Source organism: Streptomyces sp. NBC_01433, assembly GCF_026340105.1.
In the GTDB taxonomy this organism is placed as follows: domain Bacteria; phylum Actinomycetota; class Actinomycetes; order Streptomycetales; family Streptomycetaceae; genus Streptomyces.
The window spans coordinates 57,672-173,014 of the sequence record NZ_JAPEPM010000003.1 but is presented as its reverse complement, the minus strand read 5'-3'; the positions used below and the strand labels follow the sequence as shown (position 1 = coordinate 173,014).

Sequence of the window (115,343 nt, the reverse complement as noted above, 5' to 3'; positions counted from 1 at the left end):
CGATGTCGGTGATCGCGCCGGTCCGGTCGGCCGCCCAGCGGACGCGGACCCGCATCCCGGTGCGTACGACCTCGGGGCCCGGGGCGTCGAGGACATGGAGCAGTGCGGTGTCGGCGCCGTCGAGCCGGACGAGGACCCAGGCGAAGGGGGTGTCCAGGGGCTGGTCGCGGCGGGGGTCGGGGTTCCAGGCCCAGGTGGTGACGGTGCCGGTGGCGGCGACCTCGACGAGGTCGCGGATCTCCTCGGCGGTGACGGGGTCGTACTCGACGGGTGGGACGAGGACTTTTCCGTCGCCGGTCCGTACGCCCAGCACGGTCCGCTCGCGCAGTCCGGTGAGGAAGGCGCTCTGCACGGGGCCGAGCGAGCGGGTGAAGGGGAATTCGACCACCAGCGGTGCGCTGAGGACTTCGGGCACGGTTGTCTCCTTGGCTCAGGCGCGCCGGTAGACGGGCGGGCGCTTCTCGGCGAAGGCGCGGGCGCCCTCCTTGGCGTCGGCGGTGTCGAAGACCGGCCAGCCGCGCGCGAGTTCGGCCGCGAGGCCGTCGGTCTCGGTCATCTCCGCGCTCTCGTAGACGGATGCCTTGACCGCTTCCACGGCGAGCGGTCCGCAGGCGTTGATCCGCTCGGCGATCTCCAGGGCCTTCTCCAGCGCGGTGCCCTCGGGCACCACCTGTCCGACGAGCCCGATGCGGGCGGCTTCCTCCGCGCTGTACGGGCGGCCGGTGAGGAGCATTTCCAGGGCGTGGGTACGGGCGATCTGGCGCGGCAGCCGCACGGTCGAGCCGCCGATGGGGAAGAGCCCCCGCCGGACCTCGAAGAGCCCGAAGGTGGCGCCCGCCCCGGCGACGCGGATGTCGGTGCCCTGGAGGATTTCGGTGCCACCGGCGACGCAGTGCCCCTCGACTGCGGCGATCACCGGTTTGCGGGGGCGGTGGTGGCGCAGCATCGCCTTCCAGTGCAGGTCGGGGTCGGCCTTCAGGCGGTCGCGGTACCGCTCACCCGCCATTCCCCCGCCCGCCAGGGCCTTGAGGTCCATGCCGGCGCAGAAGGATCCGCCCGCGCCGGTGAGCACGACGGAGCGGATCGAGTCGTCCTCGTCCGCCGCGAGCCAGCCGTCGTAAAGACCGACCAGCATCGGCAGCGAGAGCGCGTTCTTGGCCTCCGGCCTGTTCAAGGTGAGCACCAGCGTGGCGCCTTCGCGCCGCGTCCCGAGATGTTCCGTACCACCCATTGCCTGCCTCCGTCTCCAGATCCAGAACAGGTTGCAGTAGGAGGGGTCGCAGTTCAATAGTTTTCTGACAGTCAGTCAGATTTCTTCGGCGGCGCCTCTTCCCACTTGTGCCGGTCGGCGCTCTAATGACCGCCGAGTCACTCAGCACCCGGGGTCAGGAGGAACGGTGGAGTACAACCTTGCCGACCTGTTCGAGTCGGTCGTCGACGTGGTTCCGGACCGCGAGGCGCTCGTGTACGTCGACCATCCCGGCACGGGCGCCGAGCGCCGGCTCACCTACGCGGAACTGGACGCCGCCGCCAACCGGATCGCCCATCACCTGGCCGACGCGGGCATCCGCCCGGGTGAGCACCTGGGCCTGCACCTCTACAACGGCGTCGAGTACCTCCAGACGGTGCTGGCCTGCCTCAAGGCCCGCATCGTCCCGGTCAACGTCAACTACCGCTACGTGGAGGAGGAGCTGGTCTACCTCTACCGCGACGCCGATCTGGCGGCCCTGGTCTTCGACGCCGAGTTCGACGAGCGGGTCGCGACCGCCGCGCCGCGGGCCGGGAAGCTGCGCCATCTCGTGCGGGTGGGGGAATCCGCCGCGGGCTCCCCGGGGCCGGAAGCCGTCGCGTTCCCGGACGCCGAGGCGTCCGGGTCCCCCGGGCGGGGGTTCGCGCCGCGCTCGGGCGACGACCAGTTCATCATCTACACCGGCGGGACGACGGGCATGCCCAAGGGCGTGATGTGGCGCCAGGAGGACCTGTTCTTCTCCGGGCTCGGCGGCGGCGCGCCGACCGGTGAGCCGGTGAAGTCGCCGCAGGAGCTGGCGGAGCGGGTGGCCGCGGGCGGCGAGGGGATCACGTTCTTCCCCACTCCCCCGCTGATGCACGGCACCTCCACGCTCACCGCGTTCATCGGCTTCAACTTCGGCCAGCGGATCGTCGTCCACCGCAAGTTCGTCCCCGACGAGGTGCTCCGTACGATCGAGAAGGAGAAGGTCACCAGTGTGTCGCTGGTCGGCGACGCGATGCTGCGGCCGCTGATCGACTCGCTCAACGGGCCGCTCAGGGGCACGGACTGCTCGTCGATGTTCTCCGTCTCCAGCTCCGGGGCGATCATGTCGGACTCGGTACGCGCGGAGTTCCAGGCGCTGGTGCCGACGGTGATGCTGCTCAACAACTTCGGCTCCTCGGAGTCCGGCTTCAACGGCACGGCGACGGCCGACTCGGGCCCGGACAAGGGATTCCGCCTCCGGGTCAACTCCCGTACGGAGGTGGTCGATCCGGCGACGTACGAGCCGGTGGCTCCGGGTGAACCGGGACGGATCGCGCAGCGCGGGCACGTACCGCTCGGCTACTACAACGACCCGGGGAAGACCGCGGAGACGTTCTTCCACCGGGGCGAGGAGCGGTGGGTGCTGCTCGGCGACATGGCGACCGTCGACGAGGACGGCATCGTCACCGTCCTCGGGCGTGGCTCGCAGTGCATCAACACCGGGGGCGAGAAGGTCTATCCGGAGGAGGTCGAGCAGGCGCTCAAGGCCCATCCGGATGTGTACGACGTGCTGGTGGCCGGGGTGCCGGACGAGAAGTGGGGCAACCGCGTGGCGGCCGTGCTCCAGCTGCGCGAGGGGGCCGGGCCGCTGGATCTGGCGGCGGTGCAGGCGCACTGCCGCACACGGCTGGCCGGTTACAAGATCCCCCGCAGCGCCGTCTTCACCGACCGGATCCAGCGCTCACCGAGCGGCAAGGCGGACTACCGGTGGGCCCGCTCGGTCGTCGCGCCCCCCACCGGGCCGCGCACCTGAGCGGGCGGCGGAGGTGAATGGCCCGCGTACCCCCGTTCGGTCGAGGGGGTGCCGGGCCCCGCGGTAAGCCATTCAGGGACCCCGTGTATCCATCCGCTCACCCTGTGTGGCAGAGGGGGCTGATCCCCCATAGCTTCGGCTCATGAGGACAAGAAACATCACATGTCTGGCGGCCGTGGCCGTCATCACCACGACGGGGCTGGCCACGGCCCTCCCCTCCGCCGCGACCACGGCGCACGACCACCATGTGGTCCGTCCCGGCGAGTCGATCCAGAAGGCCGTGGACGCCGCGCAACCGGGCGACACCGTCGTCGTCCTGCCCGGCACCTACCGGGAGAGCGTGCTGATCACGACGCCGGACCTGACCCTGACCGGGTCCGGGGACCGGACCGTGATCATGCCGGGGACCACGGCCGGGGGAACACCGGGGACGACGGCCGGTGGAACACCGGGGACCGCGGCCGGGGCGACCGTCAACGCCTGCGCCAAGGGCGGCAACGGAATCTGCGTCCTCGGTACGTCGGCGAAGCCCGTCGGCGGAGTGAACATCCGCTCGCTGACCGTCTCGGGCTTCGGCAAGAGCGGCATCTGGGGCTCCTGGACCGACCGCCTCAGCGTCCACAAGGTGACCACCGAGAAGAACGGCACCTGGGGCATCGCCCAGGAGAGGTCCACCCGGGGCGCGTTCCGGAGCAACACCGCCCGCGACAACGGCGACGCCGGGATCTTCGTCGCGAACACGGTCGACGAGGAGGGCGGGGCCACCGACACGCTGGGCACGGACATCCGGGACAACCGGCTGACCGGCAACCGCATCGGCATCACCGCCCGACGGGTCAGGAACCTCGCGATCGACGACAACACCATGACCGGCAACTGCAGCGGCGTGTTCGTCGTGGGCGACGAGTCGAAGCCCAAGGCCGGCGCGATGACCGTGCAGGACAACCGCATCGTCGCGAACAACAAGTTCTGCCCCGAGACCCCCCGGCTGTCGGCCATTCAGGGAACCGGCATCGTCCTCACCGGCAGCGAGAGCACCGTCGTGCGCAACAACCTGGTCCAGGACAACGTGGGCTCCACACCGCTCTCCGGCGGCATCGTCCTGTTCAAGAGCTTCGTGGGCTCCCCGAACACCGACAACGCCATCAGCGACAACGTGGTGCGGGACAACCGGCCGGCCGACCTCGCCAACCGGGACACCGGGACGGGCAACACCTTCACCCGCAATGAGTGCGGGACTTCCGAACCCGCGGGGATGTGCTGAAGCGTGTCCCCCCGCACCAGGAGAATCGAGGCGGTATGACCACCGTGAGCCCCACCCCGGCGCCCACCCCCGCCCCGCCACCGGCCCCCACCCCCGGCCCGCCACCGGCCATGCGGCTCAGGGAGCTCGCCTTCGGGGCCGCCTGCGCCGCGGCCGTACGCGCGGCCGCCCGGCTGGGCGTCGCCGACGCGCTCGGCGAATCGCCCACCACCGCGGCGGAGCTCGCGAAGGCGGTGCACACCGAGACCCTGCCGCTGCAACGGCTGCTCCGCGCCCTGTGCTGCTACGGGGTCTTCAGCGAGACCGAGGACGGGGCGTTCGTCCACACGGACATGTCCCGGCTGCTGCGCGAGGACGATCCCCACAGCCTCCGGTACATCTCCCTGTGGTGCACGGAGCCCTGGACCTGGGAGGTCTGGCCGCGGCTCGACGACGCCGTACGGTCCGGCACGAGCGTCTTCCCCGAGGCGTTCGGCAAGGGGTTCTTCGACTACCTCCACCAGGACGCGGCCGAGTCGGCCCACGTGTTCAACCGGGCCATGACCACGTCCAGCAAGCAGTCCGCACTCGACGTCGCCGAACTCCTCGACCTGACGGGGGTGTCCGTGGTCGCCGACATCGGCGGCGGCCAGGGCCATGTGCTCGCGAGTCTGCTCGACAAGCACCCGGAGGTCCGAGGGACCCTGCTCGATCTGCCGGGCGTGGTGGCCAGGGCGGACGACCGGCTGCGCGACGGCGGCGATCTCGCCGGCCGGGCGGACATCGTCGCCGGGGACTGCCGCGAGAACATCCCCGTCGAGGCCGACCTCTACATCATCAAGAACATCCTCGAATGGGACGACGAGAGCACCCGCAGGACCCTGCGCAACGTGGTCGCGGCGGCCAGGCCGGGCGCCCGGGTCGTGATCATCGAGAACCTCGTCGACGACACCCCCTCCATGCGGTTCACCACGGCCATGGACCTGCTGCTCCTGCTCAATGTCGGCGGCGCCAAGCATTCCAGGGACAGCCTGGTCGGCCGGATGTCGGATGCCGGGCTGATCATCGGTGAGATCCGTCCGGTCAACGCGTATCTGCACGCGTTCGAATGCGTCGTCCCCGGGTGAGACCACCGCCCTCGGGCGCACGGAAACGCCCCGGGTCCGGTGCCTGCACCGGACCCGGGGCGTTTCCGTGCGCTCAGCCGGCGCCGTCGCGCTGCCACCGGTAGAACTCCTGGGCCATCGCGTCCTTCGGACCACGCCAGGTCTGCGGGTGGTAGGGGCTCACGAAGGCGGTCAGCCGGTCGCTGAGTTCCTTGAACTCGGGGTGCTGCGTCACCTTGGCGATCTCCGGGCCCGGCGGCCGGTCGGATTCGATCAGGTGCATGTAGACGTCGCCGAACTGGAACAGCGTGCGCCGGTTGACCCCGACGAGGTGCGGCAGTTCGGTGTTGTCGGAGGCGGAGAACAGTTCCGCGATGTCCGGCGCCGACTCCGGCGCCATGCGGGCGACGATCAGTGCGTGGTGCATCGAAGGGTGCCTTTCTGGGGCCCGGCCCCGTACTCCGCCGCGGCGGAGTACGGGGCCGTGGACGGGCTGGGTGTCAGCTTGCCGTGACCGAGGCGGCACGCCGCTCCCGGTCGCGCTGCTCGATCTTGTCCCGGATGAGTTCCATCTGGACGCGGGAGTTGCGGTTGATGTTGTCGGTCATCCACTCGTCGTCGACCGGCGCGTCGGGCCGCATCGCGAAGTCCTGCGTCCAGTGCATCTTCGTACCGCCGGGGACCTCGGAGTACTCCCACCGGATGTTCATGTGCTGGAACGGGCCCGGCTCGACGCGGCGGGCCACGACGGTACGTCCGGCCCGGTCGGTGGTCCGCTCCGAGACCCAGCTCCAGACCTTCCCGTTGTCGTCGGGGTGCATGGTCAGCCGGAAGGTCGTCTTCTCGCCCTCCCGCTCGATCACCTCGACCGCCGCGTACTCGCTGAACAGCCGCGGCCATTCCTCAAGGTTGTTCGTCACGTCCCAGACGAGGTCCAGGGGGGCTGCGATGGTGATGTCGTTCTCGGTGTGTCCGGACACTTCAGGCTCCTGTCACGAGGCTGCTGTTCACGAGGGCGAGGAACTCCCGGGGCGAGGCGCACCGGTCCGCGTCGGCCGGCAGCGGTACGCCGTACCGGTTCTCCAGAGCGGCGACGATGCCCAGGAGACCGAGCGAGTCGAGACCGAACTCGTCGAAGACGGCGTCCGGCCGGCTCTCCATCTCCTGGGGGTCGACGGTGAGTCCGGCGCCGTTCTTCATCAGCACGGCGAGTTCCCCGTAGGTCAGTTGAGTGGTCATCAGTGGCTTCTCCTTCTCATGCGAGGGGACCGTCGAGGTGTCGCAGCACCAGCGCCGCGTTCGACCCCATGAGCCCCCGGCTCAGCACGAGCGCCGTCCGCAGTTCCGCGGGGCGTGCGCTGCCGGTGACCACATCGAGGTCGTGGCACACATCGAAGACGTTGGGAGTGGGCGGGATCAGGCCGTGCTCCATGGCCAGCACCGCGGCGGCCGTGTCCAGCACGGGCGCACCGCAGTAGGCGCGCCCGATGCCGGTCTTGGGCGCCGTCACCGGTACGCGTCGTCCGTGCGCGCCCAGCGCGTCGGCGATGGCCAGCGCTTCGGCGCGGTCGGCCGCCGGTACGCCGAGCGCGTCCGCGAAGACGACGTCGATCTCCTCGGGTGCGCAGCCGGCCTCCGCCAGCGCGTCGCCGATCGCCCGCGCCAGGCCGTCCCGGGACCGCTCCCAGCGGGACGCTCCGGTGAACGTCGCGGCGTGACCGGCCAGTTCGGCCCGGACCCGGGCCCCGCGGGCGAGGGCCGCCGTCTCGTCCTCGACCACGAGCATGGCGCCGCCCTCGGCGGGCACGAACCCGCAGGCGTCCGCGGTGAACGGACGGTAGGCGCGCGCCGGGTCCTCGCAGGTGCTGAGGTCCTCGTAGCCGAGCTGGCAGACGACCGAGTACGGGGCCAGGGGTGCCTCGGCCGCACCGACGACGACGGCATCCGTGCCGCGGCGGATGGACCGGGCCGCGTGCATGAGCGCGTCCAGACCACCGGCCTCGTCGCTGGCGACGACCGCGCACGGCCCCTTGAAGCCGCCGCGGATCGAGATCTGCCCCGTGCTGGCGGCGTAGAACCAGGCGATCGACTGGTAGGGGCCGACGTAGCGGGAGCCCTGGCCCCACAGCCGTTGCAGCTCGCGCTGTCCGAACTCCCCTCCGCCGGAGCCGGCCGCGGTCACCACACCCACGCCGTACGGCGCGTCCTCGTAGTCGGCCCGGCCGAGCCGGGCATCGTCCAGGGCGAGGTCGGCCGCGACCATCGCGAAGTGCGTGAACCGGTCGGTCTGCACCAGGTACCGCTCTTCGACGAGGGCAACCGGATCGAAGTCCCGGACCTCGCCCGCGACCCGCAGCGGCAGGTTCTCGCATCCCTCGCGCGACACCCGGTCCAGGACGCTGACGCCCTCCTGAGTCGTCTTCCAGAAGGCTCCGGCGCCTGTTCCGTTGGGGGCCACGACGCCGATGCCGGTGACGACCGGCCGCCGTACCTCTGGGGCGTTCATGGGGTCCTCCCTCCAGGTCGGGTCAGGGCCACCGCGGACTGGAATCCGCCGAACCCGCTGCCGACCGAGAGAACGCTGCGAAGTTTCGTGGGCCGTGCGACGCGCGGCACGTAGTCGAGGTCGCACTCGGGGTCGGGCGTCTCGTAGTTCGCCGTCGGGGGCACCGTCTGATGGACCAGGGCCAGCACGCAGGCCGCTATCTCTATCGCCCCGATGGCGCCGAGCGAGTGGCCGACCATGGACTTGATCGAGCTCATCGGCACCTTGTAGGCGTGGGAGCCCAGGGCCCGTTTCACCGCGGCCGTCTCGTGCCGGTCGTTCTGCTTGGTGCCCGAGCCGTGCGCGTTGACGTAGTCGATCCGCGAGCCGTCGATACGGGCGTGGCCGAGGGCCGTATCGATGGCGCGGGCCATCTCCAGCCCCTCGGGGGTCAGCCCGGTCATGTGGTAGGCGTTGCCGAAGGTGGCGTATCCGGCGATCTCGCAGTACACGGTCGCGCCACGGGCGCGGGCGTGTTCCAGCTCCTCCAGGACGAGTACGGCTCCGCCCTCGCCCATCACGAAACCGTCCCGGCCCGCGTCGAACGGCCGGGAGGCGTGCTCCGGGTCGTCGTTGTTCGCCGAGGTCGCCTTGATGGCGTCGAAGCAGGCCACCGTGATGGGGGTGATCGGCGAGTCGGACGCCCCGGCGAGGCACACGTCGACGCGGCCCTCCTCGACGGCGTGGAAGGCGTATCCGATCGCGTCGAGGCCGGAGGTGCAGCCCGTCGAGACGGTCTGCACCGGGCCGTGCGCGCCGACCTGTTCGGCCACCGCGGAGGCGAGGGAACTCGGCGAGAAGGCCCGCTCCAGATGCCGGCCCGCCGGGTGGGGGTCGACGTCCCAGCGCGCGCCGGATTCGCTGACGGCGACGTAGTCGTGTTCGAGGCGGGTGGTGCCGCCGACCGCGGTGCCCATCGAGACGCCGATACGCCAGGGATCGCCCTTTTCGGGGTCCAGTCCGGCGTCGCCGAGCGCTTCCGCGGCGGCCACCAGCGCGAACTGGACGTACCGGTCCGAGCGGGCGATCTGCTCCTCGTCCAGTCCGTGCGCGACGGGATCGAAGTCGCACTCGGCGGCGATCCGGGAGCGGAAGCCCGTCGGGTCGAAGAGCGTGATGCCGCGCGTCGCGGTGCGGCCGGCCGCCAGGAGGTCCCAGAAGGCCGGCGCGCCGATCCCGCCGGGGGCCACCACGCCGACTCCGGTGACCGCCACGCGCCGGTTCATGAAGCCGCCCCGGTTCGTTCTGGCGGCGCTCCCCGCTCTTCGGACCTGCCGTCGACCGCGCCGGTGTCCTCGGTGTCCACGTGTCCGAGTTCGGGGCGCGGCGCGAGCGGGCCGAGGTGGAAGACCATCCGCGCCTCCACGTCGCCCACGTTGCGGAAGCGGTGACGCACATGCGGCGGGATCAGCAGTCCCTGGTCGGCCCGCATGGAGTGCGGTTCACCGTCGAGGTCCACCTCCAGCAGGCCGTGCACGACGTACACGAACTCCTCGGAGTACGGGTGGTAGTGCTCGCCGATGCGATCGCCCGGCTGGATCAGGGCCAGGCCCATGAAGCCGCTGGTGGCACCCACCGCCGTGGGGGTGAGCATGGCGCGCAGGTCGCCTCCGCGCCTGTGGTTGGGCTGCGTCTCGCTGAGGTCGACGATGCGAGGCCGGAACGTGGTCATGACTGCTCTCCTCCAGGCGCTTTGTGCGTGTTGTCCAGGCAACACCGGTGGAATTCACCGGAGTTGCCGTTGCGTTGCCGGTACGTCGGTCAGGACTCCGTGGCCCGTCGATCGGTGATCAGACGCATCTCGGACCGGGCGAGGAAGCGCGCGGCCTCCTCGTCGTTCGTCGGCACGGCGTTCGCGCCGCCGTCCAGGAGACGCCCCAGCACGGCCGCCTTGCGCAGACCCTCGATCCCGAGCGCCTGAGCGGGCCGCGCGTCGAGCGGGCCGCCCACTTCCAGGAGCCGGACGACGACGTCGTCGCGCTGGAAGATGGTGCTGCTGTCGATGGGGCTCGCCTGGTCGTCGGCGGCCTCCTCGTCCTGCCCGGCCAGGAGCCGGGCCAGCGCCATGCCACAGCCGTCCTTGGCCTGGTAGAACAGCGCGTGCCGCCGGACGTCCTCGGGCTTCTGCCGGCCCGCAGTCACGTGGTGCACGGTCGGCAGGGCCGCCCGGGTGAAGAACATCCGGGCGGAGTCGGGATCGCTGAGGTCGCGGTCCTGCTCCAGATACGGATTGATCGCTTCCTCGACGGCCCTGACCTCGGGCTGGCGGGACACATGGCGCAGCGCCGCCAGCAGGTCGCCCTCGACCTCCACGGCCCGTACGACACGATTGCCGTGCATGAAGAGCGAGGTACGGCGCAGTCGGGTGGTCTCGTCGACGCGTGCCCTCGGGGAGTCGTAGTCGGCCAGGATCTTGGCGACCGCGTCCTCGCTGCCGGGTTTCACGGTGAACGTGAGGGCGTGGCGTACGACTCCGTCGCCCAGGCGGGGCGCGGACTGGAGGCGGCCCTTGGCCGGCTCGGGAGCGGCCACGAAGGTCTTGCCGGTCTCGCGCAGGATGCTGAAGCGCAGGGACCGGGTGTCGCGTACACAGCCGTGCAGCGGCTGGACCGTTTCGACGTGCTCCTCGCTGTTCACCCAGGCGAGGAAGGGCGGTGCGCTCTCCCATTCGCTGGTGATGAGCCACTGCGAGGGGTTCTCGATGGACTGGCACAGCTGGTCGCTGATGTGTCCGGGGACGGATGCCACCTGGTTGCGCAGGTGCTCGTACGCCTCCAGGAACTGCTTCTGCGCTCCGTCGTGCAGATCCAGCAGCAGCACGACCCGGAGCCTTGAACCGTCGAAGGCGGACTGCGATATCCGTTCCGAGAGGGTGGTCATCTTTCGCTCTCCTTCGAGACGGTACGGCGGCCACGTCCGTGGCCCTGCGTCAACCGTCGATTTCCAGTGGGCTTTTCAGCGCGGGGACCCGCCCGACCGCTGGTGTGTGCCGTCCGCCCGCACATCGCGGGCATCGTTCTCCCACTGATCCTGGAACGCTGGTACGGCTGGTGCGAGATTTATGAACCGTTCAGGTGAGGCGACGTCCGAACCGCTCGGAACAAGGGCATGGACACTGCATCCGCACGGCGTCCGAGCTGGAGCAGCCAACTGATGAACGAGAACGTCGACCTCCGCGTACCAGTCCTCATCGTGGGCGGCTCCCTGGTGGGCCTGTCCGCCTCCCTCTTCCTGGGACGGCTCGGCGTGGAGCACCTGCTGGTCGAGAAACACGCGGCCACCTCGACCCATCCGCGCGGGCGCGGCAACAACGTGCGCACGATGGAGGTCTTCCGGGTCGCCGGTGCGGAGCCCCTGATCCGGGACGCCGCTTCGGTCCTCGCCGACAACCACGGCATCCTGCAGGCGTTTTCGCTGACCGGCGGTGAGCAGGAGTGGCTGTTCAAGGAGATCGACCCCGGTGGCGGGCTCGCCCGCTTCAGCCCGAGCGGCTGGTGCCTGTGCAGCCAGAACGACCTCGAACCGGTGCTGCTGGACCACGCCCGCGAACAGGGCGGTGACCTGCGGTTCTCCAGCGAGCTGATGTCACTCGCCCAGGACGGGTCAGGGGTCACCGCGGTGGTGAAGAACCGCGAGAGCGGTGAGCACACCACTGTGCGCGCGGACTACGTCATCGCGGCCGACGGGCCGCGCAGCCCGATCCGGGAGCAGTTGCGTATCGGCCAGTCGGGTGCCGGTGACCTCTTCCACAACGTGAGCGTCACCTTCAGGTCCCGGCAGCTCGCCGCGGTCGTGGGCGAGCGGCGCTTCATCGTCTGCTATCTGACCAACCCCGAGGCGGACGGTGCGCTGCTGCCGGTGGACAACGAGGAGAGCTGGGTCTTCCACGCCCCCTGGCACCCCGACCGGGGCGAGACGCTGGAGGACTTCACCGACGAGCGGTGCGCCGAGCACATCCGCCGGGCGATCGGCGCCCCCGGTCTCGATGTCGAGATCACCGGCAAGGCGCCGTGGCACGCCGCCGAGCGGGTCGCCGAGCGGTACGCGTCCGGCCGGGTCTTCCTCGCCGGGGACTCGGCCCACGAGATGTCCCCCACCGGGGCGTTCGGCTCCAACACCGGTATCCAGGACGCGCACAACCTCGCCTGGAAGCTCGCCGCGGTGCTCGACGGCTCGGCGGGCCCCGGACTGCTGGAGACCTACGGCACGGAGCGCCTGCCCGTGGCGAGGGCGACCGGCGCACGCGCCTCGGCCCGCTCGGGCGAGCACAGCCACCCCGGCTACGCGCCCGCACCGGAGGCGGGCGGACCGGACGCGGGCGGCGGCCCCGGCGGTCCCCGCGGTCTCGGCGGTGGAAGGAAGGGCGGGATGCTCCCGGTCGTACTGGGCTACCGCTACGTCCACGGTGCCGTGGTGGGCGCGGACCCCGCCGGTCCGGTGGTGCCCGAGGGCATGCGGCTGGCGGGGGAACCGGGTTCGCGCGCACCGCATCTGTGGGTGCGCCGGTCCGGCGAGCGGGTGTCCACCCTCGATCTCTACGAGCGGTCATTCGTGCTGCTGAGCGATGCCGGGGACATGGCCTGGCGCACCGCGGCCGCGCGGGTCGCCGACCGGCTGTCCGTCTCCCTGGACGCCCTCGGCATCGGGGCGGGAACGGGCTCCGACCTGCAGACCGAGGAAGGGACCGACTGGGCCGAGGCCCACGGCGTCACCGCCGGAGGTGCCGTCCTGATTCGTCCCGACGGCTTCGTGGCCTGGCGGTCGGCGGGCCCCGTGCCGGACCCGGAGGCGACCCTGCGCGAGGTCCTCAACTCCGTGCTGTACAGGGTCTGATCGCGCGCTCTCCGGCGTGCGCGGCGGATCAGGTGGCCGCGAGCAGCAGGACGGCGGCCTCCTTGGCGCGGAGTGCCGGTTCGGGCGAGCCCGAGACGGCCGCTGTCGTGATCGCGCCCTCGGCGAGGAGCGCGTACGCGTCCGCGCACACCGCGGGCCGGCCGGTGGCGACGACGAGCCCGGCCACATAGTCGCGAAACGCGCGTTTATGGGTCCGGGCGAGGGTGGTCACCACCGGGTCGACGGCCCCCAGCTCGCCGAAGGAGTTGACGAACGCGCACCCTCGGAAATCGGGCTCGGAGAACCACTGGTGGAGCCAGTCGAAGACGGCCAGGATCCGCGCTTCGGGGGTGGACCGGCTGTTCGCGTACGCGGCCAGCTCTGCTCGCCACCTGGCATCGCGGCGCTCCAGATACGCCTGGAGCAGCGCCGATTTCGAGGGGTAGAGCCGGTAGAGGCGCTTGAGCGGGATTCCGGAGGCGGCCCGGATCTCGTCCATGCCGACGGCCTGGACGCCCTTTTCGTAGAAAAGCCGTTCGGCGGCGTCGAGCAGCCCGTCCGCGGCGTCGCCCGGCCCGCCCTGTGCCTCGGCTGGTTCCACCATGACCTCCGGTTGCGTGAGAACGAGCGTTCTCCTACGCTACTGCACCTGAGGGGAGAACGTTCGTTCTCACCCTCTGGCGCGGCCGAGACACCAGGAGCCCCCATGAGCCCGAAGCCCCCGCTCCCCCCGTTCACCCGGGAGTCCGCGACCGAGAAGGTCCGGCTCGCCGAGGACGGCTGGAACACCCGCGATCCGCAGCGGGTCGCCCTCGCGTACACCGTGGATTCGCGCTGGCGGAACCGCGCGGAACGGGCCACCGGACGCGAGGAGATCGTCGCCTTCCTGACCCGCAAGTGGGCCGGGGAACTCGACTACCGGCTCATCAAGGAACTGTGGGCGTGGGACGGAAACCGCATCGCGGTGCGCTTCGCCTACGAATGGCACGACGACTCGGGCAACTGGTTCCGCTCCTTCGGCAACGAGAACTGGGAGTTCGACGACAACGGCCTGATGCGCGTGCGCCACGCCTGCATCAATGACATGCCCATCGCGGCGTCGGACCGCGCCTACCACTGGCCGCTCGGCCGACGGCCCGACGATCATCCCGGCCTCGGCGATCTCGGGTTCTGACGCCGCCGGAGCATCGGCCGGTCATCCACCGCGCGCCCCCTCTTGCCATGGTCGCGGCATCCTGAATTACTGCTCCCAGGAAGATCGACCGAATGATCGGTCGCCCGCCCGGGGAGAGGAGCATGCGCATGACGGCCCTGCTGGACGCAGCGGAACGACTCGGCCGCGACGAACTGGAGCGGCTGCAACTGGAGCGCCTGCGCGCCACGCTCCGCCATGCGTACGAGAACGTGCCCTTCTACCGTGCGGCCTTCGACGCGGCCGGTCTGCGGCCCGAGGACTGCCGTACGCTCGCCGACCTCGCCCGCTTCCCCTTCACCACCAAGGCCGACCTCCGGGACAACTACCCCTTCGGGATGTTCGCCGTGCCGGAGGAGCGGGTCCGGCGCATCCACGCGTCCAGCGGGACCACCGGTCTGCCCACCGTGGTCGGGTACACGGACCGGGACCTGGACATCTGGGCGGACGTGGTCGCCCGGTCGATCCGGGCCGCCGGGGGCCGTCCGGGGCACAAGGTTCATGTGGCGTACGGATACGGGCTGTTCACCGGCGGGCTCGGGGCGCACTACGGCGCGGAGCGGCTCGGCTGCACGGTCATCCCCGCGTCCGGCGGCATGACGGCCCGGCAGGTGCGGCTGATCCAGGACTTCCGGCCCGAGGTCATCATGATCACGCCGTCGTACATGCTCACGCTCCTGGACGAGTTCGAGCGCCAGGGCGTCGATCCGCGTACCACCGCTCTGAAGGTCGGGATCTTCGGGGCCGAGCCGTGGACCGAGGAGATGCGGCGCGAGATCGAGGAGCGGTTCGCGATCGACGCGGTCGACATCTACGGGCTCTCCGAGGTGATGGGCCCCGGGGTCGCGCAGGAGTGCGTGGAGACGAAGGACGGGCTGCACATCTGGGAGGACCACTTCTATCCGGAGGTCGTCGACCCGTTCACCGGCGAGGTCCTGCCGGAGGGGGAGGAGGGCGAACTGGTCTTCACCTCGCTCACCAAGGAGGCCATGCCGGTGATCCGCTACCGCACGCGGGATCTGACCCGGCTGCTGCCCGGCACGGCCCGGGTCTTCCGGCGGATGGAGAAGGTCACCGGGCGCAGCGACGACCTGGTGATCCTGCGCGGGGTGAACCTCTTCCCGACCCAGATCGAGGAGATCGTGCTGCGTACGCCGGGCGTGGCGCCCCATTTCCAGCTGCGGCTGACCCGGCAGGGGCGTCTCGACGCGCTGACGGTGCGGGCGGAGGCGCGGTCCGGTGCCACGACGGCGGAGCGGGCGGCCGCCGCGCAGTCCATCTCGGCGGCGGTGAAGGACGGCATCGGGGTCTCGGTCGGGGTCGAGATCGTGGACCCCGAGTCGCTGGAGCGCTCGGTCGGCAAGATCAAGCGGATCGTCGACCTCCGGGACGCCGGCTGAACCGGGCGCGGTCGGCGCCTCGGTGCGGTCAGTGCCCCGGGTGCGGTCAGCTTCTTACGGCGGTCAGCGTCGCGTAGACCACGACGTTGCTCCGGTAGCCGGTCTTCTTGGAGTAGCTGCCGCCGCAGGTGATCACTCGCAGCTCGGGGCGTTCGGAGTGGCTGTAGACCTTCTTGTCCGGGAAACCCTTCTTGTCGTACACCTCCACGGCGTCGACGGTGAACACGGCCGTCCGCCGGTCCGCCCGGACGATCTCGACGGTGGCGCCCTTGGCCAGCAACCCGAGCTTCTGGAAAACGCCGGGGCCAAGGCGCGTGTCCACATGCCCGGCGGTGATGGCCGTCCCCGTCGAGCCGGGAGACGTGCCCTCTCCGTACCACCCGGCGAGCAGCGGGTTGTCGTCGGGCGGTGGCCGCAGCGCACCCGCCGCGTCGAGGCCCAGCCTCGTCATGGGGGCGTCGACGCGGAGGGCGGGGATCCGCAACCGCACCGGATCCGACGGGGGCAATGGCCCGACGGCGGGGGACGCGACCGGCGCGGTGCGGGCGGGCACCGTACGGACAGGTACCGTGCGGACAGGCACCGTGCGGGCGGGCGGCGTACGCGGTACGGGGGCGAAGTAGGTCATGGCCATCGGTGGCCACACCGGCTGGACAGTGGGGCGTGCGGCCGGGCCGGTGTGTTCAGGAGCGGTGTGCGCCGGGACCGTTCCGGGGGCGACTCGCAACGGGCCGGTACTCCTCGGTGCCGCCGAGGGAGTCGCCGTGGGAGCTGCCGAGGGGGTGACCGACGGAGTGGTGAACGCCTGGGCGGCCGAGGGCTGCGGCGGCTCGTTGTCGCGGGTCCCGCTGATCACCAGCACGGTACCCGCGAGCAGGGCCCACACAAGATGCTTGGCCGAAGGGGTGAACGAGTGCGGGGATTCGCTGGTCCTGCGCCCGGTTTCCATCGCGTCTGAGCCTGCCTCTGCCTCGCTACGGGGATGTGGGGTCCCTGCCCGGCGGACCGGGCGTACGGACCGGGCCCCAGGACCGATGCGGTGCCCGGGGCCGTACGGCTGTGCGGCGTGGCGGGCCGTCAGGTCCGGGCACCGGCACCGCTCATCCGGCGGCGCATCCTGATCACCCCGCCGCCGACCGCTCCGACGAGCAGCACACCGCCCACGGCGAGCTGGGTGCCCTGGTCGGTGGGCGATCCGAAGCCGGCGGCGACCGAGCCGCTCGGTGCCCGGCCGGTGACCTCGTACGTATCCGTCAGCTTGATCCGGGGCGGGCACTTGACGGTGACGGTGTCGCTGCCCGGCTCGGCCCCGCGCGGGATCTCGAACTGGCCGACGAGCTCGCCCTTGCCGGCACCGGCGAAGAGGTGGAACTCCCCGCCGAGCTCCGAGGTGCCCTTGCCGTAGGTCTCCTTGCCGCAGGCCCGGGTGCTGACGGTGACCGTGGACCCCGGGGAGGCGTTCCCGGGACTGATGCTGACCGCCCGGTCACCGGCGGGACTGTCGGCGGCGACGGCCACCGGCACCGACACCGCGAGGGCACCGATGACCAGGCCGATTCCCGCACCGACGCGTGTGTTGCGCATGAGGATCCTCCAACGGGAGCAGGGTCCGGCCTGTCTGCGCGGCACCTCTGCTGTGCTCCGTTTCCGAGGCAACCGACACCTCGTCACCTCCGCAACATGACCCGTCGCCGCAGGTGTCACTCGGTCAGCCGCAGCGACGGCTCCCGCCTGGTCGTTTACGCAGGTCACCGGCGCGGGGACGACCTCGGTGGAGGAATCGCCCGGCGGACGGCGAACGGGCGTACGGCGCCGGATGCCCGGCCGTGCTCCGCCGGGCGTTCCACTACGGCCGATCGGTGGCGAACCGGTCCCGCAGTTCCCTCTTGAGGATCTTCCCGCTGGCGTTGCGAGGGAGTTCATCCACGAACAGGACCCGTTTCGGGGCCTTGAAGTGGGGGAGCTTCTCGCGGGCGTGGTCGATCAGTTCGGTGTCGGTCGCGGCCCCGCGCAGCACGACGACGGCGGTGACGGCCTCGATCCAGCGCTCGTCGGGCAGCCCGATCACGGCGGTCTCGGCGACCGCCGGATGGGTGTAGAGAGCGTCCTCGACCTGGCGCGAGGCGACGAGCACCCCGCCGGAGTTGATGACGTCCTTCACCCGGTCGACGACCGTGAAGAACCCTTCCGGGTCGCGCACGGCCAGGTCGCCGGAGTGGAACCAGCCGTCGCGAAAGGCCTCCGCGGTCTCCTCGGGCTTGTCCCAGTAGCCCCGGCACAGCTGCGGGGACCGGTAGACCACTTCGCCCGCCGTGCCGTCGGGGACCTCTTCACCGTCCTCGTCGACGACGCGCGCCTCGACGAAGAGGACGGGACGGCCGCAGGAGTCCATCCGGCCCTCGTGCTCACCCGGTCCGAGGACGAGGGCGAGTGGCCCGATCTCGCTCTGTCCGAAACAGTTGTGGAAGGCCAGCTCCGGCAGCCGCTCGCGGAGGCGTTCCAGGACCGGCACCGGCATGATCGACGCCCCGTAGTACGCCTTGCGCAGGGCGCCGAGGTCACGGGTGGCGAAGTCCGGGTGGTTGGACAGTCCGATCCAGACGGTCGGCGGGGCGAAGAGGCTGTCCGCCTGCCCTGCTTCCACCAGGTCGAAGATCCGGTCGGCGTCCGGGGTGTCGATGATGGTGTTCTCGGCGCCGACCGCGAGGTACGGCAGCAGGAACACATGCGTCTGGGCGGAGTGGTACAGCGGCAGGGAGTGCACGGGCCGGTCCTCGGCCGTCAGGCCGAGCGCGGTGATCGCGCTGACGTACTCATGGACGAGCGCCCCGTGCGTCATCATCGCGCCCTTGGGCAGGGCGGTGGTTCCGGAGGTGTAGAGCAGTTGCACCAGGTCATCGGCGCCGGGCGCGCGCTCGGGGACGAAGGGCCTGGCGGTGTCCAGCGCGTCGAGCAGACAGTCCGGCGCGTCGCGCAGCGTGCGGATCGGACGTCCGGCCGGGAGCCGCCCGGCCAGGTCCGGGTCGGTGAGGACGAGGGAGCTGCCGGACTGGCCGAGCAGGTAGGTCAGATCGTCGCCGGTGAGGTTCTGATTGACGGGCACATGGACGAGCCCGGCGCGGGCGCAGGCCAGGAAGGCGATCAGGTACACGTCGGAGTTATGGGCGTAGGAGGCGACCCGGTCGCCGGGGCGCAGGCCGTGCTCGTCCGTCAGTACGGCTGCCGCGGTACTGATCGCGGTGTCCAGGGACCGGTAGGTCCAGGTCCGACCGGCGTACCGGACGGCGGTCCGTCCGGGGGTCCGCCGTGCGCTGCGGGTCACGACACCGTCGACTGTGCTGCTTCGTACACCTGTCATGGCGTGATCCTGAGCGGCCACGTCCGGGGGGTCAAGAGGCTGGATAGCGATCAACCGGTTGACAGGCGTACGGGTCTGCTGGCTGAGTGGCGCGAGGCCGCCCGGACACTCGGGCAACCCTCTTTCCCGTCCTCACAGTTGGGAGAAGCCTTGTCCCTCCGTAACCGACTGAGAATGCTCGCGGTCGCCGGTCTCGCGCTGTTCAGCGTGTCGGCGTCGCTGCCGCCGGCCGCCGCCGGTACCCCGCACGAACGGCATCCGTCCGGCGGTGGTCTCTCCGCCGTCATCCGGTACACCGAGTACGGCATCCCGCACATCGTGGCGAAGGACTACGCGCATCTGGGCTTCGGCAACGGCTGGGCGCAGGCGGCCGATCAGGTGTGCACCCTGGCCGACGGATTTCTCACGGTGCGCGGCGAACGGTCCCAGTACTTCGGTGCGGACGGGGCGCCGGACGGTTCGCTGTCCTCGGCGGCCAAGAACCTGTCCAGCGATCTGTACTTCCGCGGGGTACGCGAGAGCCGCACCGTGGAGAAGCTGCTGGAGGTCCCCGCACCGGCGGGTCCGAGCCGTGACGTGAAGGAGTCGATGCGCGGTTTCGCGGCCGGGTACAACGCGTGGATCAAGCAGAACCGCATCACCGATCCGGCGTGCCGCGGCGCCTCCTGGGTACGGCCCGTCACCGCGCTGGACGTGGCGGTCCGGGCCTTCGCGTTCTCGGTACTCGGCGGGCAGGGCCGGGGCATCGACGGCATCACGGCCGCGCAGCCGCCGTCCGCCGCACCGGCGCAGCCGGGAGTGACGCCGGATGAGGCCGCGGCGGCGGCCGAGCGCCTGCTGTCCACACAGAACGCGGACATGGGGTCCAACGCCGTCGCCTTCAACGGGACCAGCACGGCGAACGGGCGCGGACTGCTCCTCGGCAACCCGCACTACCCGTGGCAGGGCGGACGCAGGTTCTGGCAGTCGCAGCAGACGATTCCGGGCGAACTGAACGTCTCCGGCGGCTCGCTGCTCGGCTCGACGACGATGTCGATCGGCCACAACGCGAACATCGCGTGGAGCCATACGGTCGCCACGGGGGTCACGCTCAATCTGCATCAGCTCACCCTGGATCCGGCCGACCCGACCGCGTATCTGGTGGACGGCGTACCGGAGCGGATGACGAAGCGCACGGTATCGGTGCCGGTGAAGGGCGCCGCCGCGGTGACGCGCACCCAGTGGTGGACCCGGTTCGGGCCGGTCGTCACCGCGCTCGGCGCCGGGCTGCCGCTGCCGTGGACGGCGAGCACCGCGTACGCGCTCAACGACCCGAACGCGGCGAATCTGCGGGCGTCCGACACCGCGCTCGGTTTCAGCAAGGCGCGCGACACCGCCGGTGTCCAGGACGCGCTGCGCCGGACACAGGGCCTGCCCTGGGTGAACACGATCGCCGCCGACTCCGCCGGGCACTCCTTCTTCTCCCAGTCACAGGTGCTGCCGAGGATCACGGACGAGCTGGCCCAGCGCTGCTCGACCCCGCTGGGCCGGGCCACCTACCCCGCGTCCGGGCTCGCGGTGCTGGACGGCTCGAAGAGCGACTGCGCGCCGGGGTCGGACCCGGACGCGTTGCAGCCGGGAATCTTCGGCCCGAGCCGGATGCCGACCCTGAAGGACACCCCGTACGTCGAGAACTCCAACGACAGCGCCTGGCTGACGAATGCCGCGCGGCCGCTCACGGGCTACGAGCGGGTCTTCGGCACCATCGGCACGAACCGCTCGATGCGTACGCGCGGGGCGATCGAGGACGTGTCGGCGATGGCGGAGCGGGGACGGCTCCGCGTCGCGGATCTTCAGCGCCAGCAGTTCGCCAACCGCGCGCCCGCCGGTGACCTGACGGCCGCCGACGTGGCGGCGGCCTGCTCTGCGCTGCCGGGCGGCACCGCGGTGGGTACCGACGGTTCACCGGTCGATGTGTCGGCGGCGTGCCCGGTGCTGCGGCGCTGGGACCGAAGCGTGGACACCGACAGCCGGGGCGCGCTGCTCTTCGACCGCTTCTGGCGCGGGGCGGCGAAGGTGCCCGCGGCCCAGTTGTGGAAGGTGCCGTACAGCCCCGCCGATCCGGTGCGGACCCCGAACACCCTCAACACCTCGGCTCCCGGGGTGACGGCGGCGCTCGCCGACGCCGTGGCGGAGCTGCGGTCGGCGGGCATCGCCCTGGACGCCCCGCTGGGCGATCACCAGTTCGTCGTACGCGGCGAAAAGCGCATCCCGATCGGCGGCGGTACGGAGTCGCTGGGCATCTGGAACAAGACGGAGCCCGTGTGGAACGCGGCGGGAGGCGGCTACACCGAGGTGTCGGCCGGCTCCAGCTACATCCAGGCGGTCGGCTGGGACGGCAGTGCGTGCCCGGTGGCCCGGACGCTGCTGACGTACTCCCAGTCCTCGAACCCGACGTCGCCGCACTTCAGCGACCAGACCCGGCTGTACTCGGGTGAGCGCTGGGTGACGTCACGGTTCTGCGAGAAGGACATCGCGCGCTCGCCGGAGCTGCGGGTGGTGCGGGTGCGCGAGCACCGCTGATCCGGAAAGGTCCTGGGGGCGGGGCCCGCCCCTCCCCCAGGACCTGATCGCCGGTTCACAGGGCGCGTGCGCGGCCCTCCCAGTACGGGTCGCGCAGGCGTCGTTTGTACAGCTTGCCGTTGGGGTCGCGGGGCATCGCGGCGATGAAGTCGACGCTCTTGGGCCGCTTGAACCCGGCGAGCCGCTGTTCGCAGTGGGCGAGGATCCCGGCGGCGAGCGCGTCCCCGGGCTCGAAGCCCTCGGCCGCTTCGACGACGGCCTTGACCTGCTCCCCCCAGTCGCTGTGCGGGATGCCGAAGACGGCCGCGTCGGCGACCGCGGGGTGGGCGAGAAGGGCCGCCTCGATCTCGGCGGGGTAGATGTTGACCCCGCCCGAGATGATCATGTCGATCTTGCGGTCGCGGAGGAAGAGATAGCCGTCCTCGTCGAGAACGCCCAGGTCACCGACGGTGAAGAAGTCGCCGATGCGGTTCTTCCGCGTCTTGGTCTCGTCCTTGTGGTACGTGAAGCCGCCGGTGCTCATCTTCATGTAGACGGTGCCCAGTTCACCGGGCGCCAGACGGTTCCCGTCGTCGTCGAAGACGGCCAGTTCACTGATGGGCCAGGCTTTGCCGACGGTTCCCGGCTTCTTCAGCCAGTCCTCCGCGGTGGCGAAAGCGCCGCCGCCCTCACTGGCCGCGTAGTACTCCTCGACGCACCGCCCCCACCAGTCGATCATGGCGCGCTTGACGTGGTCGGGGCAGGGGGCGGCGCCATGGATGGCGTGCCGCATCGACGTGACGTCGTAGCGCCGCTTCACCTCGTCGGGGAGGGCGAGGAGGCGGTGGAACTGGGTGGGGACCATGTGCGTGTGCGTGCAGCGGTGCGCGTCGATGACCCGGAGCATCTCCTGCGGTGCCCATCTGTCCATCAGGACCAGCGGGTGGCCGATGTGCAGGGCCGCGCCCGCGAACTGGAGCACGGCCGTGTGATAGAGCGGTGAGCAGACCAGATGCACGTTGTCGTCGAACGGTTTGATGCCGAAGATGCCCAGGAAGCCGCCGAGGTGGCTCTCCTCGGGGAGTTTTCCGGAGAGCGGCCGCCGGATGCCGCGAGGGCGGCCGGTGGTGCCCGAGGTGTAGTTCATGACCCAGCCCAGCGTGCGGTCGCCGGGCGGGGTGTCCGGCCGGCCGTCGAGCAATTCCGCGTACGGGCGGCAGCCCTCGACCGTGCCGACGGCGTAGCGATGGGTGGCGGGCAGATTCGCCTCGTCGGCGGCGGCGGTCGCGGCGTCCGCGAACCGTTCGTGCGCGATCAGGACCTTGGCCCCGGAGTCCGCGACGATCCAGGCGATCTCGGGGCCGACGAGGTGGTGGTTGACGGGGACCAGATAGAAACCGGCCTGGGAGGCGGCGAGATAGGCGGTGAAGAACTCCACGCCGTTGGGCAGGACGACGGCGAACGCGTCGCCCCGCCCGAGGCCCGCGGCACGCAGTCCGTGGACCATGCGGTTGGCGGCGGCGTGCAATCGGCCCGCGCTCCATTCCTCGCCGTCGGGTGCGACGAGGACGGTGCGGCCGGGGTCCGCGGTGGCCTGGGCCCAGAAGCCGTTGGGGGGTTGGTTCATGACGCGCTCCGTCCGGCGATGCGGTTGATCCGGTCCACTGCGCGCTCGAAGCCGCTGGTCAGGTCGTCGAAGACCGCCTGGACGCCGCGTTCGGCGTTCATCCGTCCGACGATCTGCCCGACCGGTGTGCCGAGCAGGGCCCCGATCTCGTACTTCTGGATCCGGGAGACCGCTTCGGCGACCAGGAGCCCCTGGAGCGGCATGGGCAGGGTGCCGGGTCCGGCGGCGTCGTCCCAGGCGTCGGTCCATTCGGTACGCAGCTGACGTGCGGGTTTCCCGGTGAGGGCGCGGGAGCGCACGGTGTCGCCGGAGCCCGCGTCGAGGAGTTTGCGGGTCAGGGCCGGGGAGTGGAGGTCGGCCTCTTCGGTGGTGAGCCAGAGGGAGCCGAGCCATACGCCCTGTGCGCCCAGGGCGAGTCCGGCGGCGATCTGCTCGCCGCTGCCGATGCCTCCGGCGGCGAGGACGGGCAGCGGGCCGACGGCGTCGACCACTTCGGGGACCAGCACCATGGAGGCGATCTCTCCGGTGTGGCCGCCCGCTTCGTATCCCTGGGCGACGACGATGTCGATGCCCGCTTCGGCGTGCCGCCGGGCGTGTTTGGCGCTGCCCGCGAGGGCGGCGACGAGCACACCGTGGTCGTGGGCGCGGCTGACCACGTCCGGAGGTGGGGAGCCGAGGGCGTTGGCGAGGAGCTTGATCGGGTAGTCGAAGGCCACGTCGAGCTGGTTGCGGGCGACCTCTTCCATCCAGCCGGTGATGCGCCAGCCGGACGCCTCGCCCTCCGCGAGGTCGGGGACGCCGTGTGCGGCGAGGGTGTCCGCGACGAATGTGCGGTGTCCGTCCGGGATCATCGCCTCGACATCCGCCTCGCTGACCCCTTCCACCTTCTTGGCCGGCATGACGACGTCCAGGCCGTACGGCTTGCCGTCGACGTGCTCCGTCATCCAGTCGAGGTCACGTGCCAGGTCGTCCGGGGCGGTGTACCGGACCGCTCCGAGCACCCCCAGACCGCCGGCTCTGGTGATGGCAGCGGCGACCGCGGGGAACGGCGTGAAGCCGAAGATGGCGTGCTCGATCCCCAGTTTTCTGCTCAGCTCCGTCTCCATGGGCGGCAGGATGCCGCAGCCGGACAACCGAAGGAAGAGATTTTCTGATGCTGTGTCAGATTCTTTGTGCCGCCGGGGCCGTACGGGGCGGCAGGGGTACCAGTAATCTCGGCGACGGCAAGAAGTTTCACTCTTCGACCGACTTTTCGAAAGTTACTTTCGCGCGGGCTGCCACGCGGGTGCCGCCCCGTGGATGCCCCCACACGCTGGAGGGGTTGCGGATGACCGGGGACGCGACAGGGAGCGGATTCAGCCGCCGGAGACTGGGCGGCGGGATACTGGCCCTGGGCGGAGCACTCGCCCTCGCACCGATCCCCCTCGCGGGAACGGCGGCCGGTGCGGAACCGGGCACAGGAACGGGCATGGGTACGGGTGTGGGTACGGATTTGGACGCGGGACCGGGGCCGGCTTCGGGGCGCCCCACGCTGCGACGCGGTTCCGCCGCCCGCGCCGGACTGCTCCGGGGACAGCTGGACCAGCTCGTCACCGACGCGGAGAAGTACCTCACCGACTCCCCCAAGCACCCCTGGTACGCGGGTGCGGTTCTGCTCGCCGGACGCGGCGGCACGGTGGCTCTGCACCGGCCGATCGGCAAGGCGGTGCGCTATGCCGCGTACGACGAGAAGACCGACACGGGTGTGGAGTTGCCGGCGGAGCAGCAGATCGCGATGGCCGAGGACACCGTCTTCGACCTCGCCTCGGTCTCCAAGCTCTTCACCTCGATCCTGGCCGTGCAGCAGATCGAGCGGGGAGCGCTGGAGCTGGAGGCTGCGGTCGCCTCGTATCTCCCGGACTTCGCGGGCGGCGGCAAGCAGGGCATCACGGTCCGCCAGCTGCTGACGCACACATCAGGCTTCCGGTCGTGGATCCCCCTCTACAAGGAGCCGACCCGGGAGGGAAAGCTGCGGCTGCTGTGGAACGAGGTGCCCGCGAGCGCACCGGGCAGCACCTATCTCTACTCCGACCTGAATCTGATCTCGCTGCAACTGATCCTGGAGAAGATCACCGGCCGCGCCCAGGACGAGCTGCTCCGCGACGAGATCACCGCTCCACTGGGGATGCACCGCACTCGCTACAACCCGCCGGCCTCCTGGAAGCCGAAGATCGCCGCCACCGAGGACGCCCGGCTGCCGTGGTCGGGCCTGGAGCGCGGGCTCGTCTGGGGCGAGGTGCACGACGAGAACGCGTACAGCCTGGAGGGGGTCGCGGGCCACGCCGGGGTGTTCTCCTGCGCCTGGGACCTGGCGATCCTCGCCCGTACGCTGCTCAACCGCGGGGTCTACGGCCGCTCCCGGATCCTGTCCGAGGAGTCGGTGGAGCTGATGTTCACCGACTTCAACACCGCGTTCCCGGGCGATGAGCACGGTCTCGGCTTCGAGCTCTACCAGCACTGGTACATGGGAGCGATGGCCACCCCCCGCACCGCGGGCCACACCGGCTTCACGGGCACCAGCCTGGTCCTGGACCCGTCGACCGACTCGTTCCTCATCGTGCTGGGCAATTCGGTGCATCCCGTACGCAATTGGCGTTCCGGAAGTGCGCCCCGGGTTGCCGCGGCCAACCGGATGGCACGGGCGGTCCCGGTGCGGCCCGCCCGGGGGCACACCGCCTGGTTCTCCGGCATGGCGAGCGCCGCCACCGCCACGCTCGCGCTGCCCGCGCTGCGCCTGGCGTCCGCGCGGGCCGAGGTGAGCTGTGCGCTGTGGTGGGACACCGAGCCCGGCTCCGATGCCCTCGCCCTGGAGCTGTCGGCGGACGCGGGGGCGAGCTGGCAGCCGGTGCCGTTCAGCACCGTCGCGACGGGCTCCGGCCCGGACCGGCAGCCCGAACACCGCCCGACGGGCTCGGTTTCCGGCTGGTCGGGTCGCCGCTGGCACCGGCTGGCGGCGGATCTGGCCGCCTGGCGCGGCAAGGAGGTGCGCCTGCGGTGGCGTTACACCACGGACCAGCTGTATGTGGGGCGCGGCGCGTACGTGGACGGCATCCGGGTCCGGGACGGCGGCCGCACGGTCTTCGACGAGTCGAGGCCTCGGGACGCCGGGCGGATCGAGGCATCCGGCTGGACGGCGTCGGCCGACTGAACCGGGTGAGCCGGGTGAGCCGGGTGAACCGCACGAGGCCGACCGGCCGGACGCGTGCTCACCGCACCCGCGCCCGCACGCTCACGCCACCGGTGCGGGCGCCGGTGGCGTTGCCGGTGACGGTGCGGGCGTCGGTGACGGCACCCGTACCGGCGCCGGTGCAGTCGACTTGCGTACCACCAGCCGGGGGCGGATGAGCAGCGAACGTCCCGCCGAGGGCGCCGAGTCGATCCGGGCCCTGAGCTGCTGGAACGTCTCCGCGGCCATCTCGGGGAGCGGCTGGCGGACCGTGGTGAGCGGCGGTTCGAACAGGTCCGCGAGCAGGATGTCGTCGAAGCCGACGACCGAGATGTCCTTTCCGGCACTGAGTCCGGCGTCCTTGGCACCGCGGCAGATCCCGATCGCGCACATGTCGTTGATCGCGACGAACGCGGTGGGCGGACGGGGTCCGCCCAGCAGCTCGCGAGCCGCGTTGCGGCCCAGCTCGGCGGCGTCCTTGTCCCCGAACTCGGCGGTCTCCGCACCGGGCCACACGATCGCGTCGGCCGGATCGAGACCGGCCGACTCCAGGGCGGCCCGGAAGCCGCGCAGCCGCTCGCGGCGGTTGACGCTGTTGACGGAGCCGGAGACGAAGGCGAGCCGCCGGTGACCGAGTTCGATCAGGTGACGGGTGGCGAGCTCGGCCCCCATGGCGTTGTCCACGCTGATACTGGCCAGCGACGCCGGGTCGCCCGCCTGGGCCGTGCGGTCGAAGGCGACCATCTTCAGACCCCGGCTGAGCAGCGGCGCGACATGTTCGAGCGAGGGCAGTGAGGAGCAGAGCACCACACCGCTCACCCCGTCGGCGAGCAGTTCCTCGCCGTACTTGAGCTCACGGGCCGGATCGCGCTCGCTGTTGCAGAGCAGGACGTGATAGCCCTCGGCGAGCGCGATGGCCTCCAGCTCGCGGGCGAGAGCCCCCCAGAAGGGGTTGGCGACGGACGGCACGATGAGGCCGATCACCTTGATCCGGCCCGTGCGCAGCATCCGTGCCGCCCGGTTGGGCCGGTAGTTCAACTGCTCGATGGCCTGCTCGACACGGGCCAGGGTCGCCGCCTGCATACGGTCCGTGCGCCCGTTGAGGACGTTGGAGACCGTGCTCGCGGACACCCCCGCAGCCGCCGCAACCTGATGGATCGTAACCCCGCTCATGCCACCTCCGGTTCGGAACGACCTGCCGATCATAGTGTATCGATTTACTTAACTCTCTCCATCGATACACCCGTTAACTTTCCTGAAAAATTGTTGTGCATCAGCTGTTGACGTCGCTCTCGCAGCGTTCCTAGTCTCAGTGCATCGATTTACCAGCACTTCCCAGCCATGGCTGGGACACCATCGCTGGATCGATCCACAGCTTCCACCTCAAAAGGGGTGTCCCATGGAACTCAACAGACGGTCGCTGCTCGCTGTCATCGGCGCGGGCACCGCCGCGGCCATCACCGGCTGCGGCACCGGCTCCACGTCGGCCGGCTCGGCCGACGGCCCCGCCGAGGGTGAGATCACACTGCTCACCCCGATCTACGAAGGCGCCAAAGGCAAGACGCTGCTGGAGGGGAAGATCCTCGGCGGGTTCCGGAAGAAGTATCCGGACGTCAAGGTGAACGTGGACTACACCACGTACGCCCAGCTGAACGAGAAGATCACCACCGGTCTCGCGGGCGGGCTGCTGCCCGACGTCCTGATGATGGGTGTTGGCTGGATACCGCCGTTCGCCGCCAAGAAGGCGATCGCCGAGCTGCCGGAGAAGCTGGCCACCGCGCACGACTACGAGAAGCGGGTGCTGGAGCCGTCCCGTTACGACGGCAAGCTCTACGCGCTTCCGGTGGTGCTGGACACCCGCATCGTGGTCTACCGCAAGGACCACTTCGCGGAGGCCGGGATCAAGAAGCCCCCGGCCAACTGGGCCGAGCTGCGTGCCGTGGCCAAGCAGCTGACGAGGGACGGCCGGATCGGATTCGACCCGTTCTCCATCGAACTGCGCCAGTGCTGGGAGACCTTCCTCTTCGCCAACGGCGGCCGGCTGTTCAGCGAGGACGGCAAGAAGGTGCTGTTCAACGACGCCCGCGGGGTCGAGGCCCTGCAGTTCTTCAAGGACCTGATCAAGGACGGTTCGGCGGTCTACGCCAAGAAGACGGAGCTCGGCGCACCGACGAACGTAGCGACCGGCAAGGCCTCGATGATGATGACGACGAGCGCGCTGTGGGTCCAGGTCACGGAGCAGAACCCGGAGCTGATCAAGGAGGACAAGCTGGGCGCGTTCGTCCTGGCCAACCGCAAACCGGCGATGCTCCAGGGCGGCACCCTCGTCACCCAGTCCGCGAGCTCCAAGCACCCGGCGGCGGCACGCGCGCTGGTGGAGTACCTCGCGACGCCCGAATCGATCCTCGGCGCGGCGTCGCAGCGCGGTTCGGTGCCCGGTCTGCGCGACCTCAACGACTCCAGCTATGTGAAGGAGAACCAGTTCGTCGACCTCTCCTTGCAGAACCTCCAGCACGCCGTCTCCGAGGGCGGCACCGCCGCCTGGATGGAGATCCGCGAAAAGATCAAGCCGACGCTGGAGCCGGCGATCGTGGGCGACCAGTCCGCGAAGGACGCCATCGCGGAACTCGGCCGGCTCGCCGAGGCCGCCATCGGCCGGATGTGAGGACCCGTCACTGTGGGAGCGACATCCGTATTGAAGGCACGGCCCGCGCGGCCGCCCGCCTCTCCTGAGAAATCGGCGCCGAAGCGCACCGGCCGGGTCCCCACGGGCCCGGGGCGCCGCCGCCGCCGGGCAGGCATGCTCATGGTGGCGCCCGCGCTGCTGCACGCCTCCCTGTGGATCGGCCTGCCGGTCGTGGCCTCGGTGGTCCTGGCCTTCACGAAGTACGACGTGCTGACGGCGCCGCAGTTCGTGGGCCTGGACAACTTCCGGGACATGATGGACGACGCGGTCTTCCGCAAGTCCATCGTCAACACCGTCATCTACACCTTCTTCACCGTGCCGTTCGGGATGGTGCTCGGTCTGCTGACGGCCCTGGCACTGCACACCGGCCTCAAGGCGCGCGGCATCTTCCGCACCGCGGTGTTCCTGCCGCAGGTCACGGCGACCGTCGCCATCGCGCTGGTCTGGCTGTGGATCTACAACCCGGGCAACGGCCTGCTCAACGCGTTGCTGTCGTTCGTCGGCATCGACGGTCCGGCCTGGCTGGCCTCGACGGGCTGGGCGATGCCCTCGGTGATCCTGGTCGGCATCTGGCAGGGCATCGGCATGAAGATGCTCATCTACTTGGCCGCGCTCCAGTCGATGCCGAAGGAGCTGTACGAAGCCGCCTCGGTGGACGGCGCCTCCAAGGTGCGGCAGTTCTTCGCCATCACACTGCCGCTGCTGAAGCCCGCGACGTTCTTCGTGCTCATCACCTCGATGATCACCGCGTTCCAGTCCTTCGACCAGATCTACATCCTCACCGACGGCGGCCCCGCCAACAGCACCACGATGATGACGTTCGAGATCTACAAGTCCGCCTTCCGGGAGTTCCGCGTCGGTTACGCCTCCGCGCAGTCGCTCGTGCTGTTCGTGCTGCTGATGGGCTTCACCCTGGTCAACCGGCGGATCATGGGAGGCACCCGTGGCCACAGCTGAGCTTCAGAAGCCGGCGCCCGCACCAAGGCTCCGGCAGAACCGCAAACCGGTCTCGGCCGGGAGGATCGCGCTCTATCTGACGCTGTCGGTGGTCTCCCTGCTGATGATGGTGCCGTTCATCTGGATGGTGCTCACCTCGCTCAAGACGCCGGTGGAGATCGCCTCCCAGGACGCCGGACTGCTGCCGCAACACTGGGAGTTCGGGAACTACGTCGACGCGCTGAAGGCGGCGCCGTTCGCCACGTACGCCCGCAACAGCTTCATCATCGCGATCAGTCACACCGTGCTCAACGTGCTGATCGCCTCGATGGCCGGGTACTCACTGGCGCGGATCAAGTTCCGCGGCAGCGACGTGATCTTCTACCTGTTCATCGCGGCGCTGATGATCCCGACGTACACCAAGGTGCTGCCGGAGTTCCTGATCGTCCGCTTCATGCCGCTGGCCGGCGGGAACGACATCCTCGGCCAGGGCGGCAGCGGCTGGCTGGACACCTGGTGGGCGCTCATCATCCCCGGTGCCGTCACCCCGTTCGCGGTCTTCCTCTTCCGCCAGTTCTATCTGGACCTCCCGGTGGAACTGGAGGAGGCGGCCCGGCTCGACGGGCTCGGCGAGTTCCGGATCTACGCCCGGATCATGACCCCGCAGGTCAAGCCCGCTCTCACCACGGTGGCGCTGCTGACCTTCGAGTCCTCGTGGAACAACTTCCTGTGGCCGCTGCTGGTGACCCGCACGGACAGCCTGCGGGTGATCCAGGTGGGGCTCTCCGTCTTCAAGACGGAGAACGGCCCCCAATGGCACTTCCTGATGGCCGGCACCACGCTGGCCACCCTCCCCATGGTCATTCTTTTCCTCATCGGCCAGCGCTACTTCGTGCAGGGCTTCGCAACCGCCGGTCTCAAGTGACCGGTTCCGGTCCTCAGGTGACCGGTTATCGAAAGGGCTTCACCCATGTCTGCTGATCTTCACGGCTCCCGCGCGCTGGTGACGGGGGCGGGCCACGGCATCGGCCGCGCCATCGCCGTCGCTCTCGCCGAGGCCGGCGCCGATGTCGCCGTCCACTACCACTCCTCCGCCGACGAGGCCGCGAAGACGGTCTCGGCGATCGAGGCGCTGGGCCGCAGGGCGAAGGCGTTTCCGGCCGATGTGACGGTGACCGCCGACGTGGACCGGCTGGTCGAGGAGGCCACCGGCTTCCTCGGCGGGCTGGATGTCCTCGTCTGCAACGCGGGCCACCTCATCGGCCGCGCGAAGATCGCCGAGATGAGCGACGACCACTTCGACCAGGTCCTCTCCGTCAACCTGACGTCGGCCTTCCGCACCGTGCGGGCCGCCCTGCCGCATCTGACGAAGTCGTCCGCCGGGCGCATCATCACCATGTCCTCGCTGGCCGCGCACAACGGCGGCGGCCCCGGCTCGGTGGCGTACGCCGCCGCCAAGGCCGGCATCCGCGGCTTCACCAAGGGTCTGGCCAAGGAGCTGGCCGGGACCGGGATCACGGTCAACGCGGTCGCCCCGGGCTTCATCAAGGGCACCGCCTTCCACGACACGTTCACCGCGCCCGAGGCACAGCAGGCGATGGAGGCGGGCATCCCGGTGGGCCGGGCCGGCACGCCGGAGGACGTCGCATCGGCGGTCGTCCACCTCGCGTCGCCCGCCTCCGGTTTCCTCACCGCCACCACGGTGGACATCGACGGTGGCGTGTGGCCGCGTTGAGGCGGATCGCGCGGGAGCGCGGTGGCTGGTGGCACGCGTACATCTGCCCGGCGCACGGTGTGGAGCTCGACCACGGCGATCTGCTCGCCGGGGTCTTCCCGGCGGGCGGCGCACGCTGTGCGCACGGCTGCCGGGTGGACGACGAGGCGGTGCGCGGCGCCTGGACGGTGCTGTCGCACCAGGCGTGGGCGCGGCACCTGCGGGTGCTCGCCCACCGGGGCGGGCAGGACGCCGAGGCGGTGGCTCGGCTGGTGGAGTACGCCGGGCTCTACGCGGAGCTGGCGACCGATCGGCACGGCGAGGCGCAGACCTGGATGCTGCGCGGCCGGCTCTTCCACCAGGCGCTGACGGACGCCATCTGGGCGGTGAACGTCGGGCACACGGTGAGCACGCTCGCCGAGCGGGGCACCGAGGGCCTGGCGGTCCTGCTGCCGCTGCTGGACGACCTGGAGCGGGCGGCGCTCGACGCCCGTGACGTCCTCACCGGTCAGGGGCAGCTGGCCTCCAACTACACCGCCTGGCTGAACGCCGCCGGCGTCTCCGCGAGCCGGGCGGCCTCGGCCGCCCGGGGCCGGGAGTGGGACGGCGCCGAACAATGGCTGGAGGGCGAGAACGGGCTGTACGCGCATCTGCGGGTCGCCGTCGCCGAGGACGGCTGGGAGTGGGAGGGCAGCACCTACTACCACGGGTTCGTGCTGCGGGCGGCGCTGCTGGCGCTGCGCTCCACCGACCCGTCGGCCATTCCCGCCGATGTGGTGGGCGTGCTGGCCGGGATGACGGACGTACTGGCCACGATCGCGACGCCGGGCGGCATCCTTCCCGCGCTGCACGACGGCCCGTATCTGCGTGACCCGCTCGCCCTGGAATGGCTCGAACTGGTGGCGCTCGCACAGCAGTTGGTTCCCTCCGCCGCGTTGGACGCGGTGGCGGGGCGGGCCCGGGAAGAGCTCGGCGCGGCGGACGACGGACTCGACACGCTGCTGGGCGGCTGGTTCGCCGGCCCGCCGCTTCCCGAGCGTCCGGCGCCCGCCCCGGTCACCGTGTATCCGGTGGCCGGCTACGGGGTGCTGCGCGCCGAGGGCATCCATGCCCTGGTGGACTTCGGTCCGCACGGCGGCTCGCACGGGCACCGCGACAAGCTGTCCCTGTATCTGTACGGGGACACCACCCCGTGGCAGCCGGATCCCGGCCAGGTGCCGTACGCCCATGCCGAGTTCCGTGATCTGTACGCGTCGACCGAGGCGCACCCGGCGTTCCGGGTGGACGACGCCGAACAGGCCGAGTGCGCGGGCACACTGCTCGGCTCGGACGCCACTTCGGTGACCGCCGAGGTCACCACGGCGTACGAGTCGGTGCGCGCGGTACGACGCGTCGCGGTCGGTGACTGCTATCTGGTCGACCTGCTGACGGTGACGGGCCAGGAGGCGCGTCGCATCTCGGCGCAACTGCGTCCCGGCACCTCGCTGGACGTCCAGGTGCAGGCGGCCGGTCCGGTGCGCACCACCTGGTACGGCGACGAGACCCTGCACGGCTGGCACACCCACACCGCCGGGCTCCCGGTCCGCCCGATGACGCGGCCGGGCCCCGGACCCGCGGACGACCCGCAGCGGACGCGCACCCGGGTCGACTTCACCGTCGAGGCGGAGCACGTGGTGTTCGCCTCGGTGTACCAGGCGGCGTCCTCGGGCCCCGCGGTGACCGATGTACGGCTGGACGGCGAGGAGCTGACGGTGGAACTGGCGGACGGCACCACGGCACGATTCCGGACGGAGGGCTGATCCTTGCTGCTCTCGGCGACCCCGCCGCCCGGCCCGCGCCCCGCGCAGGAGACCCGGGTACGGGAGGAGGCGGCCCGGCATCGCGGGCTGACCCCGCCCCGTACGCATCCGTCGGCCAGCATCACCTGGCTGGGCCCCGCGGCGTCCAACCCGGCGCTGGCGTACCGGATCGGCGGGGACCCCGCCGATCTGGCGGAGAGCCGGCGGTGGATCGAGGCGGCGGTGCGGCTGCCGCACTGGGGCAAGGCCCATATGCCCGACCACGATCTCGACGCGGGCTGGCTGCTGCACCACCTCTCGCTCGCCCACCGGTGGATCGGCGAGGACCTGCCGGACGGCGTACGGGCCCTGCTGCGGTACAAGCTGCTGCTCCAGGGGCGGCGGCTGTACGAGTTCGCGGTGGCGAGCGAGGGCCGCTGGTGGTCGTCGTCGTACTGGCAGAACCACAACTGGATCTGTTACGCGGGCCTGGCGACGGCCGGCTATGTGCTGGGCAAGGAGGAGTGGACCGAGCGCGCCAAGGACAATCTCGGCACGGTCCTGGATCTGATGCCCGAGGACGGTTCGCACGCCGAGGGCGTCGTGTACTGGCGCTACGGGGTGCCGTTCCTCGCGATCCATCTGGATCTCCTCAAGGAGGCCGAGGGCATCGACTGGTGGGACCGGGGCGGCTTCCTCACCAACACCTTCCGCTACCGGCTGCATCAGACGGCGCCCGGCTTCGCGTTCAACGTCGACCACGGCGACTGCCACGACCGGCGCAGCGGCCACAGCGCCGGGCTCTACTACCGCCTGGCCGCGCAGTACGGCATCCCCGAGGCGCAGTGGATGGGCGATTTGGCCTCGGGGGAACTGCTGTGGGCGGAGGCCGCCGAGAGCGGGGTGCGGCCGGGCATCCTGCCGGAGGCGTACCTGGAATACCTCTGGTACGACCCGTCCGTGACGGCGGTGCGGCCGACCGAGACCCGGGCGTTCTTCCCGGACCTGGGGCTGCTCGCGGCGCGGACCGGCTGGGAGGACGACGCCACGCTGGTGTCGTTCAAGGCGAGCCCCGGCGGTGGTCACACGGCGTGGGGGACCAGCGAGAAGCACCGGGCGGAGCTGGGCTGGGAGACCCTGAACCAGGGGCATCACCACCCGGACTCGGGCTCGTTCGTGCTGGTCTCGCAGGGGGCGTTCCTCGCCGTGGACGAGGGGTACAGCAACCGCAAGCGGGCCGCGCACCACAATCTGCTGCTGGTGGACGGGCAGGGGTACGCCGACGAGGACCGTTACCACGTCTACAAGGACATCCCGTACGAGCGCCAGGCCCGCCAGCGCGATGTGCTGGTGGACGCGGAGGGCGGGTGGGCGCACTCCACGGCCGAGATCGCCGCGATGTACGACCCCGCTCTGGGAGTGCGGCGCCTGGACCGGACCCTGGTGTTCACCCCGGCGGGCCGGCTCGTCCTGCTCGATCTCGCCGAGGCGGACGAGGACCGCGCGTGGACGTTCCTGCTCCAGACCGACCGGCCGACCGAGCCGCGGCCGGACGGCGCCCGGCTGATCCGGTCGGGGGCCGCCACCGCCCTCGTACGGCAGTTCGCTCCACTGGACGCCTCGGTGACCTGCGAGGTCACCGAAGTGGAGGCCAATCCGACGTCCAGCACACCGGAGCTGCGCCTCACCCGCACCCTGCACACGCTGCGGTCGGCGACCGCCCGGTCCTCGGACGGGCTCTTCCTCACCACGATCACGCCCGGCGGGACCTGCGCGGCCGAAGAGGTCGCGTGTGTGGAAGGGCACGGCGTCGCCTTCCGGCCGGGCGGTGCGGGTGAGGCGGGCGCGGAGGCCGCGGAGACGGTGTTCCTCTCCCCCGTCGCCCGCCGGATCCGCCACGCCACGCTCTCCGCCGACGCGGCGGCCGTCCTGCTCACCGCCGCCGGAGCGCCGTACGTCGTGGCGGCCACCCGGCTGGAACTGGCGGGACGGGTGCTCCTCGACGTCACCGAGCCGTACACAGGAAAGGTCGGCTGAATCATGCGGGCAACCCTCTCCGCACCGGAGCCCGAAACCCGGTCGTCAACCTGGCCGACGCTGCTGCGCCGGCTGGAGTTCGTGGCGTATCCGGCTGCCGCCGGGGCCGCGTTCGCCGTGCTGGCGTTGGGTTTGGTGACCTGGCTGCCGGCGCTCGCCGCGATGGGGTCCGCCCTACAGCGGTGGCGTGCGGAGGGGGACAGCCGGTGCTTCACCAACACCTTCACCTCGTTCGGGCGGTACTGGCGCGCGCTGTGGCGGCACGGACTGCTGTCCACCGTCGCCGCCGCGGTGCTGGCCGCCAACATCGTCTACTTCCTGGGCCGTTCCGAGCCCTGGACGTTCGTGGTGCTCGCCGCGCAGGTGGGCATCGCGGCCGCGCTCGTCATCCATCACGTGGCGCTCGCCGCCGAGGCCGGCCGGAGTCCGGGGGGTTCCCTCCGGTCCTGGTCGCTCGGCGCGCTGGCGCTCGGCTTCGGGTCACCCGCCCGGGGCACCGCACTGCTCGGCGCGGTGATCTCCGCCGTGCTGCTGTCCCTCGTCGTACCGCTGGGTCCGCTGCTTCTGGGTCCCAGCATTCCCGTACTGCTCGCTCTGTCCTTCGCTGATCCCAGGAGGCATACCCCATGAGCCGTGTCATGCGCACCACCCTCGCCGCCGCGCTCGCCGCAGGCGTCGCCCCGTTCGCCCTGCCGTCCCCGGCGGCCGCCGCCGAGACGGCGGGCGCGTACTACGTCTCCCCGTCCGGCAGCGACAGCAACGCCGGTACGTCTGCGGGCGCCCCGCTCGCCACGATCCAGAAGGCCGTGGACCTGGCGCCGACGGGCGCGGTGGTGAATCTCGCCGCCGGTACGTACAAGCAGGACGTGATCACCAAGCGTGCCGGGGTCACCATCACAGGGCCCTCGAACGCGGTGGTCAAGGGTGCGGGCGATGCCCGGATCATCCAGGTCCAGCACGACTCGACGACGTTGAGCGGCTTCACGGTGGACGGGCTGCACGGTTCGTCCACCGATGTGTCGGGCTATCGCCTCAAGCTCATATATGTCATGAGCACGACTCCCGGTAACGGTGTGGGCGCCCTCCACATCACCGGCATGACCCTCAAGAACGCCGCCGACGAGTGCCTGCGGCTGCGCTATCTCATCACCGGCGCCGAGGTGAACGACAACACCATCACCAACTGCGGTGTCGCCGACTTCAAGTTCGGCGGGGGCGGCAAGAACGGCGAGGGCATCTACCTCGGCACCGCCCCCGAGCAGCAGGGGGCGAACGGCGCCCCCGACGCGGCCGCCGACATCAGCAAGAACAACCGCATCCACCACAACACCATCGCCACCCAGGGCAACGAGTGCGTGGACGTGAAGGAGAACTCGACCAACAACTACGTCGAGTACAACGACTGCAGCGGCCAGAAGGACTCCAGCTCGGGCGGGCTCGACGCCCGCGGCAGCGGCAACATCTTCCGCTACAACACCATTCACGCCAACACCGGCGCGGGCATCCGGCTCGGCGGTGACACCGCCACGGACGGCACGAACACCAGCGTCTACGGGAACACCATCACCGGCAACGCGGGCGGCGGCATCAAGTTCATGCGCACCCCGCAGGCGGACGTCTGCACCAACACCATGAGCGGCAACACCGGCGGCGACTCGGTCGGCACCTACGGCAGCGCGTACAACCCGACCGGCGCGTGCCCCCAGTGACCGGCCGGGGGCCCGCCAGACGCGGAGTACTGACGGCCGCCGCCGGGGCCGCGGGAATGGCCGCGGTGACACTGACGGCGCCCACCGCGCAGGCCGCGGAACGGACGGGTGCGCGCCGCTCCCTCTGGACCACGTCCTGGGCGACCGCGCAGACCGCGCCGACCCCCGCGGACACCGTGGCGAGCGCCGGTCTCACCGACGGCGAGTTCACCGCGGTGCTGCGGCTGTCGGCGGGCGGGCAGGTGCGGCTGCGGTACGCCAACGCCTTCGGCGCCGTACCGGTCCTGGTGGGTCCGGTGACGGCGGGCGGGCGCCCGGTGACGTTCGCCGGCCGGAGCCAGGCGTGGCTGGCCGCGGGCGCCTCGCTCACCAGTGACACCGTCGAGGGACTGCGGGCGGCGGACGGGGGGCGGCTGACGGTGACGACCCGGCTGCCGGGCCCCACCGGGCCGCTGTCCTTCCACCGCAACACCCATGCGTCGCACACGGTCGACGGCGTCCGCACCACGTCCGTGTTCCTGCTGACCGGCGTCGAGACGACGGGGGCGCACGGCCCGGTCGTCGCCGTCCTCGGCGACTCCATCGCGGAGGGCGTCGGCACCCCCGACGACGCCGATCTGCGCTGGCCCGACCAGTTGGCCCGGCGGCTGCCCGGCTCGGCCGTCGCCAACCTCGGGATCAGCGGCAACCGGATGCTGCTGGACGACGCCCGTTTCGGGCCCGGCGGCCAGTCCCGCTTCGACCGCGATGTGCTCTCGCTGCCGGGACTGCGTTCCGTGATCGTGCACCTGGGGATCAACGACCTCCAGCAGCCGCCCGGCCAGAGCGACCCGGCGCTCGTCCTGGCCGGCTACCGGCAACTGGCGCTGCGCGCCCGGGGCGCCGGGCTGCGGGTCGTCGGTTCCACCATCACCCCGTTCGAGGGGTGGATCCGCTGGACACCGGAACTGGACACGGTCCGGCAGCGGATCAACCGTGCCGTACGCACGGGCCGGCTCTTCGACGGCGTGGCGGACTTCGACGCCGCGCTGCGCGACCCGGCCCGCCCCTCGCGCCTGCTGTCCGCCTACGACAGCGGTGACGGCCTGCATCCCACCCCCTCCGGCCATGCCGCGCTCGCCGCGGCCGTGGACCGCCGACACCTCCTGTGAGGGCCCGCATCATGAACCGAGGCACCACCCGAGGCACTTCCCCGATCCCCTCCGCCGACACCGCCCGGGGCACCACCCGGCGCACCGTTCTCGCGGGCGCGGCCGCTCTGGGCGCGGTCGCCGCGCTCCCCCTCGTCCTCGGCGGCAGCGCGCAGGCCGCCGCCGGGGACGCGGCGGCGCTCCGCGCCCGCTGGCACACGCTGCTGACCGGCGGCCCCGGTCTCGACCAGGGCGACGCGCGGATCGCCGCCGCCGTCGCCCGGATCGGCCGGGCCGCGACCACCGCCGCCAAAGGGCTGGACCCCACCCGTACCGACGGCCTGTTCCCCGATCTGACCAGCACCACGCTCTCCAACCACGTCACCACGTCGTTCAAGCGCCTCGCCACGGCCGCGACCGCGTGGGCGGTACCGGGCACCCCGCAGTACGGCGACGCGGCACTGCGCGACCTGCTGCTCGGCGGCATCGACTGGATGCTGACCAACCGTTACGGACCCGCGCACACCCGGTTCGACAACGACTGGGACTGGGAGATCGGCTCCGCGCTGGCGCTCAACGACGCGTCGGTGCTGCTGTTCGACGTGCTCGGCACCGAGCGGCTGACCCGGATCAACACCGCGGTGCGGCACTACACGCCGGACCCGAACCTCTGGCGGGCCGACCGGCAGATCGCGACCGGCGCCAACCGGGTGTGGATCTCCACCGTCGTCGCCGTCAACGCGGTGCTGCGCGACGACGGCGACGCGCTGGTCCGGGTCCGTGACGCTCTTTCGGACGTCGAGGGTTCGGGCGCCAACAGCGTCCTCGCCTTCAACGGCTCCGGGGACGCGGCGGGCACCGGTGAGGGCTTCTACCCGGACGGCTCGTTCCTCCAGCACTACAAGCACCCGTACAACGGCGGCTACGGCAAGGAGCTGCTCAACAACCTCTCCCGGCTGCTGAACCTGCTGGCCGGTACGGCGTGGAAGGTCACCGACCCCGACCTCGACAACGTCCGCACCTGGGTCGACGACGGTTTCGACCCGCTGATGGCCCGCGGCGACGTGATGGCCTCGGTCTGCGGACGCGAGATCGCCCGGCCCAGCAAGCAGGGCCACGTCTCGGCGCAGACGGTCATCGAGGCGGTGCTGCGGCTGATCCCCAGCTTCCCCGGTACGACCGCCGAACGGTTCACCGCACTGGTCAAGCAGTGGATCGCCGAGGACACCTACCGGGACTTCCTCGCCGTCACCGACCTGGCCTCCCTGGTCGCCGCCCGGAAGGTCATCGACTCCGCCACGCCCGCCCGCGGCCCGCTGGTGGCGCACAAGCAGCACCCCCGGATGGACAAGGCGGCGCACCACAGGCCCTCGTTCGCGCTCGGCATCTCCGCGTACTCGACCCGGATCTACAACTACGAGTCGATCCAGAACGAGAACCTGCGCGCCTGGCACCTCTCCGACGGCATGGTCCTGCTGTACACGGACGACCTCGGGCACTACAGCGAGGACTACTGGCCCACCGTCGACCCGGCCAGGCTGCCCGGCACCACGGTCATCGCGGGCCGGCCGGCGGACGCGGCGGGCCAGCGCACCACCAGCACCGCGGACTGGGCGGGCGGCACCGCGCTGCCGGGGACGACGCTCGGCGCGTACGGCATGGAACTGCGCGCGTTCGGCAGCACCCTGCACGGGCTGAAGAGCTGGTTCTGTCTGGACGATGTCATCGCGTGTGTGGGTTCGGGCATCACCGCGGACGCGGGCCGGGCCGAGACGGTCGTGGAGAACCGCAAACTGCGCGACCCGAAGGCGGCGCTGCTGGTCAACGGCACGGCGGCGCCCACCGACGCGGGCTGGTCGGCGCAGCTGGACCAGGTGAAGTGGCTGCATGTCGCCGGGACCGGCGGCTATGTCTTCCCCACGGCCACCACCCTGCGCGGGCTGCGCGAGGAACGCACCGCGACCTGGCGGGAGATCAACCTCAAGTACGGTACGGACACCCCGGTGACCCGCCCGTATCTGACGCTGTGGCAGGACCACGGCACCGCACCGAACGGTGCGGGCTACTTCTACCTCCAGGCCCCGGCCGCCTCCGCCGAGCGCACGAAGCTGCTGTCCACCGCCCCGCCGCTGAAGCTGGTCGCCGACTCCACCGCCGTGCACGCGGTACGCCGCTGCGCGGACGGCCTGCTCGCCGCCAACTTCTGGACCGCGGGCACGGCGCAGGAGCTCAAGGCCGACGGTCCGGCCTCGGTGCTCGTGCGTCCGGACGGAAAGACGGTGACCGTGTCGCTGTCCGACCCGACCCAGCTGCGGTCCTCCGTCGTCGTCGAGCTGACCGGGCGGGGCCTGACGCTCGCCTCGTCCGATGCCGGGGTCAGTGCCGCACCCACCGCCGACGGCATCAGGATCACCGCCGACACCGCCGCACACCACGGCGCGACCCTCAACCTCACTCTGAAGAGGAGCTAGACCCTTGCTGTTCGACATGCCCCTGGAGCGGCTGCGCGAATACCGGCCGGAGCCGCAGGAGCCGGCCGACTTCGACGCCTTCTGGGCGAAGACCCTGACCGAGACGGAACGGCACGTCCTCGACGCCGAGTTCGTGCCGTACGACGCCGGGTTCGCGACCGTCGACGTGTTCGACGTGACGTTCCGCGGCTGGGGCGGTCAGCCGGTGAAGGCCTGGCTGATGCTGCCCAAGGTCCGCTCGGGCCCGCTGCCCGCCGTGGTGCAGTACATCGGCTACAACGGCGGTCGCGGCATCCCGTACTCCTGGCTGACCTGGAGCGCGCTGGGCTACGCGCACCTGATCATGGACAACCGGGGTCAGGGCGGCGGCGGCAAGCAGACCGCGGACACCCCGGACATCGGGCCGGACGGGCACGGTTCCTCCTCCCCCGGCTTCCTCACCCGGGGCATCGAGGACCCGTACAAGCACTACTACCGTCGGCTCATCACCGACGCGGTCCGGGCCGTCGACGCGGCGAAGGCCCATGAGGCCGTGGACTCCACGCGGGTCGCGGTCCTCGGCGGCAGCCAGGGCGGCGGGCTCGCGCTCGCCGTCGCCGGGCTGCGCGACGACCTGACGGCGGCGGTCGCGGATGTGCCCTTCCTCTGCCACTACCGGCGCGCCTCCCAGATCACGGACGCCGGGCCGTACGCGGAGATCGCCCGCTGGCTTTCGGGGCACCGGTTCCGGGCCGAGGAGGCGATGGAGACCCTGTCGTACTTCGACGGCGTCAACTTCGCGGCGCGGGCGACCGCTCCGGCGTGGTTCTCGGTGGGGCTGATGGACAAGATCTGCCCGTCCTCGACGGTGTTCGCGGCCTATCACCGTTACGCGGGACCGGCCGAGATCGAGGTGTTCACGTACAACGGGCACGAGGGCGGCGCGGAGTACGACCTGCCGCGCAAGCTCGGCGCGCTGCGGGGCGTGTTCGGCCAGTAGGCCGTCCGGCGGGGGCGGGCGTCCGGTGCGGCGAAGGTGTTCGCCCCCCGGACGCCCGCCCCCCATCGCGTGCCGTGCCGTGGCGTGGCGTGGCAGCCTCTGCCGAGCGCTGTGGCGAGGCGTCGGCTCAGTGCGGTGGGTGGGCGCCCTGCCCGTGGCGCGCGGCGACCGACCGGTACAGCTCCGCGGCCTCGGCGTCCCGCCCCAGCCGTTCCAGGCAGTGCGCCTCGTCGTTGCGGCTGGCCAGGGCGTCGGGGTGGTCCGCGCCCAGGATCCGGTCGCGGGCCTCGGCGACCTGCCGGTAGACGGTGAGCGCGTCCGCCCAGCGGCCCAGCCAGCCCAGGCCGACGGCCACCTCCCGGCGGCTGACCAGGGTGTCGGGGTGGTCCGGACCGAGTATCCGTTCCCGGATCGCGCACACGTCGAGCGACTCGACGAGCGCCTCCTCCCAGCGGGCGGCCCGTCCCAGGTTGACGCCGAGTATGTGCCGGGCGCGCAGGGTCTCCGCGTCGGCGGGCCCGTTGATCCTCGTCCGGTCCTCGACCAGGGCGCGGTACAGCTCCAGCGCCTCCGTGCCGCGCCCCAGCCTGCCGAGGCTGATGCCGACCTCGTAGCGGGCGGCGAGGGTGTCGGGATGGTCGGCGCCGAGCGCGACGGCACGGGCCCGCGCGACCTCCTCGTAGGTCCGCAGCGCGTCCTCCCAGCGGCCCAGCTGACCGAGGGTGTACGCCACCTCGTACAGGGTGACGAGGGTGTCGGGATGCGCCGCGCCGAGCAGCCGGGCACGCGCGTCCGCCACCTCCCGGGCCATCCGGTACGCGTCCTCCGGACGTCCGAGCCTGCTGAGGCTGAACGCCAGATTGTGGCGGCAGCGCAGGGTGTCCGGGTGGTCGGGGCCCATCGAACGCTCCCTGGACACGAGGACGGCCGCGTACACCTGGTGGGCGTCGAGGTGCCGGCCGAGCTGGCCCAGGACGTACGCGGTCTCCTGACGGGCGGCCAGGGTCTCCGGATGGTCCGGGCCCAGGGTGCGCTCGCGGCCCGCGGCGACCCGGCCGAACTCCCGCAGCGCGTCGGTGGCGCGGCCCGTGCGGCTGAGGGTGAACCCGACCTCGTAGCGGCTGGCGAGCGTGTCGGGGTGATCGGGGCCGAGCACCTGTTCCCGTTCGGCGGCGACCGAGCGGTGGACCTCGCCCGCCTCGTGCCAGTGGCCGCGGCGGCCGAGGTCGATGCCCGCGCGGTGCCGTTCGGCGAGGGTGGCAAGCGATTCGGGCGAGGGAGTCGGAGTGGGGGCGGAGGTCTCGGGGCGGACGGCCGGGTGGCTCACCCGGTGGCCGACCGGGTGGCCGGCCGAGGACGTCGGCGGCACGACGCCGGTCGTCCACTGTCCGGTGAGTCCGGCCGTGTGGTCGGGCAGCCGCGGGCCGGGGCGGCCACCGCCCGCCTTGTGCCCCGTGGTCATGCTGCGGGTCCACGACGGCAGAGCCTGCTCCTGGGCCACGGCCGGGCGGCCCGGCAGCGGGGCGGGGGCGTGCGGGGCGGGACGGTCCCGCCCGGACAGGACCGCGTAGGGCTGTCCGCCGGTGCGCCCGAGGACGATGCGGCGGCGCAGGTCGCCCGCGTCGGTGGGCCGCTCGTCGGGGGCCTTGGCCAGCAGATCGAGGACGACGCGGTCGAGGAATCCGGGGAGTTCGGCGCGGTGGGTGCGCAGCGGCTGCGGCTGGGTGTCGCGGTGTCCGACCAGGATGGCCCAGGCGTCGTCCAGGTCGAACGGCGGTACGCCGGTGGCGATCTCGTACAGCACGCAGCCCAGCGAGTAGAGGTCGCTGCGGTGGTCGACCTGGCCGCCGCTGATCTGCTCGGGCGACATGTAGTGCGGGGTGCCCATCGCGATGCCGGTGCCGGTGAGGCGCGAGGTGAAGCCGATGTCGTGGCCGAGCCTCGCGATGCCGAAATCGCAGATCTTCACCGTGCCGTCGGCGAGGCGCATGATGTTGGCGGGCTTGAGGTCCCGGTGCACGATGCCCTGCTGATGGGTGTAGCCGAGGGCGTCGGCGACCTGCTCCGCGATGTCCACGACGTCCTCGACCGGCAGCGGGTGCTGCTCGTTCCCTTCCAGGAGCTGGCTCAGATTGCTCCCGTCCAGGAGTTCCATGACCAGGAAGAGGACACCCTCGTGCTCGCCGAAGTCATGGACGACGGTGACGCCCCGGTGCTGGAGTGCGGCGGCCACCCTGGCCTCGCGGCGGAAGCGTTCGCGCAGGATCCGGGTGAAGGACTGATCGTGCTGGGGCCCCAGCGGCTTGAGGCACTTGACGGCGACCTGGCGGCCGAGCGACTCGTCCCGGGCCCGCCACACCTCACCCATGCCCCCGCGCCCGATCACATCGAGCAGCCGGTACCGGCTCTGGATCAGTCTGGTGTCCGCCATCGCCTGCTTCTCGCCCCCGTCGCTCCGCCTACTGCTGCGCCCTCCCCGGCCCGTCCAGTATGGCGGCCTGGCTGCGGAGTTTGTACGGGGTGGGGCGGCTGTCCGGGCCGAGTCGTGCCATCGCCTTCGGAATATGTCCGGGCGGCAGTTGCCGGCGCAGCCCGGCGGGGATGGCCCGCAGCAGGGCGCCGGTGGCGCGCAGACGGCGGTCGACGGCCTGCGGGGGCGGCGCCGGTCTGCCGTACAGCTCATGGGCGTACGGAGGCAACGACTGGTGGGCGAGTGCCGCCACGCGCCGCCAGAGCAGCGCACGCGCCGGGACGAGGAGGGCGTGGACGGGCGGCCTGCGGAGAAAGCCGTCGACCGCGAACGCCTCCTCCCCTGCGACGAGTTCGGGGCTCACCCGGTCGAAGTAGGCGGCGAGGTGTGCGGCGGAGGCGGGGACGTGGTCCGGGTCGAGGCCGACGAGGCGCGCCCCTTCGCGATGCTCGTCCACATAGCGGTCGGCCTGGGCGTCGGTGAGCGGGTAGCCTGAGCGGCGTTCGACCTGGAGGTGGGAGTCGACCTCGGCGCAGTGCACCCAGAGCAGCAGTTCGGGTTCGCCGATGCCGTAGATCTCGCCGGTCGCCGGATCGATCGGGTCGCCGTGCAGCTGCCAGGTGACCGATCCGGGTCCGAAGAGCCCGGGGTCCGCGTCGTTCATCCGCTCGTACCTCCCGCTCACCGCCGTACGCGCGGCATTCCGAGGCCGATCCACGAGATGATCTCCCGCTGGATCTCATTGTTGCCCCCGCCGAAGGTGAAGATGACGGCGGACCGGTAACCGCGTTCGAGTTCGCCGTGCAGGACCGCGCCCGCCGAGCCCTCCTTGAGCGGCCCCGCCGAGCCGACGATCTCCATCAGCCAGGCGTAGGCGTCGCGGCGGGCCTCGGAGCCGTACACCTTGACGGCCGAGGCGTCCTGCGGGGTGAGGGTGGCGTCCTGGAGCGCGGAAACCATCTGCCAGTTGAGGAGTTTCATGGCGTCGAGCCGGGTGTGGGTGCGGGCGAGCAGGGCCCGGACCCAGCCGAGGTCGATGACGCGGCGGCCGTCGGTCAGTTTGGTGTCGGCGGCCCAGCGCTGCACGTTGTGCAGGGCGCGGACGGCCATGGTGCCGTGGGCGGCGAGGGTGACGCGTTCGTGGTTGAGCTGGTTGGTGATGAGGCGCCAGCCCTTGTTCTCCTCGCCGACGCGGCGGGAGACGGGGACCTTGATGTTCTCGTAGTAGCTGGCGGTGGTGTCGTGCGAGGCGAGCGTGTTGATCAGGGTGCAGGAGTACCCGGGGTCGTCCGTCGGCACCAGCAGCATGGTGATGCCCTTGTGCGGCGGGGCCCCGGGGTCGGTGCGCACGGCGAGCCAGACCCAGTCGGCGGTGTCACCGTTGGTGGTCCAGATCTTCTGCCCGTCGACGGTGTAGTGGCCGGTGGCCTCGTCGCCCTCGCGGACGGCCCTGGTCCTCAGGGCGGCGAGGTCGGTGCCCGCGTCGGGTTCGCTGTAACCGATCGCGAAGTCGAGCTCCCCGGCGAGCACCTTCGGCAGGAAGTACTCCTTCTGCTCGTCGGTGCCGAACTGCATGATCGTCGGTCCGACGGTGTTGAGGGCCATCAGCGGCAGCGGTACGCCGGCCTGGGCGGCCTCGTCGAAGAAGATGAACTGTTCCATCGGGGACAGCCCGCGTCCGCCGTACTCGCGGGGCCAGCCGACGCCGAGCCAGCCGTCGGCGCCGAGCCGGCGGATGGTCTCGCGGTAGAAGCGTTTCTGAGCGGCGGGTTCCGCGTAGCGCGCATAGGCGTTGTCGGGGACCAGACCGGCGAAGTACGCGCGCAGTTCGGCGCGCAACTGCTGCTGCTCAGGCGTGTATTCGAGGTGCACTGCCCCTCCAGAGTCTCGCGTTCGCGTCGTCCGTGCGCGGCGGCGCACAGAGTAGAACGTGTTGCAAGAATCCGGAAGGGCGACGACCGGAGGACCGGAAAGCCGTCGGCCGCCGTCAGCGCTTGACGGCGCGCAGGACGACGAACTTCGGGTCACCGGCCACGATGACGCAGTTGCCGAAGGTCCGGCGCAGCTGGGTGTGGTAGCCGAGATGCCGGTTGCCGACGACCCAGAGTTCGCCGCCCTGCCGCAGCGCGGTGCGCGCCGCGTGGAACATGTTCCGCGCGGTGGCGTCGGTGGTGGCCAGATGGGAGTGGAACGGCGGGTTGTTGAGCACCAGGTCCACGCTGCCGGGGGCGAGGTCCGCGAGGCCGTCGCCGACGACGAAGTCGGCCTTGGCGTCGGCGGGCATGTTGTCCCGGAAGGTCGCCTCGGCCGACGCGACCGCCTGGTAGGACTCGTCGGTGAAGGTGAGTGTCGCGTCGGGATTGGCGAGGGCGGCGGACAGCCCGAGGACACCGTTGCCGCAGCCCAGGTCGACGACATGGTCGGGGCCGGTGCGTGCGGGCAGGTGGTTGAGGAAGAAGCGGGTGCCGATGTCGAGGCGTTCGGCGCAGAAGATCCCGGCGTGGTTGGTCACGGTCCGGCCGGACACGGCGCCGACGTCGCCGGGCAGCTCGTAGCGGTACGGCCACGGGCTGGGCGCGGAGGTCCGGTCCGGGTCGGGGGTGCAGAAGATCAGCCGCGCCTTCTTCACCGCGAGGGAGGTGCGGGTCGGCCCGAGGATCCGCTCGAAGAGCTTGAGCGTGGAGGTGTGGATCTCCTTGACCATGCCGGTGCCGATCACCACGGTGCCCGCGTGGACGGAGGGCGCGAGGCGGTGCAGCTGGTCCTCCAGGAGGGCGAGGCTCTTGGGCACCCTCACCAGCAGCACGTCGATCCGGTCCGGCGGGGTGTCGCGGGCGGACAGCAGCCGTACGCGGTCGGCGTCGTCCCCGTTGCGGGCGAGGTTCGCCAGGGTGGCGCGCTGGGCGAGGTACGAGTCGGTGATCTGCACGGGCCGGTGGTCCGCGAGCACGGTGGTCAGAGCGCCCCAGCGGTCACCCACGACGACCACGGTGCCGGAGAGATCGACGGGCGCGGCGGCGTCGGGATCCTCCAGCTGCCGCAGCAGATACTCATCGGCGGCGTCCCACGCCCGGAACGGGTCGCGCGGGTGCTCGGGGAAGCGGGCGAGGTCATAAGCGCCCTGTGACGTCGTCAAACGGTTCATTGTGCACCCAGGCTAGCCGAGCGCCGGGAAACGTCCGGGGGTGCCCCACGCACCCCGGCCTTCCGAGCCGTCCCGGCACCTGCCCGCCCGGTCACCACGCACACCTCCACGTCGGCCCGCCGGGTCACCACGCAGACCCCCACGCCGGGCCGCCCCGTCACCGCGCACACCCTCGACATCTGCCCGTATCCCGCCGGGCGGCCCTCGCGCGCCGCGTGTCCGGCAGCCACCGGCGGGGCCGACCGCCTCCCGGCCGGTGGCTACCAGCCGCTCCCGGCGGGGTCCGGCAGGCTTCCGCCGGTGCCGCTACGGAAGCTGCTTGTCGATGGCCGACCGCCCTTCGGCGGCCAGCTTGCGCCGCGCCCACTCCAGCGTCCGCGGTGTCAGATCCCGCCCGGAGGCGAGCACCAGGTCCTCCGCGGTCGGCCGGTCGCTCCCGCCGGTGTGCAGGAGCCGGTCGGGAGTCACCTCCCGCCACTCGGGCCCGGCCGTGGTCACGGATACGGATACGGATACGGATTCGGGCTCTTCGCTCATGCCGCCTCCTCGTCCTTGCGGCAATTCTCGCGCCGCACGGCCGTGACCGCATCCGGGTCGGGAGTCGTCCGCCGGGCCGGTCCGGGGCCGGTTCCGGACCCGGCCCCGGACCGGCCCGGCTTCGCCGAGGCGCCTCGGCGGGGTCGCACGAGCCACCCTCACTTGACCTGCACATGATAGGTACGCAGCGTTCACACAGGGGGCACGGTGCGTGTGGAAGGCTCCCGGCTGACCACACACCACACACCACACGACCACCGCGACGCCGTCCCCAACCCAGTGCCGGCGTTCGTGGTGCCCGCGTTTCCGGAGAGGACACCCCACATGTCCCGTCGTCACCTGTTCTACGCGCGTCCACTACTGGCCACCGCGGCCGCCGTCGCCGTGCTCGCGGGCACCGCGGCCGCCGCACCGGCCCAGCCCCGGCCGGACAGGGCGGCCTCGGCGGCCCCGGCCACCGCCCTCGACGACACGTACTACCAGGACGCCCTCGGCAAGACCGGCACCGAGCTCAAGGGCGCCCTGCACACGATCATCAGCGACCAGACCAAGCTCTCCTACAGCCAGGTGTGGGACGCCCTCAAGAACACCGACGAGGACCCCGCCAACTCCTCCAACGTCATCCTCCTCTACACCGGGCGCTCGCAGTCCAAGAGCGAGAACGGCGGCAACGCGGACCAGTGGAACCGGGAGCACGTCTGGGCCAAGTCGCACGGCGACTTCGGCACGGCGACCGGCCCCGGCACCGACATCCACCACCTGCGTCCCGAGGATGTCTCGGTCAACTCCACCCGCGGCAACAAGGACTTCGACAACGGCGGCAGCCAGCTGGCCGAGGCCCCGGGCAACTACACCGACAGCGACTCCTTCGAACCGCGTGACGCGGTGAAGGGCGATGTCGCCCGGATGATCCTCTACATGGCGGTGCGCTACGAGGGCGACGACTCCTTCGCCGACCTCGAACCCAACGACCGGGTCGGCAACGGCTCCGCCCCGAACATCGGCAAGCTGTCCGTGCTGAAGCAGTGGAGCCAGGAAGACCCGCCGGACACCTTCGAAGAGCGGCGCAACGACGTCATATTCGACCGGTACCAGCACAACCGGAACCCGTTCATCGACCACCCCGAATGGGTCGAGGCCATCTGGTAGGCGGACCGCTCCGGCCACGTTCCCCGACGCGGACGGCACTCCGGCACGATGTGGCGCGCACCTGAACACGGGTGCCCTCCCACGCCACGTCGTGCCGCCGCGTCGGGGAGCGTTCCCGGCCGAGCCCTTCCGCCGCACCGGGCCGCCTCCGGTCAGCCGGCCCCCGGCAGTGCGTGAGCGCAGTACTCGACGGCCTGCTCGCGGGAGGCGTAGCGCGGCAGGTCCTGCCCGGTCCGCTCCCTGACGAGGTCGGGCGGGCCGAGCCGGTCGGCCGGGTCGACGACAGCCGCGCGCCGCCCGTCGCCCGCGAGGCGGGACAGCCCGGTGTGCAGCATCGCGAGGGCCACGGAGTCGATGGCGGTGACCTCGCGCAGGTCGAGCACGACGGAACCGGTCCGCTCCGGTCCGGACTCGTCCAGGGCGTACAGCACCCGTTCCGCGGCCGTGAAGTCGAGGGCGCCCTGCGCGGCGACCACTCCCACCCGTTCCCGCAGGGCCCGTTCGCGGTCGTCGGCGGGCGCGGAGGGCAGATCGTCGGCGGTGGTGGCGAGGGTGACGGTGGATCCGGGGAGCGCCGGGTTGTTCATCAGATGGAGTCCCAGCCGCCGCGACAGCGCGCCCAGCGCGGCGTGCCCGCGCACCGACGTGCCGGACGCGTCGAGCGGCGGGCTGTAGGTGGCCAGGCCGAACCGGGCCGGCCCCGCCGCGATCAGTCCGCCGGACACTCCGCTCTTGGCCGGCAGACCGACCCGCAGCAGCCAGTCGCCGGAGGCGTCGTACATGCCGCACGTGGCCATGACCGCGAGAACCTGCGCCGCGACCTCGGCCGAGACCACGGTCTCCCCCGTGTGCGGATTGATGCCGCCGTGGGCGAGGGTCGCGGCCATCGTGGCGAGATCGACGGCGGTGGCCCGGACGGCGCACTGCCGGAAGTACGTCTCCACCGCCGCCACGGGGTCGACGGGCAGGGTTCCGGCGCTGCGGATCAGATAGGCGAGCGCCCGGTTGCGGTCCCCGGTCGCGGCCTCGGAGGCGTACACCTCCTCGTCGACGTCGAGACGCCGTCCGGCGAAGCTGCCGAGGCAGTGCAGGATCCGGTCGAACGCGGGCTCGTCGGGGGTGTCGGGGATCAGCGCGGTGGTGACGATGGCACCGGCGTTGACCATGGCGTTGGCCGGCCGCCCGGTGACCGGTTCCAGGCTGATGGCGTTGAACGCCTCGCCGCTCGGTTCCGCGCTCACCCAGCGGCCCACCTCGTCGAGGCCGAGGACGGACAGGGCGAGCGCGTAGACGAACGGTTTGGAGACCGACTGAAGGGTGAAGGGGACCTCCGCCTCACCCACGCTGTAGCGATGCCCGTCCATGCTGACCAGGGCCAGCCCGAAGGCATCCGGGTCGGCGAGGGTCAGCTTCGGGATGTAGTCGGCCAGTTGGCCCACGCGTACGCCGATGAACTCGGCGCGCAGTTCCCGCAGGGCATCGGTCACGGCGTCGGCGGCGCTCACCGGGCCAGGCCCTCAGCCGCGCTCGGCCTGGGCGATCCGGGGGAAGGTCTTGATCCCTGCCGCCTTGCGGCTGTTGGCTTGTTCACTGACGGTCCGGTCCGGCGGGGCGCCCTCGAAGCCGAGGACGACGGAGTCGATCACCTTTCCGCCGGCGTCGACGAACTCCACCTTCACCGCGTAGAAAGCGGCCGCGCGGGTGGGGTTGGTGACCCGGACCAGAGCGCTGCGGAACTCCTCGGACTTCGCGACCGGCAACCCGTTCACGGACACGTCCGCGACCGCGTTGCCCCGGCCCTGGACGGCGTCCAGTTCCTTGACGGCCCGCTGCCTGACCCGTTCGGCCTCGGCGGAGACGGACGCGGCGAAGCTCTGCTGGGTGCGGGGGCTCTCCTCGGCGGACGGTGAACCCTCCGGTTCGGGAGTGAGCGTCCGTACGCTCCGGGACGTCCCCTCGCCGGAGGTGCCGGAGCTGCCGCAGGCCGCGGTCCCCGCGAGGATCACCGCGGCGAGCAGGGCGGGAACCAGGGCGCGGGCGGCGCGGTTGCCGCGCGGCAACCGCGGAGGGCTGTTCGGATTCACGGACGCTCCGTCCAATCGGGAAGGGTACCCCTGATGGTCAATTCGCCCATATTAGGATCAAAAGGTATGAATTGACTCGTTGGATCACCTGTTCCATACGGGAGCGGGGACAAGCCCTGGGAGGGAACGATGGATACGGATGCCCTGACCGCCGGTCTGTTGCGGGAACTGCGGGCGACCAGGCCCTATCCGGCCGTGTCCCTGACCATGCCGACCCACCGCCGGGCCCCGGACAACGCCCAGGACGCCGTACGGCTGCGCAACCTCGTGGCGGAGGCCGGCAACCGGCTGGAGGCCGACCCGCAGGTGACCCGCGAGGCCCGCGCCGCCGTCCTGGAACAGCTGGACCGGGCGGTCGCCGAGGTGGACCCGCGCCGGGCGCTGGACTCGCTGGTCATCCTCGCCACGGCCGACGAGTACCAGATCTGGCAGCTGCCCCGTACGGCACCCGAACGGGTGGTCCTGAGCGACACCTTCCTCACCCGCAACCTCGTCGCCGCGAAGGCGCAGGCCCGGCCGTTCTGGGTGCTCACCGTCGCCGCCGACCACGCGGCCCTGTGGAGCGGCACCGCGGACGCCGTCCGTCCGGAGGAGCGGGACGGCTTCCCGCTGACGGCGCCCAAGGAGGCGCCGAACCCGCAGCGCGAGGAGCGGATCGGCGACACCCCGAGCACCTTCAGCGACGAGGAGACGCGGCAGTTCCTGCGTACGGTCGACGAGAAGCTGCGCGCGGTGCTCGCCGCCGACCCGCGCCCGCTCCACCTCGTCGGTCTGGCGCCCGCGCTCGCCCTGCTCGACGAGGTCGGCGAGAGCGCCGGGTCGGCCATCGGCCGGGTCACCAAGGGCGCGCCGGCCGACATCTCCCCCGCCGAGCTGCTCCGGGAGCTGCGACCCGCGCTGGAGGCGGGTTCTGGCCGTACGGCGGACGAGATCGAGACCAGGCTCGACCACGCACGCGGCAGCCGCTCGTTCGCCGGTGGTCTCGATGAGGTGTGGGCCGCCGTACGGGAGGGCCGCGCCGGTCTCGTCGCGGTGGAGGAACACGTCCAGCGGACCGTCAAGGTGACGGACGAGCATCTGGAGCCGGTCGGCGTGGACACCGCGCAGACGGCGGACGGAGAGGTGCGCGAGGACATCGTGGACGAACTCGTCGAGGCGGCCCTGGACAGCGGCGCCGACGTCGTCTTCGTCGCCGATGACTCCCTCGCCGGACACGGACGGATCGCGGCGGCCCTGCGCTACTGACCCGGGAGCGACGCGGGCGGCCGGAGGGCGGCCGGAGAGTGCGGCTGCCCGGCCTGTGGCACCGCGAGGGCCGGACCGGCCCGCCCCATGCCCGGTGTCAGACGAGCCGACGGACGGGCCGGCCCGCGAGGAACGCCCGGATGTCCTCGACGGCCTGGCCGTAGTACGTCTCGTAGTTGCCGCGCGACACATAGCCGAGGTGCGGTGTGGCCAGCAGTCGTGGCGCGGTGCGCATCGGGTGTCCGGACGGGAGCGGCTCGACGTCGAACACGTCGACGCCCGCACCGGCGATGGTTCCGCCGTGCAGCGCGGCGAGCAGTGCGTCCTGGTCGACGATGGCGGCCCGGGAGGTGTTGATCAGATACGCGGTGGGGCGCATGAGGGCGAGCTCGGCCGCCCCGATCAGCCCCCGCGTACGCGCGCCGAGCGCCAGATGGAGGGAGACGAAGTCACTGGTCTCCAGCAGCTCTTCCTTGGAGGCGGCACGCCGGACCCCGACCTCCTCGGTGCGCTCCTTCGTGAGGTTCTGGCTCCACGCCACGACGTCCATGCCGAAGGCCCCGCCGACCGCGGCCACCCGGCCGCCGATCTTGCCCAGACCCAGCAGGCCGAGACGCCTGCCGTGCAGGTCGGCCCCGAGGGTGGACTGCCACGGGCCGCCGGTGCGCAGAGCGGTGGCCTCGGGAACGATCCCCCGGGCCAGGCCGAGCAGCAGCGCCCAGGTCAGCTCGACGGGTGCGGTGGCGGAGCTGGCGGTGCCGCAGACGGTGACGCCGTGCTGTTCGGCGGCGGCGAAGTCGATGACGGAGTTACGCATGCCGGAGGCGACGAGCAGCCTGAGCCGGGGCAGCCGGTCGAACAGCGTCGCCGGGAAACGGACACGCTCGCGCAGGGTGACCACGATCTCGAAGTCCGCCAGCGCGGCGGCCAGTTCGTCCTCCGTACCGAAGTGTGAGCGGAACGGGACGACCTCGACGTCCTCGGCCACCGGGGACCAGTCGACGACGGTGGTGGCGACGGACTGGAAGTCGTCGATCACGGCGCAGCGCAGCTTCACGGCACTCTCTCCCCCTCGTGGCATCGGACGCCCTCATGGTCGCCCATGGCGAAGGACGGCGGGCCCGCGGGTCGCGGGCGCGTCGGCCGCTCCACGTCCGGTCGGCGAACTCCACCTCGGAGGCGACCGGTTCTGGGGCCTGTGTGCGCGCCACGACGTCCACCGCACGCGCGGGTTCCCGTTACCGGTGGTCGGCGGTGGCCCGCCGGTCGCCCACGGCACGGTGGGCGTCGAGCAGGGCCAGGCGGGTGGCATCGGGGCTTTCGGGTTCGGCGGTGCCGACCAGGAGGTACTGGCCGGGCGCGTCCTGTACCTCGAAGGTCTGATAGGTGAGCCTCAGCCGCCCCGCCCGCGGATGGTGGAAGGTCTTGGTCCGGCTGCCCAGACGGCCGACGTCCTGGTGGCTCCACAGCACCGCGAACTCCTCGCTCTCGGCGAGCAGGCCATCGATCAGGGCGAGCATGCGGGAGCCGCGCCGCTCGTGGCCGTGGGCCAGCCGCAGCGCGGCGACGGTGTCCCGGGCCACGGTGTGCCAGTCGGCGAACAGTTCCCGGGCCGCGGGGTCACAGAACAGGGAACGGGCCATGGCGCGTGGGTCCGCCAGCGGGGAGAGCAAGGCATCGGCCAGGGCATTCGAGGCAAGGACATCCAGGCGCCGGTTGACCACGTAGGCCACAGCCGCCGGAAAGGCGTCCATCAGCCGCAGCAGTTGAGGCGCGACCCGCTCCTCATCAGGGGAGGGGGATGGAGATCTCGGCACGAGTCCGGCCAGGCGGTAGGCGTGCCAGCAGGCGTCGGAATCCAGGTGCAGGGCCCGCGCGAGGGCGTCGACGACCTGGCCCGAGGGGTGCCGTTCGCGGCCCTGTTCCAGCCGGGCGTAGTAGTCGGCGCTGACTCCTGCCAGGACAGCGACCTCTTCGCGCCGCAGTCCGCTGACCCGGCGGCCCCGCGAGCGGGGAAGGCCCACGTCGGCCGGGCTGAGGCGGGAGCGACGCGCCAGCAGGAATTCCCCCAGTTCATTGCCGCTCATGTCCGGATCGTACGCGTCCGGGGAGCGGCGCACCCAGGAAGCCCCGTCCTGCCGCTCGCGCACGATCGGACACATCCTGGGAGGACCGGCCGACGCACCCACGCGGCCGTCGACACGTCGAAGGGCAGAACATGAACCATCCGTCGACCCCGGTCGCCCCGAAGGTGGTCCTGATCACCGGGGCCAGCAGCGGTATCGGCGAGGCCACCGCCAGACGGCTCGCCGCCGCAGGCCACCAGGTGGTTCTCGGGGCGCGGCGCACCGACCGCCTCGCCGACCTCGCCCGGGACATCGAGGCCCGGGAGGGCAGCGCCTTTCCGTACGAACTCGATGTGACCGATCCAGCCGCCATGGAGTCCTTCGTCGCGGCCGCCCACGACCGCTACGGGCGTATCGACGTCCTGGTCAACAACGCCGGCGTGATGCCGTTGTCGCGTCTGGACGCGCTGAGGGTCGACGAGTGGAACCGCATGATCGACGTGAACCTGCACGGGGTCCTGCACGGCATCGCCGCCGTCCTGCCGATCATGCGGGCCCAGCACCGCGGGCACATCGTGAACATCTCCTCCGTGTCCGGGCTGAGGGTCGACCCGACCGCAGCCGTCTACAGCGCCACCAAGCACGCGGTCCGCGCCCTGTCGGAGGGCCTGCGCCAGGAGAGCCGGGAGCTGCGGGTCACCGCGATCAGCCCCGGCCTGACCCGGAGCGAGCTGACCGGGTCCATCGGCGACGGCGGAGTCAGGGACGCGGTGGAGGGACAGATGGGCATCGCGATCCCCGCCGCCGCGATCGGCGAGGCGGTCCTCTACGCCATCAGCCAGCCCGACGATGTGGATGTCAGCGAACTCGTCGTCCGGCCCACGGCCCAAGGATGAGAAGCGCGACGGAACATGGCGGAAGGACGTTACGGTTACGGCCGGACGGGTCCGTACCAGACCGTGGTGGCGTTGCAGAACTCGCGGATGCCGTGCCCGGAGAGCTCCCGCCCGTAGCCGGAGCGCTTGACCCCGCCGAAGGGCAGCGCGGGGTGTGAGGCGGTCATTCCGTTGAAGAAGACACCGCCCGTCTCCAGGTCGCGTACGCAGCGGTCCATCTCCGCCGGGTCCCTCGTCCATACGTTGGAACTGAGCCCGAAGGGGGTGTCGTTGGCCAGGCTCACCGCTTCGTCCAGGTCGGCGACGCGGTAGAGCGTGGCCACGGGGCCGAAGGTCTCCTCGCGGTGGACGCGCATCGACGGGGTGATCCCGGCGAGCACGGTGGGGCGGTAGAACCAGCCCCGGTCCAGGCCGCCGCCGCCCAGGTTCTCCGGCCTGCCGCCGCCGCACAGCACGCTCGCGCCACGGTCCACGGCGTCATCGACCAGCTCCTCCAGGTCGGTGCGGCCCTGCTCGCTGGCGAGCGGGCCGATATCGGTGGACTCCTCCATCGGGTCCCCGACGGTGAGTGCGGCCATGCCCGCGGTGAAGCGCTCGGCGAACGCGTCGTACACGTCGGTGTGGACGATGAAGCGCTTGGCGGCGATGCAGGACTGTCCGTTGTTCTGGACCCGCGCCGTCACCGCGGTCGCGGCGGCCTGCTCGATGTCCGCCGACGGCAGGACGAGGTACGGGTCGCTGCCGCCCAGTTCCAGTACGGTCTTCTTCACCTCGTCGCCCGCGATCGCCGCGACCGAGCGGCCGGCCGGTTCGCTGCCGGTGAGGGTGGCGGCGGCGACCCTGTTGTCGCGCAGGATCGCCTCCACCGCGCCGGAGCCGACCAGCAGCGTCCGGAAGCAGCCTGCGGGGAAGCCGGCCCGGTGGAACAGGTCCTCCAGATACAGGGCGGTCCCCGGCACGTTCGAGGCGTGCTTCAGCAGTCCGACGTTGCCCGCCATCAGCGCGGGGGCGGCGAAGCGCACCACCTGCCACAGCGGGAAGTTCCACGGCATCACGGCGAGGACGACGCCGAGGGGGCGGTAGCGGACCAGGGCACGGGCGGCGCCGGAGTCGTGCGCGTCGGCGTCCGTGGGGTGCTCGTCGGACAGCAGCCGTTCGGCGTTGGCCGCGTACCAGCGCATCGCCCTGGCGCACTTGGCGGCCTCCGCGCGGGCCGCCTTGACGGGCTTGCCCATCTCGGTGGTCATGGTGCGGGCGATGTCGTCCCGGTCCTCGTCCAGCAGGTCGGCGGCCCGGTTCAGCCGGTCCGCCCGCTCGGCGAAGGTGGTGGTCCGGTAGTGGCGGAAGGTGGTGTCGGCGTCAGCGAGCCTGCGCTCGATCTCCTCCTCGCCCAGCGCTTCGTACGTCTTGAGCAGCTCGCCGTTCGCGGGGTTGACCGTCGCGATGGGCATGGCAGTGGCCTCCTTGCATCGGTACTCCGACCGTGCCGCGCCCCGCCCTGCCGCGCAACGCGGCTCCTCGTCCCGCACACGTACCCGGCCGGCGCGGATCATGCGTGCTCGGGGGCACACGATCCACGCCGGCCGGAGGGCGTGCGCGGCGTTCACACCAGAACGGCGAGCGGCTGCGGCCGGGTCTCGGGTACGCCGTGCGGCGGGGTGAGCGGCAGCAGTTCCATGGTGCGCGGCGCCTCGGCGTAGCGGGTGAACCAGACCACTTTCCCGTCGGTGGTCCGGCAGGTTCCCCAGCTGTCGCTGAGGGCCATGACCCGGCTCAGTCCGCCGCCGGTGCCGAGCAGTCGGGGCATCTCGCGACCGTTGTCGGCGACCGACACCGTGAGGTGCCGTCCCGTCCAGCGGAGTTCGATGACGCACGCGTTGTCGTCACCGACATGTCGGCGGACGTTGGTCAGGAGCTCGTCCAGAGCGCGGCACACCGGCCGGACGTGCAGTTCGAGGCTCCAGTGACGCAGGTGTGCGGCGACGATCCGCCGCAGCTGGGAAACGCGCTCCGGGGACACCCGCAGATCGACCAGGTAGTGCCGGTCGAGTGGAACGGTCATCGTTGAGGCTCCTCACCGCCAGGCCCACGTGCTTCACCCTGATGAACCACCGACCCCCGAATACGAAGCGTGAGCACTTATCACTTCTAGGTCACTCATTAGAGTGACCCGAGAGTGCCGAATGCGCAACAGATAGGCCATTTGCCCTGATAACGCAGGTTTCGGAGGCGGGAATCTTCTGTCAGGCCCGCGCCCCGGCCGGGAGCCTGCCTCTCGCCCGCCCCTTCGGAGGGTCAGGGCAGATAGGGCAGCAACCGGTCCGGGGTGAGCGGCAGTTCACGCAGTCTCGCTCCGGTGGCGTGGCGCACGGCGTTCCCGATGGCGGCGGCGGTGCCGACGGTGCCGATCTCCCCGATGCCCTTGCTGCCCATGGGGTTGAGGTGCGGGTCCTCCTCTTCGATCCAGTGGGCCTGGATGTCGGGCACGTCCGCGTGGGCCGGCACATGGTAGGAGGCGAGATCGCTCTGGGTGAAGTCGCCGAAGACGGGGTCCAGGGTGCTTCCCTCGGTCAGGGCCATGCCCAGGCCCATGACCATGCCGCCGATGAACTGGGAGCGTGCGGTACGGGAGTTGAGGATGCGCCCGGCCGCGTACACGCCGAGCAGCCGCCGCACCCGGATCTCTCCCGTGACGGTGTCGACGGCCGCCTCGGCGAAGTGGGCGCCGAACGCGTGACGCGCGTACGGGGATTTCGCGGCGGTCTCCTGTTCCGTGTCGGCGGTGACGGTGAGTCCGTCGGCGGGGAGCGCCCCGGTGTGCTCGTCCAGCCGTGCGGCGAGGGCGGCGGCGGCCTTGTGCACCGCCCAGCCCCAGGAGGCGGTACCGGAGGAGCCGCCGGCCAGCGGGGCGGTGGGCAGGTCGCTGTCTCCGATGGCGATCCGGACGTTCTCCACGGGTGTGCCGAGGGCCGAGGCGGCGATCTGCGCGAGGACCGTACGCGCACCGGTGCCGATGTCCGTCGCGTTGACGGCGATGCGGAAGCCGCCGTCCGGGGCCGCGTGCGCCGACGCGGAGGAGCGGGAGACGAGTACGGGGTACGTCGCCGAGGCCACCCCGGTGCCGAGCAGCCACGGCCCGTCCCGGCGGGTGGCGGGCGCGGGGTCCCGGTCGTACCAGCCGAAGCGTTCGGCGCCCTCGCGCAGGCAGGCGGACAGGCCCCGGCTGCTGAACGGGCGGCCGCTGTCCGGTTCGCTCGCCGGTTCGTTGCGCAGGCGCAGTTCGACCGGGTCGAGGCCGAGAGCGCAGGCCAGTTCGTCCATCGCCGACTCCAGCGCGTACATCCCGGACGCCTCCCCCGGTGCGCGCATCCAGGACGGGCTGGGGACGTCCAGTGCGGCCACCCGATGGGTGGTGCGGCTGTGCGGGGAGATGTACATGGTGCGGGCTGGCACGGCGGCCTGCTCGACGAACTCCTTGACCGTGGAGGTGTGGGTGACCGCCTCGTGGGCGAGCGCGGTGAGGATTCCGTCGAGGTCGGCGCCGAGCCGCACCCGTTGCACCGTGGGGGCACGGTGCCCGACGACCGCGGCCAACTGGCTGCGGGGCAGGGACAGTTTGACCGGGCGTCCGGTGTGCCGGGCCGCCATGGCGGCGAGCACCACCTGGGGGCGCGCGGTGCCCTTGGAACCGAAGCCGCCGCCGACGTGCTCGGAGACGACGGTGATCTGCGAGGGTTCGAGGCCGAGGACCGAGGCGAGGCTGTCGCGGACCGCGGTGGAGCCCTGGCTGGAGTCATGGACGGTCAGATGCCCGTCGGCCCACACCGCGGTGGAGGCGTGCGGCTCCATGGGGTGGTTGTGCAGGGCGCCGAGGCGGTAGGTCGCGTCGATCTGTACGGGGGCCGCGGCGAAGGCTCCGTCGAAGTCGCCGCGTTCCCGGACGGCCGGGTGGCCGCCGTTGGCCTGTTCCGGGGTGTAGAGGCCCGGATGGTCCTCGGTGAGCGTGACGTCGTGCGGGGCGCGTGCGTACTCGATCCGGAGGACGCCGGCGCCTTCCTTGGCGGATTCGAGGCTGTCCGCCACCACAAGGGCGATGTACCAGCCGTGATGCGGGACGCGGTCGTCCTGGAGAACGGCGAGGATCGGATCGTCGGGCTCCTTGAGCCGCGGGGCGTTCTCGTGGGTGAGGACGGCGTGGACGCCCGGGACGGCGAGGGCGTCGGCGGTGCGCACGGCGGTGACGCGCCCGGCGGCGATGGTGGCGGGGACGGGCCAGGCGTACAGACAGCCGGGCGGGGTGTGCTCCGCCGCGTAGCGCGCGGTGCCGGTGACCTTGTCCAGGGCCTCGTGGCGGACGACGGGAGCGCCCAGCGGGTGGGGGGCGTGGCTCATGGCGGGGGTCCTTGATCCGGTGTCGGGTCGTTGGGGGGATGCGGGCGATCGGGGACGGGGCGAATTGCGGGTGCGGCGTACGGGCGCGGTGGCGCCGGTCTCAGCCGGTCGGGGCGGGTTGACCGGTGGGTTTCAGGCCGTCGGGGCGGGTTGCCCGGTCAGTTCGCTCAGGGCGTCGACCGCCATCCTGCGGGCGAGGTCCACCTTGAACGCGTTGTCGCGCAGCGGCCGGGCGGCGTCGAGTTCGGCGTCCGCCGCCCGCGCGAACGTGGCCCTCGTGGCGGGTGCGCCCCGCAGGACGCCTTCCGCCACGCGGGCGCGCCAGGGCCGGTGGGCGAGTCCGCCGAAGGCCAGTGCGGCGTGCGCGATGCGCCCGTCTCGTACCTGGACGAGCGCGGCGACGGAGGCCAGGGCGAAGGCGTACGAGGCCCGGTCGCGGGCCTTGCGGTAGAGGGAGACGGCGCCGTCGGGGCGCGGTGGGAGCAGCACGTCGGTGATCAGTTCACCGGGCCGGACAACGGTGTCCTGATCCGGGTTCTCGCCGGGGAGCCGGTGGAATTCGGTGAGGGGTACGGCCCGTTCGCCCTCGGGTCCGAGCAGCAGGACGGTGGCGTCGAGCGCGGCCAGGGCGACCGCCATGTCCGAGGGGTTGGTGGCGACGCACTCCGCGGAGTGCCCCAGGACCGCGAGGTCGCGGTGGGCGCCCTCGCGGGCGGGACAGCCGGAGCCGGGTGAGCGCTTGTTGCAGGGCTTCGAGATGTCCTGGAAGTACGGGCAGCGGGTGCGCTGGAGCAGGTTTCCGCCGGTGGTGGCCGTGTTGCGGAGCTGTCCCGAGGCTCCGGCCAGCAGGGCCTGCGAGAGGGCGGGGTAGTGGACGCGTACGTCCGGATGCGCGGCGAGGTCGCTGTTGCGTACCGTCGCGCCGATGCGCAGGCCGCCGTCCGGGGTACGGGTCACCCGGTCCAGCGGCAGCCCGCCGATGTCGATGAGCAGTCCGGGCGTCTCGACCCCGAGTTTCATCAGGTCGACGAGGTTGGTGCCGCCGCCGAGGAACCGGGAGCCGGGCCGGGCGGCGCCGAGGCGAACGGCCTCGGCGGCGGACGCGGGGCGCAGATAGGCGAACGGTTTCACGGCGCCACGTCCTCGATCGCTTCGACAATGCGGGGGTAGGCGCCACAGCGGCACAGGTTGCCGCTCATGCGCTCGCGGATCTCGTCCGCGTCCAGGGCGGCGGGTCCGCCGGGCCCGGTGGACCGGGGGGTGATGTGCGAGGGGAAGCCGTCCGCCGCCTCGCCGAGCATGCCGACGGCGGAACAGATCTGTCCCGGAGTGCAGTAGCCGCACTGGAGCGCGTCCCGCTCCACGAAGGCCCGCTGCACGGGGTGCGGCGAGTCCCCGTCGGCCAGCCCTTCGACGGTGGTGACCGAGGCGCCGTCGTGGGCGACGGCCAGCAGCAGACAGCTGTTGGCGCGGCGCCCGTCGACGATCACGGTGCAGGCACCGCACTGTCCGTGGTCGCAGCCCTTCTTCGCCCCGGTGAGCCCCAGGTGCTCACGCAGCATGTCCAGGACGGTGGTGCGGTGGTCGAGGGTCAGGGCCGTCGCGGTGCCGTTGACGTACAGGGTGAGGGTGGAGCGCTCGTCGGCGGCCCGGCGCCGTCCGGTGCCGTGGCTTCCGGCGTCCCGTGGCATGGAGTCGAGGGGTTCCATCAGTGGCTCTCCAGCCGCAGTCGGACTTCTTCCTCCTGGTCACCGGCCGCCGTGCCGACGACCCGTACCGTGAACGCGCCCGTCAACTGACTGCGCAATCGCTCGACGGCCCAGTAGCCGCCCTGCACGTCGACCGTGACCGGGCCCGAGAGCTGCGCGGGTTCGGCCGCCGCTTTCGCTTCGGACACGTCGACCGTGGCCATCCACACGGTCGGGCGCGGTCCCGAGCCCTCCTGGGGTGCGTCGCTCTCAAGGCGGTCGGAGTCGAAGGAGCGGCGCAGCACGTCGAACACGGTCCTCGCGTCCTCCGTGGCGCATCCGGTCAGCGCGACCACGACTTCACGGCCCGCCGGGTGGTCTCGACTCTGCTCTCGCGTGCTGTTCACCGTGGTTCCTTCCGCTGGGAGCCGGGAATTCGGGGACCCCCTCCAGGCTCACCCCGCAGCCGGCCGGCGGCGACACGAGAGCGCCACCCGGCCGCCCGCCCTCCGCCGTACCCGGCGGACCCCGATGATCCGCAGACCATGGAGCCGGGCGCACCATATGAAACATTTTTTCTTTTACATCCCTATAAAACATGAATTCACGTGATTAGCTGACTGATGGGCCTTTTCCGGGGTATGCGGCATGCATGGACGTAACGAACGGAGCCCAGGCTTCCCTCGCCACCACGCTCGCGGACGCGGGCGCCCTCGGGGTCGTGCTGCCCATCGCCGGGGTCGCCGTGGTGGCCGTGCTGATCGGCGCCTTCTGGTGGGGCATGCGCAAACGGGACGCGGAACTGCCGCCTCCACGCCCGGACGAACAGCCTCACAAGCCTGACCACCGCAGCCATATCGAGGAGCCCGACAAGCACGGCTCGGACCGGTTTCCCGAGGACGGCCGGGGCTTGTCGCCGTACGAGCTCGGTGATCACGGCAATGAGGTGATCCCGCCCGACGTGGATCCCCCGCAGAACCGATGAAGGCAGTGGGGTCATGAGCGCAAACTCATCGGGTACGGCGCCGGGTGCGGCGCCGCTGACAGGAGCGGGGGCACCGTGCTGGGTCAATCTGATGACCCGCGATCTGGTGGCCGCGCAGCAGTTCTACGGTGATGTGCTGGGCTGGACGTTCCGCCCGGGAAGGCTCGGCCAGGAGTTCTCCGTCGCACGCCGCGACGGGGTGCCCGTCGCCGGGATCAGCGCCATATCGGCCGTCTACCAGGTCGCCGTGGCCTGGATGCCGTACTTCGCCGTCGAGGACGCCGACATCGCCTCCGCCCGGATCCGTGAGCGCAGCGGAACGGTGGCGGTGGGCCCGCTGGCGCTCGGCAAGGGGCGCGGGGTCCTGGCGGCCGACCGGGACGGTGCGGCGTTCGGCCTCTGGGAGCGGACCGCGCCCGCCACCTCGCCCCCCGCACCGGACGACCATTCGCACGCCTGGCTGCGGCTGCGGACCCGGAACGCGTTCGATGCCGCGATCTTCTACGGCCAGGTGCTCGACTGGGCCACCGGGCGTCCCGGCTGCTGCGACGTCGCGTACGAGGGGGAAGAGGTCATCGTGCGGTGCGACGGGCGCCCGCTGGCCCGGATCAGCTCCGGAGCGGTGGAGGCCGCCGTGGACCCCGTGGTGCGCCCGCGCTGGCAGGTCCAGTTCCCCGTGGCGGACCTGGCGGAGACGGTCGCGGCCGCACGGCGGCACGGCGGCACGCTGATCGAGGAGCAGGCCGTGCTCCGGGGCCGTGAGGCGACCCTGCGGGACCCGGACGGCGCGCTCTTCACCATCACCGATGTGCGCAGCCCCGCGCTCACGGGCGAGTGACCCGGCCAGTCCTGCGGGCCGGGCCGCCCGGCAGGCGGAAATCAGCCATCGCGTCCTGGGCCCTCGACGCCCTTCCGCGCCCGCGCCTAGGATCACTCGCACGGCATCGCGCGTCGGTCACCGGCCGGGTGAGGCGTGGAGGTAGCCCGTGAGATGCCCGTTGGAGGCATTCCACAGTGTCAGTCGAGTTGAATCACACCATCGTTCATTGCCGGGACAATCGGGAATCCGCCGAGTTCCTGGCGCACCTTCTGGACCTGGACGTCGGGGCGGAATGGGGCCCCTTCATTCCGGTCGTCCTCGCGAACGGCGTCACCCTGGACTTCGCGACGATTCCCGAGGGTTCGATCACGATGCAGCACTACGCCTTCCTCATTTCGGAGGCGGAGTTCGACACGGCGTTCGCCCGGATCAAGGAACAGGGCATCGCGTACTACGGCGATCCCCACAAGAAGCTCCCCGGCGAGATCAACCACAACGACGGCGGCCGGGGCGTGTACTTCATCGATCCGAACGGTCATGCCCTGGAGCTGATCACGCGTCCGTACGGCGGCTGGTCGTAGCCCTCGGATTCCCTGAGCGCGTCAGAACGTGGAGGGCGCCCGGCCGCTGTCGGCCGGGCGCCCTCCATGCGTATCCGCCGGAAACAGTAGCCATGGACACCGGTCGCGTCGCTGCACGGCATGCGGCGCGCCGGCGAGCGGCCCGGTCAACGCCCCGCGTCTGGGGCGGGATACCCGCCGAGGACCTGGCCGCCGCCTGACGCGTCCTCGCCCCGGTCACCGAGCGAGCCAATGCGGAGCTTGCGGCGCTGACCGCCTGACCGCCCCTCCGGGAGGGTTCCGTCGCGTCCCCGCCGCCGCGCGAAGGCCACCACGTCGTACGCCGTCTCATGTGCCACCCCGCGGCGACACTGTCCGGGCGGCGGGTCGCTCAAACGACCGCGAGCATCAGTTCGGGCCGGTCCCACATCACCGCGGGCGGGTTGGCGGCCAGGGTGCCGGTGCGCTCGGCCCCCACGCTGCGGTAGAAACCCTCGGCGGGCGGGTGCGAGACGATACGCACACCGCTCAGCCCGGCCCGCCGCGCCTCGTCGCGCAGATGGCCGACGAGGAGCCGGCCGATGCCGAGCCCCTGGGCGTCGTCGGCGACGAACATCAGGTCGAGCTCGGGCGGCGAGAGGACCAGCGAGTAGAAGCCGAACACCCGGGGGTTGGCAGCGCCGCTTCCGGGACCGGCGGCGGTGGCGGCCGTGCCCGTGGCCACGAAGACCTGGTGCGTCTCGATGTAGTCCGGCCCGACCCGGTAGCCCGCCACCATCGGCGCGTAGGGACCTTCGTACGCGCGCGAGGCCCTGACCAACCGCGTGAGCCGTTTGGCGTCGCCCGCCGTCGCCCGCCGGATCACCACGTCGTCGCGGTGCGGGCCGCCCCGGGAGGTCGTCATGCTGGACGTCATACAGGAAGTATTACGTATCGGTCAGGTAGGCGTTCACAGGCGGCGCCAGCGGGCGGAGGCGAACGAGAACACCCCGAACAGCACGAGGCCGAAGGCGACCGCGATCAGCAGCCATGGACCCGCCGGGGTCGTGGCGAAGCTGCGGAGCGTCTCGTCGACCCCCTTGGCCTCGTCCGGTTCGAAGCGGAGCGCCGCGACCACGACGAAGAGACCCGCCGCGGCGAACACGGCGCCGCGCGCCACTCCCCCGCCGACGCCGAGCACCGTGACCGCCCGCTTGGTCCTGCGGCTCATCGCGCCCGTGTCCAGGCGGCGCAGGAAGCGCCTCAGCCCCGCGCGCCCGGCGAGTACGACGCCGACGCCGATCAGCACACAGCCCGCGGCGCCCACCATGACCTGCCCGTAGGGAAGTCCCAGCGCCTTGGCCGTCCAGTCGCGCGACTGGGCGTCACCGTCGGCCCCCTGGCCCTGCCCGGCCGCGTAGACGGCCGTTCCCCAGCCGACGGAGACATAGAAGACGGCCCGGCCCGCGTCCAGCAGCCGCGAACCCGCCTGCTTGGCGCCGCCGCCCTTGCCGCGGACCGCGCGGGAGCCCCGCCACAGGGCCATGCCCGCGAAACCGACGACCAGTGTCCACAGCATCACGTCGCCGAAGGGCTGCGCGGCGATCTGCCCCAGCGCGCCCTGCCGGTCGGCCTGTTCCCCGCGGTCGCCGAGACCGATCCGGGCCGCCAGGACCCCTATGAGGACATAGACCACGCCGCGGGCCATGAATCCCGCCCGGCCTGCGGCGGTGAACGTCTCGCGCGGGGCGGAGCGTTGGGCGGAGCGTCTGCCTCCCCGCTTCGCTCCACCACGTCGCCCATGGGCGTGTGCTGATGTCACGTCGGCCTCCTTCATCTCCTGGTGCGCGGCACGGTTGCGTACAACGCGAGTGCCCGGAGCGAGGACTTCGATGCGTCGGACGCGGACCGGTCCGGCTTCGACGGGTCCTGCGGGCAGCAGGGAAGGCAGGAAGGGAAGGGAAGGGAAGGGAGCCCCGGGAAGGGGAAGGGGGACGGAACGGGGGCGGACGTGTCAGGCGCGGCCGTGCTCGGCGCGCCATCCCTGGACGGCCGCCTCGACGTCGAAGGGCGTGAGGTTCAGCGGCGGCCCCGCGGGCGGCATCAGGATCGCCTTCCGGATCCTTTCGTTCACCTCGGTCAGGATCCGCCGCACCTCGGCCTCGTTCCTGGCTCCGGGCACCGCGTCGCGGGCATCCTCCGCCTCTTTGCGCAGCGCCAGGGCCGGCGGCAGTACGGACAGTCCCTCACGCTGCATCTTCGCCTTGATCCACCATGCCTCGTCGTACGGGCGTTCCAGGCCGGCGAGTGGCTTGCCGAAACCGGGCAGCCGGGAGAAGTCACCACGCTGTTCGGCCTCACGGATCTGCTTGTCGACCCAGGATTCGAAACTGACCCCGGCAGGCTTCCGTTCAGTCACCGTGTGCCCCTCTCGAAGGACTTCCGATCCGGCACATTCACGATACACAGACCGGCATTCACGGTACACAGACAGGCCCGCCGGAGGCGCCGTGGCACTCGCCCCCGGGCCCCGGTCAGGACCCCGCGTGGCCCGCGTGCACGGTGAAGGCGACGGTGCGGACCTTGTCGTCGTGCCGGAAGCCCAGGAACAGCCGATAGGTGCCCTCGCCGGTCGCGGTCGCCGTGAAGGACACCTCCGGGCCGGGCCCGCCCTCGTTCGGGCGGACGTGCAGATGGGCCAGGTCGCCCGAGCGCAGGGCGACGAGGTGCCCGTACGCCCCGAGGCAGGGCCGGAGGTCGGTGACCGGGCGGCCGTTCCCGCTCACGGTGAGCTTGAGTGTGAGCGTGGGGGGTTCGAGATCCAGGGTGAAGCCGCTCTCGGAGATCCGCAGCCCACCGGCCGCGCGTCCGCACGCATCGAGGTCCGCGCCCTCCCCTCCTGCGGTCGTCTCCCCTCCTTGGTCCAGGTGGCCGACGGCGTCGTTGACGGCGCCGGTGCCGTCGATGACGGACGGCCGGAGCAGGTGTCCCGCCAACACCCGTGAATATACTCCCCAGGGGTATGAAGTCAGCCGGGAGAGGCCGCTGTCAGGCAGGCATCACCAGCTCGCCGCGCAGCCGCTCCATCGCGGGTTCGGGAATCCGCAGCCCGTCGCGCACATATCCGTCGAGCCCGCCCCACCGCTCGTCCATGGCGTCCAGCGCCACCTCCAGATAGCGGGGGCGGACCTCGGTGATCGCGGAGGCGATGTCGGGGTCGCCGCCCGCGTCGAGGAACTTCCGCACGTACGGCGCGAACGCCGCCCGCACCGCCGGGTTCACCGCCAGGAACTCCGCCCTGACGACCTCCCGCGACGCACCCACGATCATCAGGAGGAGGGCCGCCGCCCAGCCGGTACGGTCCTTGCCCGCCGTGCAGTGGAAGAGCACCGGTCTCGCCCGCGGATCGGCCGCCGTCTCCACGAGGGCCCGGTACGCGGCCGCGGCACCGGGCAGGAGCACCAGCTGCCGATAGGTGTCGGCGAACAGCTCCTCGGCCTTGCCGCCGCCCAGCGCCCGGCTCGCCTCCTCCGGGTCGGCCAGCAGCGCGCGCAGCCTGGCCGGGGCGACACTCGAATGCCCCCCGAGCACATCGGCGACGAAGAGCCTGGCCCCGGCCGGCAGCCGGTCCGGGGCCCACTGGCGCTCATCGGCGGTGCGCAGGTCGACGACGGTACGGATGCCGAGTGCGGCCACCGCCATGTCGTGTTGCGGATCGAGGTCGCTCAATTGCCCCGAGCGCAGGAGGACTCCCTGCCGCACCCGGTGGCCGCGCCCCAGGGCGATGCCGCCCAGATCGCGCAGATTGACAACGGTGGCGGCCGGGACGGCCCGGGCGGTCTGCACGATGAAATGCCTCTTTCCCCGATTAACTACGTGAATTGCGCATATCAGGATCAACGTCGCACGCGGCGCGGGAATCGACAACGGAAAACGCCGGATACCACCCCGGGGCATAGGCCGGTCGCCGGTCCCCGGCGCGCGGGGAGCGACCCCGCCACGCCCGTGCCGCCCACTCCGCCGCCCCGTCTGCCGGGCCGGTTACGCCACGGTCCGTAAAGGATCAAGTGCGTTCCGGAGAGGGCAAGGTCACAGACGGTGCCCCTGCTGCTCATTCCATGCCCTGCCCTAACATCTGAGCATGACGGTCCTGCCTGCTGACGGGCTCCCTCCGGCCGCCGGGTTCCCTGACCCCTCCCATGACCAGTGGCAGAGCCTCGTCGAAGGCGTTCTGCGCAAGTCGGGCAAGGAAGTCTCGGGCGCGGCAGCGGAGGAAGCGCTGTCCACCACGCTGGAGGACGGGCTCACCACCCGGCCCCTCTACACCTCGCACGACACCTCGCCCGACACCGGCTTCCCCGGCTTCGCCCCCTTCACCAGAGGCAGCAGGGCCGAGGGGACCGCAGCGGCCGGCTGGGACGTACGGCAGCGCCACGCGCTGGCCGACCCCGCCCGGCTCAACGAGGCCCTGCTCGGCGATCTGGAGAACGGCGTCACCTCGCTGTGGCTGGCCGTGGGCGCCCCCACCGGGATTCCGGTCTCCGGCCTCGCCCGCGCACTGGACGGCGTCTATCTCGACCTGGCACCCGTCGCCCTCGACGCCCCCACCGAATTCGACTCAGCGGTACGGGAGTTGCTCCGCCTGTACGAGGAGCGGGGGGTGTCGAAGGACGCCGCGCGCGGCAGTCTCGGCGCGGACCCGCTCGGGCACGCGGCCCGCACCGGCACCGAGCCCGGCCTCACCGCCGCCGTCCATTGGGCACGGGTGTGCGACCGCGAGTATCCCGGGCTGCGCGCGATGGGCGTGGACGCGCTGCCTTACCACGAGGCCGGTGGTTCGGCCGCCGAGGAGCTGGGCCTCTCCCTGGCGACCGGGGTCGCCTATCTGCGGGCGCTGACCGGGTCCGGGATGTCCGTCGAAGCGGCCTGCGCACAGTTGGAGTTCCGTTACGCGGCCACCGCCGACCAGTTCCTGACCATCGCCAAACTGCGCGCCGCACGTCGGCTGTGGGCACGGGTCGCCGAGGCGTGCGGGGCCGCCGGAGCGGGTGCGCAGCGTCAGCACGCCGTGACCTCGCCGGTGATGATGACGCGCCGTGATCCGTGGGTGAACATGCTCCGGACCACACTGGCCGCTCTGGCCGCGGGCGTCGGCGGGGCCGACGCCGTCACCGTGCTGCCGTTCGATCACGCGCTGGGCCTGCCGGACGCGTTCGCCCGGCGGATCGCCCGCAACACCTCGACGATCCTGATGGAGGAGTCGCATCTGGCGCGGGTCATCGACCCGGCGGGCGGCTCCTGGTACGTGGAGCGGCTCACCGACGAACTCGCCGCTGCCGCCTGGTCCTTCTTCCAGGAGATCGAGCGGGCGGGCGGCCAGGCCGCCGCCCTGCGCTCCGGGCTGGTCGCGGAGCGGCTCGCGGCCACCTGGGCGGCCCGGTCCAAGGACCTGGCGCGGCGCAAGGAGCCGGTGACCGGGGTCAGCGAGTTCCCGCAGCTGGCGGAGCGGCCGGTGGAGCGCGAGCCCGTGCCCGTCGGCTCCGGCGCGCCGGAGGGCGGGCTGCCGAGGGTCCGCCGCGACGAGGCGTTCGAGGCGCTGCGGGCCCGTTCGGACGCTCACCTGGCGGCCACGGGGGCGCGTCCGAAGGTGTTCATCGCCGCGCTGGGCCCCGCCTCGGCACACACGGCGCGGGCTTCCTTCGCGTCGAACCTCTTCCTCGCCGGCGGGATCGAGGCGGTGCACGACCCGGTGTCCGTGGACGCGTCGACGGCCGCCGGGGCGTTCGCCGCCAGTGGGGCGACGGTCGCATGCCTGTGCTCCTCCGACCCGCTCTACGCGGAGCACGCGGAAGGGGTGGCTTCGGCGCTCAGGTCCGCGGGAGCCGGTCAGGTGTTCCTCGCCGGGCGGCCCGGGTACCACCCCGGTGTCGACTCCTTCGTCTTCGCCGGCTGCGACGCGATCGCCGTCCTCTCCTCCGTACTCGACCGCATGGGAGTGGCGTGATGCAGACCCCCGACACCCGCGAGACCTCCACAGCTCCGGGGACACCGGTGAGCCCGGTCCCGGACTTCTCCACCGTCCCGCTGGAGTCCGAGGCACCGCCCACCGCGACGGCCGACGCGTGGCGGGCCGCGGTGAAGGAGTCGACCGGCGGCCTTGAGACCGATCTGCTGTGGGAGACCCCCGAGGGCATCACGGTCAAGCCGCTCTACACCGGGCAGGATCTCGAAGGTCTGGACTCCCTCGGGACGTACCCGGGCATCGCACCGTATCTGCGCGGCCCGTATCCGACGATGTACGTCAACCAGCCCTGGACCATCCGGCAGTACGCGGGTTTCTCCACCGCCGAGGAGTCCAACGCCTTCTACCGGCGCAACCTCGCGGCCGGGCAGAAGGGCCTCTCCGTCGCCTTCGATCTGCCCACCCACCGCGGCTACGACAGCGACCACCCCCGGGTGACGGGCGACGTCGGCATGGCGGGGGTCGCCATCGACTCGATCTACGACATGCGTCAGCTCTTCGACGGCATCCCGCTGGACAGGATGTCGGTGTCGATGACGATGAACGGCGCGGTGCTCCCCGTGCTGGCGCTGTACATCGTGGCCGCCGAGGAGCAGGGCGTACCGCCGGAAAAGCTGGCCGGGACCATTCAGAACGACATCCTCAAGGAGTTCATGGTCCGCAACACCTACATCTATCCGCCCGGCCCGTCGATGCGGATCATCTCCGACATCTTCGCGTTCACCTCGCAGAAGATGCCGCGCTACAACTCGATCTCCATCTCCGGCTATCACATCCAGGAGGCCGGGGCCACGGCCGATCTGGAGCTGGCCTACACCCTGGCCGACGGCGTGGAGTATCTGCGGGCGGGCCGGGCGGCGGGGCTCGACGTGGACGCGTTCGCGCCGCGGCTCTCCTTCTTCTGGGCGATCGGCATGAACTTCTTCATGGAGATCGCCAAGCTGCGGGCGGCCCGGCTGCTGTGGGCCAGGCTGGTCCGGGAGTTCGAGCCGAAGAACGCCAAGTCCCTTTCCCTGCGCACCCATTCACAGACCTCGGGCTGGTCCCTGACCGCGCAGGACGTGTTCAACAACGTCACCAGGACCTGCGTGGAGGCCATGGCCGCCACCCAGGGGCACACCCAGTCGCTGCACACGAACGCGCTGGACGAGGCGCTGGCCCTGCCGACGGACTTCTCGGCGCGGATCGCCCGCAACACCCAACTGCTGCTCCAGCAGGAGTCCGGCACCTGCCGGGTCATCGACCCGTGGGGCGGCAGCGCGTACGTGGAGAAGCTGACGCACGACCTGGCGGAGCGGGCCTGGCAGCACATCGAGGAGGTCGAGGCGGCCGGAGGAATGGCGAAGGCCATCGACGCGGGCATCCCGAAGCTCCGGGTCGAGGAGGCCGCCGCCCGCACCCAGGCCCGGATCGACTCGGGGCGCCAGCCCGTCATCGGGGTCAACAAGTACCGGGTGGAGACCGATGAGCAGATCGATGTGCTCAAGGTCGACAACTCCTCCGTCCGCGCCCAGCAGATCGAGAAGCTGCGCCGGCTGCGCGAGGAGCGCGACGAGACGGTCTGCCAGGACGCGTTGCGCGCGCTGACGGACGCGGCCGGGCGGGACCCGGGACCGGGCCTGGAGGGCAATCTGCTGGCGCTGGCGGTCGAGGCCGCGCGCGCCATGGCCACGGTCGGGGAGATCTCGGACGCGCTGGAGAAGGTCTACGGCAGGCACGCGGGCCAGATCCGTACGATCTCCGGGGTGTACCGCAAAGAGGCAGGAGAGTCCCCCTCGGTGGACCGCACGCGCAAGCTGGTCGACGAGTTCGAGGAGGCGGAGGGCCGCCGCCCGCGCATCCTGGTCGCCAAGATGGGCCAGGACGGCCACGACCGCGGCCAGAAGGTCATCGCGACCGCCTTCGCCGACCTGGGCTTCGACGTCGACGTCGGCCCGCTGTTCCAGACGCCGGGCGAGGTCGCCCGGCAGGCGGTCGAGGCCGACGTGCACATCGTGGGCGTCTCCTCGCTGGCCGCCGGGCACCTCACCCTCGTACCGGCGCTGCGCGAGGAACTGGCCGCGGAGGGACGCGAGGACATCATGATCGTGGTGGGCGGGGTGATTCCGCCGCAGGACATCGAGGCCCTGCACGAGGCGGGCGCCGCTTCGGTGTTCCCGCCGGGAACGGTGATCCCGGATGCCGCCCACGACCTGGTCACGCGGCTCGCCGCCGCGCTCGGCCACGAGCTGAGCCGCTGACCGGATGGCCGTGAAGATCGACATCGACACCTATGTCAACGGAGTGCTCGACGGGAAGCGGGCGTTCATCGCCCGCGCCATCACTCTCGTCGAGTCGACCCGCCCCGATCACCGGGCGCTCGCCCAGCGTCTGCTCGGTGAGCTGCTGCCGCATTCCGGGCGGGCCCGGCGCATCGGCGTCAGCGGGGTGCCCGGCGTGGGCAAGTCCACGTTCATCGACGCGCTCGGCACCATGCTCACGGGGCTCGGGCACCGGGTCGCGGTGCTGGCCGTCGACCCGTCGTCCAGCCGTACGGGCGGTTCCATCCTGGGTGACAAGACCAGGATGGAACGGCTGGCCGTCGACCGGAACGCGTTCGTACGCCCCTCGCCCACCGCCGGAACGCTGGGCGGGGTGGCACGGGCGACCCGTGAGTCCATGGTGGTCATGGAGGCGGCGGGTTACGACGTGGTGCTGGTGGAGACGGTCGGCGTCGGGCAGTCCGAGACGGCCGTCGCCAACATGGTCGACACGTTCCTGCTGCTCACCCTGGCCCGCACCGGCGATCAGCTCCAGGGCATCAAGAAGGGGGTACTGGAGCTGGCGGACGCCATCGCGGTCAACAAGGCCGACGGTCCGCACGAGCGCGACGCCCGTTCGGCGGCGCGTGAACTGGCGGGCGCCCTGCGGCTGATGCACCCGGTCGACGCCGCCTGGACTCCCCCGGTCCTCACCTGCAGCGCCCGGGAGTCGAGCGGTCTCGGCACGCTGTGGGAGCGGCTGGAGCAGCACCGGTCCCTCCTGGAGTCCACGGGGCGGCTGGTGGCCAAGCGGCGCGAGCAGCAGGTGGACTGGACATGGACGATGGTCCGCGACGAGCTGCTGGACAGCCTGCGCAACCATCCGGCGGTACGGGCACTCGCCCCGGATCTCGAACACCGCGTACGGGAGGGCGAGTTGACGGCCACTCTCGCCGCCGAGCGCATTCTCGGCGTGTTCCGCGGCGACGGCGGCGGCTCTGCCGATGACAGCGGCAGCGGTGGCCGTAACGACAGTCGCGAGTCGACGACGCCGGGGCCGCGCGGCTGATCGGCGCGCCTGACCTTGTACCGGTGCGGGCAGGCAGGCAGGCAGGCAAGCGATCGTGCGGTGCGGCTGCCAGGTGGTGGCGGGCGGGTGGAGCGGTCGGTTTTCCGGTCCGCTCCACCCGCCCCTCTCCCGCGCCCCCCACGCTTGGTGGTACAGTGCCACTAGCACGTGTGTAAGCCCCCACATTCGGGCTCCGGTGCTACTTTCTCTCCCTCGCTGTTGCGCTCGTCCTTCTCAGGACCCGCGATCCAGCTTTCTCGCACTACTTCTCAGTCCGGTCCGGGCTCTTCTGCCCGTGGTACGGGGCGTGATTTCGCCGCCCCTCCGATCGCCGGGCCTCTCATTCGCCTGTCCGCGAAAGGACCCCCTCTCATGACCACCACACTCGAACGCCCCATTGCCGCGGAACACCGGCCCGTCCGGACCGCAGGTGTCCTCGACACCACGAACAACGGCCACGGCACGCTCCGCGTCAACGGCGGCCACCCCTCCCCCGACGACATACAGGTGTCGCCCGCACTGATCCGCCGGCACGGCCTGCGCAAGGGCGATGTCGTCGAGGGCACCTGCGAGCGGCCGCGCGCCCTGACCGCGATCGACCGGATCAACGGCCGTGACCCCCGCGCGCTGCTCGGCCGGCCCCACTTCCGCGACCTCACCCCGCTCCACCCCCGCGACCGGCTCCGCCTGGAGACCGCGCAGGGCGGCCCCGCGATGCGGCTGGTCGACCTGATCGCGCCCGTCGGCAAGGGGCAGCGCGGACTGATCGTCGCACCGCCCAAGACCGGCAAGACGGTGCTGCTGCAACAGCTCGCCGCGGCCGTCGCCACCAACCATCCCGAGTGCCATCTGATGGTGGTCCTCCTGGACGAGCGTCCGGAGGAGGTCACGGACATGCGCCGCTCGGTACGGGGCGAAGTGTTCGCCTCGACCTTCGACCGGCCCGCCAAGGAGCACATCGCTCTCGCCGATCTCGCCGTGGAACGCGCCAAGCGCCTGGTCGAGCAGGGCCAGGACGTCGTCCTGCTGCTGGACTCCCTCACCCGGCTGTGCCGGGCCCACAACAACGCGGCCGGAGCGGGCGGGCGCACGCTGAGCGGTGGCGTCGACGCGGCAGCACTCGGCGGCCCCAAGAAGCTGTTCGGTGCCGCGCGCCTGGCCGAGGAGGGCGGTTCGCTCACCATCCTGGCAACGGCCCTGGTGGAGACCGGGTCCCGGGCCGACGACTACTTCTTCGAAGAGCTGAAGGGCACCGGCAACATGGAACTCCGCCTGGACCGGACGCTCGCGGACAAGCGGATCTTCCCGGCCGTCGACATCGCCCCTTCGGGCACCCGTCGGGACGAACTCCTGATGCCCGCCGCCGAACTGACCGTCGTACGGGGACTGCGCCGTGCCCTCCACGCCAGGGACGGGCAGGCCACCCTGGAGACGCTGCTGGACAAGCTCCGCCGTACGCCGGACAACGCCACGTTCCTCCGTCAGGTGCACCGGACCGTTCCCGGCGCCTGAGCGCCTGAGCGCCTCGGGGAAGCCCGGCGGCGGGTCCGGGTTCCCACGGGCGGCGGGTCCGGCTCCGGGGATCCTGGAGCCGGACCTGCGGCCGTCAGCCGGCGCCGCCCAGCGCGGTGGAGACCAGGGCGCGGGCCTCGTCCTGCACCCGGCCGAGGTGAGCGGGACCCTGGAAGCTCTCCGCGTACACCTTGTAGACGTCCTCGGTGCCGGAGGGCCGGGCGGCGAACCAGGCACTGTCCGTGCAGACCTTGAGCCCGCCGATCGCGGCGCCGTTGCCCGGTGCCTCGGTGAGGACGGCCGTGATGGGCTCCCCCGCCAGGGTGTCGGCCGTGACCTGGTCCGGGGAGAGCCGGGCCAGTACCGCCTTCTCCTCCCGTGTCGCGGGCGCGTCGACGCGGGCGTAGGCCGGGTCGCCGAAGCGGGCGGTGAGCTCGCCGTAGTGCTGGGACGGGGTGGATCCCGTGACCGCGGTGATCTCGGAGGCCAGCAGGGCCAGCAGGATGCCGTCCTTGTCGGTCGTCCAGACGTGTCCGTCGCGGCGCAGGAACGAGGCCCCGGCGGACTCCTCGCCGCCGAAGCCCAGGGTGCCGTCGAAGAGCCCGTCGACGAACCACTTGAATCCCACCGGCACCTCCACCAGCGGGCGGCCCAGGTCGTCGGCGACCCGGTCGATCATCGAGGAGGAGACGAGGGTCTTGCCGATTCCCGTACCGGCGGGCCATCCCTCGCGGTGCGAGAAGAGATAGCGGATGGCGACGGCCAGATAGTGGTTGGGGTTCATCAGACCGCCGTCCGGGGTGACGATGCCGTGCCGGTCGGCGTCGGCGTCGTTCCCGGTGGAGATCGTGAAGGCGTCGCGCTGAGCGATCAGCGAGGCCATGGCGTGCGGCGAGGAGCAGTCCATCCGGATCCTGCCGTCCCAGTCCAGCGTCATGAACCGCCAGGTCGGGTCGGCGAGCGGATTGACCACGGTGAGGTCGAGCCGGTGCCGTTCGGCGATCCGGCCCCAGTACGCGACCGAGGCGCCGCCGAGCGGATCGGCGCCGATCCTGATCCCCGCGTCCCGTACGGCGTCCAGGTCGAGTACGGACGGCAGGTCGTCCACGTATGCGGTCAGGAAGTCGTGGCGGCCGGTGGTCGCGGCGGACAGTGCCCTGGTGTACGGGATGCGGCGGACTTCCTTGAGCCCGCCCTCGATCAGGGCATTGGCGCGGTCCTGGATCCACGAGGTGGCGTCCGAGCCGGCCGGACCGCCGTTCGGCGGGTTGTACTTGAAACCGCCGTCGGCGGGCGGGTTGTGCGACGGGGTGACCACGATGCCGTCCGCGAGGCCGCCGGTACGGCCCCGGTTGTACGTGAGGATGGCGTGCGAGACGGCGGGGGTGGGGGTGTAGCCGTCGTCGGAGTCGATGAGGACGACGGCCCCGTTGGCGGCGAGCACCTCGATCGCGGTGACCCGGGCGGGCTCGGACAGGGCGTGGGTGTCGGCGCCGAGGAAGAGCGGCCCGTCGGTTCCCTGCCGGGACCGGTACTCGCAGATCGCCTGGGTGGTGGCGGCGATGTGGTCCTCGTTGAACGCGGCCGAGAGGGCCGAGCCGCGGTGTCCCGAGGTGCCGAAGGCCACGCGCTGGGAGGGTTCCGCCGGGTCGGGGTGGAGGGCGTAATAGGCCGTCACCAGCCGTGCCACATCGACCAGATCTCCAGGCTGTGCCGGCTGCCCGGCCCGTTCATGCACCATCGGTTCTCCTCGTTGTCGTCGGTCGGCCCGCTCGGGCGTGCCACCGCCCGGGGCGGACGAGCACCACGATATGTACCCGATCCCCGGCGCCGCCTCCGGCCGCGCTGACCGGTTCACGCCGTGGTCCGGCGGCGAGCGGCGCACCGGCGGGCCGCTTCGTCCCGGCGGAGCCGGCCGGCGGTGCACCGGGCGCCGACGTCGCCCGGTGCACCGCGTCACTCAACGGCCTTGCAGGGACTTCACGTTGTCGCCGAAGGTCCAGCCCTTCGAACCGTCCCAGTTGAGGGACCAGGTCATCAGGCCCTTCAGCGCGCCGTTGTAGCGGTTCCATGCCTGCGAGACGAGACCGGTCGACATATGGCCGCCACCGGCGCCCGGCTGCGCGGGCAGTCCGGGCACCTGCTTGTCGTAGGGCACCTTGATCGTGGTGCCCTGGATGACGAGCCCGGCGTTGAGGCAGTCCGTCTGCGCGGTGAACCCTTGGACCGTTCCCGCGGAGTAGGAGTCTCCGGAGCAGCCGTACATGCTGCCGTTGTAGTACTGCATGTTCAGCCACCAGAGGCGGCCGTTGTCCGCGTACTTCTTGATGATGGGCAGGTACGCGCCCCAGATGGAGCCGTAGACCACGCTGCCCCCGGTGACGTACGCCGTTTCGGGAGCCATCGTGAGCCCGAAGTTCGACGGCATCTGCGCCAGCACTCCGTCGATGATCCGGATGAGGTTGGCCTGCGAGGCCGACAGCTGGTTGATGTTGCCGCCGCCGACCAGCCCTGTCTCGATGTCGATGTCGATGCCGTCGAAGTTGTACTTCTTCAGAATCGGCACCACCGTCGCGACGAAGCGGTCGGCGACGGCGCTGGAGCTCAGGTCGATCCCGGCCGCCGCACCACCGATCGACATGAGGGTGGTGAGGCCGGACGCCTTGGCCTGGCACATCTCCGCCGGGGTCGCGACCTTGACCGTCGCGTCCATCCCGTCCTCCCACAGGACGGTTCCGTCCGAGCGGATGACGGGGAAGGCCGCGTTGATGACGTTGTAACCGTGGCCCGTGATGCGGGAGTCGGTGATCGGGATCCAGCCGAGCGGCGGGTGCACCCCGTTCGCCGCGCCGTCCCAGTTCTCCCAGTAGCCCTGGAGCACCTTGCCCGCAGGTTTCGACTTCACCGCGCAGGTGTCCGCCTGCGCCGCGCTCGGCGGCGCAGCGCTCGGCGGCGCCGCCGCGACCATCATCTGTACGACGAACGCCGTTGCCAGACCGATGCCCAGCAGACGTGACGTGCGACCCATCATGTGTGTCCCTTCCCGCCAGGGCCTGCCGCCGCCCGGCGCGAAAGGTTCGCACCCGACCCCACCCATGTCGTGACCCTGCCAAACCGTAAAATGGTCCAGACCTCCGGTCAATAGGTCTGGACCAAGTGGCTCGAGTTGGCGGCCGGGTGGCGATCGGCCAACTCCTCGGCCCCGGTGGTCCCCGGCTCCACGAAGGATCAACGAGGCGGCGCCGCACCGACGGCGTACGCGCCCCTGAGCGGGAGTCGGGGATGTCCCCGGTCGTACCCGGAGTTCCCGCTGTGTGCCGCCCCCGGGCGCCGCGGCACTGCCAGTCTCGACGGGAGAGACCGCGTGACCTCCGACCACAGATGAGGAAATGCCGATGAGCGACGCAGTAGGCCGCCCGACACGCAGATCAGTACTGACCGCGGCCGGAGCGGCGGGACTTCTGCTCGCCACCGCGGGGGTGGCCGAGGCACACACCCGCCCCGGCGGCGCCCTGCCCGCGGGGGCGGACCCACGATCGGCCACCGGAACCCGAGCGGGCCGGGTACGGCTGACGCTGCCGAGGCCGGCCGGACCGCGGCACATCGGGACGCTCTCCCTGCACCTGACCGACCACGCGCGCCAGGATCCGTGGACGTCGCACCCGTCGCCGCGCGAGCTGATGATCACCCTGTGGTACCCGGCCCGACGCACCCAGGGCTTCCGGCGTGCCCCCTGGCTGCCACCGGCGGCGGCGGCTCAGTTCCGGGAGCAGATCAGCAAGGACCTGCGGACGCCGATGGACAACGTGGACTTCCCGCTGACCCACGGTCACGAAGGCGCACCCGTTCGCCCGCACCCCGGTGGTCATCCGTTGATCCTCTTCTCCCCCGGCTACGGGGCGCTGCGTGGACTCAGCACCGCGCTCGCCGAGGATCTGGCCGGCCGGGGCTACGCGGTCGTGACCATCGACCACACGTACGACAGTCAGATCGTGGAGTTCCCCGGCGGCCGACTGGAGCTGGGCCGGCAGCCGGCCCGGCCGACCGCTGCCGACATCAGGAAGGCGCTGCGGGTCCGTAAGGACGACACCGGGTTCGTCCTGGACCAACTCACCGCGCTGAACGCCGGGCGAGCGGCCAATGCCGCGCACACCGCAAGCGGTTCGGGCGCCGGACGCGGACAGTTGCCCCAGGGGCTGCGAGGCTCCCTCGATCTGTCGAGGATCGCCATGTTCGGGCATTCGCTCGGCGGTGACACCGCCGCCGAGGTCATGTCACGGGACAGCCGCGTGCTCGCCGGTGTCAATCTGGACGGCAGTTTCAACGGAGCTGTCGCCACCACCGGCCTCGACCGCCCGTTCCTGCTGATGAGCAACGCCAACCACGGGCGTCACAACGACCCGTCATGGAAACGGTTCTGGTCACACCTGCGGGGCTGGCACCTCGAACTGCGCCTGCGCGACTCGGGACACCAGACCTATACCGACCTGTCCCCGCTGGCGCAGCAGTTGGAGCGGGCGCTCACCCTCCCGCCCGACGTGGTCGCCCAGTTGACCACCGCCATCGGCACGATCGACGCGGACCGGGCCGTCGCCGCCGAACGCGCCTATCTGGGCGCCTTCTTCGACCTCCATCTGCGCGGCCACGACAGCCGTCTGCTGTCCGCGCCGTCCCCGCGCTACCCGGACATCTCGTTCGTGCCGTGAACGAGGGGGTGGGGCGTCGGTCGCTTCGGCCGTCGCCCCACCACCGCCTCACCGCCGTCCGCCTGCCTGCCCAGCACTGGGCAGGCAGGCGGGCCGCCGGAATCAGACCACCGGGATCAGATCGCCGATATCAGACCGCCGGGGCCGGGTACGTCGGGTATTCCACCCCGGAGACGTGCTGAACGACCCGGATGACCTGGCAGGAGTAGCCGAACTCGTTGTCGTACCAGAGGTAGAGGATCGCGTTGTCGCCGTCGACCTTGGTGGCACCGGCATCGACGATCGAGGCGTGGCGCGAGCCGATGAAGTCACTGGAGACCGCGTCGGGTGCGCTGATGAAGTCGATCTGCCGCCTCAGCGGCGAGGTCAGCGAGACGGTCCGGAGGTGATCGAGGACCTCCTCGCGGGTGGTCTCGCGCCCGAGGCGCAGGCTGAGGATCGCGATCGAGACGTCCGGCACCGGGACACGGATCGAGCTGCCGGTGATGGGCGCCTCCAGCTCGGGCAGCGCCTTGGCGACGGCCGAGGCGGCGCCGGTCTCGGTGATGACCATGTTGAGCGCCGCCGAACGACCGCGGCGGTCGCCCGAGTGGTAGTTGTCCAGCAGGTTCTGGTCATTGGTGTACGAGTGGATGGTCTCCACGTGGCCGCGCAGGACCCCGTACTCGTCCGCCATCGCCTTCAACGGCGGGACGATCGCGTTGGTGGTGCAGGACGCGCAGGACAGGATCTGCTCGTCCGGCTTGACCGTGTCGTGGTTGACGCCGTGCACGATGTTGGGCACGGCGCCCTTGCCCGGCGCGGTCAGGACGACCTTGGCGATGCCGGGACGCAGGTGCTTCGAAAGGCCCTCGCGGTCGCGCCACTTGCCGGTGTTGTCGATGAGGATGGCGTCCTTGATGCCGTACGCCGTGTAGTCCACCGATGTCGGATCGTCGGAGTAGATCATGCTGATCTCGTTGCCGTTGGCGATGATCCTGCTGTTCGCCTCGTCGACGGTGATCGTGCCCTGGAACTGGCCGTGGATGGAGTCACGGCGCAGCAGCGAGGCGCGCTTGACGATGTCCTGGCCGACGCCCCTGCGGACGACGATGGCGCGCAGCCGCAGACCGTTGCCGGAGCCCGCCTTCTCGATGAGCAGTCGGGCGATGAGCCGGCCGATGCGGCCGAATCCGTAGAGGACGACATCGCGCGGTTCGCGGCGCTCGATCTTGTCGGCGCCCGTGGCTCCGGCAACGGCCTCGGCGGTGAACTCCTCGACCGAGAGACCACGCCCGTCGGTCGCGTACGTCGCGGCGAGCATGCCGATGTCGATCTGGGACGGGCCGAGGTCGAGCGCGGTGAGCGCGTTCAGGAACGGCAGCGTCTCGGTGACCGAGAGCTCCTCACCGGCGATCTGGCGGGCGAATCGGTGGATCTTGAGGATGCTGACCACCGACTTGTTGACCAAGGAGCGGCTGTGGAGCAGGACGGTGATGTCCCGCTCCCGGTGCAGCTTCCCGATGATCGGGATCATCGACTCCGCGATCTCCTCGCGGTGCTTCCAGTTGGTGAACGCGTCTTCATTGACAGTCACAGGTTTATCTTTCGAGCTAGGCGGCGCTCATATGGTAACCCCCTGCTATTTTGATCATCCAAACGGTGTCGCCTGTCCAGCCGGTGTCACCCGGGCGGGATGCCGCGACCGGAGCCCGGGGCCGGGTCGGCGACGATCCGGTCCGGTGGCACGCGCACGGGCGCACCGGCTCCTTTGCCGATCATCGCGAGACCGTCGATCACCGTGGGTCGCCGCGCGGGTGATCAGTGGACTGCGCACGCACGGCATGCCGGTCGGGGCACCGTCCCGCCACCCGGTGAACACACTCACCGAACGCGAACACTCCGTCCTCTCGCTCCTCGGCGTCGGCTTGTCCAACGCCGAGATCGCCGCCCGCCCGCACCTGGTCGAGGGCACGGTGAAAGCACACGTCAGCGCGATCCTCGGCAAGCTTGGGGTGCGCAATCGCGTGGGGGCGGCGCTGGCCGCCCGGGAGTCGGGCCTGGCCGGTCCCGGCCGGTAGGCCACGGGTCCGGGCCGCCCCTCCCGGTACGTCGACCGGCATGCCCCGTACGTCGACCGGCATGCCCCGTACGTCGACCGGCAGGCCCGGTACGTCGAGCGGTAGGCCGCCAGGTCGTTCAGGTCGCCGCCCGTATAGCCGTATGCCGTGCCGTGGTTGTCCACGCCACCGGCGATCGCGGTCGGTATGCCCCACAGCAGTTGGTGTCCGGGGGCCAGCCTCCGCTTCCGGGCCGATGCCTGGTCGACGATGGCACCGCGCATGCCCGCGGGTTCGAGCGCTCCGCCCGAGGTGGTCCGCGAAGGCGCGCCCGGTGACGGACTCGACCACGGCGGCGAGGACCACGTAATTGGCGCTGGTGCAGGAGCACTTGGTGCCGGGTGGGCCGGGCAGCCACACCTCGTCCAGGTCGCCGACGCGTGATTGTACGCCCGCCGGCACCTTCCCCCGCTCCTCGCAGAGGCTGACCATGTGGGCCGCAGTGCCCGAACGGCTCCGGGAGGCATCGAACGCGCGGGCCGCTTCCACGGTGGCTTTCACGCCGCTCCGGGACGAAGTACACCTGACAATCGGGCAGTTCACCGTGAGGGCCTTCTCCTCGGGCGCCAGGCATTCAACTCCCCACGCCCACCCGGTAGTCCTATATTTTTTGCGCGCGCACCCTTGCGCCCGACTCGCCGACCGCGTACCAATGTGGCCAGCAATAGGAAGGAAAGCTTCCTAACAGTCAACTGCTGCCGCCCCCACTGCTGCAGGACCGGCGCCGGCATGCCCCACAACCGCGAGGAAAGTGGAGGAACCACATGCGCACACCCCGCCCGAGGTCCGTCTCCCCACCGTCCCGACGGCATCCCCGCCGACGACGCACCGGACTCCGGATAGCTCTCGCCTTGGCGCTCGCCGCCGTGCCCGCCATCGTCGCCATGAGCGTCGGCCGGGCTGCCGAGACGGCCGACCTCGACGATCCGGCAAAGAAGGAGATCGCCCTGCAGATCGTCTCCAGTGCCGAGAACTCGACTCTCGACTGGCGCGGCGAGTACGACTACATCGAGGACATCAAGGACGGCCGCGGCTATACCGGCGGCATCGTCGGCTTCTGCTCCGGCACCCACGACATGCTCGAACTCGTCGAGTACTACACCGAGCAGGAGCCGGACAACCCGCTCGCCGCGTACCTGCCGGCCCTGCGCGAGGTCGACGGCAGCGACTCCCACGAGGGTCTCGACCCCGGCTTCACCGACGCATGGCAGGAGGCGGCGCGGACCCAGGGGTTCCAGGCGGCGCAGGAGCACGAGCGCGACCGGGTCTACTTCGATCCGTCGGTCGCCCAGGCGAAGGACGACGGGCTGCGCACGCTCGGGCAGTTCATCTACTACGACGCCATCGTGATGCACGGCCAAAGCGGCTTCGAGTCGATCCGTGACGAGGCCCGCACCCAGGCCGAGACCCCCGCGGAGGGTGGCGACGAGAGCGACTACCTGGGCGCGTTCCTCGACGCGCGCGTGGCCGAGATGAAGTCCGAGGAGGCGCACGAGGACACCAGCCGGGTGGACACCGCACAGCGGGTGTTCCTGGAGAACGGCAACTTCGAGCTCCAGACGCCGCTGACCTGGAAGGTGTACGGCGATGAGTTCCACATCGCCGACGAGCCCGCCCCCGCCGGCTCCGGCGGCTCCGTCGCAACGCGGGCCGAGCAGCTCATCTCCCGTTCCGCGCCCGCCACTTCGTCGTCCGACGAGGACGCGACCCTGACGCCCGCGAAGGCCGTCGACGGCGACCGGAACACCCGATGGGGCAGCGCGGAGGGCAAGGACCCGCAGTGGATCCGGCTGGACCTCGGCAAGGACGCGACGGTGTCACGGGTCACGGTCGAATGGGAGGACGCCTACGCGAAGGCGTACCGGATCGAGATGTCGGCGGACGGCAGCAAATGGACCGCGCTGGCCGCGGAGACCGCCGGGAACGGCGGCACGGACGAGTGGACCGGCCTGACCGGCAAGGGCCGATATCTGCGCGTGTACGGCACCTCCCGCGGCACCCAATGGGGCTATTCGATAAAGGAGTTGGAGGCGTTCGGGGCCCGCGGCGACGGCCCGGGACCGACCGATCCGCCGGACCCCGGTGGCGCGTTCACCGTGGTGGGTGCCGGTGACATCGCCGACCAGTGCACCGCCGGCCAGTCCGGGTGCCAGCACTTCAAGACCGCGGCCCGCGCCAAGGCCATCAACCCGGCCTTCTACATCACCATGGGCGACAACCAGTACGACGACGCCCACATCGAGGACTTCCGCAACTACTACGACAAGTCCTGGGGCACGTTCAAGGACAAGACGTACCCGGTGCCCGGCAACCACGAGGCGTACGACGACTGGGACAACCAGGACGAGCGGGCCTACCGCGAGTACTTCGGCTCCCGGGCGACCCCCAAGGGCAAGATGTGGTACAGCTACGACTACGGCAACTGGCACTTCGTCGCCCTCAACTCCAACCGGTTCGACGAGCAGGAACAGATCGACTGGCTCAAGGCCGACCTCGCCGCGAACAAGAAGAGCTGTGTGGCCGCCTACTTCCACCACCCGCTCTTCAGCTCGGGCAGCCACGGCAACGACCCGGTGAGCCAGCCGGTGTGGAAACTGCTCCAACAGGGCGGCACCGAACTGGTGCTGAGCGGCCACGACCACCACTACGAGCGGTTCGCCCCGCAGACCGCGAACGGTGCGGCCGACCCCAACGGCATCGTCGAGATCCTGGGCGGCGCCGGCGGCAAGGACCTCTACGGCGCGGGTGACACGGTCCAGGACAACAGTCTCAAGCGGATCTGGGACACGTTCGGCGTCGTCAAGCTCGACTTCACCGACAACTCCTTCACGTCCCACTTCGTCGGCACCGACGGCACGGTGCGCGACACCAGCCCCACGTACACCTGCCGTTGACACTTCGGGCGCGGCCGCTGCCCCTCAGGGCGGCCGCGCCCGTCCGCTGCCCACGCACCGGGACCCCACATGTATCTCTCGGCAAACAAGGCACGACAGGACACGACCGCGCCACCGGCGCCTTCCACCCCGTCCGCCACCGGCACGACGAGCGGCACCGCCACGTCCGACACCGGCACCGGACGCGGCCGCGTCGCCGGAACCGTCATCGCCCTCGGCACGGTCAGCCTCGTCACCGACATCTCCTCCGAGATGGTCACCGCCGTCCTGCCCCTGTATCTCGTCCTCGGCCTCGGCCTGAGCCCGCTCCAATTCGGCTTCCTCGACGGCCTCTACAACGGCATCACCGCGTTCGTCCGGCTCGCCGGCGGACACATCGCCGACCGGTGGCGGCGCCACAAACTCGTCGCCGGCTCCGGATACGCCCTGTCCGCGGTGTGCAAGCTGGCCCTGCTGCCGGCGGGCGGCTCCATCCCCGCCCTGTCCACCGCGCTCGCCGCGGACCGGATCGGCAAGGGCATACGCACCGCGCCCCGCGACGCCCTGATCTCGCTCAGCAGCGACGAACGGCATCTCGGCCGCGCCTTCGGTGTCCACCGCGCCATGGACACCACCGGGGCCATGATCGGACCGCTCCTCGCCTTCGCCCTGCTGTGGGCGACCGCGGACGCCTACGACGCCGTCTTCGTCGTCAGCTTCTGCTTCGGCGTGCTCGGCGTACTGCTCCTGATCGCGTTCGTCCCCGGTCGCGACGAGCTGGGTGCGCTCCCGGGCGCGACCGCCGCACCCGCGGCGAAGCGGCCCACCGCTACCCTCCGCTCGACCCTGCGCCTGCTGTCCCTCCCGCCGTTCCGCCGCATCCTGCTCGCGGCCGCCCTCCTCAGCCTGGTCAGCGTCACCGACGGCTTCCTCTACCTCGTCCTGCAGAACCGCATGCGACTGGACGCGGCCTGGTTCCCGCTCCTCCCGCTGGGCAGCGCCACCGTCTACCTGCTGCTCGCCGTGCCGCTCGGCCGCGCCGCCGACCGCGTCGGGAGACGCGTTCCGTTCCTGGCGGGACACCTCGCGCTGCTCGGGGCGTACGCGGCCATGCTGTTCCCGATCGGCGGCTGGCCCCTGGCCGGTGCGGTACTGCTGCTCCACGGCACGTACTACGCCGCCACCGACGGCATCCTGATGGCCCTGGCCGGCCCGCTCGTACCGCCGGACCGACGGGCGGGCGGGCTCGCCCTGCTCCAGACCGGCCAGGCGACGGGCCGACTGTTCGCGTCCGTCCTGTTCGGCGCCGCGTGGACGGCGTGGGGCGTGAGCACCGCCCTGGCCGCGGCCGCGGTGGCCCTCGCCGCCGTCTTCGCCGCCGCCTGCTTCCTGATCCCCGCCCATGCCTTCCGGGAGACCCCATGCACCCTGTGACCCCGCGCGTCCGTGCGGTGGCCGTGACCGCTGCCGGTGCGATGCTGGCGGCGGTCGCCGTCGTGTACACCGTGCACGCCGCCGACCGCGCCGACACCTCCGCCGCCGCCACGTCCTCGCACGTCACGCCCGGCGACACCGCCGGGCTGTATCTGCGCACGGCGAAGGGCACCGTCGCCGTACAGCCGACGACGAGGACGGGCGGGACCCCGCGCGAGGAAACAGCCCTGTCGTGCCGCCGCTTCCACACGAGCGGCGGCACGGCCGTGTGCCTGACCACCCGGCCGGGACTCCGGCCGATGACCAGAGCGGTCATCCTCGACGACACCCTGCGCACCCGCCGCACGGTCGACTTCGGCGGCACGCCGAACCGCGCCCGTGTCTCTCCGTCGGGCCGCGTGGTGTCATGGACGGTGTTCGTCTCCGGCGACTCGTACGCGACATCCGCGTTCTCCACCCGCACCGGCATCCTCGACACCCGCACCGGCTATCTGATCAAGAGCATGGAGACCATCCAGCTCTACCTCGACGGCAAACGCCACCACGCACCCGATGTGAACTACTGGGGCGTCACCTTCACCGACGACGACAACCGCTTCTACGCGACCGTGTCGACGGGCGGCAGGACCCACCTCGTCGAAGGGGACCTCAAAGCGTGGAAGGCGCGCACCGTGCGCACCAACGTCGAGTGCCCCTCCCTCTCCCCCGACGGGAAGCGCATCGCGTTCAAGAAGCGTGTCCGTGAGGGAGCCGGAAACCCGTGGCGGCTCCATGTCCTCGACCTGGCGACCATGCGCGAGACACCGCTCGCCGAGACGCACAGCGTCGACGACCAGGCGGCCTGGCTGGGCGACGGCACGGTGGCCTACGCCCTCCCCCGAGGTACGAACTCCTCGGACATCTGGTCCGTACCGGCGGACGGCACCGGCACGCCCCGCCGGATCGCCCGCGACGCCTCCTCCCCCTCATGGGTCCCGCCCGCCCGGTCGGACACGTCACCCCGATGACATGACGGATGCGTGATCCCTCCGCCATGTCGCTTCCCGATCACGCGGGTCTCTTCGATACTCGGTGTCATGCAACCGAACCCAGCTCAGGGGCCGGCCGGCACTCTTCCCAGGAGGAACCGTTGAGAATGCTCATCAACGTCCCGGAGACCGTGGTCGACGACGCGCTCCGGGGCATCGCCGCCGCGCACCCCGAACTGACCGTCGATGTCGCCAACCGTGTGGTCGTGCGCCGCGACGCCCCCGTGGCCGGGAAGGTCGGGATCGTGTCCGGCGGCGGGTCCGGGCACGAGCCGCTGCACGCCGGGTTCGTCGGGCCGGGGATGCTGTCCGCCGCGTGTCCCGGGGAGGTGTTCACCTCGCCCGTGCCCGATCAGATGGTGCGGGCGGCAGCCGCCGTCGACAGCGGGGCGGGGGTCCTGTTCATCGTCAAGAACTACACCGGCGACGTACTGAACTTCGCGATGGCCGCCGAACTCGCCGAGGACGAAGGGGTGCGGGTCGCCCAGGTGCTGATCGACGACGACGTGGCGGTGAGCGACAGTACGTTCACGGCCGGGCGGCGGGGTACCGGCGCGACGCTGTTCGTCGAGAAGATCGCCGGGGCCGCCGCCGACGAGGGGGCGCCGCTGGACCGGGTGGCCGACGTGGCACGGCAGGTGAACGCGTCGTCGCGGAGTTTCGGAGTGGCACTGAGTTCGGTCACCACCCCGGCCAAGGGCAGTCCCACCTTCGATCTGCCGCCGGGTGAACTGGAGCTGGGCATCGGCATTCACGGCGAACCCGGCCGGGAGCGCCGTCCCATGATGACGTCCGGGGAGATCGCCGACTTCGCGGTGGACGCGGTGCTGGAGGATCTGCGGCCCGCGGGACCGGTGCTGGCACTGGTGAACGGGATGGGGGCGACGGGGCTGCTGGAGCTGTACGGGTTCAACGCCGAGGTGCAGCGGGTGCTCTCCGAGCGGGGTGTGACCGTAGCTCGTACGCTCGTGGGGAACTATGTGACCTCGCTCGACATGGCGGGCTGCTCGGTGACGCTCTGCCAGGTCGACGAGGAGCTGCTGCGGCTCTGGGACGCGCCCGTGCAGACGGCCGCACTCCGCTGGGGTCGCTGAGCACCGGTACGCCCGTACGCTCGTAGCGTCCGATCCGCCGTACGGTCCGGCACCGCCGGTACCGGACAGCCCCGCCCGTGCGGGACAGCCCCACCTGTGCCGGAGGGGCCAGAGGAACAGGAGACCATGTGCTCGACGCCGACTTCTTCCGCCGGTGGATGGCCGCCACCGCGGCTGCCGTGGACCGTGAGGCGGACCATCTGACCGAGCTGGACTCGGCGATCGGCGACGCCGATCACGGCAGCAACCTCCGGCGGGGCTTCACCGCGGTGACGGCGGTCCTGGAGAAGGAATCCCCTCGGACACCGGGAGCAGTGCTGACCCTCGCCGGACGACAGTTGATCTCCACCGTGGGCGGGGCGTCCGGGCCGTTGTACGGAACGTTGCTCCGGCGTACGGGCAAGGCCCTGGGCGACTCGGCCGAGGTGACGTCCGGGCAGCTGGCCGAGGCGTTCGCGGCGGGTGTCGCGGCGGTGGGGCAGCTGGGCGGGGCACAGGCCGGGGACAAGACGATGCTCGACGCGCTGCTGCCCGCTGCCGACGCCCTGGGCACGTCGTTCTCCGCCGCCCGGGACGCGGCGCGGGCCGGTGCGGTGGCGACGGTGCCGTTGCGGGCGCGCAAGGGGCGGGCCAGCTATCTCGGTGAGCGCAGCATCGGGCATCAGGATCCGGGGGCCACCTCGTCCGCGCTCCTCGTCGCCGCGCTGGCCGAGGCCGAACAGCCGGCCGAGGACGGGCAGGCTGCGGATGGGCCGACGGCCGACGGGAAGGGCGCATGAGCGGGCGCGCACAGGTCGGAATCGTCCTGGTCTCGCACAGTGGGCCGGTGGCCGAGTCCGTCGCCGAGCTGGCCCGGGGCCTCGCGGCCGGAGGTGCGACCGCGCCTGTCGCCGCGGCCGGGGGTCTGCCGGACGGTGGACTCGGAACGAGCGCGGAACTGATCGCGCGGGCCGCCGAGTCGGTCGATGGCGGGGCCGGTATCGCGGTACTGGTCGATCTCGGGAGCGCGGTGCTCACGGTGAAGGCCATGCTCGCCGAGGGCGACGAGCTGCCGGAAGGGGCGCGGCTGGTCGACGCGCCGTTCGTGGAGGGTGCCGTGGCGGCCGTGGTGACCGCCTCCGCCGGTGGCGATCTCGCGGCGGTGGAGGCCGCGGCCTCGGAGGCGTACGGCTACCGAAAGGCGTAGGAACCCGCGAGCCGCCCGAAACCACTCCGGACCGCCCGGACCGCCCGGCACCCGGCACCCGGCACCCGGCCCGCATCGCGCCGCCCCGGTCCCGCGCCCACCGCTTGTGGACGCGGGACCGGGGCGGCCGTGCGTCAGGCGGCCGGGGCTGCCGCCTTCGCCGCGATCTCGATCCGGGCCCGCCGCGTCGTGCCGTTGACCGTCACCGCGACCGTGACGGTGCCGGGGCGCAATGCCGTGAGCATGCCGGTGACCGGGTCGAGGACAGCGGTGTGGCGGTGCCGGGCGTCGTCCGGATCACCGACGTACACGTTCGGTGAGCCTGTCCAGTCCGCGCTGAGCGGGAACGCCACCGGGACGGTGCGCGCCCCCTGGACGACGCTGGCTCCCACCTTCGTACGCTCCCCCGCGCCGATCACCGTCGGCGCGTCGAGGGTGAGGGAGTCGACGTGCGCCCGGGTCTGGACGGAGATCCAGTCGGGGCCGCCCCGCCACGGCCGCTGCCGGGCCGCCGCCTGCTCGCCTGACGGCACCCGGTCGGCGCCGATGAGCGACCAGCCGGTGAAGCCGCCCTCGTCCGCGGGGCCTGCCGGGGCCTTTCCGGAGTTTCCGTTGATCAGATACGGGACTGCGTCGACGTGCGAGGCGTGGAAGACCCCGACGTGGCTGCCGATGAAGGCCGCGCCCTTGCCCGTCGTACGGCGGAAGTCGGCGAGCCACCGCTCGATGAGGGCCGCCTCCTTGCAGTCGCCGAGCCGGCTGCCCTGCTGCGGGGTCGGGTCGCGCGGCGGTACGTGTTCGATCACCGTGACCGAGCCGATCCGGCGGTCCCGGGCGGCCGCGTCGAGCTGCTCCCGGAACTCCTTGATCTGGGCGAAGCCTCCGCCGCGCAGGCTGAGGCTGGAGGTGTCGAGGGTGATGACCCGGGTGCCCTTGTGGTCGAACGTCCGCTGGGCCGGTCCGAACTGGGTGACGAAGTTGTCGATCCGGCCCCCCATCACCTCGTGGTTGCCCGGTACGTAGTACCAGGGCAGGGAGTCGCCGAGTTCCTGGTCGAGTATCTGCCGGGCGAAGGCGAGGTCGGCGGGCGAGCCCTCGTCCACCAGGTCTCCGTTGACGACGAGGAAGTCGGGCCGCGCGGCCCTGATCTCGCGCAGGGTGCGGCGGGCCTGGGCGACGATCGCGCTGTCGGGGTCACGGGCGACGAACTGGGCGTCCGACATCACGGCGAACTGCCAGTCCCGGCGCTCCGTCACCGCCGCCGGGTCGATCAACGTGTCGGCCGGCACAGTCTGTTCGGGCAGGTCGACGGTGGGCGGGACCTGGGCGGTCAGGTCGTCGACGACGATCTCGCCGGTGTACTGCCGGGCGGCGGCCGTCTCCGCCAGGTAGAACCGGTGCACGCTCAGCGGCATCGCTGCGCCCGGCGGTACGGCGAAGGTGACCTGCCGCCATCCGGTCCAGGTGAGGTAGGGGCCGCGCAGCAACTGGTCGGAGCCCGCGGCGTCCTTGAGGTGCAGGGTCGGCCAGGCGCCGTTGCCGTCGCCCTTGATCCAGAGCCGGTACGACTGGGGCTGTCCGGCCAGGGTCACCGGCCGGGGCGGGCTCGCGTAGGCCGCTCGGGTCGCGGTGGACCGGGTGAAGTCGTAGGTGAGCTTCAGTCCGGTGCCGGTGTGGCCCTCGGGCGTGGCGGCGAGGGAGCCCCCGGCTCGGGCCTGGCTGAATTTCCAGGACGCGGCGTCGTCGAAGGCGGCGACCGCCTGTTCGGTGAGGCCGACACTGACCGCGAGGACGGTGGTGGTGCCCGCGACGGTCGCGATGACCCGGCCGGCTCCGCTGCCGGAGCGGGAGGCGACGTCGAAGGAACCCTGCCCGTTGTCGCGGATGTCGAACAGCTCGCGGTCGTAGTCGAGTTCGATGTCGCGCGGTTCGACGGGGGCGCTGGTGCCGTGGGCGTCGAGGCCGACGACGCCGAAGGTTCCGGTGGCCTTCGCGTCCGCGAGACCGACGCGCCGGGTGGTCGGCTCGATGCGGTCGAGCTTGTCCAGGACGGTCAGCCGGGTGCTGCCGCGGGCGGTGCCGCGCCGGGCGGTCACGTCGGCGCTGCCGCTGCGGCGGGCGGTGAAGAGACCGTGGCGGTCGACCGTGCCGGTGGCCGGGTTCGCGGTCCGCCAGTCCGGGGTTCCGGCGGCGGGGCCGTACGTCTCGTCGTAACCGGCGGCGGTGAGCGAACGGGTCAGGCCGGGGAAGACCCGCTCCGGGTGACCGCCCTTGACGGGGTCGGTGCCCGGCGCGGCTCCTGCGGGGGTCCGGGTCTCCACCCAGAAGCCCTTGAGTCTGCCGCTGCCGTCGGGGGCGGTGAGGGCGAGGCCGTTGGGGACGGTGCGCTCGCTGCCGTCGGACGGACTGTTCTCCACCTGGAGGGCGTCGCTGCCGGGCTCGCGCGCGACGAGCGTCGAGGAGCCGCCGCCGTCCAGGTTGAGTGCGCTGTACGAACCGGCGCGGCGCATCATCAGGCCGAGTTCGGTGAGGGTGACGCCGCCGCTGTCGGCCTGCCGGCCGTCGACGGTGATGACCTGCATGGTGCGGCCGTCCCGGGAGAATCCGACCGCGGTGCGGGGCGCCGCGGTGTTGTTGCCCTCGCCGTCGTGGTTCTGGGCGGTGCCGTCGACGACCAGAAGCTCACGGCCGCCGACCGCGGTACGCGGTACGGACCCGCTGCCGGCGCGCGCCCGGAACGCGAGAGAGACCGGGTCGCCGGGCCGCAGCGCCGTCAGAAGGGCCGCTCCGGCTTCGCGGCCGACCAGGACGGTGGTGCCGTCCGGGACGGCGCCCGAGCCCGGGGTGCCCGATACGGAGACGACCTTGCCCTCGCGTACGACGGCTTCGGCGACGGGCGCCGCGGCGTCCACGGTCAGCTTGCGGTCCGCGCTGCCCCAGGCGGAGGTGTACGCGCCCACGCCCTGCGCCGGTACGTTCGCCGCGTTGTGGGCGGCGAGCGGGTGCTGTCCGGAGGGGAGGGTCAGGGTGCCCTCGAAGTACAGCTCCAGGACCCGGCCCGCGTTCTCGGGGCCGATACCGACGGCTCGGTGGACGCCCGGCGCCGGGGAGTGGACGGGGACGCCGTCCTTGATGCCGGGGCCCAGGGGGGCACCGGTCTCGTTGATGTCGAAGAAGTCCGCGTTGATCGCGGCGACGGTACGGCGTCCGCGGCCCGGGTCGTGCCGGGCGGCGAGCTCGGAGACCGGGTGCCGTTCGGCGACCTTGCCCGAGGAGAGGTAGTCGGCGCGCACATCGTCGCCGTCGAGGTCCACGGAGAGCGCGTCGACCCGCAGCCACTTGTCGGATTCCAGCCGGTCGTACGAGCTGAGGCGCACCCCGGGCGCGATCGGCCGGGAGGTGCGGGCGGTCTCGATGCCGTCGCCGTCCACCACGGAGCGCGTCCCGCCGGCCGCGCTCGCGGCGGGCGGGGCGATGGGTCTGAGCACTTCGGCGGCGTTACGGGGACGGGGGTCGGGGGTCGAATCGGCGGCCGCGGGGGCGAGGGCCCCGGCCGTCACCGCGGTCACCGTCGCGAGCAGCACGAGCGGCCGCAGGGCGGTGCCCAGTATGCCAAGGCCCACAAATCCTCCTGGAATCAAGCTGGTTGCACGGGGGGAAAGCGCTGTCGGCGGACAGCATGGCCGGGCGGACCGGGACACACCAGGGGACAACGGGGACATCGGAGGAAACACCGCGCGGCGGGTTGATGACCGACATGATCACCCAGGTGCGCCGCGTCGGCGTGGCGGCCCGCCGTTCCGGACCGCAGACTTGACGACATGTCGACGCTCAGGCGCAGCGCGGGTCTCCTCCTCTTCCGGGTGACGGGCACGGGGAGCGAGCGGGATGTCGAGGTGTTGATCGGGCACATGGGCGGCCCGTTCTGGGCGCGCCGCGAGGCGGCCGCCTGGTCGATCCCCAAGGGCGAGTACGGCCCGGAGGAGGAGCCCGCCGCTGCCGCCCGCCGGGAGTTCGAGGAGGAGGTGGGGCTACCGGTTCCGGACGGTGTCTGGGTGCCGCTCGGCGCGGCGCGTCAGCCGAGCGGCAAGACGGTGACCGTATGGGCGGTGGAGGCGGAACTGGATCCGGCGGCGGCCGTACCGGGGACGTTCACGATGGAGTGGCCGAGGGGGTCCGGTGTGCAGCGGGAGTTCCCGGAGATCGACCGGTTCGCCTGGTGCGCACCGGAGCGGGCCGCCGAGCGCCTGGTCGCGGGCCAGCGGGTCTTCCTCGACCGGCTGCGCGGTCATGTCCGCGAGGAGCGCGCCTCCTCGGACGGGTAGACCCCGCCCCGGCCGTGTGCCTTCTCCGGGCTCCGGACCGGGCGGCCGGCCCGCAGTTCCAGCACGTCTCCGGTGAAGCGGTCGCGGAAGCCGCGGTCGTGCGAGACCACGACGACGGCTCCCTTGTACTGCGCGAGGGCTTCCTCCAACTCCTCCACCAGGCTCAGCGCGATGTGGTTCGTCGGCTCGTCCAGGACCAGCAGATCGGCGGGCCGGGTCACGAGCCGGGCCAGCGCCAGCCTGCGCTGCTGGCCGATGGAGAGGGCCGCGACGGGGACGGCCAGGTCCTCGGGGCGGAACAGCCCGAGGCCGAGAAGGTCCTGCGCGTACTCGTCCGGGAAGCCGGGGCGGCCCGCGGCGAAGGTCTCCAGCAAGGTGCGCCGGGTCGGCCGCCGCGGGAGTTCCTGCGGGAGGTAGCCGACCCGCGCCCGTCGCCGGACCGTGCCCGTGTCCGGGGCGAGGTCCCCGGCGAGCACCCGCAGCAGGGTGGTCTTCCCGGCGCCGTTGGGGCCGTTGACCAGGAGCCGTTGTCCGGGCTCCACGCGCAGGGCGGGCAGCTGGAGCCGGTCGCCGACGGAGACGGATTCCAGTGCGAGCAGCGGCTCCGGGTGGTGCCGGTCGCCCTGCGTGGCGACGGCCGGCCGGGCGGTGAAGGACAGCGGCGGGGGCGGGGCGGGCACGGGAGAGCGGCGCAGTGCTTCGAGGCGGGTCCGGGCGGCCCTGACCTGGCCGGAGAGTTTGGCCTCGTGCGAGCGGCGGTGTTTGCCGTAGCCCTCCTTCGGGTCCTTTCCGGTGGCCGCGAGCCGCTGCCCGGCCGCGTTCACCAGCTCTACGGTGCGGGCCAGTTCCGCCAGGTACTCCTGGCGTTCCTGGGCCCACCGGCGGCGGGCCGCGGCCTTGGCCGTGCGGTAGCCGTCCCAGCCGTCCCCGTACCGGGTGACGCCGCGCAGGTCGCGGTCGACCTCCAGGATCACTGAGGTGACGCGTTCCAGGAAGGCCCGGTCGTGCGTGATGGCCACGACGGTCCCGCGGTGTGCGCGTAGGTGGTCCTCCAGCCAGCCGACGGCCCGGGCGTCCAGGTGGTTGGTCGGTTCGTCGAGCAGCAGCAGTTCGGGGGCCGCGGCCAGCACGCAGGCCAGGGCCAGCCGGGACTGTTCGCCGCCGGAGAGGGTGGCGAGCGGCCGTTCGCGCGTGAGGTGCGCCAGGCCGAGGCCGTGCAGGGCCGCGTCGGTGCGGGCGTCGGCCTGGTAGCCGCCCCGTTCCTCGTACGCGGTGAGGAGGTCTCCGTAGACGGCGAGTTCCGTGTCCGTGGGTTCGCGTGCGGCGGACAGCGCGGACTCGGCCGCACGGATGCGGCGTTCCAGTTCGCGCAGTTCGGCGAGCGCCGCGTCGACGGCGTCCTGCACGGTGTCGCCGGTGGCGAGGGTGAGGGTCTGGGCGAGGTACCCGGTGCCGCCGGGGAACCGGACGGTGATGTCCCCGCCGTCGGGCGTCTCCACCCCCGCCATCAGCCGGAGGAGGGTGGATTTGCCGGAGCCGTTCTCGCCGATGACGCCGGCCTTCTCACCCGGGCGGACGGTGAGTGTCACCTGGTCGAGTACCGACCGGTCTCCGTAGCTCTTGGAGACGTCTTTCATGGTCAGTTGAGCGCGGTCGCGCTGGGGGTGCATGGGTGCTTCTTCCCTGAGACAAGCCCGCGACGGCGCGCGGAAGCGCACGGCGGGGCGTGGATGCCGGACGGCGGAGGGGACTGCGGCACGCGTGGGTGCCCCTGGGGGCACCCGGCGACGCTCAGCGTCGGGCGGCGGCGTCCTGGCCGGGAATCAGCGGAAGTAGTAGTACGAACCCATGGACGGGAGTCTAGCGAGGGCCGGGGGGACCCGCTCGGCAATAAAAAAGGGTCAGCCTGCTTTGGGGAGGCGGATGACCGCCCGGCCGCCGGTCAGGTCGACGGTGGACCTGTTCGGCGGGGCGCCGTCCTCCTCGTCGTCCCTGAGCAGCAGTGCGCTCTGACGCTCCTTGAGTTCGCTCTGCTTGCCGGGCGAGAAGGTCGCGTGCAGCTGCTCGAAGCCGGTCGCCGACACCTGGCCCTGCCGGGCGCTGTTGCGCCAGGGCAGTATCCCGGCCCGCCCGGCGCGCAGCAGCAGCTGGTCGACGAAGGCGAGCAGGGTCAGCCCGATCACCAGTCCAGGCAAAGTCATCAGTACGAGAAACCCCATGAGGCCAGTCTCACGCATGCTCACCGTCGGCCGCACCGGTTTCGCGACGGGGATCTGACAGGAAGATGCGGGCCGTCGCTGTGCTGCGGCGGCCCGCACGGTCCGGTGGGACTTTCCGTCGTCGGGCGACGGGGGCCGGTGGCGACGAGAAGCTCTGGCGGAGGTGCCGGATCTCAGCCGTTGGGGAGGATGACGGCCCGGCCGTTGATCTTCCCGGCGTGCAGTCGCTCGTACGCGAGCGGCGCCTCGTCGATGGAGTACGTCTCCACGTGGACGTCGACCGAACCGGCGTGGGCGAGGTCGAGCACCTCGACCAGCTCCTTGCGCGAACCCCAGTACGGGGCGGTGACGGTCGTGCCGTAGGGCAGTGTGCCGAAGCCGACGGGCAGTGCGCCGCCCCCGATGCCGACGATCGTGACATCGCCGTCGACGCGGGCGACCGCGCCGGCCGTCTTCACGGTGGGCGGAGCACCGACGAAGTCGAGGACGACGTGGGCGCCGAGGCCGCCGGTCAGTTCGAGCACCTTTGCGGTCGCGTGCTCGTCGGACAGGACGGCCTCGTGGGCGCCGACCGTGCGGGCGAGGGCGAGCTTGTCCTCGGTGACGTCGAGCGCGATGACGCGCACGGCGGTCATGGCGCGCAGCAGCTGGATCGCCACGTGGCCGAGGCCGCCGGTGCCGATGACCACGGCGGTGGCACCGGGCACCAGCTTGGACAGGGAACGCTTGATCGCGTGGTACGGGGTCAGTCCCGCGTCCGTGAGCGGCACCGTCTTCACGGGGTCGAGGTCGCCGATCGGCACCAGGTGGCGCGGGTCGTCGACGATCATGTACTCGGCCATGGCACCGGGGGCGCCGAGTCCGGGCGGTGCGATGCCGAGCTCCTTGGCTCGCAGGCAGTAGTTCTCCTTGCCCTCGGCGCAGTTCACGCAGGTACCGCAGCCCCAGGGACCGTAGACGGCGACCGAGTCGCCGGTCGCGAAGCCGGTGACGCCGTCACCGAGGGCGGCGACCGTGCCGACGCCCTCGTGGCCGAGGGTGAGGGGCAGCGGGAAGGGGATCTGGTCTGCGGGCCGGCTCATCACGGCGATGTCGGAGTGGCAGACACCTGCGGCGGTGACCTTCAGCAGGACCTGCCCCGGGCCGGGCTCGGGGTCCGGGACGGTCACGACCTCGGGAGCGGATCCGACGGCGCGGTACTGAACGGCTTTCATTGGGACTCCTCAGTCTTTCCTTGTTCTCTTTCCAACCCCTGTGCCCCCGGTTCGCCGCTCGGGGCGGTTATGAGGCGGAGTAGCCGCCGTCCACCAGGTGGTAGCTGCCGTGGATGAAGGAGGCCTTGTCGGAGAGGAGGAAGGCGGTGAGCTCGGCCACTTCCTCCGCCGTGCCGAGGCGTCCGGCCGGGTGCAGGGAGATCAGGTGGTCGCGCGCCGGGCCCTCGGCGTTGCGCAGCAGGGGAGTGTCGATGAAGCCGGGGCCGACGGCGTTGATCCGGACGTTCTGCGCGGCGTATTCGAGGGCGGCGGTCTTGGTGAGGCCGACGACGCCGTGCTTGGCCGCGACGTACGCGGGCGAACCGGCGAAGCCGTTGGTGCCGAGGATCGAGGACATGTTGACCACCGCGCCGCCGCCCGCGGCGACGATGGCGGGGAGTTCGTAACGCATCGAGTAGAAGACACCGCTGAGGTTGGTCGCCACGACGCGGTTCCAGTCCTCGATGGCGTACTCACCGGTGGGGTTGCTCGGACCACCGATGCCCGCGTTGTTGACGGCCAGGTGGAGTGCGCCGAAGGTGTCGACGGTGAAGCGGACGGCGGCCTCGACGGAGGCCGGATCGGTCACGTCCATGACGACCGCGGCGGCCTTCGCCCCGGTGCCCTTCAGCTCGGCGGCGGCCTTGCGCGCGGCTTCCTCGTCGTAGTCGGCGACGACGACGGCCGCACCGCTCGCGGCGAGCCGCCCGGCGAGGGCGAGGCCGATGCCGGACGCGCCACCGGTGATGAGGGCGGCCCGGCCGGCGAACTCCGTGTCGGACGTGGCGGGGGTGTCGGTGCTCATGATGTTGCCTTTCCTTCTGTGGTGCTGTGCGGTGCCGTACCGGCCTGCCGCTGGGTGAGCAGGTCCGAGTCGAGGGCGTCGAACGCCTGGACGACCAGCTCGGGCAACGCGTCCTGGCGGCTCCCCCGCACCCAGGCGGCCTGGGCGGCGAGCAGTGCGCCCGCGCCCGCGGCCACCGTGACGGCGGGGCGGATGTCCAGTCGGGGATCGACGCCGAGCCGGTCCGCGACGATGGCGACCGAGTCCTCCTGGGCGTCCACCCGGATGTGGTGGAAGGCCGCGTAGAGGGTCGGTTCCTGCTCGGCGACGACCAGCAGGTCGAAGAACCGGGGGCGGCGGTGCCAGGGCTCCGCCGAGGGGTCGCCGAGCCAGTCGAGCACGGCGCGCCGGTAGGCGGTGAGCGGCGGCTCGGCGGCGGGGCGGGCCCGCAGGGCGTCGTTGATCCGGTCGCCGTCGCCCCGTACGGAGTCGAGGACGGCGGCTTCCTTGCTCGGGAAGTACCGGCTGAAGGTGCGTCGGTCGACATCCGCGGTCTCCGCGATCTCCTCGACCGTCACGTCCCGCAGTCCTCGGTCGAGTACGAGCTCGAACGCGGCCTGCGCCAGCGTCTCCCGGGTCCGGCGGGCCTTGCGGCCGCGCCTCTCCGGGATGTTCCGTTCCGGATTCATAGATGCACCGTACACCTGAAAATGTCCCACCGCGACACTCGTCCCATCAGGACATCACAGGGGCGTGGGGCGTGACGTCACGAGGGCGTGAGACCTGTCGTCGCGCCTTCCGGCTACCGGTCGCCGAGGGGCTCCACGGCCCGCAGGGCGTTCCCGGGCACGGCCTCGGGCCACCGCCCGCCGCCGCCGGACGGGGCCCGGCGCAGGGCGAGGGCGGCGACATCGTCGCGCCTGACGCCACCGGAGAACTCCTCCAGGTCGGCGTGGAGCGCGTCCAGGACCTCGCGCGGACCCCGGTGCGCCCAGCGGCCGAGCCGGTCGTCCAGGGGGTAGAAGTCGCCGGAGGCGTCACGGGCCTCGGTGACGCCGTCGGTGACGACCAGCAGCGTCGCGCCGGGCGGGAAGCCGAACCATTCCGCCGTACGCGCCTCACGGCTCAGCTCGGCCATGCCGAGGGGTACGTGAGCCCGCTGGAGGGTGATCGCCGACGCCTCGCCGTTGTGCAGCAGTCGCGGCGGCAGATGGCCGCAGTTGACCGCCTGCACCCGGTCGCCGCCGTCGAACCCGAGGACCAGCGCCGTCACGAACCGCTCGGTCTCACCGGTCTGGGAGGAGAACTCGTTGTGCCGGACGACCGCGTCCTCCAGGGCGTCCACCACGCCGGTCAGCGTGGGTTCGCGGATGGCGGCCTCACGGAACGCGCCGAGCGCGGCGAAGCCCGCGCCGATGGCGGGGAGCCCCTTGCCCTGGACGTCACCGATGATCACGCGGGTTCCGTACGGCGACTCGACGACCTCATAGATGTCACCACCGACGAACCGGTCCTCCTCGATCGGCTCGTAGAGCCCGTACGCGAAGACCTGGTCGGTCAGGACCGGCAGCGGGCGCAGGATCTGGCGCTGTAGCGCGACGGCGGCGGAGCGCAGCCTGGCGACCTGCCGGGCGTGCCGGATACGGGCCGCACAGGAACCGACACCCAGGCCGCAGGCCAGCACGGTGAAGACGATGCCCACCACCAGGTCCCAGAAGGACCCGTCCGAGGCGATACGGGAGCCGACGACCACGGCCATGATCCAGCCGGCCACTCCCACCGTCTGGCGGACCGTGCAGAAGACGGAGGCCAGGGCGGGGACGACGACCAGCAGCGGGGCCACCTCGAAGTCGTCACCGGTGAAGACATGCAGGAGCACGACCGCGAGGGTCAGCAGCGCCAGCCCCCCGGCCAGCGGCCAGTTGCCGATCCGGGGTGCGCCCGCCGCCGCCTCGCTCGCGTCCGCGCCCGGCAGTTCGGCTTCGCGCACGGCTGCTGCTCGCTGAAGGCCCATGGCCACGGTGTGCCTCCTGTTCGGTCCTCGGTCCCGGGTCTCGGCCGTCGGTAGGACGGTTCCTCACCCAGTGGACCGGGGACCGCGGCGTCGGCACACGAGTCTTACGACCCCGAGCGCGGGCCGAAGGTCCCGGTCGGGACTTTCGGCCCGGGACCTTCGGCACGGGCCGGGGTGCCGAAGGTCCCGGCTGCCGGGCCGGGCACAACCGCCGGGCCGGGGCCGGGAGCGGGCGGCGGAACCGGGGTCTGCCGGGGAACCTGGGTCTGCCGGGGAACGAGGGCCGACAGGAACTCCGTCCTGCGGCGCAGCCGGAAGCCGAGGGCTTCGTAGAGCCGGACGGCGTTGGTGTTGGACGCGGCGGCGTGCAGGAACGGGGTCTCGCCGCGTTCCCTGATCCCGTGGGCGACCGCCCGGACGAGCCGGCCCGCGAGCCCCTGCCCCCGTACGGACTCGTCGGTGCAGACCCCGCTGATCTCGGTCCAGCCGGGCGGGTGCAGCCGCTCGCCCGCCATCGCGACGAGGACGCCGGAGCGGCGGATGCCCAGATAGCTGCCGAGCTCCACGGTGCGCGGCAGAAAGGGCCCGGGGCGGGTGCGGGCCACCAGATCCAGCATCTCGGGGACGTCGGCGGGCCCCAGGGGCACGGCCTCGGGGTCCGGTGCCGCGGCCACCGACTCGTCCACGAGCTGGACGCCCTCGGCGTGGAAGAGGATCTCCCAGTCCGCGGGCGGCGGCTCACGGAACGCGGTCAGGGTGACCGAGGCCCCGGGACCCGCGAGAGCGGCGACATCGGACCAGTCCTGTGCGTCCGGGGCGTCCGGCAGGGCGAGCCACGGGGTGACGTCGACGGGGTAGCGCAGGATGCGGCCGCGGCGCTCCGCGAAGTGGGCGTGCGGGCCGGTCAGCGAGGAGTGCGCCGGGTTGTCCAGCGGATGGGCCGGGTGGCCGGCGGAGGGATGTACGGGCACGAGCGTCTTTCCTGTCTCGGATGCGGGGGCGGATACGGATGCGGATACGGCCGCGGACGCGGATACGGAAACGGCGGCCGGGACGGATGCGGCGGCGGGGGCGCTCATCGGGCCACCTCGATCACGGTCTTCCCGCGTGCGTGGCCGCTTTCCACCGTACGCAGTGCCCGGTCGGCTTCGGCCAGCGGGAACGTCCGCGTCACGTGGGTGCGCAGGGCTCCGCCGACGACGAGGCGCGCCAGTTCGTCCAGGACGGCCGCGGAACGGGTCCGGCGCACGGGCGCACCGCCCAGGTCGGCGACCTCCACCGGCGACCCGGCGCTGATCAGTCGCTTCCGGTCCCCCACCACGGCCGCGGCGGCCGTCAGTGCCTCACCGCCGGCCAGGTCGAAGGCCGCGTCGACGCCCTCGGGGGCCGCGGCCCGTATCCGGTCCTCGGCTCCGGGCCCGTACGTCACATGAACGGCGCCCAGTGATTCGACGAGGTCCCGCTTGGCGGCGCTCGCGGTGCCGAGGACCCGGATCCCGAAGTGGCGGGCGAGCTGCACCGCGGCCACGCCGACACCGCCACCGGCTCCGGTGACCAGCAGGGTGGAGCCGGGAGCGGCGTCGAGCTGGCGCAGTCCGTCGTACGCGGTGGCCGCAGCGACCGGCAGCACCGCCGCGTCCGTGAACGACAGCCCGTCCGGCTTGTGGGCGGTGGCACCGGCCGCCAGCAGGGCGTACTCGGCGTAGCCGCCGGTCAGCGGGGAGCCGAAGACCGGCTGACCGGGTGCGAAGCCCTCGACGCCCGGTCCGACCGCCTCCACCGTCCCCGAGACCTCACTGCCGAACACACCCGGCAGGGGCGCCGGATCGCTTCCCGGCCTGCGGAGGCCGGACCGCCGCTTCCAGTCGACGGGGTTGACCCCGGCCGCCCGGACGGCGACGAGCAGTTCGCCGGGACCGGGAACGGGCACCGGCTGCTCGATGAAGGCTTCCGCCTCCGGTCCGCCGTAGCGGTGGAATATGTACGCCTTGGGCATGAGGTCCCTCGTTCCGGTCCGTCTCGGGTCCGCCGGACGGCCGCGGGCGCCCGACAGCAGCGGAAAGGCGAGGGGACCGGATCGTATTCCCCGGGCGGCGGACTGTTCACGAGCCCGCAATCAGGAGGTCACGGCGCGTGCGCCGGACCGGGGCCGGGCCCGCCGCCGCGTCGTAGCCGCGACGGGCGGCCTCGATGTCAGGCCCACTCGCCGGCGATGGCGCAGAGGATGTCGCGCGCCGGCGCACGGGAGCGTTGCAGAAGATCTCGCGCGTCGGCGCACACGAGCGTTTCGGCCTCCGGACCGACAGGTGTGATCGCCTCTGCCGGTACAGCGCTTACGACTCAGGGCACCTTGAGGTGCCTCTCTTTCCGGAAAGTGCCTTCTTCCGCCCTCGGCCGCTCTTCTACGGTTTCCGCGTAACCCATGGAGAGCAGGCCCTGTTCCGGGCCCCGCTCGCTGTGCCGGAAAGCCGCGGAGAGGCATCCCCCATGACCATCCTCAAGACATACGCACGCCTGTGGGCCGACGACATGGACGCGATCCTGCCACTGCTGCGGCAGCTCGTCGGCGGCGAACCCGATCTGCGTTTCGCTTCGACTCGATCGAACTCGCGGCCATCGGCGATTTCCTCGTCATCGCCGGTCCCGCGGAACAGCGCGCGCGGTACACCCATGCCTCGGCGACGGTGGTCGTCTCCGACCTCGACGAGCTGTCCGCCCGGCTCACCGGGAGCGGCGGGCGGATCACCACCCCGGAGGCCACCGGCCCGACCGGCCGCTTCCTCTACGCGCGGCACGCGGGCGGGGCGGAGGTCGAGTACGTGGAGTGGGTTCCGGAACTGGTCAGCAGGATCACCCCCTGACGGATCCGGTCGGCGGATCCGGCCGACCGGACTGTCCGGCGGATCCGGCCGACATGGCCCGTTGACACGCGTACACGTGGTCGGGCGACCGTCGAAATCAACTCAACCACCGTTCAATACGCGCCGGTCGGTCCCCAATCGCCGCCCGGCTGTGGCAGTCTGGTGGTGACCGCCCCACCGGGCTCCCCCGTACCGGTGGGGCGGTTCTTCGCTTTCTCCGTGTCTCCCGGTGTCCCGCCGCCGTCGGCGCCCGGCGGTTCTCCCACGTACCGCACGCCCCCTCATGACGGTCGCTCAGAGTCGAACACGTCGATTCCCGGCCAATTCCCCACGTGTGACCTGATCGATTCATCGGGGACGCATGAGAGTCATACGCGTGGGCAGGCGCTTAAACCTCATGGCCTACGACCAGGGGAGCGTGACGAGATGACGGCGCACACCGCGCAGACCGCCACCGCTGCGAAACCGACCGGCGCAGTGGAACGAGCAGAATCCGCTGAGCAGCTGCCATGGATCGAGGACGCCGGGAAGATCGCGCCGAAGGACGCGCGCAAGCTGTCGAAGCTCTTCTTCGACCGGCTGCGGGACCTGGAAGAGGGCACCCAGGAGCACCAGTACGCACGGAACACGCTCATCGAGATGAATCTGTCCCTGGTCCGGTTCGCCGCGGGCCGGTTCCGCAACCGGGGCAGCGGCGACATGGAGGACATCGTCCAGGTCGGCACGATCGGTCTGATCAAGGCGATCGACCGGTTCGACCTCTCCCGCGAGGTCGAGTTCACCTCGTTCGCCGTCCCGTACATCGTCGGGGAGATCAAACGATTCTTCCGGGACACCAGCTGGGCCGTGCATGTACCGCGACGGCTGCAGGAGTTGCGCGTCGACCTCGCCAAGTCGAAGGAGACCCTCTCGGGCGATCTCGACCGGGACCCCACCGTCCACGAACTGGCCGAGCATCTGGGCATCGAGGAGGCGGAGGTGACCGAGGGCATCGTCGCGTCCAACGGGTACACGGCGGGTTCGCTGGACATGCCGACCGACACCTCGCAGTCGGGACGCCACAACGCGGGCGGGCGCACCTTCGCCGATGTGCTGGGCGAGCCGGACCCGGCCATGGAGAGCGTGGAGAATCTGCACGCGCTCGCTCCGCTGCTCGGGGAGCTGGACGCCCGCGAGCGCCGCATCATCGACATGCGTTTCGGCCAGGAGCTGACGCAGGCACAGATCGGCGCGGAACTCGGGATCTCCCAGATGCATGTGTCGCGGCTGCTGAGCCGCATGCTGCACCGGCTGCGCAGCGGGATGCTCACCCAGGAGTAGCCGCCGGATCCCTTGTGTTGCTTCCGTATTGCAGCTTCGTGGCCAAGCAGGCGACACGCTTCTCGGACCCGCACCATGCCCTCTACGGTCCGTAGTCAGCCCGTCGACAGCGCGTGCTTCTTGCCGATCAGCCACTGAACCAGCGTGCGAGGAAACACATGAGCCAGCCCCTCGACTCCGTCACCGCAGGGCACACGCCCGAGGACCACGACCGGCAGGAGGCCGGTCCGGCCTGGTCGTTCGAGACCAAGCAGATCCACTCGGGTGCGTCCCCCGACCCGACTACGGGTGCCCGTGCGGTGCCGATCTACCAGACGTCGTCATTCGTCTTCCGCGACACCCAGCACGCCGCCGACCTGTTCTCGCTCGCCGAGCCGGGCAACATCTACACCCGCATCCACAACCCCACCCAGGACGTTCTGGAGCAGCGGATCGCGGCGCTGGAGGGCGGCGTCGCGGCCGTCGCACTCGCCTCGGGGCAGGCCGCGGAGACCCTGGCGATCCTGACGCTGGCCGGTGCCGGGGACCACATCGTCTCCTCCACCTCGCTCTACGGCGGCACGTACAACCTGTTCCGGCACACGCTCCCCCGGTTCGGCATCGAGGTGTCGTTCGTCGACGACCCCGACGACATCGCGCAGTGGCAGGCCGCGATCCGGCCCAACACCAAGGCGCTGTTCGCGGAGACTCTCGGCAATCCGCGCGGTGACGTCCTGGACATCCGGGCCGTCGCGGACGCGGCGCACGGGGCCGGGCTGCCCCTGATCGTCGACAACACCGTGCCCACGCCCTACCTTCTGCGGCCGATCGAGCACGGCGCGGACATCGTCGTCCACTCCGCGACGAAGTTCCTCGGCGGGCACGGCACCACGCTCGGCGGGGTGGTCGTGGACGGTGGCACCTTCGACTTCGGTACGCACTCCGAGCGCTTCCCCGACTTCCACACCCCCGACCCGAGCTACCACGGGCTGCGCTACTGGCCGGATCTCGGACCGTCCGCCTTCGCCGTGAAGCTCCGCGTCCAGCTGCTGCGCGACCTGGGGCCCGCGCTCTCGCCGCACTCGGCGTTCCTGCTGCTCCAGGGGGTGGAGACGCTCAGCCTCCGGCTGGAGCGGCACACCTCCAACGCGCTGACGCTCGCCCGGTGGCTGGAGCAGCGCGACGAGGTGGCGGCGGTGCACTACGCCGGTCTGGAGTCGAACCGCTGGTACGAGGCGGGGCAGCGCTATCTGCCGCGCGGCGCCGGTGCGGTGCTGTCGTTCGAACTGCGGGACGGGGCCGAGGCGGGCAGGCGGTTCGTGGACGCGGTCGAGCTGTTCAGCCACCTCGCCAACATCGGTGACGTACGGAGCCTGATCATCCACCCCGCGTCGACCACGCACAGCCAGTTGACCGAGGAGCAGCTGGCCGCCACCGGTGCGACCGCCGGCCTCGTACGGCTCTCGGTGGGGCTGGAGAACGTGGACGATCTCACGGCGGATCTGGAGGCGGGATTCCGGGCCGCGAAGGCGGCGTCCTGAACCGGACGGCCACTTCCCGCACACTTCCCCTCCCGCCGGCCGCCGGAGGCCGGCGGGAGGGGGACCCGCCCGGCGGACGTTCCTTGGTGGTCCTGGACCGGCCGCTGACGCTGGAGTCCGGCCTCGCGCTGCCGGATGTGCGCCTGGCGTACGAGACATGGGGGCGGCGGGCTCCGGACGGGGCCAACGCGGTGCTGGTCCTGCACGCGCTGACCGGTGACAGCCATGTGGCCGGGCCCGCGGGACCGGGGCACCCGACCGCGGGGTGGTGGGACGCGCTGGTCGGTCCGGGGAAGGCGCTCGACACCGACCACTGGTTCGTGGTCGCGCCGAACGTGCTGGGCGGCTGCCAGGGCAGCACCGGCCCCTCGTCCCGGCGCCCGGACGGTACTCGTTGGGGTGGCGGATTCCCGTATCTGACGGTCCGTGACCAGGTGGCGGCGGAGGTGGCGCTGGCCGACGCGCTCGGCATCGATCGCTGGGCGGCGGTCGTCGGGGGTTCGATGGGCGGCATGCGGGCCCTGGAATGGGCGGTGGGCCGTCCCGAGCGCACCGGGTCCCTCCTCGTACTGGCGGCCCCGGCCGCCGCCTCCGCGGAGCAGATCGCCTGGGGGTCGGTGCAGATGTCCGCGATCCGTACGGACCCGGGGTGGCGGGGCGGGCACTACCACGACGCGGCACCCGGCGAGGGTCCCCACCGGGGTCTCGGCCAGGCCCGGCGGATCGCCCATGTCACCTACCGCAGCGAGCCGGAGCTGGGTTCCCGGTTCGGCAGGGAGCCGCAACCGGGCGAAGAGCCGGGGCGGGGCGGCCGCTACCGGGTGGAGTCATATCTCGACCACCACGCGGACAAGCTGGTGCACCGCTTCGACGCGGGCAGTTATGTGGTGCTCACCGAGGCGATGAACGGTCACGACGTCGGCCGGGGCCGGGGCGGTGTCGCCGGGGCGCTGCGCCGGGCGGGGATGCCCGCCCTGGTCGCGGGTGTCGATTCGGACCGGTTGTATCCGCTGACGCAGCAGGCGGAGCTGGCGGCGCTGCTGCCGGGCGCGGACCGGCTCAGGACCGTCGAATCACCGTACGGGCACGACGGATTCCTGATCGAGACCGGCCAAGTGGGCATGATGTTGCGGGAGTTGCTTCCCGTTCCTCGTTCCTCTCACCTTCCCCAGGAGCGCCCATGAGTTCCGCACCGCTGTCCGAGTCCGAGGACCATTACGAGCGGGTACGGCTTCGCCAGTGGTCGCGCGGCCGTGCGCGCTCGGCCGGATTCGACCGCCGGGAGTTGTTGAAGCTGGTCGCGGCGGCTTCGGTGGCCGGGCCGCTGGTCCCGGCAACCGCCGCGCCCGCGCGGGCGGCCGCACCCGCGCCGGGCGTGGTGAAGCCGCTGCCGCCCGAGCTGTTCACGGTGCGTGGCACCAACGCCGAGACGAACTTCGCGGCACTGCGCTCCACGGGCCTGCTCACCCCCGCCGACCGCTTCTTCGTCCGCAACCACACCGCCACCCCGCGGATCAGCGCGGCCGACTGGCGGCTGACCGTGTGGGGCAGCGGGCTGACGGGAGGGCCGGTCGACTTCTCGTACGCCGATCTGCGCACCCTGCCCGCGGTCACCCGCACGGCTTTCGTCGAGTGCGCGGGCAATGCCCGCAGCTTCTACGCCTCTCAGCAGAACCAGCAGGTCAGCGGCACCGCGTGGACCATGGGCGCGATCGGCACAGCGCGCTGGCGCGGGGTGCGGCTGGCGGACGTGCTCCGCCGTGCGGGGATCGGCCGGAACGCGGTCGACGTTCTGCCGCGCGGCCTCGACGCGGAGGTCATCAGCGAGGGCGTCAACCTGGGCCGGGTGCGCAGACCGCTGCCGGTGGAGAAGGCTCTGGACGACGTACTGCTCGCCTACGAGATGAACGGTGAGCCGCTGCCGCCCGACCACGGCCATCCGGTCCGTCTGATCGTCCCTTCGTGGGTGGGGATCGCGAACATCAAGTGGGTCGGTGACATCGAGGTGAGCGCCGAGCCGCTGTTCACGCCGTGGAACACGGGTCTGTACCGCCTGTTCGGCCCCGGTCATCCGCCGGAGGGAAGCGCGCCGCTGACCCGCCAGACCTTGAAGAGCGCGTTCGAGCTGGACCTCGGCGCCTCGTTCCCGGCGCACCGCCGGGTGCTGCTGACGGGCCGGTCCTGGTCGGGCGGGGCGCCGGTACGCTCGGTCGAGGTCAGCACCGACGGCGGTACCCGCTGGCGGCGCGCCCGGCTGCGCGACGAGCCCCGGTCCGGCAGCTGGGTCCGGTGGTCGGCCGACTGGGTGCCGAGGGGCCGGGGAGCCGGGGTGCTGCTGGCCCGCGCGACGGACCGTTCGGGGCGCACACAGCCGGAGGTGGCGGTCCACAACACGCAGGGCTATCTGTTCGACGCGGTGGTCCGGCATCCGGTGACGGTCGTCTGACCCGGTGACCGTCGTACGCCGTGGTGTCAGTTGTCAGACGCGGCGCCGGTCGTCCGATCCGGCGCCGGTCGTACGGCCCGGGGGACATGGCGTACGACCGGCGGGAAGGGCGCGCGGCCGGGAAAAGAGCGCGCGGCCCCGGCCGGGCGGCTGGTAGAAACCCGGCATGACCCCTGGCGCGCACCCACCCGATCCGATGGAACAGCTGCTGGCCGAGCGGGCCTGCGAACGGCTCGTAGTCGAGTTCGTCCGCAGGCTCGACCTCGGCGATCCGCCGACGGTGGCCGACCTGTTCACCCCGGACGGCCGGTGGGAGTGGCCCGTGGGCGGGCGCCGGGTCGAGGGGCGGGAGGCGCTGCGGGCCTACTTCGGCTCCCGGCCCGCCGACCGGCACTCGCGTCGGATGTGCACGAACATCCTGGTGACCGTCGACTCGCCCACCACCGCCTCGTCGACGACGTATTTCGCGACCTTCCGGGTCGACGGTGCCGGGGACTCGCTGCCCGCCCCGCGGCTGCCGGCGAATGTCGGCCACTACGAGGACACGTTCCGCAAGGTCGACGGGGTCTGGCTGCTCGCCTCGCGCACCCTGGTGCTGGCCTTCGGCGGCGCCACGGAGCGGATCGCGCCGCCGCCCCCGTCCGGCGCCTGAGCCTCAGGGAGCCGTCCGCGCGCCCGCCAGCACGGCGGCGTGCACCGCCCTGGCGATGCGGGACCCCCATGGCGAGCGCGGCCCGGCGAAGGGTTCGCCACCGTCGGGCCCCGGGTCGGGAGCCGAGACGCACACGGCGTCTGTGGGGGTGCCCGAGCAGTCGAGACCGGCGTCCAGGAGCGCCTGGACCTTGGCTTCGGTGGCGGTGGCGACGGCGTTGACCAGGGCGGCGTCGGAGAGGGCGGCGGGTACGGTGACGACGATGTTGACGGTGCCGGGGAGCGGCGCTCCGGCGGTGGCTTCGGCCGGGGCCGCGGCCCAGCCCCGCACGCCGAGCCCACAGGTGACGGTGGCCGTCACGCCCTCGTCGGCGGCCCGGGTGTACGCGGTGACGTCGGCCGCCGTCATCAGCCCGGCGCCCGGTCCTGTGAGCCCTTCCGCGGCGGCGATCTCGGCGAGGTGGCGGTCGGGGTCCGGGCGGGGGTAGCCACCGGGTACCTGTGCGTTGAGGATCCAGGCGCGGGGTCCGATGCCGCCGCCGAGTACGGCGCTGCTGCACACCCGTACACCCGGCCCCAGCCGCCACACCAGGTGGTGCAGGTCCTGTCCGTCCTCCCGCCGGGACAGCAGGGCTCCGCGCTGTCCGGGCAGAGGTGTGCCGGCGGATCGGATGATGTACCCCCGGGTGGGACGGCAGAACGACGGACGGCTGCGGGATGGCCCTTGGAGGCTCGCGTCGATTCTAGGAGAGGCCGCGATCACCTCACTCCATGGGTAATTTGTCCGATCTCTGATACCACATGATCCGGCCGTTCCGCACGGATGACGCACCCTCGGCCCGCTGGCCCGCACCGTCCGACCTCACCCGATCGGCCTAACCGGAGCGGCCGGATCGCGGTCCCGTCGCACGGGGCCTGGCGCCATGACCGGCGCTTCGGCGTGCCGGCCCTGCGGCCCGGCAAGTTGCAGCGTCCATCCGGGTGAGGCGCGATGGAAGTCGGACGCGCCTCACCTGGTGGATCAACCCACAGGGCATGTCCGGGCGAGGAGGAATCGGTTATGGGAGCCGCTGACGGTTTCACGGATTCCGGAGAGCTGGACGGTCTGACCGTCTACGACAAAGAGGGCGAGAAGGTCGGCAGTGTGGGCCGGGTGTATGTCGATGACGACACCGGCAGGCCCGACTGGGTCACGGTCAAGACCGGGCTGTTCGGCATGAAGGAGAGCTTCGTACCGCTCGCCGGAGCCCGTCGAGTGGGCTCCGACCTGCACGTCTCATATCCGAAGGACAGCGTCAAGGACGCCCCGAGGGTGGACGCGGACGCGCACCTGTCCGTCTCGGAGGAGGAAGAACTCTACCGGCACTACGGGCTGACCAGGAAGGCCGGCACCATCGGTGACAAGGGACGTGCCGGTACCGGCACGCCGACCGCCGCCGGAACCGGTGCGCTGGACGCTGCGGGTGCCGCGGGCGCCGGAACACGGGGCGCGGCAGCCACGGGCCGCACCACCACCACCGGCACCGGCACGACCGCGGACATGGCAGGAGCGGGTACCGGCATGGGCAAGCATCGTGGCATGGACACCTCCGCGACGGCACGCCCACTCGCCGGAGCCGGGGCCGAACGGTCCGCCACCGGACTCGGTGGCAAGGAGGAGATGATCCGTTCCGAGGAGCAGCTGCTCGTCGGAACGGAGGAGTACGAGAGCGGAAGGGCACGCCTGCACAAGTACGTCGTGACGGAGAACGTCACCCGCACCGTGCCGGTGTCCCACGAAGAGGTACGGGTGGTCCGCGAGCCGATGCGTCCGGGCGAGAAGTCGGCCGGGACGCAGAACATCGGTGAGCAGGACGTGGAGGTGACGCTGCACGCCGAACGCGCCACCGTCCGCAAGGAGGCCGTCCCGGTGGAGCGCGTCCGCCTGGAGACCAACAGGGTCACCGAGCAGAAGGAGGTCTCCGCCGAGGTTCGCAAGGAGAAGATCGACTACGCGGACGGCAAGGACATGGGCACGGGCAAGGACATGGGCGGCGAGTTCGGCCAGGGACGCCGCCGCTGACCCCCGCACACCGCGGCCGAACGCCGCTCCCATGGTCTCGATCGCCGGGCGGGCTGCTGTCGCAGCCCGCCCGGCGCGATGGGTACAGGCTTTCCGGCGCGGCGCTCTTCCCCGGTCCGCGAGCCGCCCGGCGCGAACTCCCGGACGGTGACTCGATCTCCCTGACGGTGACTCCAACTCCCGTGCCAGTCACGCGAACTCCCTGACGGTGACTCCAACTCCCGTGCCAGTCACGCGAACTCCCGGACGGTGACTCCGACTCCCGGCCGGTGACCGGTACGACGGCGTCCCCTACCGCGCGTCGGCCGGTCGACGACCCGGCAGGAAACGTACCGACGGCCGCCCGTCCGGGCCGTCCGGGGTGACGACCGCCCGTACCCGGTAGACGTCCTCGACGAGCTCTGCGGTGATCACCTCGGCCGGGGTGCCGGCCGCGACCACCCGGCCCGCCTTCAGCACCGTGATCCGGTCGCAGAACATCGCGGCGAGGTTGAGGTCGTGCAGCGCGATCACGCTGGTGACCGGAAGCGACGCGACCAGGGACAGCAGCTCCAACTGGTGCTGGATGTCGAGGTGGTTCGTCGGCTCGTCCAGGAGGAGTTCGCGCGGCTGCTGGGCCAGGGCGCGGGCGATCTGGACCCGCTGGCGCTCACCGCCGGACAGGGTGTGCCAGAACTGTCCGGCTCGGTCGGCCAGTCCGGTGCGCTCCAGCGCTTCGCGTACGGCCTCCTCGTCGGCCCGGTCCGGGGCGGACCACGCGCGGCGGTGCGGGATGCGCCCGAGACGTACGACATCCAGCACGCTGAGTTCGACCTGGGTGGCCGCGTGCTGGTCGACCACGGCCACGCGCCGGGCCACGGTGCGGCGGCCGATGTCGCCGAGCGGGCGGCCGTCCAGCGTGACGGTGCCGCTGCCCGGGGCGAGGACGCCCGCGAGTACCCGCAACAGGGTCGACTTGCCCGACCCGTTGGGTCCGAGGAGCGCGACGGTGGCGCCGGGCGGCGGCGTGATGCTCACCCCGTCGAGGATGAGCCGCCCGCCCGCCTCCCGGCTGACGCGTTCGGCCCACAGGCCCCCGGTGCCCTTGGTGCCCCCGGTACCTTCGGGGGTTCCCGTGCCCTCGGTGGCCCCGGTGGGCCGGCGCGTCATGCGGTCCTCCGGGTGCGGTACAGGACGAGCACGAAGGCGGGCACCCCGATCAGAGCGGTGACGACTCCGACCGGCACCTCCTGGGGGTCCAGGACGGTCCGGGCGAGGGTGTCGACCCAGACCAGGAAGACCGCCCCGGCCAGGGCGGTGACGGGGAGCAGCCGCCGGTGCCCGGAGCCGGTAAGCGCGCGGGCGGCATGCGGCAGTACGAGGCCGACGAACCCGATGGCGCCCGCGGAGCTGACCAGCGCCGCGGTGAGCAGGGCGGTGGTGCACAGGAGCACGATCCTGGTGCGGGCGACATGGACGCCGAGGGCCGCCGCCGCGTCCTGGCCGAAGGCGAAGGCGTCAAGGGTACGGGCGTGGCCCAGGCAGATCAGCAGCGTGCCGGCGAGGACGGCGGCGCAGACCCCCACGTCGCTCCAGCCGACCCCGGCCAGCGAGCCGAGGAGCCAGAACAGCACCCCGCGGGTCTGCTCGGCGTCGGCCGCGGTCATGACGACGAAGGAGGTGAGCGCCGAGAACAGCTGCATCGCCGCGACACCGGAGAGCACGACCCGGTCGACCGTGCCCCCGAGGGTGTGGCTGAGCAGCAGGACGAGGGCGAACGAGCACAGGGCCCCGATGAACGCCCCGGTCGAGATCGACACCGCTCCCCCGCCGACCCCGAGGACGACCACCACGACCGCGCCGGTCGAGGCGCCCGACGAGACTCCCAGGACGAAGGGGTCGGCGAGCGGGTTGCGCAGGAGCGACTGCATCACGGTGCCGCACACCGCGAGCCCGGCGCCGCACACGGCGGCGAGCAGGGTGCGGGGCATGCGCAGGTTCCAGATGATGCCGTCCCGGATCGGAGTGAGTGTCGATTCACCGACGCCGAGATGCGCGGCGACGGCGGACCAGACGTCGGGGACGGAGATCCGGGCCGGCCCGATGGTGACGGCGACCGCGACGGAGAGCGGGAGCAGCGCGAGACCGCAGGTCCACAGCAGTGCGACACGCGTGCGCCGTACGCGGGCACGGGCGCGAGGCGCATGGGGCCCGAGCGCCCCGCCCGGGCCGGAGGGTTGTGCGGGCCGGGTCTTCCCCGCCGGTGCGGCGGCGGCGCGTTCGGTGTCCGTCACCCGCTGAGTCCGAAGTCCCGGAGTCCGGCGGCGACGCGTTCCAGACCCTCGACCGTCCGGATGGACGGGTTCAGGGCCTGGCCGCTGAGCAGCACGTACCGCCGGTGCTTGACCGCGTCCATGTTCTTCGTGACGGGGTTGGACTCCAGGAACGCGATCTTCTTCGCGGCGCTCTCGGCGGTCTGTGCCTTGCGGGTGAGGTCACCGATGACCAGGACGTCGGGGTCGCGGTCGGCGACGGTCTCCCAGCTGATCTGCGGCCATTCCTCGTGGGTGTCGTCGAAGACGTTCTTCGCGCCGAGTTCCCTGGTGATGATGCCGGGGGCGCCGCAGCAGCCGGCCAGGTACGGGGCCTTGGAGTCGGAGAACCAGTAGAGGAGGCTGGCGTCGGCGGCGTCGCTGTCCGCGGTCGCCTTCGCCACCCGGGCCCGCAGCCTGCCGACAAGCTGCTCGCCCCGCTCCTCGACGCCGAACACCCGAGCCAGGTCACGCACTTCGGCGTAGACGCTGTCCATGGTCAGCTTCGCGGTGCGGGATCCGTCACCGCCCCTGCTGTTGTCCTTGCCGGTGCAGTCGGCGGGCGAGACATAGGTGGGGACGCCGAGTTCCTCGAACTGGTCGCGGGGGGCGACGCCGCCCTTGGCGAGCGTCGAGGCGAACGACGCGCTGACGAAGTCGGGTTCCTTGTCGAGGACCTTCTCCGACGAGGGCCGGTTCTCGGCGATCCGCTCCACTTCCGCGTTGGCCTTCTCCAGCCCCTTCATGACCGGGTCGGTCCAGGTGGAGGTGCCCGCGAGCCTGTCGGCGAGGCCGAGGGAGAGGAGGATCTCCGTCGATCCCTGGTCGAGGGAGACGGCCCGTTCCGGTGCGGCCCCGACGGTGACGGTGCGGCCACAGTTCTCGATGGTGACGGGGTAGCCGTCGGCGTTGCTCCCACCGGCCGTCGAGGATTCGGTTCCGCCACCGCAGCCGGTCAGCAGGACGAGTCCCGCCGTGAGCAGGGCAGCGGCACGTACGGGCTGGGCTATGGGCGGCACGGGGTCCCTCTGCGTCTCTGGGCTCATGCGCGGAGCCCGTGGTACGGAGCGCTGCGTCCCGGTGGGGGCCGCAGGTGCCAGCAGGTTTTCGGACTCGGGTTCCTTCGGACGGGGCGCCTTCCCGGAGCACCGTGGTGTTCCAGTGGCCGTGGCCCCGCCCGTCCCCCTCACCGCTGCGCGTCAGTTCCGGTTTCGCACCGGATTCCCTGACTCCTTGCGTGGAGTTCGACTGGCGTTGGCAAGCTATCACGCGCTGTGCCGGGTCCCGGTGGCAGTGCGTCGCGGCCGGTTCGACGAGGGCTGACTCGTAGCGGGCGCGTGCGTTGAAGGGCTGCGCGACGACGGCAAGTGCGTTGCGCCGCGTGAGTTGCGGCCGGTGCGTTGCGGCCGGTGCGTTGCGGCCGGTGCGTTGCGGCCGGTGCGGCCGGGAGGTCGTCCCGCCGCACCGGCCCGAAAGTGTCTCCGTCGGCTACCGGCGCTCGGCTACGGGCGCTGCAGAGCGACCACGGCGTTGTGGCCGCCGAAGCCGAAGGAGTGGCTGACGGCCCGCCGTACCGGCAGCCGCAGCGGGAGCTTGGTGACGCAGTCGATGTCGAACTCGGGCGCCGGGGCGTCCAGGTTGGCGATCGGCGGTACGACACCGTGCTGAAGCGTGAGGATCGTCAGCCCGGCCTCGATGGCACCGGCTGCCCCCATGCAGTGCCCGAGTACGCCCTTGGGGGCGGTGACGGGCGGCCGGTGCGGGTAGGCCCGGCTGATGAGGGCGGCTTCGGTGGCGTCGTTCAGCGCTGTGGAAGTGCCGTGCGCGTTGACGTGGTCGACGTCTTCGGCGCGCCATCCGGCGTCCCGCAGTGCGGCGTCGACGGCTGCTCGGGCGATGGTGCCGGAGGGATGCGGGCTGGTGGGATGGTGGGCGTCCGTCGTGGCGCCGGTGCCCGCGAGCAGCGCCCTGGGGGTCGTGCCCCTGGCGCGGGCGTCCTCGGCCCGTTCCAGCACCATGATGGCGGCGCCCTCGCCCATCACGAGTCCGGCCCGGTCCGCCGCGAAGGGCCGGCAGAGCCTGGACGGGTCGCCGTCCCGGAGCGCCGCTGCTCCCGAGCGGGCGAAGCCGGTCATGGCCACCGGGAACACGATCGACTCGGTGGCTCCGGCGATCGCGATGTCGCACTGCCCGGTGGCCAGCAGATCGCGGGCCACGGAGAGCGCGGTGACCCCCGACGAACAGGCCGTGCACGGCGCCAGACTGGGGCCGGTCGCCCGCATCTGGATGGCGATCTCCGCCGCGGGCATGTTCGGGATCGTGAGGAGGATGCCCGCGGGTGAGGTGGCCGCGGGGCCGCGCCGGTCCAGTGCGACGGCCTGTTCGGTCAGTCCGGCGGAGCCTCCGCTGCTGGTGCCGACGACCACGGCCACCCGGGTCCCGTCCCAGCCTGCGGGGTCCAGGCCGGCGTCGGCGACCGCTTCCCGTGCGGCCAGGACGGCGAACTTGACGTACTTGCCCATGCGGAACGCGGTACGGCCTCCGACCGCGGCGTCCAGATCGATGCCCGAGACCGTGCAGGCGAAGTCGACCGCGCAGCCTTCGAGCTCAGGGACGGTGCGGGCGGGTGAGACCCCGGCGCAGACGCCGTCCCAGGTGGTGTCGGTGTCGTTGCCGACCGGGGTGATCATCCCCAGGCCGGTGACGGCGATGGCGGGCTTGTTCATCGGGCGCAGCTCACCGGCACCGCACCGTCGACGGCCGCACGGATGAACTCCGAGATGTCGGTGAGTGTGGCGTCCT

Annotated in this window: 95 protein-coding genes, 5 pseudogenes and 1 riboswitch (2 of these 101 cut by a window edge); of the genes and pseudogenes, 46 read left to right on the top strand and 54 right to left on the bottom strand. The window is 71.6% G+C overall.

Features of this window, described 5'->3' with window-relative positions; translation table 11 throughout:
• Together OG413_RS37575 and OG413_RS37570 are read right to left on the bottom strand one after the other, a co-directional pair.
• Positions 1-415: the 5' end (the start) of a Zn-ribbon domain-containing OB-fold protein gene (locus OG413_RS37575; protein ID WP_266813564.1), read on the bottom strand. Its footprint begins 542 nt before the window's first position; 415 of the gene's 957 nt are visible here — the first part of the coding sequence; it begins with the start codon at positions 413-415; the stop codon falls past the left edge of the window.
• A gap of 15 nt (positions 416-430) precedes the next feature.
• Positions 431-1,231 (bottom strand): crotonase/enoyl-CoA hydratase family protein, encoded by an 801-nt coding sequence (locus OG413_RS37570; protein WP_266813562.1) that lies wholly within the window; start codon positions 1,229-1,231, stop codon positions 431-433.
• 166 nt (positions 1,232-1,397) lie between these two features.
• On the opposite strand from OG413_RS37570, the gene OG413_RS37565 reads away from it, so the two are divergent.
• From OG413_RS37565 to OG413_RS37555, 3 genes are all read left to right on the top strand, one after another.
• Positions 1,398-3,026, top strand: a complete 1,629-nt coding sequence (locus tag OG413_RS37565; protein ID WP_266813561.1) for an acyl-CoA synthetase — start codon at positions 1,398-1,400, stop codon at positions 3,024-3,026.
• A gap of 142 nt (positions 3,027-3,168) precedes the next feature.
• Complete coding sequence (locus tag OG413_RS37560) at positions 3,169-4,290, top strand: nitrous oxide reductase family maturation protein NosD (protein ID WP_266813560.1); 1,122 nt, start codon at positions 3,169-3,171, stop codon at positions 4,288-4,290.
• A 35-nt stretch (positions 4,291-4,325) separates the two neighbouring features.
• Positions 4,326-5,396, top strand: coding sequence for a methyltransferase (locus tag OG413_RS37555; RefSeq protein WP_266813558.1), 1,071 nt, complete (start codon positions 4,326-4,328; stop codon positions 5,394-5,396).
• Positions 5,397-5,469: 73 nt separating this feature from the next.
• Here OG413_RS37555 and OG413_RS37550 read toward each other — a convergent pair whose 3' ends face one another.
• From OG413_RS37550 to OG413_RS37520, 7 genes are all read right to left on the bottom strand, one after another.
• Positions 5,470-5,802, bottom strand: coding sequence for a TcmI family type II polyketide cyclase (locus OG413_RS37550; protein ID WP_266813556.1), 333 nt, complete (start codon positions 5,800-5,802; stop codon positions 5,470-5,472).
• A gap of 73 nt (positions 5,803-5,875) precedes the next feature.
• Positions 5,876-6,355, bottom strand: a complete 480-nt coding sequence (locus OG413_RS37545) for an SRPBCC family protein (RefSeq protein ID WP_266813554.1) — start codon at positions 6,353-6,355, stop codon at positions 5,876-5,878.
• A 1-nt stretch (position 6,356) separates the two neighbouring features.
• Positions 6,357-6,614, bottom strand: coding sequence for an acyl carrier protein (locus OG413_RS37540; RefSeq protein ID WP_266813552.1), 258 nt, complete (start codon positions 6,612-6,614; stop codon positions 6,357-6,359).
• A 16-nt stretch (positions 6,615-6,630) separates the two neighbouring features.
• A complete protein-coding gene (locus OG413_RS37535) occupies positions 6,631-7,881 on the bottom strand; it encodes a ketosynthase chain-length factor (RefSeq protein ID WP_266813550.1) in 1,251 nt (416 codons plus the stop codon).
• Positions 7,878-9,146 carry a beta-ketoacyl synthase gene (locus OG413_RS37530; RefSeq protein WP_266813548.1) on the bottom strand — a complete coding sequence of 423 codons (1,269 nt, stop codon included), beginning with the start codon at positions 9,144-9,146 and terminating at the stop codon, positions 7,878-7,880. The genes OG413_RS37535 and OG413_RS37530 overlap by 4 nt, the downstream gene beginning before the upstream one ends.
• Positions 9,143-9,592 (bottom strand): cupin domain-containing protein, encoded by a 450-nt coding sequence (locus OG413_RS37525; protein ID WP_266813546.1) that lies wholly within the window; start codon positions 9,590-9,592, stop codon positions 9,143-9,145. Before OG413_RS37525 ends, OG413_RS37530 begins: the two co-directional genes overlap by 4 nt.
• Positions 9,593-9,681: 89 nt before the next feature.
• The gene (locus OG413_RS37520) at positions 9,682-10,800 is read right to left on the bottom strand and encodes a TcmI family type II polyketide cyclase (protein WP_266813544.1); all 1,119 of its coding nucleotides are present in this window, start codon (positions 10,798-10,800) and stop codon (positions 9,682-9,684) included.
• A 273-nt stretch (positions 10,801-11,073) separates the two neighbouring features.
• Between OG413_RS37520 and OG413_RS37515 the strand changes: the two genes are divergently transcribed.
• Positions 11,074-12,753, top strand: a complete 1,680-nt coding sequence (locus tag OG413_RS37515) for an FAD-dependent monooxygenase (protein WP_266814265.1) — start codon at positions 11,074-11,076, stop codon at positions 12,751-12,753.
• A gap of 28 nt (positions 12,754-12,781) precedes the next feature.
• Here the strand turns inward: OG413_RS37515 and OG413_RS37510 are convergent, their stop codons facing one another.
• Entirely contained in the window at positions 12,782-13,357 is a 576-nt protein-coding gene (locus OG413_RS37510; RefSeq protein ID WP_266813542.1) for a TetR/AcrR family transcriptional regulator, read from the bottom strand.
• Between the two features lie 102 nt (positions 13,358-13,459).
• On the opposite strand from OG413_RS37510, the gene OG413_RS37505 reads away from it, so the two are divergent.
• Together OG413_RS37505 and paaK are read left to right on the top strand one after the other, a co-directional pair.
• Positions 13,460-13,927, top strand: coding sequence for a nuclear transport factor 2 family protein (locus OG413_RS37505; protein WP_266813540.1), 468 nt, complete (start codon positions 13,460-13,462; stop codon positions 13,925-13,927).
• A 128-nt stretch (positions 13,928-14,055) separates the two neighbouring features.
• The gene (paaK, locus tag OG413_RS37500) at positions 14,056-15,345 is read left to right on the top strand and encodes a phenylacetate--CoA ligase PaaK (protein ID WP_266813538.1); all 1,290 of its coding nucleotides are present in this window, start codon (positions 14,056-14,058) and stop codon (positions 15,343-15,345) included.
• A gap of 46 nt (positions 15,346-15,391) precedes the next feature.
• Here the strand turns inward: paaK and OG413_RS37495 are convergent.
• The 3 genes and pseudogenes from OG413_RS37495 to OG413_RS37485 form a co-directional block, all read right to left on the bottom strand.
• Positions 15,392-15,868 (bottom strand): annotated as a pseudogene (locus tag OG413_RS37495) (class F sortase); the annotation flags it as partial.
• A 554-nt stretch (positions 15,869-16,422) separates the two neighbouring features.
• Positions 16,423-16,929 carry a sortase gene (locus OG413_RS37490; protein WP_266813536.1) on the bottom strand — a complete coding sequence of 169 codons (507 nt, stop codon included), beginning with the start codon at positions 16,927-16,929 and terminating at the stop codon, positions 16,423-16,425.
• A gap of 262 nt (positions 16,930-17,191) precedes the next feature.
• Positions 17,192-18,703: an acyl-CoA synthetase gene (locus OG413_RS37485; protein WP_266813534.1), complete on the bottom strand. Its 1,512-nt coding sequence runs from the start codon at positions 18,701-18,703 to the stop codon at positions 17,192-17,194.
• Between the two features lie 150 nt (positions 18,704-18,853).
• On the opposite strand from OG413_RS37485, the gene OG413_RS37480 reads away from it, so the two are divergent.
• Complete coding sequence (locus OG413_RS37480; protein WP_266813532.1) at positions 18,854-21,265, top strand: penicillin acylase family protein; 2,412 nt, start codon at positions 18,854-18,856, stop codon at positions 21,263-21,265.
• 55 nt (positions 21,266-21,320) lie between these two features.
• Here the strand turns inward: OG413_RS37480 and OG413_RS37475 are convergent, their stop codons facing one another.
• Positions 21,321-22,871: an acyl-CoA synthetase gene (locus OG413_RS37475; protein WP_266813530.1), complete on the bottom strand. Its 1,551-nt coding sequence runs from the start codon at positions 22,869-22,871 to the stop codon at positions 21,321-21,323.
• Positions 22,868-23,977, bottom strand: coding sequence for a nitronate monooxygenase (locus OG413_RS37470; protein WP_266813528.1), 1,110 nt, complete (start codon positions 23,975-23,977; stop codon positions 22,868-22,870). The genes OG413_RS37475 and OG413_RS37470 overlap by 4 nt, the downstream gene beginning before the upstream one ends.
• A 221-nt stretch (positions 23,978-24,198) precedes the next feature.
• On the opposite strand from OG413_RS37470, the gene OG413_RS37465 reads away from it, so the two are divergent.
• On the top strand, positions 24,199-26,058 hold the full coding sequence (locus OG413_RS37465) for a serine hydrolase (RefSeq protein WP_266813526.1): 1,860 nt from the start codon (positions 24,199-24,201) through the stop codon (positions 26,056-26,058).
• An 81-nt stretch (positions 26,059-26,139) separates the two neighbouring features.
• On the opposite strand, the gene OG413_RS37460 is transcribed toward OG413_RS37465, so the two are convergent.
• Positions 26,140-27,249: a LacI family DNA-binding transcriptional regulator gene (locus OG413_RS37460; protein ID WP_266813524.1), complete on the bottom strand. Its 1,110-nt coding sequence runs from the start codon at positions 27,247-27,249 to the stop codon at positions 26,140-26,142.
• A gap of 226 nt (positions 27,250-27,475) precedes the next feature.
• Between OG413_RS37460 and OG413_RS37455 the strand changes: the two genes are divergently transcribed.
• The 11 genes from OG413_RS37455 to OG413_RS37405 all read left to right on the top strand — a co-directional run bounded on the left by OG413_RS37455 (position 27,476) and on the right by OG413_RS37405 (position 41,516).
• Complete coding sequence (locus tag OG413_RS37455; RefSeq protein WP_266813523.1) at positions 27,476-28,741, top strand: ABC transporter substrate-binding protein; 1,266 nt, start codon at positions 27,476-27,478, stop codon at positions 28,739-28,741.
• A 141-nt stretch (positions 28,742-28,882) separates the two neighbouring features.
• Positions 28,883-29,719, top strand: coding sequence for a carbohydrate ABC transporter permease (locus OG413_RS37450; protein ID WP_266813521.1), 837 nt, complete (start codon positions 28,883-28,885; stop codon positions 29,717-29,719).
• On the top strand, positions 29,706-30,623 hold the full coding sequence (locus OG413_RS37445) for a carbohydrate ABC transporter permease (protein ID WP_266813519.1): 918 nt from the start codon (positions 29,706-29,708) through the stop codon (positions 30,621-30,623). The genes OG413_RS37450 and OG413_RS37445 overlap by 14 nt, the downstream gene beginning before the upstream one ends.
• A gap of 45 nt (positions 30,624-30,668) precedes the next feature.
• Positions 30,669-31,433, top strand: coding sequence for an SDR family NAD(P)-dependent oxidoreductase (locus tag OG413_RS37440; RefSeq protein WP_266813517.1), 765 nt, complete (start codon positions 30,669-30,671; stop codon positions 31,431-31,433).
• Complete coding sequence (locus OG413_RS37435; protein ID WP_266813515.1) at positions 31,421-33,211, top strand: heparinase II/III family protein; 1,791 nt, start codon at positions 31,421-31,423, stop codon at positions 33,209-33,211. The genes OG413_RS37440 and OG413_RS37435 overlap by 13 nt, the downstream gene beginning before the upstream one ends.
• A gap of 3 nt (positions 33,212-33,214) precedes the next feature.
• Entirely contained in the window at positions 33,215-35,227 is a 2,013-nt protein-coding gene (locus OG413_RS37430) for a hypothetical protein (RefSeq protein ID WP_266813513.1), read from the top strand.
• Positions 35,228-35,230: 3 nt separating this feature from the next.
• Positions 35,231-35,857, top strand: a complete 627-nt coding sequence (locus tag OG413_RS37425) for a DUF624 domain-containing protein (protein ID WP_266813511.1) — start codon at positions 35,231-35,233, stop codon at positions 35,855-35,857.
• On the top strand, positions 35,854-36,936 hold the full coding sequence (locus OG413_RS37420) for a right-handed parallel beta-helix repeat-containing protein (RefSeq protein ID WP_266813509.1): 1,083 nt from the start codon (positions 35,854-35,856) through the stop codon (positions 36,934-36,936). Before OG413_RS37425 ends, OG413_RS37420 begins: the two co-directional genes overlap by 4 nt.
• On the top strand, positions 36,933-38,087 hold the full coding sequence (locus OG413_RS37415; RefSeq protein ID WP_323138016.1) for an SGNH/GDSL hydrolase family protein: 1,155 nt from the start codon (positions 36,933-36,935) through the stop codon (positions 38,085-38,087). Before OG413_RS37420 ends, OG413_RS37415 begins: the two co-directional genes overlap by 4 nt.
• Positions 38,088-38,098: 11 nt before the next feature.
• Positions 38,099-40,537, top strand: coding sequence for a polysaccharide lyase 8 family protein (locus tag OG413_RS37410; protein ID WP_266813505.1), 2,439 nt, complete (start codon positions 38,099-38,101; stop codon positions 40,535-40,537).
• A gap of 4 nt (positions 40,538-40,541) precedes the next feature.
• Entirely contained in the window at positions 40,542-41,516 is a 975-nt protein-coding gene (locus OG413_RS37405; RefSeq protein WP_323137993.1) for an acetylxylan esterase, read from the top strand.
• 127 nt (positions 41,517-41,643) lie between these two features.
• Here the strand turns inward: OG413_RS37405 and OG413_RS37400 are convergent, their stop codons facing one another.
• The 5 genes from OG413_RS37400 to OG413_RS37380 form a co-directional block, all read right to left on the bottom strand.
• Positions 41,644-43,947, bottom strand: coding sequence for a serine/threonine-protein kinase (locus OG413_RS37400; protein ID WP_266813503.1), 2,304 nt, complete (start codon positions 43,945-43,947; stop codon positions 41,644-41,646).
• 28 nt (positions 43,948-43,975) lie between these two features.
• Positions 43,976-44,650: an oxygenase MpaB family protein gene (locus OG413_RS37395; RefSeq protein WP_266813501.1), complete on the bottom strand. Its 675-nt coding sequence runs from the start codon at positions 44,648-44,650 to the stop codon at positions 43,976-43,978.
• Between the two features lie 17 nt (positions 44,651-44,667).
• Positions 44,668-45,858, bottom strand: coding sequence for an acyl-CoA dehydrogenase family protein (locus OG413_RS37390; protein ID WP_266813499.1), 1,191 nt, complete (start codon positions 45,856-45,858; stop codon positions 44,668-44,670).
• 115 nt (positions 45,859-45,973) lie between these two features.
• Complete coding sequence (locus OG413_RS37385; protein ID WP_266813497.1) at positions 45,974-47,131, bottom strand: methyltransferase; 1,158 nt, start codon at positions 47,129-47,131, stop codon at positions 45,974-45,976.
• A 306-nt stretch (positions 47,132-47,437) separates the two neighbouring features.
• On the bottom strand, positions 47,438-47,668 hold the full coding sequence (locus OG413_RS37380) for a hypothetical protein (protein WP_266813495.1): 231 nt from the start codon (positions 47,666-47,668) through the stop codon (positions 47,438-47,440).
• A gap of 324 nt (positions 47,669-47,992) precedes the next feature.
• Between OG413_RS37380 and OG413_RS37375 the strand changes: the two genes are divergently transcribed.
• Entirely contained in the window at positions 47,993-48,817 is an 825-nt protein-coding gene (locus tag OG413_RS37375; protein ID WP_266813493.1) for an endonuclease I family protein, read from the top strand.
• Between the two features lie 152 nt (positions 48,818-48,969).
• Here OG413_RS37375 and glsA read toward each other — a convergent pair whose 3' ends face one another.
• Positions 48,970-50,322: a glutaminase A gene (gene glsA / locus OG413_RS37370; RefSeq protein ID WP_266813491.1), complete on the bottom strand. Its 1,353-nt coding sequence runs from the start codon at positions 50,320-50,322 to the stop codon at positions 48,970-48,972.
• 12 nt (positions 50,323-50,334) lie between these two features.
• The gene (locus tag OG413_RS37365; protein WP_266813489.1) at positions 50,335-50,901 is read right to left on the bottom strand and encodes a hypothetical protein; all 567 of its coding nucleotides are present in this window, start codon (positions 50,899-50,901) and stop codon (positions 50,335-50,337) included.
• A 129-nt stretch (positions 50,902-51,030) separates the two neighbouring features.
• Here OG413_RS37365 and OG413_RS37360 point away from each other — a divergent pair, with 129 nt between their 5' ends.
• A complete protein-coding gene (locus OG413_RS37360; protein WP_266813487.1) occupies positions 51,031-52,146 on the top strand; it encodes a chemotaxis protein in 1,116 nt (371 codons plus the stop codon).
• 97 nt (positions 52,147-52,243) lie between these two features.
• On the opposite strand, the gene OG413_RS37355 is transcribed toward OG413_RS37360, so the two are convergent.
• Both OG413_RS37355 and OG413_RS37350 read right to left on the bottom strand, forming a co-directional pair.
• Complete coding sequence (locus OG413_RS37355; protein WP_266813486.1) at positions 52,244-53,203, bottom strand: D-2-hydroxyacid dehydrogenase family protein; 960 nt, start codon at positions 53,201-53,203, stop codon at positions 52,244-52,246.
• Positions 53,204-53,384: 181 nt separating this feature from the next.
• Positions 53,385-54,233 carry a helix-turn-helix domain-containing protein gene (locus tag OG413_RS37350; RefSeq protein WP_266813485.1) on the bottom strand — a complete coding sequence of 283 codons (849 nt, stop codon included), beginning with the start codon at positions 54,231-54,233 and terminating at the stop codon, positions 53,385-53,387.
• A gap of 131 nt (positions 54,234-54,364) precedes the next feature.
• Between OG413_RS37350 and OG413_RS37345 the strand changes: the two genes are divergently transcribed.
• Positions 54,365-55,108 carry an SDR family oxidoreductase gene (locus OG413_RS37345; protein ID WP_266813483.1) on the top strand — a complete coding sequence of 248 codons (744 nt, stop codon included), beginning with the start codon at positions 54,365-54,367 and terminating at the stop codon, positions 55,106-55,108.
• 35 nt (positions 55,109-55,143) lie between these two features.
• On the opposite strand, the gene OG413_RS37340 is transcribed toward OG413_RS37345, so the two are convergent.
• The 6 genes from OG413_RS37340 to OG413_RS37315 form a co-directional block, all read right to left on the bottom strand.
• Positions 55,144-56,559, bottom strand: coding sequence for an NADP-dependent succinic semialdehyde dehydrogenase (locus tag OG413_RS37340; protein ID WP_266813482.1), 1,416 nt, complete (start codon positions 56,557-56,559; stop codon positions 55,144-55,146).
• 152 nt (positions 56,560-56,711) lie between these two features.
• Positions 56,712-57,170, bottom strand: coding sequence for an ATP-binding protein (locus OG413_RS37335; protein WP_266813481.1), 459 nt, complete (start codon positions 57,168-57,170; stop codon positions 56,712-56,714).
• A gap of 233 nt (positions 57,171-57,403) precedes the next feature.
• Entirely contained in the window at positions 57,404-59,500 is a 2,097-nt protein-coding gene (locus tag OG413_RS37330) for a xanthine dehydrogenase family protein molybdopterin-binding subunit (protein ID WP_266813480.1), read from the bottom strand.
• Between the two features lie 132 nt (positions 59,501-59,632).
• Positions 59,633-60,631 (bottom strand): xanthine dehydrogenase family protein subunit M, encoded by a 999-nt coding sequence (locus OG413_RS37325; RefSeq protein ID WP_266813478.1) that lies wholly within the window; start codon positions 60,629-60,631, stop codon positions 59,633-59,635.
• Positions 60,628-61,191: a 2Fe-2S iron-sulfur cluster-binding protein gene (locus OG413_RS37320; protein ID WP_266814262.1), complete on the bottom strand. Its 564-nt coding sequence runs from the start codon at positions 61,189-61,191 to the stop codon at positions 60,628-60,630. Before OG413_RS37320 ends, OG413_RS37325 begins: the two co-directional genes overlap by 4 nt.
• 17 nt (positions 61,192-61,208) lie before the next feature.
• The gene (locus OG413_RS37315) at positions 61,209-61,595 is read right to left on the bottom strand and encodes a hypothetical protein (RefSeq protein ID WP_266813476.1); all 387 of its coding nucleotides are present in this window, start codon (positions 61,593-61,595) and stop codon (positions 61,209-61,211) included.
• A 245-nt stretch (positions 61,596-61,840) separates the two neighbouring features.
• Between OG413_RS37315 and OG413_RS37310 the strand changes: the two genes are divergently transcribed.
• The 3 genes from OG413_RS37310 (at position 61,841) to OG413_RS37300 (ending at position 63,574) form a co-directional block, all read left to right on the top strand.
• Positions 61,841-62,173 (top strand): DUF6479 family protein, encoded by a 333-nt coding sequence (locus OG413_RS37310; protein ID WP_266813474.1) that lies wholly within the window; start codon positions 61,841-61,843, stop codon positions 62,171-62,173.
• A 13-nt stretch (positions 62,174-62,186) separates the two neighbouring features.
• Positions 62,187-63,011 carry a VOC family protein gene (locus tag OG413_RS37305; RefSeq protein WP_266813472.1) on the top strand — a complete coding sequence of 275 codons (825 nt, stop codon included), beginning with the start codon at positions 62,187-62,189 and terminating at the stop codon, positions 63,009-63,011.
• 176 nt (positions 63,012-63,187) lie between these two features.
• Complete coding sequence (locus OG413_RS37300) at positions 63,188-63,574, top strand: VOC family protein (RefSeq protein ID WP_266813470.1); 387 nt, start codon at positions 63,188-63,190, stop codon at positions 63,572-63,574.
• Positions 63,575-63,944: 370 nt separating this feature from the next.
• Here OG413_RS37300 and OG413_RS37295 read toward each other — a convergent pair whose 3' ends face one another.
• The 5 genes and pseudogenes from OG413_RS37295 to OG413_RS37275 all read right to left on the bottom strand — a co-directional run bounded on the left by OG413_RS37295 (position 63,945) and on the right by OG413_RS37275 (position 67,378).
• A complete protein-coding gene (locus OG413_RS37295; protein WP_266813468.1) occupies positions 63,945-64,469 on the bottom strand; it encodes a GNAT family N-acetyltransferase in 525 nt (174 codons plus the stop codon).
• Between the two features lie 33 nt (positions 64,470-64,502).
• Positions 64,503-65,354 (bottom strand): DUF1206 domain-containing protein, encoded by an 852-nt coding sequence (locus OG413_RS37290; RefSeq protein ID WP_266813466.1) that lies wholly within the window; start codon positions 65,352-65,354, stop codon positions 64,503-64,505.
• A gap of 192 nt (positions 65,355-65,546) precedes the next feature.
• Positions 65,547-65,951 carry a DUF1992 domain-containing protein gene (locus OG413_RS37285; protein WP_266813464.1) on the bottom strand — a complete coding sequence of 135 codons (405 nt, stop codon included), beginning with the start codon at positions 65,949-65,951 and terminating at the stop codon, positions 65,547-65,549.
• Between the two features lie 115 nt (positions 65,952-66,066).
• A pseudogene (locus OG413_RS37280) lies at positions 66,067-66,330 on the bottom strand (hypothetical protein); the annotation flags it as partial.
• 250 nt (positions 66,331-66,580) lie between these two features.
• Entirely contained in the window at positions 66,581-67,378 is a 798-nt protein-coding gene (locus OG413_RS37275; protein WP_266813462.1) for a tyrosine-protein phosphatase, read from the bottom strand.
• A gap of 295 nt (positions 67,379-67,673) precedes the next feature.
• Here OG413_RS37275 and OG413_RS37270 point away from each other — a divergent pair, with 295 nt between their 5' ends.
• The 4 genes from OG413_RS37270 to rho all read left to right on the top strand — a co-directional run bounded on the left by OG413_RS37270 (position 67,674) and on the right by rho (position 74,375).
• Complete coding sequence (locus tag OG413_RS37270; protein WP_266813460.1) at positions 67,674-69,536, top strand: methylmalonyl-CoA mutase family protein; 1,863 nt, start codon at positions 67,674-67,676, stop codon at positions 69,534-69,536.
• A complete protein-coding gene (gene scpA, locus OG413_RS37265; RefSeq protein WP_266813458.1) occupies positions 69,536-71,794 on the top strand; it encodes a methylmalonyl-CoA mutase in 2,259 nt (752 codons plus the stop codon). The genes OG413_RS37270 and scpA overlap by 1 nt, the downstream gene beginning before the upstream one ends.
• A 4-nt stretch (positions 71,795-71,798) precedes the next feature.
• Positions 71,799-72,863, top strand: coding sequence for a methylmalonyl Co-A mutase-associated GTPase MeaB (gene meaB / locus OG413_RS37260; protein ID WP_266813456.1), 1,065 nt, complete (start codon positions 71,799-71,801; stop codon positions 72,861-72,863).
• Between the two features lie 372 nt (positions 72,864-73,235).
• The gene (gene rho / locus OG413_RS37255; RefSeq protein ID WP_266813455.1) at positions 73,236-74,375 is read left to right on the top strand and encodes a transcription termination factor Rho; all 1,140 of its coding nucleotides are present in this window, start codon (positions 73,236-73,238) and stop codon (positions 74,373-74,375) included.
• A 94-nt stretch (positions 74,376-74,469) separates the two neighbouring features.
• On the opposite strand, the gene pgm is transcribed toward rho, so the two are convergent.
• Complete coding sequence (pgm, locus tag OG413_RS37250; RefSeq protein ID WP_266813453.1) at positions 74,470-76,116, bottom strand: phosphoglucomutase (alpha-D-glucose-1,6-bisphosphate-dependent); 1,647 nt, start codon at positions 76,114-76,116, stop codon at positions 74,470-74,472.
• A 219-nt stretch (positions 76,117-76,335) separates the two neighbouring features.
• Entirely contained in the window at positions 76,336-77,403 is a 1,068-nt protein-coding gene (locus tag OG413_RS37245; RefSeq protein ID WP_266814260.1) for a chitinase, read from the bottom strand.
• Positions 77,404-77,770: 367 nt separating this feature from the next.
• On the opposite strand from OG413_RS37245, the gene OG413_RS37240 reads away from it, so the two are divergent.
• Positions 77,771-79,081: a hypothetical protein gene (locus OG413_RS37240; RefSeq protein WP_266813451.1), complete on the top strand. Its 1,311-nt coding sequence runs from the start codon at positions 77,771-77,773 to the stop codon at positions 79,079-79,081.
• Between the two features lie 130 nt (positions 79,082-79,211).
• Here the strand turns inward: OG413_RS37240 and OG413_RS37235 are convergent, their stop codons facing one another.
• Positions 79,212-80,657 (bottom strand): glyceraldehyde-3-phosphate dehydrogenase, encoded by a 1,446-nt coding sequence (locus OG413_RS37235; protein WP_266813449.1) that lies wholly within the window; start codon positions 80,655-80,657, stop codon positions 79,212-79,214.
• 199 nt (positions 80,658-80,856) lie between these two features.
• Between OG413_RS37235 and OG413_RS37230 the strand changes: the two are divergent.
• The 8 genes and pseudogenes from OG413_RS37230 to OG413_RS37195 all read left to right on the top strand — a co-directional run.
• Positions 80,857-81,141, top strand: a pseudogene (locus tag OG413_RS37230) (response regulator transcription factor); the annotation flags it as partial.
• An 803-nt stretch (positions 81,142-81,944) separates the two neighbouring features.
• Positions 81,945-82,781: pseudogene (locus OG413_RS37225) on the top strand (chitosanase); the annotation flags it as partial.
• Complete coding sequence (locus OG413_RS37220; RefSeq protein WP_266814258.1) at positions 82,758-84,074, top strand: discoidin domain-containing protein; 1,317 nt, start codon at positions 82,758-82,760, stop codon at positions 84,072-84,074. The pseudogene OG413_RS37225 and the gene OG413_RS37220, both read left to right, overlap by 24 nt.
• A 69-nt stretch (positions 84,075-84,143) precedes the next feature.
• Entirely contained in the window at positions 84,144-85,487 is a 1,344-nt protein-coding gene (locus tag OG413_RS37215; protein ID WP_266813447.1) for an MFS transporter, read from the top strand.
• Entirely contained in the window at positions 85,475-86,494 is a 1,020-nt protein-coding gene (locus OG413_RS37210) for a hypothetical protein (RefSeq protein WP_266813446.1), read from the top strand. Before OG413_RS37215 ends, OG413_RS37210 begins: the two co-directional genes overlap by 13 nt.
• Before the next feature lie 128 nt (positions 86,495-86,622).
• On the top strand, positions 86,623-87,609 hold the full coding sequence (gene dhaK, locus OG413_RS37205; protein WP_266813445.1) for a dihydroxyacetone kinase subunit DhaK: 987 nt from the start codon (positions 86,623-86,625) through the stop codon (positions 87,607-87,609).
• Positions 87,610-87,737: 128 nt separating this feature from the next.
• On the top strand, positions 87,738-88,388 hold the full coding sequence (gene dhaL / locus OG413_RS37200) for a dihydroxyacetone kinase subunit DhaL (RefSeq protein WP_266813443.1): 651 nt from the start codon (positions 87,738-87,740) through the stop codon (positions 88,386-88,388).
• Positions 88,385-88,795, top strand: a complete 411-nt coding sequence (locus tag OG413_RS37195) for a PTS-dependent dihydroxyacetone kinase phosphotransferase subunit DhaM (protein ID WP_266813441.1) — start codon at positions 88,385-88,387, stop codon at positions 88,793-88,795. Before dhaL ends, OG413_RS37195 begins: the two co-directional genes overlap by 4 nt.
• Positions 88,796-88,929: 134 nt before the next feature.
• Here OG413_RS37195 and OG413_RS37190 read toward each other — a convergent pair whose 3' ends face one another.
• The gene (locus OG413_RS37190; RefSeq protein ID WP_266813439.1) at positions 88,930-92,418 is read right to left on the bottom strand and encodes a phosphodiester glycosidase family protein; all 3,489 of its coding nucleotides are present in this window, start codon (positions 92,416-92,418) and stop codon (positions 88,930-88,932) included.
• 198 nt (positions 92,419-92,616) lie between these two features.
• Here OG413_RS37190 and OG413_RS37185 point away from each other — a divergent pair, with 198 nt between their 5' ends.
• Complete coding sequence (locus OG413_RS37185) at positions 92,617-93,120, top strand: NUDIX domain-containing protein (protein ID WP_266813437.1); 504 nt, start codon at positions 92,617-92,619, stop codon at positions 93,118-93,120.
• Here the strand turns inward: OG413_RS37185 and abc-f are convergent.
• From abc-f to OG413_RS37145, 8 genes are all read right to left on the bottom strand, one after another.
• A complete protein-coding gene (gene abc-f / locus OG413_RS37180) occupies positions 93,084-94,790 on the bottom strand; it encodes a ribosomal protection-like ABC-F family protein (protein WP_266813435.1) in 1,707 nt (568 codons plus the stop codon). The two genes, OG413_RS37185 and abc-f, sit on opposite strands and share 37 nt — an antisense overlap.
• Positions 94,791-95,021: 231 nt before the next feature.
• Positions 95,022-95,339 carry a DUF6191 domain-containing protein gene (locus tag OG413_RS37175; RefSeq protein ID WP_073728759.1) on the bottom strand — a complete coding sequence of 106 codons (318 nt, stop codon included), beginning with the start codon at positions 95,337-95,339 and terminating at the stop codon, positions 95,022-95,024.
• A 173-nt stretch (positions 95,340-95,512) separates the two neighbouring features.
• Positions 95,513-96,553 carry an NAD(P)-dependent alcohol dehydrogenase gene (locus tag OG413_RS37170; RefSeq protein ID WP_266813433.1) on the bottom strand — a complete coding sequence of 347 codons (1,041 nt, stop codon included), beginning with the start codon at positions 96,551-96,553 and terminating at the stop codon, positions 95,513-95,515.
• Between the two features lie 67 nt (positions 96,554-96,620).
• Positions 96,621-97,397: an SDR family NAD(P)-dependent oxidoreductase gene (locus OG413_RS37165; protein ID WP_266813432.1), complete on the bottom strand. Its 777-nt coding sequence runs from the start codon at positions 97,395-97,397 to the stop codon at positions 96,621-96,623.
• The gene (locus OG413_RS37160; protein WP_266813430.1) at positions 97,394-98,065 is read right to left on the bottom strand and encodes a TetR family transcriptional regulator; all 672 of its coding nucleotides are present in this window, start codon (positions 98,063-98,065) and stop codon (positions 97,394-97,396) included. The genes OG413_RS37165 and OG413_RS37160 overlap by 4 nt, the downstream gene beginning before the upstream one ends.
• 113 nt (positions 98,066-98,178) lie before the next feature.
• Positions 98,179-99,390: a PP2C family protein-serine/threonine phosphatase gene (locus OG413_RS37155; protein ID WP_266814256.1), complete on the bottom strand. Its 1,212-nt coding sequence runs from the start codon at positions 99,388-99,390 to the stop codon at positions 98,179-98,181.
• Positions 99,391-99,494: 104 nt separating this feature from the next.
• The gene (locus OG413_RS37150; RefSeq protein ID WP_266813428.1) at positions 99,495-100,469 is read right to left on the bottom strand and encodes a GNAT family N-acetyltransferase; all 975 of its coding nucleotides are present in this window, start codon (positions 100,467-100,469) and stop codon (positions 99,495-99,497) included.
• Positions 100,466-101,386, bottom strand: coding sequence for an NADP-dependent oxidoreductase (locus tag OG413_RS37145; protein WP_266813426.1), 921 nt, complete (start codon positions 101,384-101,386; stop codon positions 100,466-100,468). Before OG413_RS37145 ends, OG413_RS37150 begins: the two co-directional genes overlap by 4 nt.
• A gap of 491 nt (positions 101,387-101,877) precedes the next feature.
• On the opposite strand from OG413_RS37145, the pseudogene OG413_RS37140 reads away from it, so the two are divergent.
• The 6 genes and pseudogenes from OG413_RS37140 (at position 101,878) to OG413_RS37115 (ending at position 108,189) form a co-directional block, all read left to right on the top strand.
• Positions 101,878-102,251: pseudogene (locus tag OG413_RS37140) on the top strand (VOC family protein).
• Positions 102,252-102,677: 426 nt separating this feature from the next.
• Positions 102,678-103,571 (top strand): RNA polymerase sigma factor SigF, encoded by an 894-nt coding sequence (locus OG413_RS37135; RefSeq protein WP_266813425.1) that lies wholly within the window; start codon positions 102,678-102,680, stop codon positions 103,569-103,571.
• Positions 103,572-103,729: 158 nt separating this feature from the next.
• Positions 103,730-105,091, top strand: a complete 1,362-nt coding sequence (locus OG413_RS37130) for a bifunctional o-acetylhomoserine/o-acetylserine sulfhydrylase (protein ID WP_266813424.1) — start codon at positions 103,730-103,732, stop codon at positions 105,089-105,091.
• The gene (locus OG413_RS37125; protein WP_266814254.1) at positions 105,088-106,275 is read left to right on the top strand and encodes a homoserine O-acetyltransferase; all 1,188 of its coding nucleotides are present in this window, start codon (positions 105,088-105,090) and stop codon (positions 106,273-106,275) included. Before OG413_RS37130 ends, OG413_RS37125 begins: the two co-directional genes overlap by 4 nt.
• A complete protein-coding gene (locus tag OG413_RS37120) occupies positions 106,272-107,537 on the top strand; it encodes a sulfite oxidase (protein WP_266813423.1) in 1,266 nt (421 codons plus the stop codon). Before OG413_RS37125 ends, OG413_RS37120 begins: the two co-directional genes overlap by 4 nt.
• Before the next feature lie 166 nt (positions 107,538-107,703).
• Positions 107,704-108,189 carry a nuclear transport factor 2 family protein gene (locus OG413_RS37115; protein WP_266813422.1) on the top strand — a complete coding sequence of 162 codons (486 nt, stop codon included), beginning with the start codon at positions 107,704-107,706 and terminating at the stop codon, positions 108,187-108,189.
• A gap of 3 nt (positions 108,190-108,192) precedes the next feature.
• Here the strand turns inward: OG413_RS37115 and OG413_RS37110 are convergent, their stop codons facing one another.
• Positions 108,193-108,840, bottom strand: coding sequence for an adenosylcobinamide amidohydrolase (locus OG413_RS37110; RefSeq protein ID WP_266814252.1), 648 nt, complete (start codon positions 108,838-108,840; stop codon positions 108,193-108,195).
• Between the two features lie 408 nt (positions 108,841-109,248).
• Here OG413_RS37110 and OG413_RS37105 point away from each other — a divergent pair, with 408 nt between their 5' ends.
• Entirely contained in the window at positions 109,249-110,250 is a 1,002-nt protein-coding gene (locus OG413_RS37105; RefSeq protein WP_266813420.1) for a PRC and DUF2382 domain-containing protein, read from the top strand.
• Positions 110,251-110,541: 291 nt separating this feature from the next.
• Here OG413_RS37105 and OG413_RS37100 read toward each other — a convergent pair whose 3' ends face one another.
• The 5 genes from OG413_RS37100 to OG413_RS37080 form a co-directional block, all read right to left on the bottom strand.
• Positions 110,542-111,399: an ABC transporter ATP-binding protein gene (locus OG413_RS37100; protein ID WP_266813418.1), complete on the bottom strand. Its 858-nt coding sequence runs from the start codon at positions 111,397-111,399 to the stop codon at positions 110,542-110,544.
• Positions 111,396-112,391, bottom strand: coding sequence for an iron ABC transporter permease (locus tag OG413_RS37095; RefSeq protein WP_266814250.1), 996 nt, complete (start codon positions 112,389-112,391; stop codon positions 111,396-111,398). Before OG413_RS37095 ends, OG413_RS37100 begins: the two co-directional genes overlap by 4 nt.
• A 128-nt stretch (positions 112,392-112,519) precedes the next feature.
• Positions 112,520-113,587 carry an ABC transporter substrate-binding protein gene (locus tag OG413_RS37090; RefSeq protein WP_266813417.1) on the bottom strand — a complete coding sequence of 356 codons (1,068 nt, stop codon included), beginning with the start codon at positions 113,585-113,587 and terminating at the stop codon, positions 112,520-112,522.
• A 34-nt stretch (positions 113,588-113,621) separates the two neighbouring features.
• A riboswitch (cobalamin riboswitch) is annotated at positions 113,622-113,809 on the bottom strand.
• Between the two features lie 234 nt (positions 113,810-114,043).
• Positions 114,044-115,267 carry a beta-ketoacyl synthase gene (locus tag OG413_RS37085; protein WP_266813415.1) on the bottom strand — a complete coding sequence of 408 codons (1,224 nt, stop codon included), beginning with the start codon at positions 115,265-115,267 and terminating at the stop codon, positions 114,044-114,046.
• Positions 115,264-115,343 carry the end of an acyl carrier protein gene (locus OG413_RS37080; protein WP_266813413.1) on the bottom strand. 208 nt of this gene lie beyond the right edge of the window, so 80 of the gene's 288 nt are visible here — the last part of the coding sequence; the start codon falls outside the window, past its right edge — the gene reads right to left on this strand; the stop codon is at positions 115,264-115,266. The genes OG413_RS37085 and OG413_RS37080 overlap by 4 nt, the downstream gene beginning before the upstream one ends.

Bases quoted from the DNA above. Each gene is read 5' to 3' on its own strand.
- abc-f (WP_266813435.1), bottom strand. From the start codon at position 94,790: ATGCACCCCCAGCGCGACCGCGCTCAACTGACCATGAAAGACGTCTCC.
- OG413_RS37440 (WP_266813517.1), top strand. From the start codon at position 30,669: ATGTCTGCTGATCTTCACGGCTCCCGCGCGCTGGTGACGGGGGCGGGC.
- OG413_RS37380 (WP_266813495.1), bottom strand. From the start codon at position 47,668: ATGAGCGAAGAGCCCGAATCCGTATCCGTATCCGTATCCGTGACCACG.
- OG413_RS37395 (WP_266813501.1), bottom strand. From the start codon at position 44,650: ATGAACGACGCGGACCCCGGGCTCTTCGGACCCGGATCGGTCACCTGG.
- OG413_RS37245 (WP_266814260.1), bottom strand. From the start codon at position 77,403: ATGGGTCGCACGTCACGTCTGCTGGGCATCGGTCTGGCAACGGCGTTC.
- OG413_RS37530 (WP_266813548.1), bottom strand. From the start codon at position 9,146: ATGAACCGGCGCGTGGCGGTCACCGGAGTCGGCGTGGTGGCCCCCGGC.
- OG413_RS37485 (WP_266813534.1), bottom strand. From the start codon at position 18,703: ATGACAGGTGTACGAAGCAGCACAGTCGACGGTGTCGTGACCCGCAGC.
- OG413_RS37425 (WP_266813511.1), top strand. From the start codon at position 35,231: ATGCGGGCAACCCTCTCCGCACCGGAGCCCGAAACCCGGTCGTCAACC.
- OG413_RS37460 (WP_266813524.1), bottom strand. From the start codon at position 27,249: ATGAGCGGGGTTACGATCCATCAGGTTGCGGCGGCTGCGGGGGTGTCC.
- OG413_RS37555 (WP_266813558.1), top strand. From the start codon at position 4,326: ATGACCACCGTGAGCCCCACCCCGGCGCCCACCCCCGCCCCGCCACCG.
- OG413_RS37470 (WP_266813528.1), bottom strand. From the start codon at position 23,977: ATGGAGACGGAGCTGAGCAGAAAACTGGGGATCGAGCACGCCATCTTC.
- scpA (WP_266813458.1), top strand. From the start codon at position 69,536: ATGCAGACCCCCGACACCCGCGAGACCTCCACAGCTCCGGGGACACCG.
- OG413_RS37270 (WP_266813460.1), top strand. From the start codon at position 67,674: ATGACGGTCCTGCCTGCTGACGGGCTCCCTCCGGCCGCCGGGTTCCCT.
- OG413_RS37130 (WP_266813424.1), top strand. From the start codon at position 103,730: ATGAGCCAGCCCCTCGACTCCGTCACCGCAGGGCACACGCCCGAGGAC.
- OG413_RS37195 (WP_266813441.1), top strand. From the start codon at position 88,385: ATGAGCGGGCGCGCACAGGTCGGAATCGTCCTGGTCTCGCACAGTGGG.
- meaB (WP_266813456.1), top strand. From the start codon at position 71,799: ATGGCCGTGAAGATCGACATCGACACCTATGTCAACGGAGTGCTCGAC.
- OG413_RS37475 (WP_266813530.1), bottom strand. From the start codon at position 22,871: ATGAACCAACCCCCCAACGGCTTCTGGGCCCAGGCCACCGCGGACCCC.
- OG413_RS37520 (WP_266813544.1), bottom strand. From the start codon at position 10,800: ATGACCACCCTCTCGGAACGGATATCGCAGTCCGCCTTCGACGGTTCA.
- OG413_RS37165 (WP_266813432.1), bottom strand. From the start codon at position 97,397: ATGAGCACCGACACCCCCGCCACGTCCGACACGGAGTTCGCCGGCCGG.
- OG413_RS37120 (WP_266813423.1), top strand. From the start codon at position 106,272: ATGAGTTCCGCACCGCTGTCCGAGTCCGAGGACCATTACGAGCGGGTA.
- OG413_RS37215 (WP_266813447.1), top strand. From the start codon at position 84,144: ATGTATCTCTCGGCAAACAAGGCACGACAGGACACGACCGCGCCACCG.
- OG413_RS37085 (WP_266813415.1), bottom strand. From the start codon at position 115,267: ATGAACAAGCCCGCCATCGCCGTCACCGGCCTGGGGATGATCACCCCG.
- OG413_RS37155 (WP_266814256.1), bottom strand. From the start codon at position 99,390: ATGGGCCTTCAGCGAGCAGCAGCCGTGCGCGAAGCCGAACTGCCGGGC.
- OG413_RS37450 (WP_266813521.1), top strand. From the start codon at position 28,883: ATGGTGGCGCCCGCGCTGCTGCACGCCTCCCTGTGGATCGGCCTGCCG.
- OG413_RS37240 (WP_266813451.1), top strand. From the start codon at position 77,771: ATGAGCGACGCAGTAGGCCGCCCGACACGCAGATCAGTACTGACCGCG.
- OG413_RS37515 (WP_266814265.1), top strand. From the start codon at position 11,074: ATGAACGAGAACGTCGACCTCCGCGTACCAGTCCTCATCGTGGGCGGC.
- OG413_RS37105 (WP_266813420.1), top strand. From the start codon at position 109,249: ATGGGAGCCGCTGACGGTTTCACGGATTCCGGAGAGCTGGACGGTCTG.
- OG413_RS37560 (WP_266813560.1), top strand. From the start codon at position 3,169: ATGAGGACAAGAAACATCACATGTCTGGCGGCCGTGGCCGTCATCACC.
- OG413_RS37330 (WP_266813480.1), bottom strand. From the start codon at position 59,500: ATGAGCCACGCCCCCCACCCGCTGGGCGCTCCCGTCGTCCGCCACGAG.
- paaK (WP_266813538.1), top strand. From the start codon at position 14,056: ATGACGGCCCTGCTGGACGCAGCGGAACGACTCGGCCGCGACGAACTG.
- OG413_RS37505 (WP_266813540.1), top strand. From the start codon at position 13,460: ATGAGCCCGAAGCCCCCGCTCCCCCCGTTCACCCGGGAGTCCGCGACC.
- OG413_RS37335 (WP_266813481.1), bottom strand. From the start codon at position 57,170: ATGACCGTTCCACTCGACCGGCACTACCTGGTCGATCTGCGGGTGTCC.
- pgm (WP_266813453.1), bottom strand. From the start codon at position 76,116: ATGGTGCATGAACGGGCCGGGCAGCCGGCACAGCCTGGAGATCTGGTC.
- OG413_RS37160 (WP_266813430.1), bottom strand. From the start codon at position 98,065: ATGAATCCGGAACGGAACATCCCGGAGAGGCGCGGCCGCAAGGCCCGC.
- OG413_RS37295 (WP_266813468.1), bottom strand. From the start codon at position 64,469: ATGACGTCCAGCATGACGACCTCCCGGGGCGGCCCGCACCGCGACGAC.
- OG413_RS37305 (WP_266813472.1), top strand. From the start codon at position 62,187: ATGAGCGCAAACTCATCGGGTACGGCGCCGGGTGCGGCGCCGCTGACA.
- OG413_RS37540 (WP_266813552.1), bottom strand. From the start codon at position 6,614: ATGACCACTCAACTGACCTACGGGGAACTCGCCGTGCTGATGAAGAAC.
- OG413_RS37150 (WP_266813428.1), bottom strand. From the start codon at position 100,469: ATGAGCGCCCCCGCCGCCGCATCCGTCCCGGCCGCCGTTTCCGTATCC.
- OG413_RS37135 (WP_266813425.1), top strand. From the start codon at position 102,678: ATGACGGCGCACACCGCGCAGACCGCCACCGCTGCGAAACCGACCGGC.
- OG413_RS37310 (WP_266813474.1), top strand. From the start codon at position 61,841: ATGGACGTAACGAACGGAGCCCAGGCTTCCCTCGCCACCACGCTCGCG.
- OG413_RS37345 (WP_266813483.1), top strand. From the start codon at position 54,365: ATGAACCATCCGTCGACCCCGGTCGCCCCGAAGGTGGTCCTGATCACC.
- OG413_RS37550 (WP_266813556.1), bottom strand. From the start codon at position 5,802: ATGCACCACGCACTGATCGTCGCCCGCATGGCGCCGGAGTCGGCGCCG.
- OG413_RS37360 (WP_266813487.1), top strand. From the start codon at position 51,031: ATGGATACGGATGCCCTGACCGCCGGTCTGTTGCGGGAACTGCGGGCG.
- OG413_RS37535 (WP_266813550.1), bottom strand. From the start codon at position 7,881: ATGAACGCCCCAGAGGTACGGCGGCCGGTCGTCACCGGCATCGGCGTC.
- OG413_RS37375 (WP_266813493.1), top strand. From the start codon at position 47,993: ATGTCCCGTCGTCACCTGTTCTACGCGCGTCCACTACTGGCCACCGCG.
- OG413_RS37510 (WP_266813542.1), bottom strand. From the start codon at position 13,357: ATGGTGGAACCAGCCGAGGCACAGGGCGGGCCGGGCGACGCCGCGGAC.
- OG413_RS37490 (WP_266813536.1), bottom strand. From the start codon at position 16,929: ATGCGCAACACACGCGTCGGTGCGGGAATCGGCCTGGTCATCGGTGCC.
- OG413_RS37400 (WP_266813503.1), bottom strand. From the start codon at position 43,947: ATGGCGGACACCAGACTGATCCAGAGCCGGTACCGGCTGCTCGATGTG.
- OG413_RS37115 (WP_266813422.1), top strand. From the start codon at position 107,704: ATGACCCCTGGCGCGCACCCACCCGATCCGATGGAACAGCTGCTGGCC.
- OG413_RS37455 (WP_266813523.1), top strand. From the start codon at position 27,476: ATGGAACTCAACAGACGGTCGCTGCTCGCTGTCATCGGCGCGGGCACC.
- OG413_RS37100 (WP_266813418.1), bottom strand. From the start codon at position 111,399: ATGACGCGCCGGCCCACCGGGGCCACCGAGGGCACGGGAACCCCCGAA.
- OG413_RS37185 (WP_266813437.1), top strand. From the start codon at position 92,617: ATGTCGACGCTCAGGCGCAGCGCGGGTCTCCTCCTCTTCCGGGTGACG.
- rho (WP_266813455.1), top strand. From the start codon at position 73,236: ATGACCACCACACTCGAACGCCCCATTGCCGCGGAACACCGGCCCGTC.
- OG413_RS37410 (WP_266813505.1), top strand. From the start codon at position 38,099: ATGAACCGAGGCACCACCCGAGGCACTTCCCCGATCCCCTCCGCCGAC.
- dhaK (WP_266813445.1), top strand. From the start codon at position 86,623: ATGCTCATCAACGTCCCGGAGACCGTGGTCGACGACGCGCTCCGGGGC.
- OG413_RS37320 (WP_266814262.1), bottom strand. From the start codon at position 61,191: ATGCCACGGGACGCCGGAAGCCACGGCACCGGACGGCGCCGGGCCGCC.
- OG413_RS37465 (WP_266813526.1), top strand. From the start codon at position 24,199: ATGACCGGGGACGCGACAGGGAGCGGATTCAGCCGCCGGAGACTGGGC.
- OG413_RS37090 (WP_266813417.1), bottom strand. From the start codon at position 113,587: ATGAGCCCAGAGACGCAGAGGGACCCCGTGCCGCCCATAGCCCAGCCC.
- OG413_RS37350 (WP_266813485.1), bottom strand. From the start codon at position 54,233: ATGAGCGGCAATGAACTGGGGGAATTCCTGCTGGCGCGTCGCTCCCGC.
- OG413_RS37385 (WP_266813497.1), bottom strand. From the start codon at position 47,131: ATGAACCGTTTGACGACGTCACAGGGCGCTTATGACCTCGCCCGCTTC.
- OG413_RS37340 (WP_266813482.1), bottom strand. From the start codon at position 56,559: ATGCCCATCGCGACGGTCAACCCCGCGAACGGCGAGCTGCTCAAGACG.
- OG413_RS37145 (WP_266813426.1), bottom strand. From the start codon at position 101,386: ATGCCCAAGGCGTACATATTCCACCGCTACGGCGGACCGGAGGCGGAA.
- OG413_RS37570 (WP_266813562.1), bottom strand. From the start codon at position 1,231: ATGGGTGGTACGGAACATCTCGGGACGCGGCGCGAAGGCGCCACGCTG.
- OG413_RS37170 (WP_266813433.1), bottom strand. From the start codon at position 96,553: ATGAAAGCCGTTCAGTACCGCGCCGTCGGATCCGCTCCCGAGGTCGTG.
- OG413_RS37175 (WP_073728759.1), bottom strand. From the start codon at position 95,339: ATGGGGTTTCTCGTACTGATGACTTTGCCTGGACTGGTGATCGGGCTG.
- OG413_RS37210 (WP_266813446.1), top strand. From the start codon at position 85,475: ATGCACCCTGTGACCCCGCGCGTCCGTGCGGTGGCCGTGACCGCTGCC.
- OG413_RS37525 (WP_266813546.1), bottom strand. From the start codon at position 9,592: ATGACCACGTTCCGGCCTCGCATCGTCGACCTCAGCGAGACGCAGCCC.
- OG413_RS37420 (WP_266813509.1), top strand. From the start codon at position 35,854: ATGAGCCGTGTCATGCGCACCACCCTCGCCGCCGCGCTCGCCGCAGGC.